Genomic DNA, 115,343 nt, shown 5'->3' with positions numbered 1-115,343 from the left:
AACACGGTCGGAATTGTGATCGACCCGTCAGCGTTTTGACCATTCTCTAAAATAGCTACTAGTGTACGCCCGACTGCTAGTCCAGAACCATTTAATGTATGCACTAACTCGAGCCTTCCTTGTTGATTACGAAATCGCGCTTGTATACGGCGAGCCTGAAATGCCTCAGTGTTTGAGCACGATGAGACCTCGCGATAGGTATGCTGCCCCGGTAGCCATACCTCGAGATCATATGTCTTAGCTGCTGAGAACCCTATGTCGCCGGTACATAGAGTGGTCACGCGGTATGGCAACTCTAGCTGCTGTAAGATCGTTTCGGCATGTCTTACTATTTCCTCCAGAGCTTCGTATGATTTGGCCGGTGATGTGATCTGTACCAGCTCAATCTTATCAAATTGATGCTGTCGGATCATGCCGCGTGTATCGCGTCCATATGCACCAGCTTCAGACCGGAAGCAGGGTGAATGTGCAGTTAACCGGATTGGCAATCGATTTATATCAATGATGCTGTTTCGTACCGTATTGGTCAGCACGATTTCTGAGGTTGAGATCAGATATTGGGTAACTTTATTATCCCCCCCCTCTTTTTTGACGCGGAACATGTCATTATCGAACTTAGGCAATTGACCGGTGCCGTATAAGAGTTCTTGGTTTACGATGTAGGGAATATAGCACTCGGTGTAGTTATGATTACGAGTGTGCGTATCGAGCATAAACCCCGCAAGCGCGCGATGCAAGCACGCGGCATGGCCACGTAGTAATGTGAAGCGAGTACCAGACAGCTTGGCACCCACCTCAAAATCAACTCCTAGCGGAACACCAAGGTCTACGTGATCTTTTACTGAAAAATCAAACCTGCGTGGCATGCCCCAGCGCCTTACCTCGATATTTCCAGTCTCATTTACACCAATTGGTACAGATTCATGCGGAAGATTTGGGATGTCAAGCGCCAGATCAGATAATTTCTCTCGAACCCTATGTAGCTGTAGCATCGATACTTTTATATCGCAGCCAATGCCTGCAACTTGCTCCATTATCGTAGAAGTATTTTGTCCGTGTCCCTTCATTACGCCAATTTGTTTAGACAAGGTATTTCGGCGTGATCGCAGATTCTCAGTAAGCGTTTGGAGCCGACGGCGCTCAGATTCAAGAGCCTGAAACGCAGAAATATTGAGTATATATCCGCGATCGACCAACCGTTTGGCAACTGCGTCCATATCCTTGCGCAGTAGGGTGATGTCGAGCATAAGGAGCTTTATAATATCATTAAGACCGTGTTTATCTTATCACTGGCGAAGACTTGTAGTCTAAGTCTAGAAGAACAATGCCGCCTATTCTCGACCTGTCCAAATTTTGCAATTTACACCCTGATCTTCTTATGGTACGTGTACTATTAAGTAGCCTTTTTGGGGGGGTGATAAGTATGTAATAGCTTGTCTTGTAAGCTTAAAACCTTGTTATGTCCCATATGGTAGTATAAATAGCCATAACCAAAAGTTTCACGATTGGAGGCTATTAGTGCTGCACTTATGCAACGTCTCTAGATCATATTCAATTAGCTTATTAGTACATAACGTTTTGTATAGTACGGAGCTATACTCTATCCAGAGTTGATCATCTTAACCCCACGCCGAAAACTTAAATTTATCGGCGGGTAACGTCGGGTTTTGGTGGATGCTGGAGAACGAGAGTAATGTTATATCACCGAATATGTCATGCAGTTTTATCACCCGAAAGTGACCATCTCTCAAACCAATGTCGATATATCCGAACCAGGAATTCTTTAATTTCTGGATTAGCTGTAGCTAATCGTGGCTTTCTTTAACGCCCACATCGCGTAGTGTGAAATGTTTTTATATTTCCCCGCTTCCAAAGAAAATCGCAACTAGACTGGCGCATGACGCGCTACTAAGAAACAGCTCCTTCACCTAATTTAGATTTTTATCCCAAATAAACAGTGTATGTCCGTCAGAGTTTAACAACTGCTCATACGGTTTTGATATGCTCTCATATAAACTTTCTAGTCGCACAAACTGAAAATATACCGCTCGACGTCGTAGATATCGAGGTACGTTCCTCCTGCCTAAGTCCTGTAACATACTACCGCTAGTTGTCTTGATCTAATATTGGACAAACTTTCTATCAGCTGAACGCACCTGTGCTATAAACGATTTTGATTGCATAACATGCAAGCACGTACACAAGCTTAGAATCTAAGATTCATTAATGCATTTGTTGCTATATTGACTATAGCAACAAGAAGAAATTCTATTATTAATGCGTTTCTTAGATTGATTTAATTGGGTGACTTACTTGGTATGATCTAAGAATATAGTCAGCGAAAATCATGGCATCTTTTATTATCTTATCTATTAGGTAGTCTAGTCACAGGTGGTCTAGTCATTGTCGCTATGAGCTAACTAGTATTTCGCAATTATTGTAGGATACCATTGATGAGATTTCCAAATTATTCCATTTGCTTAAACAACCACGGTGTGCGATAAGTAGATATTGCACTAGCAAAATCAACACGTGGTGATGTGTAAGCATAACTTTAATTGATCATGCAAAATGCATCGAACGCGTTATCCATCCATCTAGTTCCGAATCGCTTTCTTCTCCTTCGCCACTTACCCCCTATCCAAAATGCCATCTATATAATTCAAATCGCCATGCTTTTTAAGTTTTTCGACGACACGATGAACCTCATCGTCGGATACAAATGCGCCATGGACGCGGATTGGAAACCCTTTGCCTGGTGTTAGATATAACATATCACCTTGGCCAAGCAATAATTCGGCACCCATCTGGTCTAGAATTGTGCGAGAATCAATCTTCGATGATACCTGAAACGCAATACGCGTAGGCACGTTTGCCTTGATTAATCCGGTTATTACATTAACCGATGGACGCTGGGTCGCAAGCACAAGATGAATGCCAGCCGCGCGTGCTTTCTGTGCGATCCGAACAATTAGGTCCTCTATTTTCTTACCAACCACCATTATTAGATCAGCTAATTCATCAATAATAACTACAATGAACGGCAGATTTTCAATCGGCTCGAGTTCGTCGGGTACTGAGCTGAACGGATTCATAATTTTCTGGTTATTCTTTGTTGCGTTACTAATCTTACTATTGTAACCAGCTAGATTGCGCACTCCAAACTTACTCATTAACTTATAGCGCCGCTCCATTTCGCTGACTGCCCAGTTCAGCGCGTGACCAGCTTGTCGCATATCGGTGACAACCGGACATAACAGGTGCGGGATACCATTATAGACTGATAGCTCCAGCATCTTTGGATCAATCATAATGAGGCGGACCTGCTCTGCGCTAGCTTTGTATAATATCGACAAAATCATAGCATTAATGCCAACTGATTTACCTGATCCAGTCGTGCCGGCCACTAGCACATGCGGCATCTTAGCCAAATCCGCACATATCGGATTTCCCTCGATATCCTTACCTAACCCTATTGTGAGTAGTGAGAGTGAATTCATATAGGCTTCGGAGCTCACGATTTCTGTCATACGTACAATCTGACGGCTCTGATTTGGTAGCTCTAAGCCCATATAGTTTTTTCCGGGAATTGTTTCAATCACCCGGATCGATACGAGTGATAGTGCACGAGAGAGATCCTTTGCAAGGTTTACAACCTGGCTACCTTTAACCCCAATCTCTGGCTTGATTTCATAGCGAGTAATTACTGGGCCAGGATAAACCCCTACTACGCTGACCTGCACGCCAAAGTCCTGTAGCTTTTTTTCGATTAGTCGTGAGGTATATTTAAGTGTGTCAGCAGATATAGCTTCACATTTGGTGGGTGGTGGATCTAGCAGCATAATTGGTGGCAACGTCCTATTACTAGGAGGATCCTGGAACGGCTGAACCTCCCCGCTATTTTCTATGAACCCAGGCTTGGTTAGCGTCACTATATCGGGTCTTTTTGTCACGGACTCGAGCTCCTCAATCCGTACCGAATTAGGTTCAACCGTAACTTTCCGCCTTACTTCTGATTTCTGAGTAGCTTTAATAGCCTTGAGGTCACGCTTCTCAACGCGCCACAACCGCAGAAGCACAACGATATTGATCGTAGCATCACCAACACGATCGGCTACCGATAGCCACGAAAAACGGAAGAATAATGACAAGCCAATCGCTAGCGTGAGAAGCAGTGCTAATGTGCCACTAGTAAACCCGAGCGCATGTTGCACACCGCGAGCTATTGCGTCTCCAACAATGCCTCCAGGTGATCGAGGCAATTGGGCCTTAAATGACCATATCTGTAACGCTTCTAAGCCATCGCTAGCTATAAGAACGAGTATAAACGACAGCATCTCAGCTAACCAACCTTCTTCGTTCGAAGAAGCAACCGGTTTATCTAATGCATCGTGACGAGTGATGCGTTGATAATTTTTAACGATATGTAAGCCTAGTAAAACAATGCACCAGTAGGTGGATAAACCGAAAAATAGCAACAGGATATCGGATATCCATGCACCGACACGACCACCCCAGTTCGCAATCCGGTCTATATACGCGGCATGTGTCCAGCTTGGGTCATGCCGGCTGTAGCTAATGAGAGCCATTAGCAAAAACAAGGAAAAACCAACCTGCAGCAGCCAGTAGATCTCACGCAGTAGACGCGATAGACGATTCGGTAAAACTTTTTTCTCGGAAGAGTACGTAGATTTCGTCATTAAATCGACAAGAGAGCGGCATGCTGCCGTTAGAATTATTCGAGCGCCTGGTATTTATTAAACCGGGCGACTGATGCGCTTAAAAAGCTGTAAGACCGATGTTGTAGGCAAGCACCAGCGTACATAATCAGGGTTTTTAAGGGCTACTGAATTTCAGATCTTAAAACAGTTCGCGAATGGTGACAAAGTACCAGCCCGATTAAAGCGTTGTTATTACACCTCATACATACAAAGAACAATCCAGGTTAATACTGGCTAGATCCTTATATTTTATAATAGGAGCCTAACTTATGTTTGTATTACCGCGCTGTGCGGTTATATATATCTGCCCCCAGTCGCAAGGATCTACCATTATGTCTAAACGCAAGCACGCGAGAGTCCTTATTCTCGGTTCCGGCCCGGCCGGCTATAGCGCCGCTGTCTACGCGGCACGGGCTAATCTCTCACCTATACTTGTCACTGGCCTCGCGCAAGGCGGGCAGCTAATGACAACAACTGACGTTGAAAACTGGCCTGGCGACCCGAATACTATACCAGGTCCAGAATTAATGCGACGGCTACTCAATCATGCACAGCGCTTTAATACGGAAATCATTTTTGACCACATTCATACTACTAATCTGCAAGACCGGCCACTTCGACTAATCGGTGATCTCAGCGAGTACACGTGCGATGCGTTGATTATTGCAACTGGCGCCTCCGCTCAATACCTGGGTCTGCCATCGGAGCAAAAATTCATTGGCAGAGGCGTATCTGCATGCGCAACTTGCGACGGTTTCTTCTATCGAAATCAGGACGTCGCAGTGATCGGCGGAGGTAATACTGCCGTCGAGGAGGCTCTATATTTATCTGTTATTGCTAAAAAAGTTACGGTAGTTCATCGTCGAGATAAATTCCGAGCTGAACCGATTCTGATTGATCGATTACGCTCGAAGGAGCGAGAGGGCATTGTTCAGATTAAGTGGAATCATGTACTTACTCAAGTTCTCGGAGACGATTCTGGCGTAACTGGTATGCATATCAAAGATACGAAAACCGGTAAAACTACTGATCTATCGGTGCATGGCTTATTCATAGCTATCGGCCATCAACCAAATACCAACATCTTTGAGGGCCAATTAGAGATGAATAATGGCTATATCATTACGAACTCCGGATTGAAGGGCAACGCGACTGCCACTTCGATTACTGGCGTGTTTGCTGCTGGCGACGTGCAAGATCAGATTTATCGTCAAGCGATTACTAGTGCAAGCACTGGGTGCATGGCCGCGCTAGATGTGCAGCGTTATCTTGAGACAGCGAAGCCCCAGTAATCAGGCACGAAGTAGGCCTATAAGTGTTGCGAGATACCATTCAACAATAATCTTAAGTCGACGGGCATATTGATAACCGTGTTTTAGCACAACTAATGCCATACTTCTTCCACAATTTCAGGATCCGTGAGGTCTCCGTATTAAGCATGGTGATACTCACGCTAGTTTATACGCACCGCCACTATTTAGATTGACTTTTTTGACACGTTGAAAAATGTTCTGAAGTAGTTTTGTAGCTTTTTGGGGTGGGGACTCTAGGAATAAGCTACAGTCCACATATAAGCGGTAGCCGATGACTTTTAGCGTAAGCTAAGCAAAATTTAGCCGCCTAAATCATCTATCTGCACAACTATTTTGAATTTTTGGCTGCACGCGGTACTGCGTGACATACAGACCCTTTTAAAAACGAAAGGATCTCCGACGAATTTGATCTGAAAACACTAATTGAGGTTAATAAATCGCTATTTATTACCAGTCAAATATAGCGGCTGATATGAGTCGACCTGCGCGATGGATGGACTATGCTGCAATAATATGTGAAAAAACTTGGAATATTTTCCTAGCGTATCGCTTTAACTATTAAAGTTAAACCGCTGATTATGATTTATGATAAAAACTTAAGCATAATCAGTAAGAGGTTAATGCTCAATAGCTAAATACTCAGTTAGTTAGTATAAAAGCCGAGGTAATGAAATAACCCTTCTAGTTTTGTACAACGGAGGCTAGTGGATACAATGTGCTTTTGTTGTAAGAGCATTATCTTACTACCATCTTAGTTTTTCAGTTACTGCCAATAGAAGTCCGCAAAATCTATAATGTTGCATACAGATAGGTTATATAAATAATAGTATTTCCTGCTCTATTAGTACGTCTTTAAATTGTTTGATGTCGATAGTAAAACTATCCTAGTACCAAACCTTGATATTTGGTATTTTTAAGTGCTGAGTTAATTCGATCTTTATCTTCATCAAGAAGCTGCCTATTTAGTATACTCATGTCTGGTTAAAACGATCCTTATTAGCATAAGGTGCTGTGAATTTAGCTAGGCTGGCTTGATAAGAAGTTCAGCATTCCTCATTAAAACGAGATGTAATTGGATAGCGCCAATCTCGCCCGAATGCGCGGTGTGTAACTCGGATCCCAATTGGTGCCTGGCGCCGCTTGTATTCGTTGATCTTAATTAACTGCGTAATCTTCTGAACATCATTTTGAGTATAACCAGCTTCGACAATTTCAGACAGAGAGCGCCTTTCTTCTACATACATTTTCATAATTGCATCTAGCACTTCGTACGGAGGTAGGCCGTCCTGATCTGACTGGTTCTCTCGTAGCTCAGCTGACGGCGTTCGAGTTAAAATCCTCTCTGGAATAATATCACGCGAAGTAAACGCAGTCGTTGCGTTCCGATAGCGGCAGAGTTGATACACTAGTGTTTTTGAGATATCCTTAATTACAGCAAGCCCCCCCGCCATATCTCCATATAATGTGCAATAGCCTACGGCCATCTCACTTTTATTGCTGGTAGTTAATACAATTGAGCCAAATTTATTAGACATAGCCATGAGCAATGTACCACGAATTCGCGCTTGAATGTTTTCCTCGGTAGAATCTTCAGATAAGCCTAAAAATTTTGAAGCTAGTGATAAGCGAAATGCCTCAAACATTGGAGTAATAGCAATCTCGTCGTAGCGCGCGCCAACACAGCGTGCCATCTCTGCGGCATCAGATATAGACATCTTCGCAGTGTAGCGCGATGGCATCATAACTGCTCTAACGCGATTAGCGCCTAATGCATCAGACGCAATAGCTAGTACTAGTGCCGAATCTACGCCACCGGATAACCCAATAATAGCTCCCGGGAATCCGTTTTTATTTACGTAATCGCGGACACCAAGCACTAGTGCGGCATAGACTTGCGTCTCGACTGATATACACGGTGCAATTTCATTCCGCTGCGCCTGTGCACCATCGAACTTAATAATCGCTATCTTTTCGACAAATTGTGGTAGGCGAGTCACTAGCTCGCCTTGTGCGTTGAGCACAAACGAGCCCCCGTCGAATACTAGCTCATCCTGAGCACCAACTAAATTCACATAGACAATTGACATGCCAATTTCGTGAACACGGTCGCGCAGAATATTAACCCGAATATTTTCTTTGTTTATATGATATGGTGAGCCATTCAGTACTAGCAATACTTGAGCGCCTGCCGCCTTTGCTAGCAACGCAGCGTATGGATGCCACGCGTCTTCGCAAAGGATAACACCGAACTTTATACCCTCCAGCTCAAACACTAGCGGTTTTGGATTCGACCTAAAATATCTCTTTTCATCAAACACACCGGTATTAGGTAGTTCTTGCTTGAAGTAAGTTCCAAAAATCTGGCCATTGATTATTAGAGATACTGCATTAAATGTGTCTACTGGCGATATTTTGTACTCAGAACTTTTGGTGGAATTATCTGGGCCTATTGGTGGACTATAAAAAATATGACCAACTAATACACGTAGTCCAATAAAACGTCCAAGCTTAGAAACTAACTCGCCCAATGCAATATGACTTGCCGTGTAAAATGCTGGTCGTAGCAAAAGATCTTCAGGTGGATAGCCGGATAATACTAGTTCTGGTGTAATCATCAGTGATGCGCCAGCATTATAGGCAGTTTGAGCGGCAGAAACGATTTTCGAAATATTTCCAACAAAGTCGCCAACGGTTACGTTGATTTGTGCAAGAGCGATTTTCATAGCAAAACAATAAACAAGTAAGCTCCATCATATACTGCATCAATAATCTCACACGGATTCTAAGCATATCAGCCGAAGGTCGCTACATATAATAAAATGCATAACCCGAGCATGAAGTACAACTTATGCTATTTCTATGGAACGTATGTCAACATAAGATACATGCTATGTAATTGTGGAAGAAACTAGTCCGTACACACTTGCATAATAGATATGCATAATAAGTATTTAGGAAAATATTCGACTAGGCATGATCCGATACAGCGACATCATGGGCACACTATTGCAGTGGCGCAGTGGCTCTACGCAGCGCCCTCGCTTATTATGTAAGAGAAAGCGCGCAGCATTGCTGCACATATTTATGTTTTTCCTATCTAAGGAGAAACGGAGAGCTGCTTATAAAAACGGCATGTATCTGTGCAAAGGCACGTAATTTTAAATAAACTATTGGCATCCATCACGAATGGATATGTATAAAATTATGCTATGCATAGCTCCTTCCGGGAGAATTTCTAAACACCCATTGCTTTTGAGACTGTGTGCCGGATGCTAGAGTTTTTAGCTAGACGACTTTATATTCGCAGTTAGTATATTAAGCAGACATAAGCAGTAGCTGATGTATAGTAGTGTCTTGCTTATTAGGAACTTGTATAGCATCCGAAGTTCTCGCATAAATCGCACTTCTTCTTAAGACTGATGTAGCTGTATTATTTCAGCGATCGTCTATACATCTGATAGATGTGATTTACACAAATAAATCGTGCATTTATAGCATTCAACTTTTTTCATGGCTATCTGCGAGCAATAACTAAGAATAGACGGAACAATGCGGGTGCTAAATTGCAGATCATCTGCTTTACCGCATCCCTTCTTCACTGCAAATATTTTATGTTATACCGTATTTGCTCTAACTTGTAGATAGAAGATTTGCTCGTAGAAATACCGGGGGTAATAACGTCTGACGTAGTCGATCGTAGTTTGTATGCTTAGATAAGCTATCTTAATGCAGCCTACTTATATAAGTGTGAATTAGTGCTAATTTATTCTAAAATTGGATTAGAACTCCTGATAAATAGAAAGGGTAAAAATAGATAATTAGTGCCTACTAGGGGCATCTGTTGTCGCAGTATTATCCACACTTCCAATATTCTGAAAAATAAGGTTCTATCTTATTAGGCTGACTGTGCTGCGCCTGTAAAATTTGATGATATATAACCTCAGTAAGTGTTATTAATAAGTAGAAATGTATATTATACTGCTGGGTGTTTATTTCTCATAAAAGTTGAAACTCCGTTAGTAATCTCCTCGTGTGCATCAGCAACACCCCCCCAATCTTCAATCTTGACCCACTTACCTTTCTCCAGCGCTTTATATTGCTCAAAGAAATGCTTAATCTGTTCTTGCAGATAATCTGGTACGTCATTAGTAGACTTTAGATTTGCAGTCATCTGACATATCTTATCCGCTGGCACCGCAATCAATTTCGCATCTCGCCCGGATTCATCTGTCATATTTAACATGCCCAACGCGCGGCAACGAACTACTGAACCGGCTAGTAGTGGAAATGGTGTAATTACCAATACATCAACTGGATCACCATCATCAGCAAGCGTTTTTGGGATAAATCCGTAGTTTGCTGGATAGCGCATACCCGTACCGATAAAACGGTCTACAACAAGTAGACCCAGCTCCTTATCCACTTCATACTTGATTGGATCACTTTGAGCTGGAATTTCAATGATAACGTTAAAATCGTAGGGCAGTTCATTGCCGGATGACACATGATCGAAGCTCATATCGGATTTCCTAATAACGACAGGATAAAGGGGATGTAAAAATTGATTATATCAACCAACCGGCTACACTCGCTTCACAAGATATCCGATTTCAATATATTGCTTTTTGCGTTTAATTATTGAGATTAGAATAGATAGTAGTCAATACGCTGATTTACGTATTTATAATAAGTCAATAGTATTGACTTATAGTCGATGACTATGATTGAGACTACTTGTTAGTATTCTAGGTTTCCTGGGTGATTATTATACGCACTGTTGTGCTCTGTATGAATATTACAGTCTATTACGTTGGTAATATACGTATATCCTATTAGTGCGAGAAGCGCTTCTCCTTTTAGGATAAAAAATGCGTTCTTGATAAACGGTATTCATACCGTAGGTATGTTAAGGCGCCGCTGCCCTGCTAACACCAGGACGCGATGCGCCGCCATTGATATAGAAGAGAAGCCTTCGAAGACGATGCACATAGCAGACCAGACTCGATAATCAGTGTATAGCATAGCGCCATGCCATAGTACGGCAACGCTTACACTATTCTAGTACTACGTACGCTACGGACTAGTGTCCTATAGCCAGTATGAGGAGGTATATGCAGGATATGACATACAACGATGCACCCTTGAGCGATATCTATCAACCATATGCTTGCGGCAACGCTTTGTCTAAATCCTCGGATAGGAGCATAGATTAGTCATTTGTATTAGGCAAAGTAGATACTACTAGTATCTACCGTTCAAGATCTCACAATACATTAATAAGATTATACTGTTACTGTATTAATCAGAGGAAGAGGTGATTTCCTCTGATTATATGCAATTATTGCTATATTCTATGCTAACTATTCTCAATAGTGAATTAGACTAATATAGTGATACGGTGGAAGGAAAGAATAGCGAAATGCTTATAGCGGCTCTAGAGGCGAATATGCGCTAGTATACCCCCTATATAAAGATAAATTGCAAGGACATGTATGCATTAGTTTAAAGATGATTTTGCTATTTAAGAGAATCATTAAGCATACACTCTGTATATATTACAGAAGTACTACCAGAATAATCAATTTATATATTTTACTAGTGAAACAAATAATAATAGTTCACTCAGTCAGTCGCAAGAACATCGCTTTCCCTACCTTAGGCGAAGAGTTATATTGGGCCGAACTAGCCCAGTTTCGATACTTTAGTAGTATGAATCTAGGGGTCTAAATAAGATAGGTCAATAAATTGGTTATCAACATCTTATGGAAATCATGTTTTTGCTAGAGGCATTATTATTCATATACCATATTAAATATTTCGCCGTCATAATTTAATCCCTATCCGCAGATAATATCGATACGACGATCTTGATGTGCTGTGCTTCGTCTAATATTTAAGCGAGCCGGGCAGTACGCATAAGTATCTATAATGCTCTTCATGATGTGCTTTAATTATCTTGAAACAAGTTTGAACGCATAGATACTTATACAAAGTAAATTCTTTAGAAATAAAATGTATAAACTATATGAGTAAATCACTTTCTTACTAATCCGGTATGCTGATGTAAAATTTGCAGTGCCTATCTGAATCTATCGTGGCAAAATGCTATAATGTAACTTTTTCCGCACCACGTAAGCGGCACTCTCTATTATCATGTTATCCTGTCATGACTTCCCAATTGCACAAAAAAGGCGAAACCTGGTCTGCGCGTTTCTCTGAGCCCATATCTAACCTCGTTAAGCGTTATACTTCGTCCGTCTCATTCGATAAGCGCTTCGCACTTATCGACATAGAGTGCTCACTTGCCCATGCAGCTATGCTTAGCACGCAGCGGATTATTAGCCAAGATGACGAGGCAGCGATCCGAAAAGGCATGGAGCAAATTCTCGGCGAGATCACGCGAGGCGAATTCGAATGGCAACTCGATCTCGAGGATGTTCACTTAAATATTGAAGCCCGCTTAACTGCATTGATCGGCGATGCGGGGAAGAAGTTACATACTGGACGATCGCGTAACGACCAGGTTGCTACCGATATTCGGCTCTGGCTCCGCGAGGAAATAGACCGGATTGTTTCTCTACTTAAGAGTTTGCGAGGGGCCTTGATTGACCTCGCGGAACGGCATTCCGACACGATTCTGCCGGGCTTTACGCACTTGCAAGTCGCACAACCCGTGACATTTGGCCACCATCTCTTGGCCTACGTGGAAATGTTTACGCGCGACACTCATCGGATGTTAGATTGTCGCAAGCGAGTCAATCAGTTACCGCTTGGTGCTGCAGCCCTCGCTGGTACTAGCTACCCAATCGATCGGGGTCAAGTCGCTAAGACACTGGGTTTCGACGGCATCTGTTTAAATTCACTCGATGCGGTTTCAGATCGGGATTTTGCAATCGAATTTACGGCAGCCGCAGCTCTAATTATGACTCACTTCTCACGGCTGTCTGAGGAGCTCATACTGTGGATGAGCTCAAGGGTCGGCTTTATCGAATTAGCTGACCGTTTCTGCACTGGCTCATCCATTATGCCACAGAAAAAAAACCCCGATGTGCCTGAACTTGCGCGCGGTAAGACGGGTCGCGTAAACGGGCATCTGATCGCGTTGCTCACACTAATGAAGGGACAGCCGCTTGCGTACAATAAAGATAATCAAGAAGATAAGGAACCTCTGATCGATACCGTTGACACGGTAGTTGATACGCTGCGTATCTTTACTGAAATGGTAGCTAGTATTACAGTAAACGCGGATGCGATGCGCACTGCGGCATTGCAGGGATTCTCGACTGCCACTGACTTAGCCGATTATCTTGTCAAGCGAGGCTTGCCGTTTCGCGATGCGCATGAGGCCGTAGCACATGCAGTACGAATTTGTATAGACGGAGAGCGTGACTTATTAAGTCTAAATCTTGAGCAGTTGCGATCAGAATTACCGGAAGTCGCATCGCTGCTAGGTGACGATGTATTCGATTGTATGACGTTAGAAGGTTCGGTCGCAAGCCGTAACCACATAGGTGGTACTGCGCCTGAACAAGTTCGGGCCTCTATTATAGCGGCCCGAACTACTTTATCCTTGTAATAAAGACTTTATATTATTAATCAGTATCGTCAGACTACTAACACATTGATTAAGCTTCTTACGCCACATGCGCTATCTACTATCATTGGTCAACTAATATCACTCAACTACTCTAGTGTTAATAGTGACTTAAGTCAGGGTTGTACGCAGTCTACAAAATACTCGACCTTACCATCAACCACTTCGGTAACTAACCCATGGATATCAGTATGGAATCCAGGAAATCGTGTATTAAATTCACGCGCAAAGCTTAGGTAGCGCACGATAGTCTTATTAAACCGCTCACCCGGGATCAGCAACGGGATGCCTGGGGGATAGGGAGTTAGTAGGATGCTTGTGATGCGGCCTTCTAGGTCATCGATTAGAACACGATCAATTTTTCGGTGCGCAATTTTTGAGAATGCGTCAGTCGGACGCATCGCTGGCTCCATATTAGACAGATACATCTCGGTAGTCAGTCGAGCAATATTATTTGAACGGTACACGCCATGAATCCGTTGACATAGATCGCGTAATCCTACGCGTTCGTACATTGGATACTGCACAATAAATTCTGGCAGCACGCGCCAGAGCGGCTGATTTCGATCATAGTCGTCCTTGAACTGCTGGCACTCAGTAACCATTGAATTCCAGCGACCCTTTGTAATACCAATCGTGAACATGATGAAGAACGAGTATAATCCGGTTTTTTCAACAATGATGCCGTGTTCTGCAAGATAGCGAGTAACGATTGCGGCTGGGATACCTACCTCCCCAAAATCGCCGTCCATATCTAACCCAGGAGTAATAATCGTTGCTTTAATTGGGTCTAGCATGTTGAAGCCTTCAGCTAGATTGCCAAAACCATGCCAACGGTCGTTCGGCGGCAATATCCAATCCTGTCTCGAACCAATACCCTCGGTAACAAGCTGATCTGGCCCCCACACCTTAAAAAACCAATCTTCTCCATATTCAGCATCAACCTTGCGCATCGCGCGACGGAAATCTAGTGCTTCAGCGATTGATTCCTCGACAAGCGCAGTTCCGCCTGGTGGCTCCATCATCGCCGCAGCTACATCGCACGATGCAATGATCGCGTACTGCGGACTAGTCGACGTATGCATGAGATATGCTTCATTGAAACGATGCCGGTCAAAGCGTGGTATCCGAGAATCTTGTACTAGAATTTGGGATGCTTGGGAGATGCCAGCTAACAGCTTATGTGTGGAATGAGTTGCAAATACTAGAGCGTCGGTCCAGCAAGCGTTTTGCCCAATCGCATGCATATCTTGGTAAAACGAGTGGAACTCAGCGTGCGGCAGCCAAGCTTCGTCAAAATGTAGCGTATCGATTGTATCGCCAAGTAAGTCTTTGATCATCTCCACATTGTAGACTACACCATCATATGTACTTTGCGTGATCGTTAGAATCCGCGGCTTAAGTCTTGGATTGTTTGCGATTGCCTCACGCGCGAATGGATTCGCAGCTATCTTGCGACGAATGTTCTCCGGTTGGAACTCATCTCGTGGAATCGGTCCAATAATGCCGTAGTGGTTGCGGGTAGGCATTAGAAATACTGGAATTGCGCCGGTCATCGTGATTGCGTGTAAGATCGACTTATGGCAGTTTCGATCCACCACCACAATGTCCCATGGTGCGACAGTAGCATGCCAGACGATCTTGTTAGACGTAGATGTCCCATTAGTCACGAAGAAAAGGTAGTCGGCACTGAAGATGCGTGCTGCGTTGCGCTCAGACGCAGCTACTGGGCCAGTATGATCTAACAATTGTCCAAGCTCTTCTACAGCATTACATACGTCTGCACGCAGCATGTTTTCGCCAAAGAACTGATGAAACATCTGACCAAGAGGACTTTTTAAAAATGCGACACCCCCAGAGTGGCCTGGGCAATGCCAAGAATAAGAGCCTTCGTCAGCATACTTAACTAATTCCTTAAAGAATGGGGGGGGCAATGAGTCCAGGTATACCTTCGCCTCTCGGATGATATGCCGAGCAACAAACTCAGGAGTATCCTCAAACATATGAATAAAGCCGTGCAATTCGCGCAGGATGTCGCTGGGGATGTGGCGCGATGTGCGTGTCTCGCCGTATAAAAAAACTGGGATATCGGCATTACGCCGCCGTACCTCGACAACGAATGCGCGAAGTGCTAAGATTGCATGGGCGAGATCGTGCGCTTGGTCGTTCGTTGTAGAGACCTCGTCAACCAGAGCTATCTCGTCGTCGTCGATCGATAGTATGAAGCAAGACGCACGACTAGACTGTTGTGCAAACGATGTTAAATCACCGTAGCTAGTCAATCCAAGTACCTCGACCCCCTCACGCTCAATCGCCTCAGCAAGCGCACGAATACCGGAGCCAGAAATATTCTCTGAGCGGAAATCCTCATCGATAATAACGACAGGATAGCGAAACTTCATTGTCGTAATTTTCCAAAAACAAGTCTGCACACTCTCTTTATTTAAGCGTGCGTTAGCAGTAAGTGACGTATTATCAATATGTACTACGTCCTATATTATAATGACATAAGAAAACTCAGATTTTAGGTGGCGTAACGCTATATTGGCCTTGATACTTTCCACCACGGTCCGCATAAGAGATTTCACAAACTTCGTCACTTTCGAAGAATAGAACCTGTGCTACACCTTCGTTTGCGTAGATTTTCGCTGGAAGTGGTGTCGTATTTGAGAACTCTAATGTCACATGTCCCTCCCATTCTGGCTCGAAAGGCGTAACGTTAACTATAATCCCGCAGCGCGCATACGTAGATTTTCCAAGACATACGGTTAACACGTTACGCGGTATGCGGAAATACTCGACGGTGCGCGCTAGGGCAAACGAGTTCGGCGGGATGATGCATACGTCGCCATTGAAATCAACAAAAGATTTTTCGTCGAAGTTTTTCGGATCGACGATGGTCGAATTGATATTAGTGAAGATTTTGAATTCGTTCGCACATCGGATGTCGTAACCGTAGCTTGAGGTGCCATAGCTAACAATTTTATAGCCATTCAGGGCCATACGCACTTGATTCGGCGCGAATGGCTCGATCATACTATATTGCTTAGCCATACGCCGGATCCATTTGTCCGATTTAATCGTCATATATGCAATTGAAAAGCGGCTGGGCCGCGGGTTAAAAACAAGCGAACAAAGTTTGATCCCTTATCATTTTATCTCGCTTTAGACTATGATTTTGAATGATGCTGCGGCCTAATATGGGCCTTGTATTATTCGACGGAATTCACTAATGGCGGCTGCAATGCTGTTCTCTGCTATGTGCGAGTCCACTAGGTCGCTGTCGAAGAATCTCTTAATTTATACGTTTCCTCGGGGATACTCCCGTTTATGGAAGCCGGAAAATTTCACCTTCAGTGCCATAAAGCCAGAAGGCATGACTGTGGTCTGGTATTTGATGGTAACTTACCCGGGTTATAGATTATTCACACCCCGTTAGGATGCTTGATCAACATAAGCATTCTGCATAGCAAACGATAAACATGATCTATACCGTAACCTGTTTTAAGGATTGCTGATTTACGCTTACTGATAATGCATAACTAACTATGGTAACACCGCCCGAAAGCGCCTTAACTAGTACCCTAAAGAACCCCCCCCCTTTTTTCTAGCTCTCCTTCCTAATATCGGATCTATACAATTCTAGGATACTGAAATCATCGGAAATGATACATTCTACGTGAGAATCATTTGGCACAGCACACCCCCATGGGGTGTGCAAAAGACGAGTCAAGCAGTTTGAACGACAATAGTTGGGAATTTAGAGGTCATGTCACGCGATAGTGATGCAATCCGTATTGCAACTTGTTGAGCAATATCGCGATATAGACCAGAAATGCGCCCATAAGGATCGGCTACTACTGTCGGGTACCCTGCATCGGCGTGCGCTCGGATATTAAGATCTAGAGGCAGGCTGCCCAGGAACGGAACACCATACTGTTCACAGAGACGCTTGCCGCCACCGTCTCCGAAAATAGACTCAGCATGGCCGCACCTCGAGCAAATATAGGTACTCATGTTTTCAACAACACCCAGGATAGGAACGCTAACCTTCTCAAACATTTTTAGGCTTCTTCGCGCATCCATTAGGGCAATATTCTGTGGTGTCGTGACAATTACTGCACCGGTTAGCGGCACCCGCTTCGATAGCGTGAGTTGGATATCGCCAGTGCCAGGTGGCATATCGATGATTAAATAATCTAGGTCACGCCACTTCGTCTGCTGCAGTAACTGCTCGAGGGCAGATGTAGCCATTGGGCCACGCCACATTATTGGGCTATTCTGCTCGATTAGGAAGCCAATCGAATTAGTCTGTATGCCATGGCCTTCGAGTGGTATCATTGTCTTACCATCTCCAGATACTGGACGACCAAGAATACCGAGTATCGTCGGTTGAGATGGGCCGTAGATATCGGCATCTAGCATGCCGACTGACGCGCCCTCATCGGTCAGCGCAATGGCAAGATTCGCGGCAGTTGTACTCTTGCCAACTCCACCCTTTCCGGAGGCGACTGCGACAATATTACGTACGTTCGGTAATAATTGCATACCGCCCTGTACTACGTGCGCCTCAATTTTATGAGATACTGCTACATGTAGATTCACTATCTCTAGTATAGCTCGTAGAGCTTGTTTTACATGTGTCTCAATTAGGGCATACTGGCTTTTAGCTGGATAACCCAGCACAATCTCAAGCGATATGGTGTCGCCGTCAATCTTAACGTTGCGTACTCCATTGCCAGCCGTTATCGGCTTTGCCGTGTTTGGGTCGATAATTCTGTGTAAAGCGGCACTTATTTGGGTTTTATCGATTGTCATCGTTTTCCCACTACTGAACGAATTTTATTCAAATATCGAACGCAGACATTAAATCCTAATCTGGGGTCGCGCATTCGGAAAAAATTACGTTAGACGTTCGAATTATTTTATATACATCTATCTTTTTCATATGGCATGTCTTTATAGACACTATCAAGCTAGGAGACTGCACTTTATAATCTTTTCTTCTATAAAGAAAGTTCGTTCTCTCTAGTATATATATCGCTTAATTTATCTTTTCTTTTTATGTCTCTCTCTTTACACCGATAGAAGAAGTGCTGTTTTTGGTATTACTAGCTATGGCTAGTAGATAATCAACAAGTCTTGTGGAACCACAATAGCTTTAAATATTTTGCAACTCCGTCATGATATAACAAAAATTTAAGCGTACTGCGATATCCGCTGACGTAACATATGGCGATATCTCTCACTGCTATGCGTTAGATTTTTGCTAATGCTAAAAGCAATAGGATAATTCCTACTCTAGGGTATATAAAATATTACGCTTTTTTCTTAAGAGTATTAATTTAGGATTTAAACCCTAAATTTTGCATTATAGCGGTGCTTGCTTCCCACATCCGCTCTCTTGTAAGCCTATTATTGCAGTCGCGCTCCCTAAAATTGGCGCTCATTCTGTTTTGTCGAATTATGTTATCTTCTATCCAATCTAGTGTGCCACGCCGTATGCTTGTAACATCTGCACTACCGTATGCAAACGGTCCAATCCATATTGGCCATCTTGTGGAATATATCCAGACAGATATCTGGGTACGTGCAATGAGAATGCATGATCATGAGGTGTACTACGTCTGTGCGGATGATACGCATGGCACACCAATCATGCTTCGCGCTAAATTTGAGGGGATTAAACCATGTCAATTAATCCAGCGTGTCTGGCATGAGCATAAGATCGATTTTGACTATTTTGGACTCTCATTCGACAACTATTACTCGACAGACTCGGACGAAAACCGGGTTTTGTCTGAGAGCATTTTCACCGCACTTTATAACTGCGGATTAATCGCGATTCGTGATATCGAGCAAGCATATGATCCAGCTAAGAAAATGTTCTTGCCAGACCGTTTTATCAAAGGTCAGTGCCCAAGATGCAGTGCGAAAGATCAGTATGGCGATAATTGTGAGGTGTGTGGATCAACGTACCAAACAACTGAACTAGTTAAACCATATTCGGTAATATCTGGTATTACACCAATAAAAAAAACGTCGACGCACTATTTCTTCAAGCTGTCCGATCCGCGCTGCGAAACTTTCCTGCGCAGCTGGATCGGACAGCTTGCACAGCAGGAGGCCACCAATAAAATGCGTGAGTGGCTTGGTGAAGATGGCCATAAGAAGCTTACCGACTGGGATATTACACGTGATGCACCCTACTTTGGCTTCGAAATACCAGGCGCACCTGGAAAATATTTTTATGTATGGCTTGATGCACCTGTTGGCTACTATGCAAGTTTCAAGAATTTATGTGATCGGCGCGGATTGAATTTTGATGAATGGGTTCGTCCTGGGTCTACCACCGAGCAATATCATTTCATCGGAAAAGACATTTTGTATTTCCACACATTATTCTGGCCTGCTATGCTTAAATTCTCGGGCTATCGTACGCCAACAAATGTTTTCGCGCATGGTTTCCTGACCATAGATGGCAAGAAAATGTCCAAGTCACGCGGCACTTTCATTAACGCGAACAGCTATATTACAGCTGGTTTAGATCCGGAATGGCTGCGATACTACTTCGCTACGAAGCTCAACAGCACGATGGGAGACATCGACCTGAACCTAGATGACTTTCAGGCACGTGTCAATAGTGACTTGCTTGGAAAATACGTAAATATTGCAAGCCGTACTGCTGCATTCTTAGTTAAGAGGTTTAATGCTTGCGTGTTAGATAGCGCGATGAACCATCCACTCCTGATTCAGCTTCGCGATGCAATCCCAAAGATTGAAACTTACTACGAAGGTCGCGAATATGGTCGCGCGCTTCGTCAAGTAATGGTGTTGGCTGACGCCATCAATATATATGTGGACGAGGCTAAGCCTTGGATGCAAGCTAAAGATCCGAATAATACGGTAGCGTTGCATGAAACATGTAGCATTAGTCTTGAAGGGTTTCGGTTACTTACTCTAGCGCTTAAGCCTGTTTTACCAAGACTTGCTAAAGCAGTTGAAACGTTTTTATCGATTGAATCGCTAAAATGGGCTGATGTTACGGTACCACTATCCTCAATGCGCCCAATTCGGCCGTATCAGAATCTCATGTGCCGTATAGAGCCAAAACAAATTGATGCGCTGCTTTTCGCTAACAGACAGTATAATTAACTGTACCACGGGTCTTGATAAAACGGGCGCAGGCAAATTGTTTTCTACCGAAAAATAGAAGAAAATATCAATGATATGACTACGATTCTTAATTTTTTTAAGATCGACCCAATGCATTACGAGTAATATCGGCTATAAGCTTACAGCAGATATAGTAAAACTAGCTGATGTTGGGCATAAGCGAGGTAAACACGCGCAATGTGTTCCGCGAGGATCAAGACAAGCGACTACTGAGAGGAATAATTAGAAATATAACTGTGATGGTTGCGAATCTAATGCCCCTCGAAATGAAGTTCAGCGTATCTTACCAAGGTAGTACTAACTGCGGCATTGGCAGATGAAAAACAACATCTACGTGATGGCACCATACTAGCGTATGACGCCTGGTATGCAGGTTAGATAGTGTATTAATATACTAGCCCCCCCTATACTTTTCCAAAAATTCTAAAACGAAGAAACCCTATGCTTCTATAGCAGTCTAATATGGGTTATCATGAATTTAATGGATACATTCAGGATTTTGGGCGTTTTATGAAGTAAATTCCGCTGAGGATATCTTTTCTAGCGTGGCTATCATTCATAAAACTTCTCAAGATACCAGCTAACACTTTTTTACTCTGTCGTTATCGCTTACGTTGATCTTCGACTTACTAAAGTCTAGTCGTATAGTATTGATCATCTGTACATTGATTTCAATTTTCTAATGCATCACATCTATAAATATTAATACGGGGTTACCCGGTAGCTTATTAAAATCGAACTAGCTATTTTCGCTGCTCAACTTTTTGGTAAAAATATATACAGAGATTTCCCATGATGTTGTTTGTTTATAAAAATTTTTCGACTAGGTTGTCATTAACAATAACAGTTAGTCATACGCTGATATAAGTATCCTATACCAGCTAATCACAAGAATTACGCATAATAAAGCGTTTTGTTTTAAAAATTTCAATGCAGCTAGTCACGTGCAGCTGCCCTACACTCATTAAACCGAATTGGCTGAATAATAGCTAGCAGCATTTAGGAAGTCAGCATGTTGACATAAGATGGATGCTGCTATCTACATAATTGTATACTCTACTATAGGTATTTAATTGAGAGCCCATAAGATACCCCTAGTAATAACAAAATTGTATATGGTGTTATTAAATGTTTCCGCTTTTCTGGTGAAAAATTCTATTATGATTAATTATACTGGAAATTAGTACTTTATTTCTTACAAATTTAATACTTATGTCTAGTATAATCAACAATATTAATTGTAATAGATAGCAATTCGCATTAGAACATAATGCACGAACTCAAGACTAATTTATTAAATTAGGGTTCAATCATTTTATAACTACAATTACTTTGTACAAAGTATTCTTGTGTATTTATTATACAAATCGACAGGTTTAAACTAAAACTTAAAAAACAACAACGCAATAATCACATACTTATGCTATGATGAAAAATAAATTAATTTAAATAAACGTTACTATTTACGTAAATACACGCTTGAAAGCATCTTGCGTGTTTCATAAATAGATATGCATAAGCTGTAGAGTACTTCGTAAATTTATAAAACTGTTTCATGTATTGAGCGATTTGCTATGTTGTAGGTTTCTAAACCAGCTATATGGGCAGAGTAACATTACATTTGTGCTAACAATGGGCACATTGCACGTAGGACACCTGTCAATAATTCGATCAGTGTGCTAGCTAGGCTGCCCAGTAGCTGCTAGTGTATTTTTGTGAATCAACTCTAATTCGGACTATAGTGGGGATTTTTCAAGTATCTATGTATTCTCAATGAGAATAGCAAAAAAGCTGAGGAAAAAATGTTTACGTGTTATTTGCATCTACTGAGTAGGATATGTACCCGCGTCCCTAAGAATATAAAGCGCATTTACCCTATGATTGTGTGATAGACATGAATATTCTATGGCATCTTTGCGGTTGTCATAAAACTAATATTATAGCGTTTGGCAAAAAAGCTAACCAGCAATTAATAATTATTCGTCAGATGTGTAGGCAATGCGCATTGCCTGTTGAAATATTTACTGCCGAAACTGTGCGCGTATAGATGGACTCGCTCTATCATTACGCAATGTGTATCTGACACCAGCTTATCGCTCTGAAGCACCAACTTTATTTAGTATACTAAAACATATATGTGATCATATGATTCGGGTCGCCGAGATTTTACTAAGATTAAGATAGCGGCATTTTAAACTTTAATTAAGCGCGCCTGGGTACCGACCATATTGCGATTTGCAAACGTGCTAATCTATACTCTCCCAAACTAAATGAAAATCATGAACTGATTGTTGTGCTTATTGCAGCGAAGCTTGGACAACTCGGCTGATTAATAATTTAGAAATCTGATCGTTCGTAGCTGTCTTTTTCTGTCAATCCAACTTTTACTCTGTCTGTGTTCTGTCATCACGCATAGCGTGGTGGGTCGCGCTTGTCCTAATTCATCAACAAAATAAGATTTCAAAATAAACCTAAATTAGGTGCCTCATTAAGTTTCTTTATAAAATTGATAAGCTTGAACGCTTCAATTAGGAAGCTTGCGTTATTCCTGGACTTATCGTGTGAAGCCAACGTAACGACAGAATGCTACTCACTATTCTTAGTTCTAATAAATAGTTAACTCTCAGGGCTACTATATAAACAGGTAATTACATAGTTTATGTGTTGAAAGGCAGCTAAGTGCTGGCGTGCTTGAGTGAATAACTGAATTAGTGAACTATATCTTGCTACATATACATGCCAACTATATAAATCTGGATTCGACTTGTTTCAACTTTTAGGACCGCTCTTTCTTATATTGAGTAAGACTTGCGAAGATTAATGCTTACCAGCATTATTTGAGCTGCAGCGCACATCGTAGATATGTGCAGTATTTAAACTGGTTGATCTATTAATAGATGCATACTTGAATCTTTTCGATAGTCGGCACTGTATTCCTTGTTGTATACCGATTTAAGCGATTATTAAGCATGCAAGGCACCCAGCATTAACAGTTATAGTTAAGTCTATTTAATCAAGTTGTCTGCGAGATTATAAACAGCGCGCCCCATATATGCTTTTATAATAAGTATTAACAACAATACTAACTAGATAAATTCCTGGGGTTAGTTAATATCCCAAGATAGTATTAAGATTACATAATTGGTATCTAGGAAGATTTAGAACTTAGACATTAATATCGAAAATCGCTCGATGTTGCGTAGATGACAGCTCCAGCCAAGTACACATTCGGAAACCTACGTTTACGTCTAATAAAACAGCTATCTAGTCTGGTTCCAACCGATTTTATAATGTGTGGTATCCCCCCCCCCGGGGGGGGGAATAATCTAGGACGGGTATGTGGCACATAGCCATTGCTATATCACCAAGATATAGCCTCAACTTATCCATCAATAAAGACATGGAAATAACGGCATTCGTCGCGAAGCGACATAGTCCGCCCCAACAGTTAGGGACGTGTGATACGCCGTCGTTCATGAAGCTTTGATAAATATAATACTTGCTCAAGGTTATTCATGTGTTGTTCATCGGTTTAGCATATTTCAGGAATAGTTAACATGGATTTCGGAGAGTCATTGCAGATACAGGAGATATTAGCGTTTCTAGGAACGATCAAACGCACCTCGACAGCGCGATTATATTATTTTTAGATAAATAATCTATACGTAGATTTACTCGCAGATCAATTGATCAAAAACTATCGTTTTCATATCCGTCGAATTGACTTGGAAGTTAGCACCTTATTATGTCCAACGTTTTATTTAAACCTGTATACTAGAGCTTCTCTAAGATTTTGTATCTTCCTATCTAGTCTAAAGCACAGACAATTACCACTATAATGCGCGAATGAGTATGTATAGTTACTAACTATACTGAATTAATATGTTATAATGCTAACGTGTTAACGTTGACCTTTTTAAGACGCTAGATTTGATTCAGTAAAATCTGGGCTCCTAGTTGCAAGCAACTATGCAAAGTCCGAGTGCTCGTAGTCGTTTATTGCTACTATGTATACGCTCTTTTTAAACATGCACAGTTCTCGAATCTAGCTTTCGGCACCATTACGCCTACCTGTGTAGATACCTGCTTGTGTAAACAAGCTCCCATATTACATGTTTGACCCATACCTGTGCGACCTGTTCCAATGCACACAGAAAATTCTGCAATTTAGATAGCTCTATATAAGAGTCAATAGCTAATGACACTTCACTGTTGCGTCTAGATATAAGTAGGGCTCGATTACCGCTGGAAGCCCGCTAGCATGCCTCCTCTAAATGCTTACCGAACTTAAAAATTTATCCCAGAATATCGATCTGCTTATTGAGATCAGCGACCGGAATCGTCAAGCTCATCTAGCTGTAAAAGAGCAGCTCGAAGATATACATCTACAACAAGACGCGCTTCGCGTACATCTCGAACAAGTGCAACGTGAGCGCGACATATTGTCGGAAAAAATTGTCAATACCCAAGTTCGGCTGCATTCAATTCTGGAAAAACTATCGCACATACAACTGTTAGATACTGTGCTCGACATAGATTCATCTCAAACTAATGACATACCAGCGATGATATCTAGAGATAGACCCCCAGGAGAGGGCGCATGACGACAAAAAAAATCGAAGTATCAATACTGGGACAATCATACCGACTTTCTACTTCACTCGAGAACGAGCCTTCGCTACGCGAAGCTGTTGAGCGCGTGGATAGAGAGATGCATTCGGTCCGATCCGTAAGCAACATTCGAGGCTATGACCGGATAGCGGTAATGGCCGCGCTATCGATTGCCTCTGAACTACTGCAATTGAATAAGATTATACAGCAAGGTGAAGAATGCTCGTCGAAGGAAATCCAGAATACAATAGCTCAAATGAATAATCGGCTCGCGGCTGTGATTCGTCAAAATGATTAATCGAAAGTTTAAATATATATCATATTAATATTTAATATGTAGCTTAACGCATAAAGTTATACAACCTCTATATTTTAGAATAATGAAATGCCGTAAAGTCTAGTCCCAGATCCCTGATACTAGCTAATACATATTAACGTAAGCTTCTTCATGTCTATTCCTTAGCTCCATATATTGCTATATAGCCTATTTTCTAGATCTGGGTGCATTATGTTATATGTGATAAAGTATTGTTACTACTGGAGCACTAATAAAATTTGGCGTCATTGGCTTAAGCATAATTCCATTCAAGTCATATATATAGATCAACAAAATTTTTTTCTGTGCTAGCTTTTGCTATTATCTACACTCTTGTCGCTATTTCTGGATAATACATGCGCTTATAATAGGTGATTATGGATATTGCTAGGAATGCTGCAAGCAAATACACTGCTTCAATAGATATCACGATGCTAGCTTGTAGCAAGGACTGTCTAATATTTTATATTAATAAATATCGTTAAATACTGCACATTCTAGTTAAGATCTTGACTAGCGATACTACGGGGTCCTGCACACTACATAAAAATAGACAAAATCTCGATGCATTTCAGGCTAGGGGTTAGTTACTACGTTCAAATAATAAACAACATTCCCACACTATATGAAATTAACCGGGCTATTAAGAATCTAGTAGTATACATACATTCAATGTGTTTTAGGAACAAAAAGTAATAGTCAGTGCCTCTAAAATCTTTAGAGATTATATTGACTAAATACGGATAGTAAATTGCTGATTGACATAATAAAACGATCGAATCGAGATGGGAGGAGTACTGAAAAGAGTGCTGAACTTAGGTATTGCGATACAAAAAACTGATTTTAAGTTCGTTTGGATTTTTTGAGAGCAAGCCCCATTTGATAGCTATCAGGACTAAGACCAAGAAGCATGATAACGACTCACATATCTACCATGATTAGACGATAGGCTAGTGCTGATAATTAGGCACTAGCAGGTAGGAGACCCTATCTATTGTCCAAGAATGTACTAGGCAGACGCTCATTTTTCTGATTAGATAAGATAAGAATTAAGAGACCGATAAAAATCATTGGCAAAGAAAGCCACTGTCCCATCGATAGATGAAAAGCAAGTAATCCAAGAAAATCGTCCGGCGCCCGAGCGAACTCGACTACAAAGCGCACTACCCCATAGCTAAGCAGAAAAACCGCTGAGACGGCACCAACCGGACGCGACTTGCGTGCGAAATTCCAAAGCAAGACAAATAATACACCGCCTTCTAGGAAGGCCTCGTAAAGCTGCGAGGGGTGACGTGGCAACATATGATAGTGCTGAAACACTTCTAGCAAGCTCCATTTCGTGGTTTCAAGGAGATGCGATCTAATCCATCCCAGATCTTCATTAATTGCTCCCTGAAATCCCATAGCCCATGGGACATTTGGAATTGTGACACGCCCCCACAACTCGCCATTAATAAAATTTCCGAGCCGACCTGCGGCTAATCCAGCCGGTACTATTGGCGCAATGAAATCAGTAACTTGAAGCCATATACGTTTGCGCTGGTGCGCGAACGTAATCATCGAAAACGTTACGCCTAAGAAACCACCATGGAACGACATTCCACCTTCCCAAATCTTTAAAATATTTACTGGATGAACAAAGTAAAAATCGGGCTTATAGAATAATACGTAGCCAAGTCGGCCGCCTACTATCGCCCCCAATATACCATTATATACCATATCGTTAATGTCATGTGCTTTCCAGCCCTGTTCCGCAACATGGGGCATGCGTAATCTCAAGCGGCCGAAAACAAGTGCCAAAATAAGTGCGATTAAGTACATCAGCCCATACCAGCGCACTGATAATACGCCGAGGTGAATCGCGATGGGGTCGAAATTTGGATGAATCAGCATAGTGGGAATACTAAATCAATTGATATCAGGAAATTAGCAGCGCGGCATAAAGTACTAGATATATGAATAGATATATAAAGTTCATGCGCCGCAAGTGCGCAGCGAAATTTCTAGCCACCATGCGCTTTCTTATGCGGATCTAATATGATTCCGACATTACTTATATTGAGATGACCCTCTAGCTCATTCGCAGCAGAGCTCTTGCATCTAGGGGAGCGCTGCATCTTTATAACAACTTATCATGTGTCGTAAACTGCGTATCGCACTTTGTAGTAAATTGTATCTACTAAGTTTCTACTTTATCGTATGCTATATCTAGCGACTAAGCTGGTTTTGAAGAAAACTAGTAATAGTAGTAATAGATAAAGAACTTTCTCGTAAGTAGCAGATCCAATAGTATGACTATATAGAAAGAGGAATTAGCAAGATCATAATTCTATAGTTTATTTGATACCCCCCCCTCTTTAGTTTGTTACTCCGTATTCACTAGTCATCTCTAGCCACTGGGGACTAATGCCCGAATTTCTGGATTCTAGATAGCTCAGTTCATATTCAGTGCTCGATAAGAAAGAACACCAGGCTTATGCATTAGCAGTGGGCGATCAGATCTAGATTCTACTTCTCAGCTAGTGGAGCTACACAACATAATTGCTATAAATCATGGGGCGGATGAGTATCTAAGAGTTTATAACTTTATTTTTTCAAAAATATATTGGACATTTAATTCGTACGGCCGCATTCTGTGATCCAAATTAATAGGAGCCTCCTTACTATGCCACACAACCGTCGTTCGCAAAATATCACTCAAGGTGTGGCCCGTGCGCCGAATCGCTCAATGTATTACGCACTCGGCTATAAAAAAGAGGACTTTGATAAGCCGATGATTGGCATTGCAAATGGTCACTCAACGATTACGCCATGCAACGCAGGATTGCAGCGGCTTACGGACGCAGCAGTCTCTGCTATTACGAGCACCGGCGCTAATGCACAGACGTTTGGGACGCCGACTATCTCAGATGGCATGTCGATGGGTACGGAGGGTATGAAATACTCGCTCGTGTCAAGAGAGGTGATCTCGGATTGTATTGAGACCTGTGTACAGGGGCAGTGGATGGATGGCGTAGTTGTTATCGGCGGCTGTGATAAAAATATGCCCGGTGGCATCATGGCTTTAGCTCGAATAAACGTTCCGGGCATCTATGTCTATGGCGGAACGATTCGGCCTGGTAACTGGAAGGGCAAGGATTTGACGATCGTGTCGTCGTTCGAGGCGGTTGGCGAATTTACGGCAGGACGCATGACTCAGGAAGACTTTGAGGGAATAGAGCGTAATGCGTGTCCTAGCACTGGTTCGTGCGGTGGCATGTATACTGCAAATACTATGAGCTCGTCGTTCGAGGCGCTTGGCATGTCGCTTCTGTACTCGTCGACAATGGCCAATCCAGATGATGAGAAAATTGCATCTGCCGGCGCTTCAGCGCGTGTGCTTATTCAAGCAGTGCAAAATGACTTGAAGCCACGTGACATTATCACGCGTCAATCGATTGAAAATGCGATATCGCTCATTATGGCAACTGGTGGCTCGACGAATGCAGTTCTACATTATCTAGCTATCGCGCGTGCCGCCGAGGTCCAGTGGTCAATTAATGATTTCGAGCGCATTCGAAAACGCGTTCCAGTAATCTGCAATCTTAAGCCATCTGGGCAATACGTAGCCACTGACCTACATCAGGCCGGCGGTATTCCACAGGTTCTGAAGATTCTGCTAGAAGCAGATTTACTACACGGCGGCTGCCTTACAATTACTGGTAAAACAATTTCAGAGGAACTAAGAAACGTACCGGGACAACCTCGTAACGACCAGCAGGTAATTTTCCCGATTAATAAAGCGCTATACAGCGAGGGGCACCTAGCGATCCTTAAAGGTAATTTAGCCGAGTCTGGTGCGGTCGCGAAGATCACTGGCCTTAAAAACCCTACTATTACAGGCCCAGCCCGTATATTCTCTAACGAGCAGAGTGCGCTTAAGGCAATTTTGTCGGATCAGATAAAAGCTGGTGATATTATAGTGCTGCGCTATTTAGGTCCTAAAGGTGGGCCTGGTATGCCCGAAATGCTTGCGCCAACTTCCGCCCTTATCGGCAAGGGGCTTGGTGAATCGGTCGGACTTGTTACTGATGGACGTTTCTCTGGTGGCACTTGGGGTATGGTAGTTGGGCATGTGTCGCCGGAGGCCTTCGTAGGTGGCACAATTGCTCTGGTGCAAGAAGGAGATTTGATTACTATTGATGCATATAAGCTGCTACTTCAATTAAACGTTGACGCAACCGAACTTGCACGCCGCCGTACCGCATGGGTCCAACCCAAGCCTCGCTACACCCGGGGTGTTCTTGCAAAGTATGCTGAACTCGCAAGTCCCGCTGACAAAGGAGCAACCACCGACTGGATCGATAAAGATGTCCTAGATATCTATGTGCCAAAATCTGTATAGGGCTATATTGCTAACTAAAATCACCCATGTATCTGATCACTACTTAGATGCTTGAGTTCAACCGCGGTGTGAGATCATTAATATCTAACATAGACAGTTAAGTAACATACTAACGCAATCCATAGTATACGGATAACTATAATGAAAGAAGTAGCTATACTTCTGTCTCGATCCGAATATTAGGGAAACCCTAGATGTCTTCTTAGAACAAATTCATATATTTCTATTGTTGGGTACCAACGATCCCACCGCTCTATAGCATAAGCTATGATTATAATCTTTGATGTATAGATCACACTACTCAATTTTATTGTATATAATAGTTATTAAGTGGCCGATAAATACTCTTTCGCTGCATTACTCATGATTTTAATATTGTTCTTGTCACTGCGCTGAGGCCAACTTATGTTGGTGCCAACTATGATTAAACTTAATTATCAATTCAAGTTTTGATGCCATACTAGCGGCTGTTACTCGCCCCGTTTATACGTGTTTAACGCATATCCTTGGTCCTGATAGAAACGGTATCGATTTCGTGCAGCTGCAAGCTCATGCTTGTCATTGCTGATAATTTCAATTAGCCGCTGGAAACGTGCAAATTGCTTCGGCACCTTGCTACCTAGGTTCAACATGATTGGGTAGAATGGCGCCTGATCTAAGTCAGTAGTTAGTATTACTGGTGTATCGTCAGTTAGCGGTGAGCCTGCCATACAGTGTGGGATAAAGTCCAGCGGGGAAAATATCCATAGTTGCCTATCAAAAGCGCGTAGCACAGCAGGCTCACCAAGCACTATAAGCTGGTGCGTGGCCCGATAAGCCTTGCGCACTAGTCGGCATGCATAACCCAGGGGATCTTCGAGGTGAGCGTGAAAATCCACACGGATCATTGATAACCAGAGCCCCCGCTGATTTATAGATGTGGTTAAGTGTGTTCCGGTAGACATTGCTTCGCGTTATTCATTAGAAATTGCGTAAGCAACGGTACGGGGCGTCCAGTTGCGCCTTTTTCGGAACCACTTTTCCATGCGGTTCCAGCAATATCTAGATGTGCCCACGGATAAGCCTGTGCGAAGCGTGAGAGAAAGCAAGCGGCTGTCACGCTTCCAGCTGAACGCCCACCAATGTTAGCCATATCTGCGAAATTTGACTTTAATTGCTCCTGATATTCCTCCTCTAGAGGTAGTCTCCAGGCTGGATCAGATGCATAGAGACCAGCGTCAAGTAACATGTTAGCTAATGCATCATCTTTCGAGAATAATCCGCTATTATAGTGTCCTAGGGCGGTCACACAAGCACCTGTCAGCGTCGCAATGTCGATTACAGCGACTGGTTTAAAACGCTCTGCATACGTCAATGCATCGCATAGAACTAGTCGTCCTTCTGCATCAGTGTTCAAAATTTCAATCGTCTGTCCAGATAAGCTCGTTACAATATCTCCGGGCTTATTCGCATTGCCGTTCGGCATATTCTCACAAGTTGGTATTAGTCCTACGACATTAAGCTTTAAGTTTATTTCGGCAATCGCCCGGAACGTTCCAAGCACAGAAGCAGCACCGCACATATCGTACTTCATCTCGTCCATGCTATCACCGGGTTTAATCGAGATGCCACCAGAATCGAATGTAATGCCCTTTCCGATGAGTACGACAGGTGCTTGTTTGGTATTTGTACCTTGGTGCTCTATTATAATAAATTTTGGTGACTGTACCGAACCCTTGGCAACCGACAAAAACGAGTCCATCTTTAATATCTCAATTTGCTTTTGCTCAAGTACCTGGACTTTTAGCTGCCAGTCATTTGCTAGTTGCTTCGCAATACCGGCTAGGTACGTTGGCGTGCAAATATTACTAGGTAGGTTACCCAGCTCACGGGTTAAATCTATACCATTGGCAATTGCAACACTCTCATCTAATGCCTGGCGCAGTGCTTTTTTATGTTCGGTATGTTCGGAGTCTATAACTATAGCTACTGTCTTTAGTGTGCCGTCATTAGATGAATCAGATGCCACTTTAGACTTAGTGTGTATATACCTGTAGGTGAGTTCACGAAGTGTTAACACGCTCATACGCACGCCCCAGATAGCGTCACAATTGTTGACGGCCACCTGTGTAAGCATCCATGCAACACTAGCTGCACGCGTAGCTAATACGGCACGCCATGCTGTACGAGACACATCGATAAATATCTTCGGACTTAGAACAACCTGATTTCCCAAGCTTACTAGCAAGACGCGGGGCGTACTAATACCCACTACTTCATGTAGCATTATGGTCGAGCCGGCTTTGGAGTTTAAGTCGCCACTCTTAATTAGACGACTAATGAGTCCCTGGGTAGCCGCATCTATTGTTTGTGCGATACCGGACAACGTTTGCGCATGGAATACGCCGACTACGATGCAATCCGCTTTTATATTAAGCAGAGTGCTACCCGTGGCTTTGTTCCAATCATAGGATTCTATGATAAAGTCCATTATTGTTTTTCCTAATTTAGAGTATTGGGCTACTGCTCAAAACAAATTATAATTATCCGCCATTTCTTCTACTGAAGCACTGCTATCGTTAGATGTTCCGATTTAATAAGCCAACTACGTATGGTCATCCACGTAGAAAACCCACGTTAATAGTCTATAAGTAGAGGTACCCGCAGTGTAAGTCCGTATGCGAAATCGAATATTCAAGATGATCTTTAAGCGCTATTTGCAACGTGAATTCGCTTATATGGACGCCACATTTTCTTGTGCTGCCTACTCTTGCACTAACGACGATAATGATCCGCATCGTTGGTTTTGCTACCCCGGGCGCAATTGATCCTAGAGACGTTGTTACTCTCATTGGCTTGACGATGATCAGATATATTGCAGTAATGCTGATTTCGTCTTTTTTCTGATCGATCTTGTTTAGCTTTTATATAGCATAAGCCTAACCCAGTTAATTTAATTAAATGTAATGTTTGCTTTGCCGATTGTCATGCTAATTGCTTTTTGGCATTCGCTGGTTGGCCATAGGAAATAGGCAAATCAATCCGATTCGAGACCGCTCCAGCAAGCGATAAGATATTCTTACTAACTCTAGGTCAGTTTCATGAATCTACATCGAAGCATCGGGTGTTCTTTATTGAAAAGGTGCACCACAATTAAAAAAGAATTGAAAATATGTTCGTGACAAATAAGGAAAATAGTAAATTCAATGTAATTATATTAAGACTAGATATACAGAGACTCACTCGTATGGCAACCGCTTCGTTGTTCAAAAAAGAACGGCGATCGATGGAAAACCGGGTTAGGTCGATTTTCGAATTCTAGTTATAGTGTAAAATCTAGAATACACAACTAGTAAGTCAGCTAAAAATATTAGTTTACCCACGGCTACGCTGCTACGTGAGCAAAGCAATAATAATCTAGCTGAATTCATATGGTGAGCCAGCTTATGGTTAACTGTGATAAATTTGATGCTACTAGCAATTCCGGTCGCGTATTAGAACCCATGGCATGACTGCATGATGAATCTAGTACTTGCGGTGTTTATATACACAACGTATCTGAATCTAATACATTTAGTTCCAGCCTGGGTCAAACAAGGCATAATTAAGTATGTTTAGTTACTAGGACTATATTTGATTATGTGGGCTGTTGTTGGCGTTCTAGTTACGTATGTGTAACTATCTACCGCTGCAGAGTTTATTTATGCGAATTAGCTCTGAAAGCTAACTAACACCTCTCTATGAGAGGCACTTCGCCAAGAAAATCTACCTGACGATTTATTTTGTTCTATTTGCCTTGCAGTGGTTATTTTTCTTTTTTTGACTTAATCAATAAACTGCACTTTATTAAACGCAGCAACTAAGTTCTTATCTGCTATCTTGCGAGTTGTGCCTCAAATACCGTCGCTGTTTTACGATGTAATTACTATCCCCGCTCTAATCGGCGCAGTCTATATATTTACACAGATGTCTGCTAGCTCCGAGTTCACAATTTTCATGTCTTAGATTGTCCGCACCTTACGTGCTTGCATCGATAGTAAAGATTGGTTAGACCAAGGATTGGTTAGACCAAGGATTGGTTAGACCAAGGATTGGTTAGACCAAGGATTGGTTAGACCAAGGATTGGTTAGACCAAGGATTGGTTAGACCAAGGATTGGTTAGACCAAGGATTGGTTAGACGATGATTATATTGATTTTTTTGGAAAAATTGTTAGTCTCTGCGCCAGAAAATTATCTGAAGATATTCACCTGTGGGCGCTAGGATCCCCAATATTAAGGCGGCTTCCAATCAGGCGTATGAGTAGGGATATAATGTCGTACATTGGAATAATCGCACAAGTCATACGTTTCGTAAACTTGTGGAAGTTAAAGTCAGACGCAACTATTGTAAACGTGCGAATCTTCGATTAGATTTACAGTTCCGTCTTGCTAGCGTACGGAATAACTGACAGCCAGATTTACATGCGACTAAGCTAGTGTCTTTTAGGGCATACTGAACTTCAGTTATGTGAACTTACACTGATTGATACAACAGACTTGCATGCTATAATTTCGCATGCAAGTCTGAAAAAATCTTTATACTTGCCAAGTATATTAAATTACGACATGCTTATGTTCTAATTGCTAAAAAAAGTTTGTATGCTACTTAAGGTACGTATTTTCTTATAGTCAATAAGTGTAAGATGCATCACAAACTGTCTTTCTATTTTGCCCGGATGGTGAAACTGGTAGACGCAGGGGACTCAAGCATAATTTGAGCCCTTCAAGAGAAATCCTGAAGGTGAAACCCGTCAAACTCGGTAAAAGCCCTGAATGCATGCAATTTCGAGCTAATGCCGATCCAAGCTGTAGCGCTCAAGCGCTACAGAAGGTGTAGAGAGCAGACGGCGGGCACCTAAAGCAAAAGCCAGGGTGAAGGCGTGCTCCAGACCACGAACGCCTACTCTAGGAGTAGCGGCGGCGAAAGTCGAAGTGGGAAGAAAATCCTCCGCCGAGAGGCGTGCCGGTTCGATTCCGGCTCCGGGCACCAATAGATATTTGGCAACAGCAGTACACATATGAGATCTAATTATTAACTAATTACTTCCTCTATCATAAGACCACCTAAAACAGTAGGCACCTTGATAACTATACATACTAATACAGTAGACATATCTTGTATTATACATTATACTTCCGTATAAACGTCCGCAAAGGGTGCAAAGGGTTATTGTTTCTACAGTGAGTTAAATCTAAAATAGAAATACACTTAAATTATTATGCCTCAGGTATTTTCAAGCAAACCTTAACGGTCACAATTCGTGGCCCAACTCGTTCGTTGACAGTGATTAGGCATGCTCCAAAGTCTACGATTTGCCCTTGTTTAGGGAGTTCACCTAGCTTATCTAAAATCATACCACCCACCGACTCAGCCGATTGTTCACCAAAATCTATACCCAGCAAGTGCTCAAGCGAAACAATTGATAGACTGCCACGACCGATTACGCTACCATCTGGCTGTCTTTGCCATTCAACGTCAGTAGTACGAGTATCGTCTTGGATCTGGCCAACTAACGCTGCAAGCAAATCTGGTAACGTAACAAAACCAACTGGCTTCAGTCCGGGACGTCCGATTACCGAAAAGTGAGGAGAACCTGAGCGAAATCGCTGCAACAGTTCAGGTGCGGGCATCTCTGGTAACACTTTCAGTACAGGACGCGCGAGTGCGCGCAAATCGTTTGTTATATGTCCCTTAAGACGACAGAATAGTAAATCTTTTATATCAACCATACCAAGTATCTCATCACCGCTTTCATCAAATATCGGATATCGGCTGTAGCGGCTTGTAGCTGCCAATTCTAAATTTTTGTCAAACGACCAATTTATATTAAGACTTATTGCTTCACGCAGCGGACGCATTAGATCTGATGCAGTTAGCTCGCTAAACTCCAGTGAGTGAGATAGCGTATTTAGCTCGTCGCTCGAGAACTGCCGATGGCACCGGCTTGCGCGTACAATTAGTTTTAATTCGTCACGACCATATGGAGCCTCACCAGCACTCCCGCCATTTAATAAGCCGAACCACGCAAGTATAAGATTCGAGCTGTCATTCAGCAGTGCAATAGCCGGATACATAATCCAGTAGAATAAGTATAGTGGCACAGCAGTCAGCAAGCTAGCCCGCTCCGGCATCCGGATGGCGAGCGATTTAGGCGCCAGCTCACCTGCAACAATATGCAGAAATGAAATAATTAGAAATGCCACCGCTAGAGCGATTGCATCTGCAAGCGGAGGCATGATATGCAACCTGTTGAATAACAAAGCTAGAAAATGGGCAAATGCTGGTTCTCCTAACCAGCCTAAGCCAAGCGATGCAAGGGTAATACCGAGTTGGCAGGCTGATAGATAAGCCTCCAGATTAGCGTGAACACGAGATAAGACTCGTCCCCGCCAGCCATATTGGCGAGAAATAGCTGCGACTCGAGTGCCACGGAGCTTAACTAGTGAGAATTCCGCGGAAACAAAAAAACCATTTAAAAGTATCAAAAGCAGGACAGCAGCAAATGTTAGAAATGTCTGCATCAGAAAATTGATCTAGTTCTCATAGATATGTGAGAACTAGATGATATCGTATGTTGGCATAGTACTTATATCCGCTGTATTAGTAGATAATTACGATTTCTCGAGCGTACATGTAAGCCTAACAGGATAGAAACTCTAGCTCAGATATAATAACAAGCAGTTTATACCGATCCAACATACCGAGGGTATTGTTAGAATGACCGAGGTATAGTTCTCAAAAGCATTCTTTTTATGATAAGACCTCAGATCTTAGGGGAAATTTAGAACGATAGGCATCTGAGACGCACTCGCGATTAATAAACATACTTCGGCAAATGACGTCTTAAAAAGACTATATGATTGTTCTACATAAACAGCGCATGTTAGCTGTATAAATACAAGAACCTATTCTGTTTTACATAAATTACCTGGGTTATGAGTACCTGCATGCACCGTAGCAGTATTTAGACTATATAGCTTTCCCTACTGGATCGATACCAAATTAACGTGTAATATTAGCATTCTATAAATATGACTAGCCTGCATTGCTATTCGCTGACGATGTCTGGCTTATATCCGACTAGCACAAGCATATTATGCGTTATGCGAGCCTAAGAAAATGGTATAGGCCTGGAAATAATTTCTGACTTTTGTTGCCCGCGTCAGAGATTATTTATTGCCTCAGCGCTTGAATCAAAGCGCGAGTAGTAACTCGAAACCGCAGAACCAGAGGCCTTATAATCGGGTGCGACGATAAGCATAACCGATCTCCTCAATAGCAATAAAGCTGTATCAGCCACATAAGCGAAAGCCCAGGAAAGCAGCCTGTATAGTAAGAGCGTAATTCTGAATTTATATATTTATATTAACAAATAAAAGCCCTGCTGAGATTTCTTTAGGAGGTTATTGTGATAATTGTCGACACCAATACAATTGCATTCGTACAATTGAGTATTATTACTAGCTTTTTATCTGAAATAAATACCACCATAAACAAGACGCGACGATAAATACTTAAATAAATACCACCATAAACAAGACGCGACGATAAATACTTAAGAGATTTTGAGTGATTCCGTTTTAAGCGGAGAGCCTTCAACTCTCAATAGTTCAAGTTGTCTGCAAGACTATCTTGCTAAAGCCACTTAGCTACTTATCGAAATGCGCTACATAATAATGTAAGCATATCGTGGCCTGCTCTAGAGGGGTCTCGGTATCTCACTAAGCACATAGGTAATTGCATTGAAAATACTTATCTAGCTAATAGCAGTAGAATGAGCTAGATAAAAACTCTTTTTTGGCAACTGAAAATAGTTCTAGTTAAAACTAGTTTAACTATTCAAGCTGTTCGATGGAATATTTTTAGGCACCCCTAAGAATTGATCGCCAGTCCACCCGATAGCTATTTAATAACTATACAATATGATTAGCGCACGGCTTACTATTTTAGTTTGGTACAATGCACTAGATAATTATATATATCTTATAACTGGGATAGTGCGCCACTACTTTGGTATGTACTTTCTAAGATTAGCCAACAGTTATTAAGCATAATATAGTGGACTAACTGAGTAGACACTTTTATTGTGACTCGATGCAACTATGACATTTAAAGTCACGCTCCGACAGAGCAGACAGCAATTTCAAGTAGAAACTAAAAACTGTTTCTAGCTACTACACTGCGTCAGGGTATAGATATACTATATGGCTGCAAGAATGGTAATGCGGCTATGTAAAACCAAGTAGTAAGCGGCAGTATAGATTAGCGTCGTCACATACTATCGTATTGATTCTATCTATACGATAGTATGTGTGTCAATACACTACCCTTAGATCTTTAAAATCTAAAGTCCCGCAGATTATATTAAATAGTGCAATATAATGTTATTAGTATGTGTATTTCGCAATTAGGCTTGTTGCATTAGCTGCTGAGGCAATGGAAAGGAAATATTTTCCTGGATACCATCTAGTGTCCGGACATAGTAAGCACCTAATTGTCGTAATCTCTTAACGATAGCCTGTGCTAGAATCTCAGGTGCCGAAGCGCTAGCCGTTACTCCAACGTGTTTCTTTCCACCCAACCAAATAGGGTCTATTTGCTCTGGTGCATCTATCATATAAGTTTCTACTCTATGTCTTTTCGCCATCTCGTATAGACGATTCGCGTTAGAACTATTCGGACTGCCAACAACGATCATAATGTCGCACTGTGGCGCCATAAATTTTACGGCATTCTGCCGATTCTGGGTTGCGTAGCAGATGTCTGGCTTCTTCGGTTCGCGAATGGTAGGAAAGCGAGATTTCAGAGCGCTGACCACATCTACTATATCATCCATAGATAATGTGGTTTGTGTCACGTATCCAAGTCGATTAGGATTAGCGATCTTTAGCATTGCAACTTCTGACGAAGTCTCGACTAGATGCATACCCACACTGGCCTGCCCCATCGTACCATGCACCTCTGGGTGGCCTCGATGCCCGACTATTACGACCTCAAAACCTTCTGTACAAAACTTATTCACCTCCATATGTACCTTAGTAACTAATGGACAAGTAGCATCAAAAACCCGTAATCCTCTGTTAAAAGCTTTAGCGCGTATCGTTTTTGGTACCCCATGGGCGCTAAATATTAGCGTTGCACCATCTGGGACATCATCTATTGATTCAATAAATATAACGCCCTTACGACGCAGTTCGTTTAGAACGTAGACATTATGCACAATCTCATGATATACATAGACCTGCGAACCGAATAGTGTTAATACACGCTCAACAATCTCGATTGCTCGATTAACCCCTGCACAGAATCCACTTGGTTGTGCCAACAATATTTCGTTTTGGTATTTAATTGGTATATTCATAGTACTTGTTTCTAAAAATCTGATTACTAGAATAGCAATATTTAAATCTAAAATTTTAGGATAATAGAGAGCTTGTGGATATACTATAAGCGGTATAAGATTTTTATAAACTACTCCCAAACACTCTAATCATATCTAATGTATATAGAAAAACTATATTGTGATTCGTTATAGCACCCCTGGCTCATATCAAGGAGAAATTGTCAATCATGCGCTAACTAACTCGAATAATCACTAATCTAGAGGCGTCTTTTTCTGTTAGACTAGAACCTCTTTTAATTTATCTAAATTTTAAGCGTACCTGGGATGGTTTAATGACACGTCAATGTCAAGTCACTAAGAAATTGCCTATGGTTGGCAATAATGTTTCTCACGCAAACAACAGAACTAAGCGTCGTTTCCTCCCGAACTTGCAAAATCGCCGGTTCTGGGTAGACAGCAAAAATCAATGGGTACGGCTACGCGTTTCTAACTCTGGTCTGCGACTTATCGATAAGAGTGGCATCGACACTGTGCTTGCATCTCTGCGTTCTTAGTATAGCTTAAGAAAAAGGAGCTGCAATATGGCTAAAAGCGGTCGTGATAAAATCAAGCTAGAATCAACACTTGGAACAGGTCATTTCTACACCACAACAAAAAATAAACGCACGATGCCCGAGAAAATAGTAATTATAAAGTTCGATCCACGTGCACGCAAACACGTAGAATATAAAGAAACAAAGATTAAGTAACATCCTAATAGGATCCATTACTTTGAACTTGAGTTCGTTTCTTAAATTATATAAGGTATTTTTCTATCTGATGACTGTTATTCCTGAATTAGGACCACTTTAATAATGCTTGCGCCGCTTAAAAGTAGAAGCTATGTTAGATATAAAAATCTAGTGATAGTGGTTTGTTTAATACAAGCTAGTTTATGCGAATCTGTGTCTAGATTCGCATAAACTAGCTAATACCAAAACTTATTATTTACTGCGTCAATCAATAATAAGTCTTACTTATATAAACTTATTCCTTATTCTTTAATCTTTGTTAAATAGATTCGTGCTTGGAACTGCCATATAACTAACTTAGAATTTAGCAATATTATTGCTACCCCCCAAAAAATTTGACTATAAATCAGGATTAGTTTCTATATCTAGATGAATCATTTTTATGATTCTATAAAGATTATTAATCTAATCACTTATTCTATTTTAGAATAACTAGTTATTGCACAATTATATATCGCATACTTTTATAAATCTGATACCTAATTATAGTACTCTAGTGCTTTAATCACAGTACTGCATAGTACATAATGCTTTATATTGCTTCTTTAGTTCAGGCTAATGTCTTTAAGAGACTATACTTCTCCCGAATTTAGATAAACTTTAGTAAAGTTATATATGCTATACATACAGGTAATTTGATTTACGCATTCCTTAATCTTTATAAGCTTCATTTAATGAAGATAAACGAATTGACTATTGCGACAGAAAATAAATATCTTTAATACTTGAAGCGTAGATTACGTAATCAATAAATCTAATTATTTTCTAACTATGTAACTACGAATAAAGAATAGCACAGGCTATTCTAGTTGCACACTACTTTAACGTGATCTATTACGATACTAGCACTCATCCACTACCCCGAAGAGCTAATGCCTTTGCATATATAAAATATATACTACATAAAACGTCTATATATAAGACGAAACCCCTAAATGCAAAACGCATAAGCCTACTTCTACCTATATTATGTATAACGACAGAGATGGTACGAAAACTCTCGTAATGCATAAATACCACTTTGCTCCGCCCGATAGCACCAATTCTGTAAGTGCGATAGCAACTGATCTCGTGAAGCGTGCGATCGATCCCATATTTGAACGAGTTCGATTCGTAATTGATAGTAAGTCTGCAGGCTTTGGCTGCTAGAGAAAATCTGTATTAATTGTTGTTTCTGTGGTTCATTGAGACCCGCTTCATCTTTATGGATCCATTTATGCGCGCCTTTAATTAGCGCGTATTTTTCGTGTGCATTAAGCTTTTTTAATTGCGCTAACTCTTGTCGATATACTTGGTTAATCGTCTTCGCATAGCGCGCCATCACTTCATATCGATTAGCAAGTATAGCATGTAATGTATCGAAGTCTGGTGCGGATTTACGCCGTGCTAGGGTTAGTATTGGCGCAATTCTTTTTACTTTCGCGAGCCGGCATGCGGTCATAATTTTGATATACATCCAGCCAATATCGAATTCATACCACTTATTTGAAAGTTTGGCTGATGTCGCATAGGTATGGTGATTATTATGCAATTCCTCGCCGCCAATTAAAATGCCTAATGGAAATAAATTTGTGCTCGCATCTAGACAGTTAAAATTTCGATAGCCCCAGAAATGACCTAAGCCATTTACCACACCAGCGGCCCAGAACGGAATCCATAGCATCTGAATAGCCCACACCGAAATCCCAACAATACCAAATAAAGATAGGTTTATTAACGCCATAATTATTATGCCAAGTAATACATGCTTCGCGTAAACATAACGCTCAAGCCAGTCGGTTGGCGTACCCTGTCCATACTTTTTTAATGTTTGCTTATTCTTCGCCTCAATACGGTATAGTTCAGCACCCTCCAGAAGTACTTTCCATATCCCACGTGTCTGAGGACTATGCGGATCCTCATCAGTCTCGCATTTTGCATGATGCTTACGATGGATCGCCGTCCATTGTCCGGTAACCATACCTGTGGTTAGCCATAACCACAATCGAAAAAAATGACTTGCAATTGGATGTAGATCTAATGCGCGGTGCGCTTGATGCCGATGTAGATAGACAGTCACACCAATAATAGTGATGTGTGTCATCACGAGCGTATAGAGGATAATTTTCCACCAAGACCAGCCTAGTAAGCCATGGGCAACAAAATCAAGCATATAATTCACAAATTATACCTGAATATAAAACAAATTTTATACAAAGATATTTATAGTAAGGGTATAACTATAGTTGCTGTTTGGTAGCAGCATTAACTAATATACCAGATTAAAAAGATTAAGTTGATTTTTTAGCTTTGGTTATAGTAGCCGGCATTGATTCAATTTCGGTAGTATTTAGAATCCGTACCTCATGTTGTGCAGACGGAATTCGGATGCCGTTCGCAGCAAAACTCACCCAGATATTATAGTTGACAGCCGAACGTACCGAAGCAATTCCGAGTGCTGCCTCAGAAATCCAGAATCCTAGTTCCAGGTTAATTCCATCAGAACCAAATCCTGCAAAATAGGGGCAAGGTGCGGGATCTTGTAACACGCGCTCTACACCCTGCGTAGCTTGTACGAGCACGTGCATTGCAAGATGTATATCGGTGCCATACTCTACTTGAACTGATACCTTGGTTAAACCGCGCGTAAGGAAGGATGACTGGTTTTGTACAATATCGGTAATTAGTTTTTCATTTGGCACGAGAGTTTCAACTCCATCCAGTCCGCGCATTACTGTATATCGAGTACGAATCTGGGTAACTCGACCTTGTAGCCCCCCCACACAAATTGTATCACCGAGTCGCAGCGAGCGATCTAGAAGGATAATAAATCCAGATACGTAATTGCTTGCAATCTTCTGCAATCCAAAACCTAGTCCGACACCTAATGCACCACCGAATACACCCAGTACAGTAATATCTATACCAACAATTGACAGACTTATAAGCACTGCAGATAGTATTAACAATGCACGACCGATTCGCGATAACACAACCTGAAGGTTCGCATCTAGTAAGTCGGCTCGCAACAATCTCTCGTCTATCGTACGTCCAGCCCAAAGTGCCACGATTAATGTAATCATGACCCACAGCAGACCATTACACAGCGATAGCAGATTGAAGTGTACGGTAGCTACGTAAAACTCTATACTAGACATCCAATGTAGTACGTCATCCTCAATGCCCATGACGTTCAACACCATACCAGCCCACACTAGAACAGTGATAGTCTTTTCAAGTAAGTATGCGAGACCGCGCAAGTGTCCATCATGAGATAACATTCGACGCATTAAGTACAACGCTATATAAATGAGCGAAATTCCGAATAGCGGTACACGCGCAAGATTTAGTAGCGACGTTTTCATCAGTGGATTCAGCACAAACTCTATGCCGCTCATGATCAACCAACCGAGGCATGGAAATAACGCTTTCTCTAACCCATCTGCACCGAAACGCACCGCTGCGTTACGCATCCGGCAATATGCATTAAGACGCTTTCGGACACACTCAGCGAGCCCATATGCCATTACTATGGCACTAATTAGCGCAGCAACTTGCCATAGAATTTCTGGCTGGCTAAGGTCGCGCATTAAATCGTGTAATAGTCGGGGTAATATTGGATCCTGCATATCACGCTACTCGTCGCATTACTGCCGCAAAAAAACTATGGGTTCCGTGCTTATGCGGCCACAACATCAGGTTATTGCCCATATTAAGTTCGATCTTCTGATTCATTAAAACTTGGCTTACCGCCACGCGTTCGAACATTAGAGAGTTTCTAATAAATTGTTTAGTAAAACTCTCATTTTCTTCGTACAGTCAACTACATGTTGCGTAAACAAGGCGTCCGCCCGGTTTAAGCAGTTTCGAAGCAGCGGTAAGAATCGATAACTGATGTACCGCTAACTTGCCGATTGATTGCTGCTTTTGACGCCATTTGAAATCCGGATTAGAGCGCAAAACACCTAGGCCACTACATGGGATATGGACTAAAACACGATCGATTTTACCCACTAGTCGCTTAATTTTCGCATCGTGCTCACTATCGATGGATACTAGACGTACGTTTAATAAACCGCTGCGCTCAAGCTTATGCTTGATATGGCCTAATCGCTCATCTGATATATCGAATGCGTATAGTTTCCCGGACGAATGCATCATTGATCTTAGAGCAAGCGTTTTACTGCCTGTTCTAGCGCAGAAATCTACAACCATCTCTCCGCATTGAGATGCAACAAGTTCGCATAATAGCTGGCTGCCCTCATCTTGTATTTCGAACCATCCTTTCCGAAAAGCAGGTATCATGCGAACCGAAAGCGTACTAACTATACGAATGCCAAGCGGCGCATAAAGCGTCGGCTTTGCTTCAACACCAGACCGCGCTAGGGCATCAAGGACCGCATCGCGATTAGCTCGCACTAGATTCACTCTTAAATCTAATGGAGCTAGATAGTTTAGCGCCGTAGCAAACTGCAACAGCCCTTGTTCTACCAAATCTGGCTTAGAATCGATAATAGCTAAACGAGATCTTACCATAGACTCAATCCATGGTGGAAGGTTAAGTCGCACGCGAGTTGGAAGACTTTCGGGATCAGCTTTTGATACAAATTTAAGCCATACAAATTTCCATTGCAACACATGTGGGCGCAATGCGTTTAGACTAACGGTCTACATTAATCCAAGCAGCGCTAAGCGCCGTGCCCAAGTGCCACCTCCGTTTTCAGCTAAATACTCATACTCCATTTTACGGCGTAGCACCGCAAATATAGCCTTCCTAATTAGGAAACGCTCAACCCGACCCAGCTTCGGATGTGCGCAAAAAAAATTTAGTTGTAGTTATATGAGCTGAATTGATAAACTTCAGTACGTCATTCAACAACACCTCGATCTGTCCGATCAGAAATCTATGTAGCTTCATATAGCATCCAGACTCAATAGTAGTCGCGGCTCGGTAATTGCCAGATCGACTCGGCCATCATGCACAAGCAATTGATCCTCGACAAACCACCGTACGACGCGCGGATAAAGCTTGTGTTCAAGCTGTAGAACCCGTGCAGCCAACACTGCAGCAGTGTCACCCGATAGCACCGGCACGACACCCTGTGCAATAATAGGGCCTTGGTCTAATGCGGTAGTTACAAAATGTACCGTAGCACCATGCGCCGTAACGCCCGCATCTAATGCGCGCTGATGCGTATGCAAACCCGTAAAGCTTGGAAGCAACGATGGATGCACGTTTATGATTCGAGCCGAATAGTGCTCAATAAACGCTGGTGTTAGAACGCGCATGAAGCCAGCTAGAATGACGAGATCGGGTTTATAAGTATCTAGCACACGCGCAAGCGTAGCATCAAATGCATCACGCCCTTTAAATTTCGTATGGTCGATGACTTCCGTAGCAATAGAACGAGCAGCGGCAAAATTCAAGCCCGTAGCGTCTGGGCGGTTGGACACAACCGCAGAAACGCGTGCCGGCCAGCTCTGCGCAGCACACTCGCGCACGATCGCCTCCATGTTAGAACCGCGACCGGAAATCAAGATGACAAGTTTTTTCATCTAAGGATTTTATCATTAACCCCCTCTTGACTACCTACGTCAATCCTCCGATTCCTGCTCAAATCGAGTTTGAGCGTCTATAATCACAAGATTTGCAGCATCGTGCCAACGCGATGCATTGACGCGGCCATTAAACGCTGCAGGGAGCCGACCCAGCTAATCATTGTGAAAGTCTTCAGGGGTCTTCCAAATGCTGAGCATTGTGCACCTTGTGCATTGACAATCGGCAACTTCGACGGCGTGCATCGAGGCCACCAGGCATTGCTAGCGCGCGTTTGTGCTGCTGCTAGCGCTCGCACTCTTCCGGTATGCGTGATGACGTTTGAATCGCACCCTCAAGAGTTCTTCGATCCGGCTGGTGCGCCACCACGTATTACAATGCTGCGCGATAAGCTTGAGGCACTGCGATGTTATGGCGTGGATCGGGTTGTAGTTGAGAACTTTAATGAAAAGTTCGCCGGTCAGTCGCCAGGCGCCTTTGTCAAGCACATTATCGTTAATAGATTGCGTACTCGTTGGATGATGATTGGTGACGACTTTCGGTACGGGGCGAAGCGTACTGGTGACCTTCTGTCGTTGAAAGCGGATAGCGTACGGTATGGCTTTGAGGTTGAACAGATGCCTACCATCTCAGGCCCATCTGGAACGCGCATTTCTAGCTCGTGCGTGCGTGTTGCACTTCTTGCGGGGGATCTTAATGCGGCTCGAACTATCCTTGGTAGGGCAATTGTAATTAGCGGCCACGTTGTACACGGCATGAAAGTAGGGCGAGACCTAGGCTTTCCAACACTAAATCTACCGATCTTGCATAAGCGTTCCGCACTAGCTGGTATCTTTATTGTTCAAGTTCGTGGCATTGAAGCGGGTCCATTGCCTGGCGTAGCTAGCCTAGGCTGGCGTCCAAGCATAGCTGATTTCGGTCGCCTACTACTAGAAATACATTTGCTAGACTGGCATGGTAATGCATACGGTAAGCTAGTGCGGGTCGAATTTCTCGAGAAATTACGTGATGAGCAAAAGTTTTTGGATTTAGAGGCTCTTGTCCGGGCGATAGCGTGTGATGTTACTAAGGCCCGCGAATACTTCGCGGCGCAAGATGTCCTAAAGGCAGCTAAACCTGTTACTCAATCTAAGCAATGCGTTAACCTATAGTCCACAGGCGGAAATTCTGTAATATCTACTAACAACAAACGAAATAACTCTAGTTTTCCGAGTACCAGTCGGTTTTCTAGAAAACCTGTTAGCCTGACGATATGTGCCTAGTGCCCTCGTGATATGCCGAGCCACTGACACCAGAACGATCTATGTCTACTAAGTAATCAGTGGCTGCTGAATTTTTCCACCATTCCTGATCATAAGTATGAAATTTAATTCTAAGCAGCCCTCTCAATACCCTATTAATCTTCTTGAGACGCCGTTTCCAATGCGTGGCGATCTTTCTAGGCGCGAACCGCAATGGGTTCAAGAGTGGCAACAAAATAAGGTCTACGAAGTAATTCGAGAGGCCCGACGCGGGCGGCCGAAATTCATACTTCACGATGGCCCGCCTTATGCGAACGGCGATATACATATCGGACACGCAGTTAATAAAATCCTAAAAGATATAATTGTTAAGACACGAAATATTGCGGGATTTGACGCAGATTATGTACCCGGATGGGATTGTCACGGTATGCCTATCGAAATCGAAATCGAGAGGCGATTTGGTAAGTCTCTGCCAGTTGAACAAGTAAAACGTAACGCACGCCAATACGCAACTAAACAGATTCAACGGCAAAAAGCCGATTTTCTACGGCTTGGGTTAATCGGAAATTGGGATAATCCTTATTACACGATGAACTTTGAGAACGAGGCAAACGAAATCCGCGCGCTCGCTCGAATCCTTAAGAAGGGCTATATATTTTGTGGCCTAAAGCCGGTACACTGGTGCTTTGACTGTGGCTCCGCACTGGCGGAAGCAGAAGTCGAATATAAAGATCGTATCGATACGGCTATAGACGTAGCATTTCCGTTTGCCGAACCAGTGAAAATCGCCGAAGCGTTTAGAATACCATCATCTCGTGTTACAGATGGCGTGATCGTGATTTGGACAACTACGCCTTGGACTATTCCAGCGAACCAGGCGCTAAATGTAAATCCAAAGCTATCATATAGTCTAGTAAATACACGCCGAGGATTTTTAATCCTTGCCTCTCACCGCGTTGAGCCCTGCCTCTCTGCATATAGATTAGAAGGCACAGTGATCGCATCGGCGCCAGGTACCGTATTAGGTGGGATCTATTTCTATCATCCTCTCGCTAATCTGCACCCAGGCTACAAGCGTACATCACCAGTCTATTTTAGCGATTATGTAACTATTAATTCCGGCACTGGTACTGTGCATTTATCGCCAGCTTATGGAATCGAGGACTTCGAGTCGTGTAAAGCGCACGGCATCGATGATGCCTCTATTCTGGGCCCAGTCATGGGAGATGGGCGCTATATTGAATCATTGCCACTATTTGGCGGTTTATCAATTTGGGACGCAAACCCTAAGATCATCAACGCTTTGCGTCATGCTGGTTCCTTAATTCACTCGAGCCATTACTCGCATAGCTATATGCATTGCTGGCGGCATAAAACGCCAATTATCTATCGTGCGACGTCGCAATGGTTTGCTGGCATGGACCTAACTCCTGTTGGGGGCGGTAAGACACTGCGAGAAACCGCTCTCGATGGTATAGAGGCGACTATATTCTATCCGGCGTGGGGCAAGCAGAGATTACACGATATGATTGCGAATCGACCCGATTGGACATTGTCTCGCCAGCGTCAGTGGGGAGTACCAATAGCTTTCTTTATCCATAAAGAAACGGGTCAATTACATCCTCGTACAGAAGAATTGCTTGAACAAGTTGCGCAACGCGTTGAGCAACATGGTGTTGAGGCATGGCAATCGCTCGATGCGAGCGAGTTGCTTGGAGACGATTCCGATTTGTATGTCAAAAATCGAGATACGCTGGATGTTTGGTTTGACTCTGGAACGACGCACTGGCATGTGCTGCGGGGTTCACATGCTAAGCAGCTTCAGTGGCCCGCTGATTTATATCTTGAGGGCTCAGATCAGCATCGCGGATGGTTTCACTCGTCACTACTTACAAGTTCTATGCTTGATGGCCGTCCACCCTATAAGGCTTTGTTAACGCACGGATTTACAGTCGATAAACATGGTCGGAAAATGTCTAAATCTGTTGGAAACATTATTACACCACAAGAAGTTTCGAATAAGCTAGGCTCTGAAATTATTCGTCTTTGGGTAGCATCAACCGACTACTCTGGAGAACTATCAATTTCTGATGAAATTCTTAAACGCGTGCTTGAAAGTTATCGTCGGATCCGTAACACATTGCGATTTTTGCTGGCAAATTTATCGGATTTTGACTCAAACCGAAATATGGTGCCATCTGAGCACTGGCTCGAAATCGATCGTTATGCACTTGTACGAGTTGCTCTGCTGCAACAAGAGGTGATTAATCACTATAATGCGTACGAATTTCATCCAGTCGTGACTAAGCTGCAGACTTTTTGCTCAGAAGACCTTGGTAGCTTCTACCTTGATATACTCAAAGATCGATTATATACATCAGCAGTCGATGCGCATGCGCGCCGTAGCGCTCAGTCTTCATTATACCATATAATGCATGGGCTTCTACGGCTAATCGCACCTTTTTTATCGTTCACCGCAGAGGAAGCATGGAAAATTTTCCAGCCGGGACACACAACAATCTTCACTGAAACACACTACGTTTATCCATTACTACCAGACAGTACAGCATTATTAGATAAATGGGCAATTGTCCGCCAATTTCGCAGCGATTTTACTAAAACACTCGAAGTAGCTCGCAAAGCTGGCCGAATTGGCTCGTCGCTGCAGGCCGAAGTTGAAATTCGGGCGCATGGCGCGCGCTATAATGCCCTTGCAAGCCTTGGTAATGATTTGAAATTTGTTTTGATAACGTCCAGCGCGAGACTGAGCAAGGTTGAGAGCGAGGCTGATGAAATAATTAACGTTCTCATATCTCGGCACCCAAAGTGTGGGCGCTGCTGGCATTATCGCGAGGAAGTTGGAACAAATATCGAGCATCCAACTTTATGCGAACGCTGTATAACAAACTTATTCGGGGAAGGAGAACACCGAAGCATCTCATAATGGCACAAATTTTATCCCAAAAATCTGCACATCAAATAACGTGCAAACGTTATTTGATTATATCGATTATTGTAGTCTCGCTCGACCAATTATCTAAAATTGTTATGTTATGCCGATTCGCGTATGGCGACCAGCATTCTATTACGCCATTCTTTAATCTTCTACTGATTTATAACCGTGGGGGGCCGTTTAGTTTTCTATCTACAGCTGGTGGTTGGCAACGCTGGATGTTTATCGCATTAAGTACTCTAGCCACAATAGTGATCATTCGTTTACTCAAGCGGCATTATAGACACAAGCTGTTTTGTGCGGCTCTAGCACTTATTCTTGGTGGAGCGCTTGGCAATGTCATTGACCGGATGGTATATGGCTATGTGATTGATTTTATTGATTTGCACATTAATAGCTGGCATTGGCCTGCATTTAATATTGCTGATAGCAGTATCACAAGCGGTGCTGTACTACTAGTACTCGCTGAACTAAGTGAGTACATGCTATGCCGTGAAAATTTAGACTGAGTAATAATTCTAGCCTGGTCATACGCAATAGCGAAAGGAACAATATGGATCTTTCGGGCAAACAGCTTTTGCTTGGACTAACGGGCGGCATCGCATGCTATAAGTCGGCCGAACTTACACGATTATTGACTCAAGCTGGCGCCACGGTCCAAATAACGATGACGGAAGCCGCTACGAAATTCATCACGCCGGTCACAATGCAGGCACTTTCTGGGCGCCCAGTGTATATCAGTCAGTTCGACGCACGGATCGATAACAACATGCCGCATATTGACTTGTCGCGCTGTAAGGACGCAATCGTGATTGCTCCTGCGTCGGCTGACTTCATTGCTAAGCTAGCTACAGGGTTATGCGACGATCTATTATCTATGCTATCTGTAGCACGTGACTGTCCTTTACTAGTCGTTCCGGCAATGAATTGCCAAATGTGGCAAAACCCAGCAACACAACGCAATGTTGCTCAATTACGCGCAGACGATATCATAGTACTCGGCCCAGATACTGGCTTACAAGCATGCGGTGAGATCGGTAACGGTCGCATGCTCGAACCCAAAGCGGTGTACGAGGCGATCATCGCTCTTTTTCAGCCGAAGAAGCTTGTAGGACAACGGATACTAATAACAGCGGGAGCCACTTTCGAACCGATCGATCCGGTCCGTGGCATCACTAATCGTTCGAGCGGAAAAATGGGGTTTGCACTCGCTCGGGCTGCAGCGCAAGCTGGTGCGCGGGTACACTTAATTGCTGGCTTAGTTGGGCTCGCAACTCCGTGGAGCGTGACTCGAGAGAATGTACAAACAGCACAGCAAATGTACGACGCAGTCATGGCGGCAATTGCCGGAATTGACATTTTTATCGGGGTGGCCGCTGTCACCGACTGGCGCGTCGCTCAGGTATCCGATCATAAGCTGAAGAAAGCTGCCGGTCAGCCGCCGCCACCGCTGCATTTCGTCGAGAACCCGGATATTCTTGCTAGTGTTGCCGCACTGCCTACACCACCTTACTGCGTTGGATTTGCAGCGGAAAGTGGTGAGCTTGGCATTAATGGTGAGGCAAAACGGCGACGTAAGAATGTCCCGCTGCTTATTGGTAACTTAGGCCCCAAAACATTTGGTAAGGATGGCAATGAAGTCATACTATTCGATGAAGCTGGCTCTACACCACTTCCCCGAGCTGACAAACAATCACTTGCGCGTACGTTAGTCGATGAAATTGCACAGCGCGTACTAGGTAATTTTTTGTATAAGCTAGGCTGAATATCACTTCTCAAGACGGTTACTGCACGGGATACTATCTGATCTATAAATCTAAATTTTAATACTTAATTAAAGTTATTTAGATAATAGAACTATATAAATTATTTATGCTTACGGGAATTTGAAATACAATATGTAGCTATTGTACGGCTAAATATTGATTTTAAGTACTAAAATTTGCTCGTATCTTTCGGTCAAAAAAATTTTAAGCAATCTGCATAAAACTTAATTTATACATTTAAATTATAGTAATTTTACTTAGATAGTGCGCTAGAGAATGCTATAAATCTACGATATCTGCAAATAGCAACTTGCAGATGATGCAAATGCCTCATCTTAATCGTTAGCTAAGTATTTAGCAGATATATAGTTCGAGTGGGGGTGAATAATCTTTAAGCGTAAATGACTATTCGGAATAGAATGGTAATATTGCACCCTGGTAATACTCAGTATATTAAAGATTTAGCATCAGTCTTGGTACTGAGAATAGGGTAAGTTGCGCAACTTAGGGGCGCCAATAGCACGCGCATAGTTTGTAACAGCGACTTATAGGTAGTATCGGGAAATTAGATCTTCGATCTCTGCCTTACCGATCCTTTTTTCTTAGATCTGAGTAAGGTCCTTTGTGCTGCCCAGCATCGTCAATCACATAGATCGCTTAATCTAATAAATGGCATCAGTGATGAATCATGCGGACAACTTGGCTGCTGCTAAAGCGCCACTAGATGAATATTGTAGCGTGGTGCCTCTCAAGGCGGAACTTAGGACCACACACGATCGCTATGGTTTTCTCAACCGTCGGTTTGTTTACGTCAATCTTCTGGAAGAGAAGCGATAGTGCCGAATCTTTTTCAAAATGCCTCGGAATTCGATGAAGGTTATTGCCGAATACACTGCAGTTGACTAGAGTACAGCGCCGGTTTGAGTGGGTTTAACGCATCAAGAGTCTCTTCTAAAGTAACACCTGAGCCAATCGAAATGATATTCGAACAATCTTTTAACTCTTTGAGAACCGTTTTGGGCCGTTTCTCGAAATCTCTGCAGTACTTTGTACCTGCTAGTCTTCAATATCTAGCGAATATACTGGCGCATTCGCTAAAATCATAGACACCGCTCCACATATAATCTGCTATGCCAGCCTCTCAATAATAGCCGTTTTTCTTACGCCAGCCTTGCCTACGATTAGGGGATTATTCTTGCAGCGTCGGCATAGTACTTGCACCATCCGTTCCGCCTAAGGTTCGCGTTTAATTAATGTATCAATCCTTCCCTCATGCGCCTGATAATTGATATTTTTCGTAAATTGAGCTAACGTTGTCCTGTCCGTATACTAGCATCGCTACTATTAACCAATAGCTTATCATCTCGCATGATATCTGAGATGCTGCGTGAAATAAAGTTGACTACCTCTAATGAAATCATGCCCTATTTATGTAAATAAAATAGTGTGCGTAAGTCTTTTGCACTGAAGATCGCAACTAGTATATGCGCTCTAGTCACCTGCATCTTTCCACTAAAGATCGACCGAACATGCATAATTTCGCGCGTGAATCACACGTTGGAATTCTAACGTTGGCTGCGTGCCCTACGATACTTCTCTCCGGAACTATCGGCGTTTTATCGTTAATAAAGTTACGAAGATTCTAGCGCAGATCATTGATATTTGCAGAACATCTACGAAAACCCCTACTACCGTAGGGTTATCTAATAGCGCAAGTAACAGGTGTTCGACAGTGATGAACTCATGCTTTTCTTGGTACGCATTCTATGAATGCTATATAAAGACCTACTTCTAATTCTTCGGCAATTATGCTGCCTCCAGCATACACTGAGGCAGATATCCCGCATTTCGCGCGTGCGTTACTACTCGATCAATCGTGATAGTAAGATTTTTGCGTATAAACTCCGCATTTCTTGAGATACACTTTTAGCATAATCCGTATTACGGTATTGCGATCTTTGTTGAAATATCGTTGTATTATGATTACAACAAATTTCGTTGGTGTGGAATTGTTATTTAGCAAAGAGATAAAGTATATCGATAGCAGCTTAGATTTTGCTCTCTCTGATCAAGTACTATAACGTCACATTTTTCTAGAATGAAGGCCATATTCCTATTCTAATTAACTGGTCCTTATAAATTCTAGCACAAGACTAATAATAACCCTTTAGGAAAATCCGCGTAAGGTTTTATAATTTTTTTATGAAACCTCCACTAAAAAGTGGTTATCCTGAAAAATGCAGCTTTTAAGCTTCTAGTCTGCTTAGACGTCAAATAAAATTAGCTGCATTATGACACGAAGGAAATTATTATATGTTGATACACCTCTATATTTGTAGTCTATGTCAAAAATTGAATATAGTTTTTCAAACTATCCATAATAAATCAGCACTTTTATAGTTATTTATATGCTGTGTAAGATTATTGCTTTGCTCATATAGTATCGTAAACGGGATAGTAACTAGAATAGCTCAATAATTAAATGATACCCCAGTAAAATAGTTATCATACTAACCGGAAATAGCGATGACTTGAATTTTTACTGAATAAGTATTTTTAAAATTAATACGTGGATATTAAACATAAATTCTAATCTCCCGTGGAGAACAGAAGCAAATAAACTCCGAATACTTTGACAGCAATCATCTGTAGCAAATATTCATTTATACAGCACTGATTTTTTCTACTGAACTGAATGATTCATTATCAAGGATTTTTTAGCTACCTGCGGTTATGCTGCTAGCCTATTAATTAAGCTAATTGCATTAGCCCAAATATCTGGTTGCATAGGATAAAATCCTATGCATTGACTGGCACATATGAAAATTCAAGCATTAAAGCGCTTGATGTCGCATTAAAAAGCAATATTTAGTGTCGTAGTAATACAAATATTAGATAGAAGGATATGGCTAAATTCCGTCATGAATTTCTCTTAATAGTTTAGAAAAGACGTACGTACTAAATGATCAGTCATGTATTTTGCTTGAAGCAATAGCTACATATTTATTAGTGATTTATTTTCTTTAATCACATAAGCATAGCCTTCGCGTGCTCTTGTTTTTAGGTAACATAGATGCGTCGAAGGATTAATATCCAAAAACAACACCCGAGCTAATGCAAGCGATAATGGGAACCTATAATCGATACCACTGATTAGCCCATGATCTTAGCGTGGACGGTACTCTGCTGATCAGTAGCAAATTACTGCAGCCAACATCGATAACAGTGCCACGCTCTGAAAAGCTGATACTCATAATTGCTCGACAGAAATAGCCAATGTCGTTTGTGTAGTATATCGCGTAAGTTACGAGTGTATTGTATTTCAGTGTAAAACTGCCCCCCCGAAGAATTCGTTACATATTGTCAATTAATACCTGACCAAAACCGGAGCAGGAGACCCGCATTGAGCCGTCCATTAGGCGCGCGAAGTCATATGTAACCCGCTTTTGTAAGATTGACTTTTCCATCGCCGAAATAATGACTTTAGCCGCCTCAGTCCACCCTAGATGGCGAAGCATCATCTCAGCTGACAAAATTTCCGAACTCGGATTTACATAGTTTTTGCCAGCATATTTCGGGGCTGTCCCATGAGTCGCCTCAAACATCGCGATTGAATCTGACATATTAGCACCCGGTGCACTACCAATACCGCCGACCTGTGCCGCCAATGCGTCAGAGATATAATCCCCGTTCAAATTTAGTGTCGCGATTACATCGTATTCAGATGGGCGTAGCAGTATCTGCTGGAGAAACGCATCAGCAATTACATCCTTAATCAGGATCTCAGCACCGTTCTTTGGATTTTTGATTTTCATCCATGGACCACCATCAATGAATACTGCGCCGAACTCTTTTTGGGCGAGCGCATAGCCGTAGTCGCGGAATGCGCCTTCAGTGAATTTCATAATATTGCCTTTGTGTACAAGCGTAACCGACTTTCGGTTATGGTCAAGTACATACTGAATAGCCTTGCGTACTAGTCGCTCCGTGCCTTCTCGAGATACTGGCTTGATACCAAGCCCTGAGGTTTCCGGAAAACGGATCTTATTGACACCCATTTCCTCACGAAGGAATCGAATCACTTTCTTTGCTTGCTCAGATTCCCCGGCCCATTCGATTCCTGCATATATATCTTCCGAATTCTCCCGAAAAATTATCATATTAATCTTTTCGGGTTCACGCATTGGTGAAGGTGCCCCCTTAAAGTATCGTACTGGACGCAGGCATACATATAAGTCTAACTCCTGACGAAGCGATACATTTAGAGAGCGAATGCCGCCGCTCACTGGCGTGGTCAGGGGCCCCTTGATTGAGACAACGTATTCTTTCAAAACCCGCAGCGTCTCTTCTGGCAACCACATATCAAGTCCGTAGACTTTGGTCGCCTTTTCACCGGCGAAGATTTCCATCCATGCAATCTTTTTTTTGCTGCCATAGGCTTTCTTGATTGCCGCATTAACTACCCGGATCATTACTGGCGTAATATCGAAGCCAATACCATCTCCCTCGATGTACGGAATTACTGGCTGATCTGGGACGATAAGCGAAAAGTCCCGATTAATGATAATCTTCTCACCGGCTGGAACTTTGACGTGCTGATATAGCATATTCAACTCTTATAGTAGAAACGGACTAAAAATGTACTACGTATAACGTACTTTATTCCCACGTCGACTGCCAATGCGACTCGCAGTCGCTCTCGCTGGGGACTTGCTGATTAAGTTCCATATTAGATCGATATCTCAATATGCTCGCGACCTTAATCCTATATAAGATATAAAGCTAGTATTCGTACCATGCGATGGTATTCTGCTATTTCTAATATAGCGATAGATATTTATGTATCATCAGCGATATAAATTGCCGGTACCGGGCATTACCAGACGAGCAGTATGATGAGGAAGTCAAAATATTTCTGTTAATTACTGATTAATATAAGTTACTGGTATATAGTGCCAATTCCGCCACAAGTCCCTCAGGCTAGTATTAGGGCAGAAATGTATATACGTTTATTGTTTATCTGGTATATTAATATCGCGCCTCAACTCTGCACGAGCAGGTGCTTTTCCCCTATCCGCCTCTAGCACTGCCTTGCGGCATGTCTCCGCCAGTTATTGTTTGTTGTTGTGATTAAAACGCGTATTCATCAGATTAACTGATGTCTTATTATTTCTCTAGGTGCAAGAAGAAATATTCTGGTATTAGAAAATGTTGTTATCACACCTCGTCTAAGTCAGTAATACTGTTCAATAAACCACTTAAATAAATACAATGTACATGCTCATAAACTTTTAAAAAAGTGATTAGTTGATAAATATTTAATGGGAATAAAATGAATAAATTAATTATCTCTCTCTAGAGATATCTTATTCGCTATCATCGATTTTGTACAATCCTCTATCCCAAAAGTCTTATAAAGCTCATCCACCGATTTGAAAACTTGTCTCCCAGAGAGACGTACCTAAGATTCTTACATCCTAATCCGATTTAAATTTAATGATTTTATTTCTGTAAACGATAAAAACGAGAGCACATAGCTATTGTAGTGGCATTAAAAGTTAGGTTATCGCACTTGACGACTTGCGTAGCATACACATACCCAATTATGCGAGTTTGACTATTTATTCCAGTACACTCCTGTACTCTATCTACCTCATACAGCCCCCCCCCTTTATTTAGCTTACATTTAGTTGCCATCTACGCTGCTTCAACCTATAGCAGTCTTTAACCGAAGCGCTTTAATCTAATCTCTAATGGTTTCGTTGAAAATCGGCATCCACTTACTCAACGCAGTTATTTTATCAAAGATAGAAAATCATAAGAAAAGATTTGGTTTTATAAGTCGCTTATTTTAAACAGAGGCATATTATTAGTCTTTAACGAGAACGCGATTTATTGTTTTTAGAGTATTTAGATCAAAAGTAACGGACATCATTATCTATCGCCCATATACTTTACTTTTCGGTATACTACCTTACTCGTAATTAAAATATTGTATCCACTCATGTGATAAAAGATCATAAAGCCACGCCACTGTAATAGCCATAGGCTTAGTTTATGCTGCCCCGTAACAGATAATTTCTAGTTGTAAATATGAGTACTCTGTTACGGGGAAGACGTTTTATGTCACTATAATTGAGAGCATATGTCTGAGAACTTAACGGTTTTATACGCCGATGTTATCTGGATAATATAGTACGTCACTCGCACAAGAGCAACACGTTATAAGGATATAAGCAATACCATTACGCAAAAGCATCACACGCCAAAGTTCTTAGTAGCAAAATTCCAGTTTATAACTTCCCAGAACATCTCGACAAATTGAGGACGATTATTACGATAGTCGATGTAGTACGCGTGCTCCCATACGTCTAGTGTTAGTAACGGTATTACACTATCCGTTAGCGGCGTTGCTGCATTACTTGTTGAGATAATATCTAGTGAGCAATCGGGCTTTTTTATAAGCCAAGTCCAGCCAGATCCAAATGTACCAATTGCTATTTTTGTAAAAGCTTTTTTGAATGCGTCGTATGAATCCCACTGCGCATTAATCGCTTTTCCTAGCTTTCCGGTAGGCGCACCTCCACCATGCGGCGAAAGGCTATTCCAAAAGAATGTATGGTTCCAAACTTGCGCTGCGTTATTGAAAATACTGCCCGTTGATTTCTGGACAATCTCTTCTACCGACAGATTTTCAAACTCCGTACCCGGGATCAGGTTATTAAGATTTGTTATATAGGCCTGATGGTGTTTGCCGTAGTGAAATTCTACGGTCTCTTCCGAGATATGCGGAGCTAGCGCATTCTTCGAGAATGGCAGGGGGGGGAGCGTATGTTGTGTCATAGTTCAAACTCTCTTTATAACGGGTTGGAAACCGGAGATGCATGCCACCAATCATTCGATTTTATGTAAGCTCGAATAGTCTCTTAAACTGCTCTCTTTTTATGCGTAGTATTAATTTTTTTGTTTTTATATGAATGAAAGCTTTCGGTAAAAAATATTAATTTTGATGTCGATATATACCTTGTATACTCGCATGATATCTGCTGGCTTCCAGGAAGAATTGCCGGCTACTTCTCCGATCTGATATAAAATTCATCATTTAGACGAAGCTGTATGTGCATAATACTAAGATCTACACTGCCCTGCGCAAGATGTACTGTGATTCGTTGACCTGCTTTGAGCGCATCCGGTGTATACACCGCTTTGCCGCTGTGTAGGTCGATTAACGCAGCATAGCCACGGTCCAGCGTACGTCTCGGGCTAAGTAACTCGATACGGGTTGATAATTCATATACTTGCAAATTTCGGTGCTCATTCTGCCTGTAGAATGCAATGAATAAGCTATGTCGGAGCCGATGTATGCGTTCAGCTGCCCGATCTATATCTGGCCGCCTGAATTGCCAGCGTAATAGAACCATGGTCAGACGCGCTCGCGCATCTCGCGCCGGCTGCGCGCCGGCCAAACATAGCCGCAGTGAAACCTGCCGTAAGTGTCGAAACTGTATAGCAATCTGCTCGGAAGGGCTGACAAGGCGGCACGAAATTGAGTCTAAGTATTGAGCACGACGCTCCATCATTCGCCAGAACCCGCTGCCTAAAGCCTCGCGGCAATTGATTAACTCGTGTAATAGCACGGTACGATGAGCGCTAACTAGTTCTGCTGCAGCTGTTGGTGTTGGTGCGCGGATATCAGCTGTGAAGTCTGCAATCGTGAAATCAGTTTCATGCCCGACACCAGATACGATCGGTAGTGTGCTCGAGGCAATTGCCCTTGCGAGTAATTCGTCATTGAAAGCCCATAAGTCTTCAATAGAACCACCACCGCGGCACAAGATCAGCACATCAACTTCAGCGCGGCGGTTAGCTATGTTAATTACTGACGCAACACGGGAAGCCGCTTCGGTGCCTTGTACTTGCGTCGGGTAGACGATAATCGAAACATGCGGCGCACGTCGTGCGAGCGTGATTAATACATCCCGCAGCGATGCTGCTTGTGGCGATGTAATAATACCAATAGCGCGCGGGTGCGCCGGCAATGCGCGTTTTCGGCTAGCGGTGAATAGACCCTCCGTCTCAAGCTGAGTCTTCAGTTTTAGAAACGCTTCATACAGACGGCCTTGCCCAGTGTGCCTAACCGACTCCACGTTGAGTTGCAACTCTCCGCGTGGCTCGTAGATCGCGACTGTAGCACGAACCTCGATTCGGTCGCCTTCACGCGGTATAGGCTGTACATACTGAGCGCGACCGCGGAACATTACACAACGAATCTGTGCATAATCGTCTTTGATGGAGAAATACCAATGACCACTAACTGCCCGCGTAAAATTCGAGACTTCACCGGAAATCCAGACGAGCGAAAATGTACGTCCAAGTAAGGTGCCAATAGCCTGATTCAAATCAGACACAGGCATCACCACGTCAGGATTAACAACAGGAATTGCAGAGGAAGGTTTTACCGTCATGAGAATAATGAGGTGTCCCCGCCACACTGATGCGGTGGGGCGGCTATATATCACGCGCGCTATGCCAATACTCGGTCTTCGTGTTACACCCGACATTTGTGTCGACACCGACGCATTAAACATTTACCCGCGCTAAACTTTGCATTCTATCCCCCCCCCGGGGGGGGCAAGTTACTACAAACGTTCCCTTACAGATCAATTTAGAGGTAACTTATAGCCTACTATACGTCATCCACGTAAATAGAAATAATATATCAAGATCTATTTTGGCTTCGATACATTTTTAACGCTATTTTAAGAGTTAAGGCTTGCTATTACCTAATGCCTTTATAACCTATCTTCGCACGTACCATACTTGCATTATTGCACAGTATTATTACTATAATACTGTGGTCCTTTTCCAGGCTATTCACTAGCAGTGAAGAACTGTGCTGGCTTATACATACATCACATCAGTGTACCAATCGCAGTGGTAAGAAACGTGCTGTCGGTAGAACTGGCAAAACACCAACAGTTATCGCATCTATTGATGCATTGCAAGATGCAATTTTCACGCCTAGCGTAGTGTCGCAAAGTTATGGAGCACATATTATACAGCACACCGAGGTTAACCCTACGTCGGCACCTGCGTTAACGGGGTGATGAGTCGCCATGATTGCCCGCCGCACAGGTGTACCCGTGTTGTTGGGTTCCCCAGATTGTGTTGCAGCGGCTCGCCCGCTTCTGCGGGCCCATCGCGCGAGGTAACGTAATCGTCAGGGGCGATAGCCTACAGCACTATCGTCTAGCGCGCGATATCGAACTACTGGTTTTGCTACTGACTAGGGGAGGTGTAATGGGTTTCTATTGCCAGTCAGTTCTTTGTGAGAACCGCTAAGTCGTCTCCGAGACGCAATGCTGATTAACAATTTTAGTCACCATAGTTTGCTATCATAACCATTGTTACCATCATTGTTATTGATTTTCACGATGGCTGTGCAGCCTGCCGATGAATGGCATCCGGATAATCCGTATCTACGCCGACCGCTAGCCCAGTTTTCTGGTCTGCGTGCACTCGCTGCTGCTGGCATCGGCACGCCAGAGCCGTTTTTTCGAAACACTACGCGCAAACGGCTCTGCGCCTGAAACATACGCACTACCTGACTATTATACTTTCGATGAAAATCCTTTCGTTACTGATATAGCCGATGCAATCCTTATTACTGAAAGGATGCGGTAAAATGTGTATTTTGGCGTGACCTACGTCTGTGGGCGGTACCTGTTTACGCCATACTTGATCCTTGTTTAATTACGCTCGTTGCGGAGAAACTTTGTGGATACTCGCATGATTGAAATCCTTGTCTGCCCAATATGCAAGGGACCTTTACTGCATGAGCGCAGCACGCAGGAACTAATTTGTCATGCTGATAAACTCGCATATCCAATCCGAGATGGTATTCCAGTAATGCTAATTGATGAGGCGCGTCATCTGGTGAAGGATGCTCTGGTCTATCTAGAGAGCGATTAATCCAATGTACACTGGAGTTTCGTTTATTGGCATCATTGCAGCTCGTCTTGCATCTACTCGTCTGTCGCTCAAGTATCTCAGCTGACCTAGCCTACAAGGATATAGTAGCTAAGTGCTTTTGTTCCTCGGGCGAAAGCCGTGTATTAATTAATTGCTACCGATACTTGAAGTGGTACTAGATACCTACCGAGGCTATGGTATTAGGGGACTACTGACACGAACTAAGAACCTACTGGGACAGATATTGACTAGCTGAAGTAGTTAAAGCCCGTAGATTATTTTATGACACGCTAGCAGTTAATCTGCAAGGTGAAAAACCGCTAAACGACCGTGCCTAGTCACAGACGTTGCTGTTCACTTAGCTGCTAAATAGAAAATTGTACAGCCTCTACCGCTGATCATCCCATTACTGGGCTAGCAAAAGCTCTTAATCCTAATATTGTAAAGGTAGTTCTTAATACCCTTGGTATATCGCACTATATTTTTCTCGTGCGGTAATCTCATGATCTCCCGACGCGTATAAGTATCAATGGAGATAAAAATCTGACTCTTCAAATGTAGTTAATGTTACACAGGCTGCATTAATTACTACGGTAGTATACCGCCATATCGGATTATATACATATCGCGCTTGTTTCTTGCTCCGCTACCTCTAGCTTACGCAGGAATTACTCTATCGAGATTACTAAAACTCTTGAACAACTAGAGGCGATAGCGTAGAGAACAGATCGCAGTGTGGCTTACATCACCAGCATTCCCGCCCGGATCGACATGCTGGCAGAGTTAGAGTAAGTTCGTGCAATGATTGACCTGAGTTAAGAACTGCAAGACACGCAGAATAATTAAAGGCTTTATGCTATGCGCTTTGGTAGTATTCCGTAGGCAAGAGTTGCGATACGCGAAATATCTATATTTATATGAGCGATAAACTATCTAAAGCGTATATTAAATCATAGCCATTTGATTAGCGTTCAACACTCATAAGTCGCCCGCAGATTTATAAACAATTTTGGAGATAATAATTGTGCGTTTAATCCTATTAGGCGCTCCCGGGGCAGGTAAGGGTACCCAAGCAAACTTTATCAAAAACAAGCTTTTAGTACCAAAAATCTCAACCGGAGACATGCTTCGAGAAGCTGTAAAATCGGGAACAGCGCTTGGCATTAAGGCTAAGCGCTGTATGGATGCGGGCGAGCTTGTTCCAGATACGCTAACTATTGAACTCGTTAAGGAGCGGCTACAAAAAGCAGATTGTACGCATGGTTACCTATTCGATGGTTTTCCGCGTACTATCCCGCAGGCTGATGCAATGAAACAGGCCAACATAGCAATCGATTACGTTCTAGAAATTGATGTACCATTCGACGAAATAATTAAGCGTATGAGTGGTCGCCGCACACACCCAGCATCTGGACGCACATATCATATTAAATTTAACCCACCAAAGTTTGACTGGATAGATGACATAACTGGTGAACCCCTTATTCAACGTAACGATGATACGGAAGAAACGGTCCGAAAGCGTTTAGATGTCTACCTTATTCAGACATATCCATTAATCAATTACTATATGCAATGGGCACATCGCGGCAAGGAAAATGGATTAAATCCTCCGGAGTACCGGAAAGTCTCCGGACTTGGTACCGTTGACGAAATCCGAAAAAGCGTGTTTGACGTCCTGCAATTATCAATACAGAGAGAATCGCAATCTGACAAATAATGAATCCAGAATAGCTATGATTATTTCTTTTGAGAGGAAAATACGGCATGCGGATCTGATATAATCTCACAGAGGCAAAGTCCCGCATGATGCGCATATAACTGCCTGGTTTTGGCAGTTCCCGGTCAATCTTAACCACTATTTAAAGTACAACGTGACGTACGTGTAAAATAATAATCGCACGATACCTGCGGTATCCACGAAGTCTTTTAAGAGATCCATGAGAAGAATACTCGATTACAGCTAAAACCCTATCTTGCTATAGGGTTTTAGCTAATTAGCTCTCACTTAGTTGCCAAAACTGATAAATGAGTGCTATTGTAGCTTGACACCATTCTGATTTTTCCGAGAAATCATACTCTCTAATAGAGTCATAGTGATATGTACTAATTTTTATGCTGTCTACTTATTTCTAAGTACGAAATCATAGCAAAAAAACTAAATGCTAAGTCGCTTGAATTCTTGGAAACTCTAAATTTCTAAAAGTAAATCGCATTTACTCTCACAAGTTTTTTGCTATATTGTTACTCTGTGTCAATTATTATACCGCCGTAGCACTAGCATATCGATATCCGAATATACAATCTATATTTAGTATCGGTAAATTTCTTCTATTTTAGAATCTATGCGATCAACATCAATTATTGAGAGGCTGCAATAAACTTGTTATTTCGCATAGCGATAGAAGTTTGTATGCTTTAATCCCATTAAAAACAACATTACAAAATATAGTGTGGAGAGTATAAGTAATGTTATTATCAGTATAGTAATGCGCATACCTGAGTAGCGTCCAAGTGCCACCCAATCAAATAACTGCGTAAACCAACGCATCGCACTAGCAAGTGCGATGCAGGCTCCGCTTAACTGTACAAAAAATGTGCCCCATCCAACTGATGGGATGTAGATAGAGCGTTGACGCAATCCCGTAAACAGAAGCAGTGCATTGACGCATGCACCGATACTGATGCTTAGGGCTAAACCTGAATGTGCAAGATAGGGTACGAATACGACATTACACAGTTGTGTGACACCTATTACTATTAATGCAATTTTTACCGGTGTCTTGATATCCTGTTTAGCATAAAAACCGGGGGCTAAGATCTTAGTAAGGATCAAGCCAAGCAGCCCTACTCCATAAGCAGCTAGAGTATGCGATACCATCGCAACATCATGGCCAGAAAACCGTCCATAATTAAATAATGTAGCCGTTAGGGGTTCAGCATAGAAAAAAAGAGCGACTGCGCTAGGTGCGGCTAGTAAAAATGTGAGCCGCAAACCCCAGTCGAGCAGGGCTGAATATTCAGCCCCATCTGCCTCTACATGTGCCTTAGATAGACTAGGTAGTAAAATCGTTCCGAGCGCACCACCTAGCAGCGCTGTTGGGAACTCCATTAGTCGATCTGCATAAGATAACCACGATACGCTGCCGGGCGCTAGGTGCGAAGCAATATTAGTATTGATAATTAGTGATAGCTGGGCAACCGATACCGCAAAACTGGCTGGCATCATTTTCCATAAAACTCGCTTGATCCCAGGATGAGCTAGCGCCCTCGCTAGATTAAGTTTAAGTCTAATCCGCGGCATCATTTGGACTCGTTTCAGCCCTATGAGCTGCATAAGTAGCTGTAGAACACCGCCAGCTAATACTGCGAAAGCGAGAGCGTAGATTGGGGTATCTAAGTGTGGGGCAACAACTAATGCGCTAAAAATAAAACTAACATTTAGCAAGACCGGAGAAAATGCTGGAAGCGAAAAATTTCGATAGGTATTTAAGACGCTAGACGCTAGCGCAGTTAATGAAATCAGCAAGATATACGGAAACATAATTCGAGTCATCGTCACCGCAAGTACGAATACCTGATCATTGTTATGTAACCCTGATGCAACTATCCAGACAACAAATCCGGAACCGAAAATTCCTAGCGTCGAAAGACTTACTAAAACCCAAATTAATACGATACTAGTCGCATCAACTAATGTACGTGTTGCGTCATGTCCATTCTGACTCTTAAACTCAGATAAAATCGGCACAAACGCCTGTGAAAACGCGCCCTCGGCAGAGAGCCGGCGCAGCAGATTCGGAATACGGAACGCAACATTGAAGGCATCAGTATATAAGCAAGCACCAAAAGTTCGTGCAATCAATACTTCACGCGCCAGTCCGGTAATCCTGGAAAGCAAGGTAAAGCCAGTAACAGTACAAAGAGTGCGGAGTAAATTCATGCGGCGACGTTATATGGACCCTATTCTAATAAAGACGACAAGCTATCAAGCTATGAAGCTGTTTCATAGCTTGATAGCTTGAGTAGACAGGCTTTATTGCGGGCTTTTATTACTGTCCGGGGGGGTAATGCTAAATTAGCGGGCCGCTCCATTCATTTCTAATCCAGCTAACTAGAGGTTTTATCCGACAGGTTCAATAGGAGAGTTGATTGTGTATCATGTATTTTATTGGTACAATTGTATATCATTTAGGTATATGTTTAGCTAAACACACCGTCAACCCACTTTTTTGTACTCAAGTTTCGCTGTAAACAGGATAAAACCGTCATGGCTAATTCCGCGCAAGCTCGAAAGCGTGCCCGTCAGGCTGCGAAAGCTAACTCACATAATTCTGCGCTACGCTCTAAAATGCGCACTGCAATAAAAGTTGTACGCAAGGCGATTAACTCTGGCGACAAAGCAAGATCTGTTGAAATGCTACAGCAATCGTCGAAAACACTAGATATTATCGCCGATAAAAAAATTATCCACAAGAACAAAGCTGCCCGCCACAAGAGCCGTTTAGCTGCCGCTATAAAAAACCTGCAGACTGCAGTTGCGGCGTAAACCCCCTAAATCCCGCTCAATATGTAGATATTCGGTGGGATTTACGAAGACATCTTAGTAAAGCCCTTAAGACATCAGGTCAGTGAACGAAAAGCTGCAGAAGTTCCTACAATTTAATCCCACATTAAACGAAAGTCCTGAAATTGAGCCTCTTACACTAAGGGAAAATCTACAAATTTAGGCCAGAAACCATCGGATTATTACTGTAAACTTAAGCAGCGTAAAATACGTTCCTCGAACTACCCAACCAACGATCCTTAACTGCTACTGCATACGGGTAAATCGCGTTGCTCTGAATGTTCGACTGGGAGCTCGCAAGCTTCAGTCATTAGCAGATCATTGTCTAGTGCGAATTTCATCACAAAATCGAAAGCCATAGGCTCAATATCGCGCAGCCTCGCATCGACAATTACCGTCTTAATATCACCGAGCATAACAGGTCGCACATATAGCGAATACTGTAGCTTTGCGTTTGGTCCTGTCGCACCAGGACCAAACGAAGATACTACGCCGCATAGCCGCTCCGACCAGTCACTCGGCCGAAACTTTTTTCCACTCTTAGTAATGCCTTGAATGAAATATTCGGTTGAGGATGAGTCGTCCATGTGGAATACCCTGAAAGACAACCCTGGCGACCCCGGAGGTTCCACAGCATATAGACGTGTGTTCCGCTAGTCCTACTGCCGGGCAACACTTTGACGGTAAACTCGCCGAAAGCTGCTGATTATAGCTCATACATTCCCTCGCTGCGTCAAGTTACCGCGCGCGCGATGCTTCATCCGTAGTTTTCTGTCGTTTTTACTACCATCTTGCTAACACAAGATGGCAAGATGTACGATTATCACGATACACTAGCAGATACTGCGGCTCACAGACGAGTAGCTCGTCAAAGGAAAAGAAATCCTTTATGCTGCACGATGTTTATCAACATACAAACGGCAGCGCTCCACATACTAACGGTGCCAGTCGGCTATATTTTTTATGACTTCTAATAAGACAGTTAGACATTACCTGAGGTTCCAAGATTTTTCTGCTGAAGATTACGGTTACATACTAGAACGTACTCAGATTCTAAAAAAGAAGTTTAAAAACTACGAAACTTATCACCCGTTGCACGATCGCACGCTAGCCATGATCTTCGAAAAGAACTCGACACGCACGCGGCTCTCGTTCGAAGCCGGCATTTTCCAGCTAGGTGGCCATGCCGTCTTTATGAGCACGCGTGATACACAGCTAGGTCGAGGCGAACCAATCGAAGATGCCGCACAAGTTATATCAAGAATGGTCGATATTATTATGATTCGAACGTTCGGTCAGGATATCTTAAGACGCTTTGCAGAAAATTCGCGTGTTCCAGTTATAAATGGGTTAACTAATGAGTACCACCCGTGCCAGGTGCTAGCCGACGTATTTACATTCCACGAGCATCGGGGATCAATTCGTGGGAAAACTGTCGCCTGGGTAGGTGATGCGAATAATATGGCCTATACATGGATCGAAGCCGCGCATATACTAGGTTTTAAGCTTCGTGTTTCAACACCACCTGGATACAGGCTCAATCGCGCATTAATTGATTTAGCACATCTATCCTCAGTTGAAGAAACAGACGATCCACGCGATACTTGTGATGGTGCTCACCTAGTTACGACTGATGTATGGACTAGTATGGGTTTTGAGCAAGAGAACAATGCGCGAAAAGCCGCGTTTGCAGATTGGTGTGTCAATACAAAACTCATGGCATGTGCGCAGCCCGACGCGCTCTTCATGCATTGCCTGCCAACGCATCGCGGCGAGGAGGTAACTGCCGACGTTATTGATGGTCAGCAGAGCGTGGTATGGGACGAGGCTGAGAACCGACTCCATGCACAAAAAGCTCTGATAGAGTTCTTAATGCTTGGGCGATTAAATCATTAATAGAATTTAATGATTTAATCGCCCAATGGCTAAATAAACTATTAGACGCTCCACCTAAGTGCGCTGTATAAGTATACTATAAAGCTCTCACCGATCTCAATCCAGATTCACAGCAACCGAATAAATAATAACAAATCTGTAGTTCCACAATAACTATATGCTAGCTAGGCCTAACATTGGAGATGCGAAGATTTAAATAACTAACGGCTCTATGTCTAGTTTTACACTAAAGCGTTGACTAACATCGGCGCGAATTTCCTGGGCTAAAGCCACAACCTGTTCGCCGGTTGCGCCACCATAATTGACTAACACAAGAGACTGGTTTTTATGTACGGCAGCTGTACCAATCGATCGCCCCTTCCATCCACAGCGATCAATCATCCATCCAGCGGATAGCTTAACACGCCCATCATGCTGTATATGGAAAACGATATCCGGTTCTTTTTTCTGTAGTACTGAAAACTGTTCATTAGTAATAATCGGATTTTTGAAAAAACTGCCTGCGTTCCCTAAGACTGTATGGTCAGGTAATTTTTCGCGCCGGATAGCAGTAATCACGTCAAAAATTTGACGTGCTGTCGGTTCGCTGATTTTACTTACAGCCAGACGACTCGAAACGTCCGCATACGCTTTACGTGCGCACCACCGTTTTGGTAAGCGAAATACAACAGATAGGATAATCAGCTGGTTACGTGTAACACGCTTAAATATGCTATCACGATAGCCGAATTCACATGCTTGCGCATCAAGTTCTATAATACGCCCATCAATCATGTCCAGTGCGCGTAAGCTTTCGAAGCGCTCGACAAGTTCGAGACCATATGCACCAATATTCTGTACTGGCGCGCCACCGACAGTACCGGGGATTAGCGCGAGATTCTCTAATCCAGGCATTCCTTGTTGAAGTGTCCAGTTAACGAAGTCATGCCATCGTTCACCAGCAGCGACCTCAACGAGGTAAGCATCATTAGTTTGTGAGACGATGCGCCTACCACGCAAGTCCATCACGAGAGCTAAGCCATCAAAGTCACGCGTAAATACGACGTTGCTGCCGGAGCCAAGCACTATACGAGGCATCTCAACGATATGCCGATCGGCGCGCAATGAAATAAAATCGGCCTCCGAGCGGATTAGACAACCTATACGCGCGCGTACGTCGAAGCCAAATGTATTATATTTTCGCAAAGAATAGTCTGCCTGCAGCATATTAGACCCCAGGTTAGAGTGAGTTAATCTAGGATATCGCAGTAAAGCGCTTATTATCCTGATCGTTATGCACGAAAACAGACATGGAAAATCACACTCGAAAATAATAAATGATTAAATTTATTTAAGTACTATCTCACAGTGATCGTAGTATTACGCACTAGACATTACAAAACAGCAATATCTACAGTTTTTTGATAAAAATTCAATCTGATACTATCTTTATTTAATGAGTAATTAGATTAATATAGTTTATTCACTAACTTATTTAATCTAAAAAATCAGTAAATACTATATATGTTGACTTTAGAAATTAGATATATGCATATTAATTATTGCCGTTTGGCTATAATACTTCTCACTGAGATAGCTGAAGAAGTGCTACTAAAAACCATGTAGTATTAATAAATGAGGAAACATTATGACTGAAATTATTTAACGATTAAACAGCTGGTTGCCTAACAAGGCGAGCTATCGCTACCGTGGATGATTTTATCTTTCTTATCGCCAATCCGACTTTCTCGTCTGGCCAATAGGTTATTAATATTCGAACGGTGCCGCCATATCAATAATATGCCCATTGAAATAATAGCTACAGCGATCGAGTTATAGCCGCATATAAATAGGTAAAAAAATGGCGTAAGCAGCACTGTAATAAGTGCGGCTAATGATGCGTAGCGGAATACAAAAACAATAATTAGCCATATAGCAGAAATCGATATGCCGAGTACCGGTTCAATCGCAAGTAGAACACCAGCTGCCGTAGCGACACCTTTGCCACCCTGGAAACAGAAAAATACAGGATATAGATGGCCAAGAAATACGGATAGCGATACCATTGCTACTGAGAATGCGTCAAGCCAGTATGCGGCGCCATAATGCTTTACAATCCATACGGTAATCCACCCTTTAAAAGCGTCACCAAATAGCGTTAAGACTGCCGCTACCTTTTTGCCACTCCGAAGAACATTAGTTACACCAGGGTTTTTTGAGCCATAAGTTCGGGGGTCAGATAACCCCATTATAGTACTAACTACCACCGCGAACGATATTGAACCGATTAGATATGCAATGACAGCAACCGGCAGATTAACCAGATTAACCATAGGAAAGACTGAAACTCACTTAGAGTGTAGTATTCTACCTAATCTCAGCTATGCTAAGGCATGTGTATAATTTACCTATACTAGACATTACCTAAGAGGCATCGCTCCTTGCTCTGCAAATTCCGGGGTATTTATATAACCCATCACCCATGCTTTCCAACAGTGTACTAGTTTAGCGTGGTATTATGAGTGCCCCGTAGAATGAGAAATACTCCCTCACCCTTTGGTTACATTAATCTTAGCGAGGCTATTATCTGATTCTTACACGACGTAGGTATAAATTTAAGTTATCGCAATACCTCTATTCAGAATTGGAACCACGCGCAAGTCTACACTGTAATTGAGCAGATATATTGCACACACATACATACAGTATGTGGCAACAGTGAAACGTAAATATCAGCGAGCAACATACATTACTTCATAACAGCATAGAATTGCTGACGATTTATCTAATTTCCTCGAGCCGTTACAAAAGAGCATCATTATGACGTGCGCTAAGGAGTACCAAACGTGCCTAGCGCAGATAGTACTTATTTCCCCTCTATATTAGCAGAAGCGTTGTTACCGCAAGGAACTCGGAAATCCTTCAAGCTTTTTCCCATGCATGCATCACACCTTCGCTCCACTCTACTTCAACAATATTAAGCATAGCTAACTCCAACATATGCAACCCACCGGGGTATATCAACTCAGGCATCACGCTGCGATTTATTGAGAACAGATAGAAAACAAGGCGGCTGATGAGCTAAACAGATGTGAAGTATTATATCAGTTCAGTACGCCGCTCCTATAGCGGCTATGCGAAGTAGTTCCACACTGGACAAGCGTCAATTTGCGAAACTCGCCCTACTGTCGCTGAGTATTGATGCATACCCACGAAGATCGAATTCGCACGTCTCATTGAGTACACGCCTATGCCTCACCGAGAGCCAGTCTTAATATAGCAATAAGTCGGTCGATACACATCTAGATATTACTGGATAATTTAGAATGAATCCATTGCGCATCGCAGAACGAATCGATTGCTTGCAAGCTTGTACTATGATGTACTCTCCACTCTGTATCTAGCATGTTGCTTGTGCCTATAACTTCTATTTTTATAAAATCAGATAATGCCTGGTATTATAAAACCCTTGCAAGATACGTAAACCTGTCAAAATTGCTAAATAGTTTCGACATATCACTCACTTCAATCAAACCATCCGATTAGTTGCGGGCAGTCTAAGCTATTAAATTTATCTACAACTATATAAACTTACCCACTAGTATGAGGTACAGGCTCGCAATTTTTATCCGTGTATGTAGGTACTAGAGATATCTAGTTTTACATATCGATAATAACCGAAAATCTTAATAACGAATTGGAATTACTATAAAGGGGCAATGCATTCTTATCATGCTATCCGCGTCTAATTATTATGCCACATTATCTATGAGATGTTCAGCTAGTGTTTATTTGTAAGTATTAATAGTAACTTCATAGTGCTCGACAAAATTCATATACATTCACAGCATCGCAATGCCCAGGATAAACAGAATACACCCTTAAGCATAATACGATTATAATGTATGCGTGGGCATATATATAGTATGCATCGACTAATAAAGTCGAGCCTAAATTAGGTTAGCGGCACACTCTAAATGCTCAGAACCTTGCTAAGGATATATAATATCCTTAGCAAAAATCGCACGCAGCACATAAGATACATAAGTCTCACAGTTGCCAATTTTTCTCAAGCACGATGATTTCGCTTATTCAAGCACACGATGCGTTTGTAAAGAAAGTTAGTCTTAGTACAAAAATATCATAGGATAATTCTCTATCGGCTCTTTCGTATTCCTAATTATATATAATGCGAAACATACAGGTTTTACCTCGTCCGTTGATAGAGTGCGTGTTCGCGCTAGCGGATGAGAACGAGGCTAATATCTTCGGTTTAACGTTTGCTATAGCGCTGATGGCAGCGATTTATGCTGTGCCAGCATATGGGATTCAAGTCCATTTAACTGGAGGTCTTGGCGCTGGAAAGACAACCCTAGTGCGTGCGATGCTGCGAGCACTAGGGTATACGCAGCACATTCGCAGCCCCACTTATACGCTGGTTGAATCCTATACAATCAGGAATGTCAAAGACGCACCACTATCGATCTATCACTTCGATCTATACCGTTTTTCAGATCCATCAGAATGGGAAGACGCTGGTTTTCGCGAGTATTTTGACGCCCGAGCAGTATGCTTAGTCGAGTGGCCCGAGCGCGCTGGCAGCATGCTAGGCGTGCCAGACTTGCAAATTGTCTTTGATATTCAAGGGAAGGGGCGAAAGCTAACTGCGAGAGCCTATAGCGAAACTGGAAAAGCATGCCTCGTCCAATGCTGACAAAGCTAGTCCACCCAATTGTATCTATTGCCATATCAGCTAGTATAGCTGATAGTATGCAGAAATAGCCCGACCATTTATTCATTAGAAATTTAGGCAAGAAGTAAAGAGTAAGGTTTTGAGTATAGTGCAATCATATAGAAATACAATTCTTCAAATGTCAATTGGTGAAAATCTATCGCCCCAGAATCAAATAGCATCGTCAAGTCTACCCCATTCCTATCTAAGCTAGTCCGCGCCAAAAGCGACTAGAAAAATGCCCTTGGTGTAGCTAAGGGATAAAATCGTATTTATATACTGCGGATTGCATGTACACTATCGTAAGGTAATGTCTAAGCGCATTGCCTTACTGATACGGGCATTATAGAAAACACTTTATTAGAATATCTTCTCTATAAGAATTGCTTTAAGTTTACCTAATATCTGGTACGCATCCAAAACTCTCAATCCAATATATAAGCTGATCAGATAATTCACTACATTTCTACCAATATATAATTGTGTTTATTAACAGCTAGTTGATCAAGCTAGAAACTTTAAATACTACTATTTACAGTATTAAGTTTCCCAGTAAGAACTGTAATATAAAAAGCGATTTTATAAAAAATAATAAGAAAAAGTATAATGTATGCAAAGTTTCGCACTACCTAGATAAATCTATAAAATTAAGAACATTTAAATTTGATTCTCTCGGAATTCTTAATCTACTATGATGAGAGCGAATTTAGCCTTAGTACATAAAATAGTGGTATGTCGCTAAATGTATAAATAGAGTTTGTTGAGCCAGGTTCTCTTAACACGTCGGATCTGTCCATTAGAGGCAGAGAGCTCTCGCAGTGCCATCGTCTTTCTTTACTCCGGCGCATTAAATCACTTCCGTACAGAGGCGTTGTACAGAGATCGCCCGAGTCTTGACCGAACTGTTGCTACTGAAATTTTGATTAGCTATATGGTTCTTGTGCCAGACGAAGTGGTCAAGCGACCCGCATCAATCGTCCAAAAGTTAATCGAGAATACATTAGACGCTGGAGCCATAGGCGTTGCGTTACCTCTAAATGCAAGCGGTGTCAAGCATCGTATCTAGGGTACTGTAGCGCGTTCTAACCGCGCATTAGGTATTGAGAGAATACGATATTTTGGCCAATGGACGCGGCTAAGCTCGCCAGTCAATATAATCATAGTCGTCAGAGTATTTTCAGTTCACACTTGATGAGTGAACCAATTCTTTACGAGAGGCTATTACGCTATGTCGTTTGCTTATACTATCGCATGCCTTCTTGGGCCCACCGCGTCCGGTAAAAGCGCTGCCGCTCTTGCACTAGCCCGGCGTGCACCAGTTGAGATTATCAGCGTCGATTCAGCGCTCGTCTATCGGAAAATGAATATCGGGACTGCTAAACCAAGTGTAGCTGAGCTTAGCGAAGTATCTCACCATCTAATTGATATCATTGATCCATCCGACGTTTATTCTTCAGTCAAATTCTGTACTGACACGATACGCTTGTGCTCAAAAATTATCTCGCGCGGTAAATTACCATTACTGGTAGGTGGAACAATGCTATATTACAAGATGCTAGTTGCAGGCTTAAATAAATTGCCAGCAGGAAATGCATCCATCAGATCCATACTTAATCAGTATGCTGCATGCGAAGGCTGGCCTGCGCTTCATAAAAAATTATCGAAAATTGATCCAGTGTCGGCGACACAAATTTCACCTAACGATTCGCGACGAATTCAGCGTGCCCTAGAGGTGTGGTACTTAACTGGTCAGACAATGTCTGCACTACTACGTCAATCTTCTTGCTTAGACGTTACTCTAAACGTTGAGCATAAAGCTGCAACCACCAGTACACCGATAGTACCTCACTTTATCGCGGTTTCGCTGGAACCCTCCGACCGATCCGTACTCCATGCGCGCATTGCGCGGCGCTTTGACGACATGCTAAATATCGGATTAATCGACGAAGTGAAACAATTACGCGCAAGCGGCGATCTACATCTAGGATTGCCATCAATGCGATGCGTTGGATACCGACAGGTATGGGAACACCTAGATGGCAAATATACCTATCAAACAATGCGCGATAAGAGCATATTCGCTACACAACAACTCTGTAAACGACAGTTGACATGGTTGCGCTCGATATCTAAACGGATTAGCATTGATTGTTCCAAAACCGACGCTAGCTCACGTACTGTTGACGCTGTATACCAAATATGGACAACACATAGTAGACACTGTGATTTGTTTGAGGGGTTATGAATAAACATAAACGCGCCCCTTCAATTGCCAAAAGATCAGAGAGAGCTTACGACATATCCCTACGTAGATAGTTATACTATAATTGTCTGTGCCTCACCAGTTTTGCGTTGACATACTGTGCCGAGTGTCCATACTTTTTCGCCATCTTCTGAGAGTACAGCGGTCGCCGTCTGTGTATGCTCGGCGTCAATGATAACTACAATCCCGATTCCGCAGTTAAAGACGCGATACATCTCCTCGTCAGATATATTACCCAGCTTCTGTAGCCACGTGAATAGTCTTGGCCATGGCCAAGAATGGCGATCTAGTTTTACGCACAGCTCTTTAGGCAACACGCGAGGTATATTTCCGACAAGCCCCCCCCCTGTAATATGAGCAATACCCTTGACCGGGAGTTGTTCTATCAACTTGCGTATAGACTGCACGTAGATGCGAGTAGGCATCATCAGTGTATCAGCTAGCGCTCGTCCATCAAAATCTGCTTGTAAGTCTAACTGCGCGCGCTTAATAATTGTACGAACTAACGAATAACCATTTGAATGGATCCCGCTCGAGGCTAGGCCCAAAATAATATCTCCGGCGACAATCGTTCGGCCGTCGATAATATTTTCTTTTTCAACTACTCCAACAGCAAATCCAGCAAGGTCGTATTCACCTTCTTGATACATCCCCGGCATCTCAGCTGTTTCGCCACCGATAAGTGAGCAGCTTGCTAATTCACATCCGACCGAAATACCATAAAGTACTCTAGATGCCATCTCGACATCAAGAGTACCACAGGCAAAATAATCAAGGAAAAAAAGTGGTTCAGCCCCTTGCGCGAGAATATCATTAACGCTCATCGCCACTAAATCCTGACCGATCGTATCATGTCGATTTAAATGAAATGCAAGCTTTAGCTTCGTGCCTACACCGTCAGTGCTAGAGACTAACACTGGCTCACGGTATTTATTTGGCACCTTGAAGAGCCCACTGAATCCACCAATACCTGCTAGCACGCCATCGCGTATTGTCTTGTTTGCGAAGGGTGTAATGCGATTAATTAGTGCATCTCCTGCGTCGATGTCGACGCCTGCGTCACGGTAAGACAGATCTGGAAGCAAAATACCGGCATCGGATTTTAGTTGATTCATGAAGAAAGTGCGAGATTCTCGCGTTAAGGTCCGTAAAATTAGAATTTTACCCGATGTGGTTATCATCCTTACAAACTCAACTGCACTCTAGAACTTTTTTACCCTTGCCGACCTCGTCTGGTTCTCTGGTTCTCATCGTCAACTTATACCCGACTGGGCATACCCCCGAAGACATTTGAGAACTTCCTCGCTGGAATTTACACCGAATTGGTCGCTAGTCTCGCTAGCTTAGTACGGCTCTTTCATCTAAACCTAGTACAGACCGTACGTTCTATGTACGGGGAGTACAAGTAGCGGGCGAAGCCACTTACTCCAAGCGCTAGTGTCTAGTACATCTAGGAACCGTGCTCGTTTTATCGTGCCACTAAGCCCGCTTCCCTGATTCGGCTATGATCCGAATATTGCCATTTATTCGGTTGATGATGTCGATCAACTCGCTGATGCACAGCAGATTGCGCTGCTTAATCTGTTCAACGAAGTACATACTAGTTTAGGCAGGGTTTAGTAGCGACCGGGAACACTGCGCCACTTCATCTGGCTGCGCGCGAAGATGTGCGTACGCGCCTTGGTTGGGGACTGATATTTCATCTTGGCGCACTAGCTAACGAGAATAAGGCGACTGTGCTTAAGCACGCTGCTCGTAAGCGCGTCTTAATGTTTGCCAACGATGTGCCAGTGCCAATATGTCTACTCACACACTATAGACGTGATATGCCCAGCCTAATGCTAGTGCTAGATAAGCTCGACCGTTTTTCTCTTGAGCATAAGCGCTTGATCACGCTACCACTACTTCGCGCAATGATATCGGACAGCTTCAAGTAGAATAACTTCTATGAACAAAACTAAACGCAATCTCGCTCTATTTGACCTAGACCATACGCTCATCCCTATCGATAGCGATTACGAGTGGGGGCGATTTATGGTAAAGCTTGGAATTGTCGACGTCGACAGCTTCTCGCTTGAGAATGATCGCTTTCATTCTGCCTACCAGGCGGGAAAGCTAGATATTCATATGTACTTACGCGCGATGCTTACACCGCTAGCTAAATATTCACGGCAGCAATTAGCTGATTGGCATAATCTATTCATGCATGAGGTTATTAATCCCACGATCCATCCTGCTGCACGTGCATTAGTGTTAGAGCACCAGAAAGCAAATGACCTATGTTGCATAGTGACAGCGACGAACGCGTTTATCACCGCGCCAATCGCTCAATTATTCGGCATTAAGACGTTAATTGCGTGTGAGGTTGAAACAACGGATGGGAATCCCAATAGCCCATATACAGGCAACCCGATAGGCGTGCCAAGCTATCGTGAGGGCAAAATCACGCGAGTAAGGGCATGGCTAGATTCGCTCGACTACGACTGGAAAAGTTTTAGGCATACTTATTTCTATAGCGATTCTCATAACGACATCCCATTGCTCGAAAAAGTCACTAACCCAGTAGCGACAAATCCAGATAAGAAGCTACGCGAGTATGCGCTCGCTCGTGCTTGGAGCGTTCTTGAACTCTTCAAATCGACGTGATTACAAAATTTATTCGAAAGTTATTCAGATTGCATGGTGTCCATGCCAATTGCGATAGCGCAAATGCCAACTCAAACATCAATCTAGAAAACCCCCGTCGTAATGAGACGGGGGTCGAGCGATGCTGCATACTGACTAAAGCGCTAGCAGTCCTAAATACTAGGCTGCTGTCTCATAGGCTATCGCGTTGGATGTTATACCCTACTCGGACTTTTGGTGAACATACCAACGACGAAGCTCCAGTACCGGTGATTGTCTCGGCCGATATCCATCATATCGATCCGTTGTTAATCTCGCGTAACGCAATCCGTGTTACTAGCACGCTCCAGAAATCTGGGTTTCGAGCATTTATTGTTGGTGGTGCAGTGCGCGATCTGCTGCTTAATATAGCACCAAAAGATTTTGATGTGGCTACGAATGCCACGCCCCATGAGGTTATTAGGCTATTCCGGCGCGCTCGATTAATCGGACGTCGTTTCCAGATTGTGCATGTTCAGTTTGGGCTAGAAATTATTGAAGTATCGACGTTTCGGGCGCCGATAGAGATAACATCATCTAGAGACAAGAGCGGTTCAGCCTGTGAGGTGTCGCAACTAGTTCGCAGGCTGCGATGTAGCAGATCAAACTGGCGTATGTGTACGGTAGACGCAAGCGGTCGAGTTTTGCGCGACAACGTTTGGGGCAAGCAGCATGAGGATGCGACACGTCGCGACTTTACTATCAATGCGATGTACTACGATCCAGTAATGCAAAATGTGCTTGACTATCATTGTGGGATGGATGATATTCGCGCACGCGTGCTGCGAATAATTGGGGAGCCAGCTACCCGATTTCGCGAGGATCCAGTTAGGATGCTTCGTACTGTACGTTTTGCAGCTAAACTGGATTTTATAATCGAATCATCTACGAAAGCACCCCTTTCTAAACTAGCTAATTTGATTAATAACGTACCAGCGGCTCGCTTGTTTGATGAGATTCTTAAATTGCTGCTATCTGGATATGCATTTAATTGCCTACAGCAGTTGCGCGCTCTAGGCTTACATCATGGAGTGTTACCGTTTTTAGAGGCAGCGCTTGAGCATCCTCATGGGAATCGCTTTATTATGCTTGCGCTTACTAATACTGATGAACGCATCCGTGCAGGTAAACGAGTCTCACCCGGTTTTTTATTTTCCTCATTGCTATGGCATGAAATGCAATTGCGCTGGCAGCAATATAAGGCTAGCGGTGAGCATTCAATCCCGGCGCTTCATCGGGCTTTAGATTCGGTTCTCGACCAGCAAACTGCAAAGCTTGCAATTCAAAAACGCTACACCGCCGATATGCGTGAAATCTTAGGACTACAGCCACGGCTGGAGAAGTGTTCTGGCCGCAGTGCATTCAAACTTTTAGAACATCATCGGTTTAAAGCGGGTTATGATTTTCTTTTATTACGCTGTACCGCGGGCGAGTTAGATGCATCTATCGGTCAATGGTGGAGAGATTTCGTCGCTGGCGATTTGCATTTACGCGAGGTAATGATTTCACGGAGAGAAAAAGAACGCTCGCCTCGATGGCCGCGTGCCGAATCACGTAACTGTAAAAATCCTAGTAAAAATACTTTATCTACCTCGTTGCAGTCTACAAGTAAATCACGTAGAAAAGACGCCTAGCAGTTCACGAGAGCGGCCGCTATCTATACTATGGGAACCGACATGACCGTTGCTTATCTTGGCTTGGGTGCTAATCTCGGTAATGCGCCCCAGACGCTGAAAGATGCCGTGATTTACCTTGCGCAGCAGGTTTCTATCATTACTCTTGTAGAATCTAGTTTATATCGAACGGCCCCAGTTAATGCCTATGGTAACGATTTTTATAATTGTGTAGTAAAGATTGACACTATACTTGCTATACGGCAGTTGCTTGCTCTGTGTCATAGCATTGAAAATTACTTTGGTCGAGAACGATTGTACCAAAATTCTCCTCGAACGCTGGATATTGATATCCTGCTATATGGCACCGTACAGCTTGATAGGAATGATCTAACAGTACCCCATCCTCGATTAATCGAGCGGGCATTCGCCTTAGTGCCACTGCTTGAACTAGAGTCAGCAATTGAAATTCCAAATCTAGCCCGCGCAGACTATTATTTATCTCACGTTGCCTCACAGCGTATTGAAAAGATTACCTCAACTAATGTTTAATATAGGGTTTTGCTATGAACGAAAACTATGGTCAGAGTAGAGCTATAAAACATTAACTATTTATCATTGCACGGCCGCTAATTACTATTTATGAAAGACTATGTTTCTGCATATCCAGCGATACTGTTTATAACGTCACTAACAGGTCCACTTAATAGTGGTTTCTTAGGTTCTTTAACCAGAAAATGCACACTTACTTTTTATCTTTATCTGTAATGCTGCTTATCTCAGATTTTTATATCACTAGAATTTCTTTCTATTAGATATATTAGCTTGATACAAGCTACAAGCCTATAATGCTGCATTAGCCCAAAAATAACACCAAAAGATTTTCCGAAGATTATTGTAATAAGCTATTCGATAAATTCTAGATAGAGTACTATTACTGTTTTATTTCTTTGGCAGATGCGTGATTCTGGTGCACTAACGTAATGCTGATTAGCTACGATGCAAGCTTTGTAGCATTACTTAAGCGCGCAAGCGTAGATGTGCCCCTCACTGATAATTCACTTGGCAATGTGCCGCAAGGGTCAAGATATAATCTACTGTCAGCCTCGAGGCTATTGCATATCATACTACTATTGTGACACGGGGCAGTTCGGTAATACACGGGTTATTTTAGATTTATTATTCTGTAGTTACGTACATTAACAGACACATATTCAAGCTCAGTTAAGCTTATATAAGCTAGTGCGCAGGGTTAAACTTGAAAATGGTTATTTATAGATTGCTGAGACAATTCGCTTCTTAGTTGAGAGATCAATTCCGTATGTGTGCACTTAGAGCTCACGCCATAATCAGTATACACTTCGGCGGTTTTAAAGAACAGTTAAAAAGGCGCTCAGTTGATTAATCAAGCTGGCGCACAGTCGCTGCGTGCTTGAAGCAATTCCAGCTACGCTAGGAGCGCAGATTACAGCAGCGCTGACGATTCCGACGCCGGAGTTAACTGTGCAAGTTGAGTACTAGTAGTTTCAGAAAAGCGGTTCAGGTTCGTAAAAAACTTTATAGTTACTCAATCCTCAATCGAGGTAGTTGTCTATGATTATGTCTGCGCTGTTATGGAGCGGGCCTTCTCTTTTCCAGAGAATATATTTCAAATAGACATTAAACTGTTCGAAGGAAATACTAGTTAATTATCTACTAAGTTTTGTACCCTATATTTATTAGAAGCAGGAAATGTTTGGCTTCGCCATCACTGCAGACTATTGTTATCAAACTTTGATAGTATATATATTCAGAGTTATACTCTGAATATATATACTATCACGATCTATCTGGTGATTACTTATCTACATTTTTGTATAGAAAACCATTAGTCGTCTTTAATGAAAGATAGTAAAGTTTCGCAACAGAAATTTTCTTGAAACCTATAACGTATAACACGTAAATCTTCACATCTTTAGAAATTCTATACGAAGTTAACATAGTTAAATACACAGTCCATAGAATTTTATTCTATGGACTGTGTATCATGCATATATAAATATATAGGGCTATTATATGTATAAGTTTTAAAAAAAATGTGCAAATACTATAGATTATTTGCAGCTCTGGCTACATATTAATTAGCACTTATTTATTCGAAGAAACTTTTTACACGATCAAACCAACCCTTACTCTGTGGACTATGCCGCGCTCCACCTTCAAGTAGCGACTTTTCAAACTGACGTAGTAAGTCTCGTTGCGTATCGGTTAACTTAACCGGGGTCTCTACCTGCACATGTACATATAGATCACCAGGCAGGCTCGATCGCAAACCTTTAATGCCTTTTCCACGAAGACAGAATGTTTTGCTCGATTGTGTTCCTTCTGGTACGGTAAAAAATGCTTTTCCGGCCAGCGTCGGAACTTTAATCTCACCACCTAGTACAGCGGTAGTGAAGGAAATTGGCATTTGGCAATGCAGGTCATCACCATCACGCTCGAAGACAGTATGCGGTTTAATATGGATCTCTACATAGAGATCGCCGTTCGGACCGCTATTAATACCTGGTTCACCGTTACCAGCAGAGCGAATCCGCATCCCATCATCAATGCCCGCGGGAATTTTTACCTCTAGTGTTTTAGTTTCCTTAACCTTACCAGCTCCGTGGCAATGGGTACAGGGCTCTGGAATATATGTCCCGATGCCATGACACTTTGAACATGTTTGTTGAATGCTAAAGAAACCCTGTGACATACGAACTTGACCCTGCCCATGACAGGTTGGACACGTCTCGGGCTTAGTACCCGGCTTCGAGCCAGAACCATGGCATACCTGGCAAGACGTCCAATTTGGTACGCGGATTTGCGTTGCATAGCCATTTGCAGCTTGCTCTAGCGAAATCTCCATACTATAGCGTAGATCCGCACCATGATACGCCTGCGGACCAGCACGGCGACCGCTACCTCCAGACTGCCCAAAAATATCGCCAAAAATATCGCCGAATGCGTCAGAAAATCCACCGAAGCTTTGTGCACTAGCAGGGCTTGGGCCTATATTTGGATCAACGCCGGCGTGGCCATACTGATCGTATGCGGCTCGCTTTTGCGCATCGGATAGAATCTCATAGGCTTCTTTTACCTCTTTAAAACGCCCTTCTGAGTCCTTATTACCAGGATTTCGGTCTGGATGATACTTCATTGCCAGCTTTCGATACGCCTTCTTAATGTCGTTATCGGACGCATTTTTGGCGACACTTAGTACGTCGTAGTAGTCCTGTTTGGCCATATCGAATCAATGCCAAAAAATGGGCTTGGAGAGCTCCAAGCCCGCCAAGCGCTTTTATTTCCCTACCGCACGTGTGCGGTAGCATACCAAACAGCTAGTAATTACAACCACCCGGTGCAATACCGGGTGGTTGTTGCTGCTGTCGCCTAATTTTTTTTCACTTCCTTAAAGTCAGCGTCGACAACGTCATTCGCTGCCGTGCTTGTTTGAGCCTGAACGTCAGCATACATTTTCTCACTGAGTTTTTGGGAGGCCTTAGAGAGTATTTCAACTTTTGATTCGACTCGCTCTTTGTCTGAAGCGTTTTTTAGAGCCTCTTCTAATTCCTTCAGCGCAGCCTCTATCTCAGCCCTCTCATTTGCATCAATTTTATTACCATAGTCAGACAGGGCTTTCTTCGTACTATGAACTAGCGCGTCACCTTGATTATGCACATCGGCTAACTCGCGTAGTCGATGATCTTCTTCGGCGTTTTCCTCAGCATCCTTTACCATTTTTTCAATCTCAGTCTCGGATAAGCCTGAATTTGCTTTAATGGTAATCTTATTTTCCTTGCCAGTACCTTTATCGCGAGCGTGTACATGCAAAATGCCATTTGCATCAATATCAAACGTTACCTCAATCTGAGGCACCCCCCGGGGTGCTGGTGGAATACCTTCTAGATTAAATTCGCCTAACAGCTTATTACCAGCTGCCATTTCACGCTCACCCTGGAAGACTTTAATTGTTACTGCGGATTGATTATCATCGGCTGTTGAGTACACTTGCGTGTGCTTAGTCGGGATCGTCGTGTTTTTGTTAATCATTTTTGTCATCACGCCGCCAAGGGTCTCAATGCCTAGCGATAGTGGTGTGACATCTAGCAACAGAACATCTGTACGATCACCAGAAAGAACCTGACCTTGGATTGCAGCACCTACCGCAACTGCTTCGTCTGGATTCACGTCTCGCCTTGGCTCTTTGCCAAAGAACTCCTTAACTTTATTTTGCACCTTTGGCATCCGGGTCATGCCACCCACCAATATTACGTCATCAATATCAGCGACTTTTACGCCCGCATCTTTAATTGCGGTGCGACATGGCTCAATCGTACGCTCGATTAACTCCTCTACTAACGCCTCTAATTTCGCACGGGTAATTTTTAAGTTTAAGTGCTTCGGGCCGGATGCATCCGCTGTGATGTATGGCAGATTAATTTCAGTTTGTGCTGAACTTGATAGCTCGATCTTGGCTTTTTCTGATGCCTCTTTTAGACGTTGCAGCGCAAGCACGTCGTTAGATAGATTAACGCCTTGCTCTTTTTTAAATTCACCAATAATGTAGTCGATGATCCTCTGGTCAAAATCCTCTCCACCGAGGAACGTATCTCCATTAGTCGACAACACCTCAAATTGCATTTCCCCATCTACGTCTGCAATCTCAATAATTGAAACATCAAATGTGCCACCACCAAGATCGTAGACCGCAATTTTACGGTCTCCCTTCTCGGTTTTATCTAGTCCGAATGCGAGTGCGGCGGCGGTTGGTTCGTTAATAATCCGCTTTACCTCCAAGCCAGCGATACGACCCGCGTCTTTTGTGGCTTGCCGCTGGCTATCGTTAAAGTATGCTGGTACGGTGATAACCGCTTCTGTCACTGGTTCACCGAGATAATCCTCAGCTGTTTTTTTCATCTTACGTAAGACTTCAGCGGAGATCTGCGGCGGCGCAAGCTTCTTGTCGTGTACCTGTACCCAGGCATCGCCATTATTTGCCTTAATAATCGGATAAGGCATTAGGCCAATATCTTTTTGTACTTCTTTCTCTTGAAAACGACGGCCAATTAGCCTTTTGACGGCGAACAACGTATTTTTCGGGTTTGTCACGGATTGGCGCTTAGCTGGAGCACCGACTAGAATCTCGCCATCACCCATATATGCGATAATTGAAGGTGTTGTGCGGGTGCCTTCCGAGTTCTCGATCACTCGTACTTGGTTCCCCTCCATAAGCGCCACGCACGAATTTGTGGTACCAAGGTCGATTCCGATAATCTTACCCATTTTACTAATCTCCTGGCTTTGATCTAGCAAACCAGCGCAGCACGCTAGTTATTTATTCACATCTGCTCACAACATAGGTACAAGAGCGCAAATTTCAATGCCCTGACTCAGACTCTGGCGAAGCTACAGTCACTAGTGCAGGACGTAGAACTCGGTCAGCAATCACATAGCCTTTTTGTAACACGCTGACGATTGTGTTGGGCGCCTGCTCAGCTGGTACGATAGAGATAGCTTGATGCCAGTGCGGATCGAATTTTTCACCGACAGGATTAATCTGAATGACGCGACCTTTCTCTAAGGCGCTTGATAATTGACGTAATGTCAGTTCAATGCCCTCCCGGACCTTTTCTAAGTCTCCTGCGATGTCCGCCAGTGCGGCCTCGAGACTATCGACAACCGGTAAAAGATGCTTAGCGAAACTCTCAATGGCGAACTTGTTAGCCTTAGAAACATCGTCCTGAGTACGGCGCCGTACGTTCTCCGTCTCTGCGTGGGCGCGTAGCAAACTCTCATGCAATTCAGCAATCTTGGTATGCGCTTGCTCAAGTGCCTTGGCATCGGTGACTACTGGCTGTGCTGCCATATCGTCTTCGCGATGTTCACCGGACGGCTTCTCATGTCCGACATGCGACGATTGTGTGCTGTCGCTGTCAAGTTCGGTATTCAATGCAGAAAAATTTTGGCTAACTTGCGTCTCTTCCATAGTGGCCATGGTCAATTTCAGTCAATAGTTAATTCGACTATTCCCGCGCCCGGCTAACCTGCGGGTACTGGGGCACAGGATACATACACCTACCTAATCGACTTGGGGTCAATGCAAGACTTTTCAATAGCTCACTATAAAAGTCACGTTTACATGACAAAGCAAGCAAGACATCTGTGCCTTGATATAGAGAAAATAGTCCTTGTTGTGTTAATCGTCTGTATTACTCATTGATTTTGTATATACCCTATAGTAGGGAGCACCGGTAGGGAACACCGCATCAAATGCGATCACATTAAAGCACTTGAGTTGATTTAATGTGTTTTATATGTGAGTGTGCTATTCAATCATTAATAAACATAGCACACTAGCTTAGTGCCAACAGATACCTAAGCCATCGACCTACGTTTGATATGCTGACGTAATAAACACTTAATTTCTTTAACACCCTTGCACATCTGAGCGCTGTTATACAGCTGTGTAAAGCAGAATCGTTAAGCGCCGATAGTCTAGCTATGGTAGCTAAGGGAGCTTGATGACTCACCGGTCAGCCAAGAACTTCTTTATAGCACTGCACTCGAATTATGTATATCGTCGGTGTTATGGGAGTGCTTAAGATTAATTCAAAATGCTTTAACACAGTGCGCAAAACGCCTGAGTGACTTGAGTTATAATACATCATATAAAGATATGGCCTTAGTTGGCTGCATTATTTTGCTGACAAAGCCCTATCGATTTACTGGTGAAGTCCTGCGGCGCTACTGTAAAAACTGCATGTTGATATATTCAACTAAACTAGTTGAATGCCATGGAGAATAGCTGCATGAGACTAATATGATCTAGTGTCGCAAATTACCCAGAATGTGAAGATCGATAGCGAAGTCCCTATCCCTTATTAGATAACCAAATATCAATATTCTAAGCACATTACCCCCACTTCAACATAAGTACTATATTGGGAATCTAAAACAGATTTTTCGGAATACTGGCTACTACCGATAATTTTCTATGTCTCGCTCGGATTAAGCTTGTAATATACCGCATGCTTGACTTGGATTTCGTGTCTAACAAACTTCGCGGTTATCGTGCGTTCACAAACAATCTATATCCGTGCTTCTTAGATTTTAGTTGACCCTTAAAATCAGATCAAAAGCTCTGATCCCACCAAGAGTGATATACGTTACTTAGATTCTTGCTGGGCTAAATTTAAGGATTGAATATATTTGTAAACGATCAGCTAATCTTCGTAGCTGTACCGTGCACTTAGCATTTTATACAGAATCTGTGTATAGGAAATAAACTATCGCAGAAAGTTTGCTATTTATCCGAAAGCATATGCGACGAAAACTGCGAAAGCATGTAGTTTTTTAGACACTTATGGTGTAATGCGGTCATGAAAATTGGCCCATTTAAAACTGTTGCACTAATTGGTCGCAACAACTCCTCTAGCGTCGGAAAGCCTCTTATCGCACTCGCCGGGTGTTTGACGCAACGTGGGTTTCGGATCGTATTTGAAGCCGAGACGGCACGCGAAAACGGACTGCACTCCTATCCAGCACTCGTCCCGGACGAGATCGGTGCTTGCGCAGACGTTGCTATTGTGCTCGGTGGCGATGGCACGATGCTAGGCATCGGTCGGCAACTTGCTCCATACCATACCCCTCTCATCGGCATCAACCACGGCCGACTTGGATTTATTACCGATATTGCGCTCGCTGATATAAACCAGTTGCCGCAAATGCTATTGGGAAATTATGAGCGCGAGGAACGCTCGTTAGTGGAAGCTCGAATTATGCGAAATGGTGTGTCAATTTACCACGCTCAGGCCCTCAACGATGTTGTTGTTAATCGCAGTGGCTTCTCTGGGATGACAGAGTTACGCGTGTCGGTCGACGATAATTTTATGTCGGATCAACGATCAGACGGGCTAATTGTAGCTACACCAACTGGTTCAACTGCGTATGCGCTTTCTTCTAACGGCCCGTTACTACATCCCCAATTGCAAGGGATTGTACTGGTGCCAATCGCACCACACGCATTATCAAACCGGCCGATTGTTCTTCCTGACACGTGTCGGATCTCGATTCGAATTATTGGTGGACGCAGTGTTAATGTGAACTTTGATATGCAGTCATTCACCACACTTCAACTTGAAGATACAATCGAGGTTTGGCGCTCTAGGTACACGGTACCGCTTCTACATCCAATTGGATATAGTTATTACCGGACTTTGCGTAAGAAACTGCACTGGAATGAGCATTCGTCGCTATGTTCGGAGAAATCTAGCTGAACTATGCCATCTTCACCTACGGCCTAAATCATTATCAATGTAGCTTATCAGCTTTTCACGACGACCGCTTTCTTTGCTTATGATACGTCATCTATCAATCCGAGATTTTGTTATCGTCGCCCCTCAATCTTGATTTCGAGCGAGGATTTACCGTTTTTTCTGGTGAAACTAGTGCCGGAAAATCTACCTTTATCAATGCGTTATCGCTAGCGCTTGGCGATCGAGCCGACGCATCGGTGGTGCAGATTGGACAGAGTCGCGCAGATATCACTGCTGAGCTTGATGCGCATACGAGCGCTGCGCAGTGGCTTATTAAGCATGCGTTTGATAATGGCAATAAGATGCGTAACGCTTCGCCGAGTGATGGATTCTAAATGGCCGTTCACGTGCATTTATTAATGGTGTGGCAGCTACTCTTATCCAATTACGAGATTATCGGTAGCATGCTCGTAGATATTCATGGTCAGCATGCGCATCAGTTACTGATGCGCCGCGGTACACAACGTGATCTATTTGATGCCCATTCAGGCTTTAAAGCTCTATCTGCGGACGGTTGCACAAGCGTGGTGCATTTTGCGCGACGCTGAAGCGGCTATGAAGATCGTAAAGATACAAGAGAGCGAGATGCAACTCGAGCGTGATCGGTTAGTGTAGCAGTTTTCAAAGCTCGAGAGGCTAGCACCACAACCGGGAGAATGGAATCAAATAAGTGTTGAGCACGACCAGCTAGAGCACGCAGCAAATTTGCTCGATAGTGTGCGATATCAGCGCTAGATGCCTTATCTACATCAGATAACGCTATGATTACGCAACTAAGCGCAATTATTATGAAACTGCGCACTCTAGCCGAGATCGATGATACACTCAATGACCAGTTGGATACCCTGTAGACTTCTGAAATTCAACTACAAGAAGCGGCTTACTCGCTCACCTACTATGTACAGAGAATAGACCTTAGCCCGGTTAGACTTACCCAGATTGGGGATCGGCTGAATGCGTTACATTCTATTGCGCGCAAATTCCGAATGCAACCGGACGCACTACCATATAAGCTAATAGCACGACGAACCCAGTTACAAGTGCTGGATCTAGCACTAGATATTGATGCACTGCAAGATGCTCAATCTCGTGTGGGGCACGATTATATGCTCCTTGCGGAGCGACTATCTCAATCCCGAATCAAGGCAGCTAAGACACTAAGTAGCTTAGTGACTACCTAGATGCAAGACTTACAATGGCTGGGGGACGTTCGAAGTTGCATTGGAATTATTATCCACAGACAACCGGCACGGGCTCGAGCAGTCGAGTTCCGAGTAGCCAGCCATGCTGGAATGCGATTGGGGCCACTAACAAAGGTTGCTTCGGGAGGTGAGTTAGCGCGAATTAGCCTTGCACTGTCAGTAATCATGAGCACTTCGAGCTCAACGCCAACACTCATTTTCGATGAGGTCGATAGCGGAATCGGCGGTGCGGTAGCAGAAATCGTTGGGCGTTTGTTACAACAAAGAGCCATACGACCGAATTCGGACGCTGTTCGATTATAGCTAGCGACGATACTCCCCAAGCCTTATAAATACGGCCCGTGGATGGTCACCTTCATCAAAGTCATGAGTAGTACCCCGCGCTCTAGATATCCAGGATTAATGAAAACTTGATTAGCGAAACTTGATTACAGCTCTATCATATCGTCTCGATATGATAGAGGCAGTTTCAATATGCTGTCTGCATATAGATATACTGACTATACGGATCTTAGACTATACACACATTTAGTGAAAATCTGACTATGAGATCGGTGCTAGAAAACTCCTTAGTTTTTTTGTAAATAAAGATCGCATCGATTGTAGACAACAATCCTAACTAACCCCCGACTTTCCGCTTCTTGCGACCAGTAAAGATATCTAAGACTATTGCCATATGATTAGCATGTATGCTCATCGACATACGGAACTCGGCATTGTTATAGCAAGATAAAAGATCGACATCTTATATTTTTAGCGTGCTAATTTTTCTCTGGCACATTTTATAAGCTAGCTAAATCAAACTCTCACTGTATAAAAACTCAGTGCACATAAATTTTTCAGTAAGTACTGAGCATATTGCGCCCTCTAAGACTAATTTAGTATCGAAAACAGGTTTATAGTTTTGCGCGTATAATAATAGTATATTTGTTAAATTTTTTTCTCTACCCCTATTATACGCTTCTCGCATGCTAGCTTGCCAGGCAAGACTCGACCTCAAAAATACGCATAATAAAGAATCTAGAGGTGAGTGGTGAATTGGCCAAGCGACCGTATTTTGCGACGCATACTCTGGTTTTGTACTACCTTGGCTATCACACTATACTTCGGCGCGATAGCTACGTACTGTAGTTTACGTTATGTTATCTTTCCCCGGTTAGATTCGATGCGGCCGTATGTCGAGCAATGCATCTCGGATTCTCTTCGAGCCCAGGTTCATATAAATAAGTTAACTTGGCGCTGGAGCGGACTGCAACCCACGCTAGAGATTGACCATCTAACGATTATAGGTTCAGATAGGCGTCGTATGCTTAAGGTTCCTACGGCCAGTGCAACGTTATCATGGCGTTCATTATTGCATCTGGCGCCAGTACTTTCGAGTCTAATAGTGGAGCAACCAGAAATTTTCGCAGAACGATGTACTGATGGTACTTATACGATTGCAGGTATTCGGATTGATCCACGTCAGCATAGCAATAGCGCGTTCCTTGGCTGGCTGATGGTGCAGCGCAACATATTATTGCGTGGTGGTATTTTGCACTGGACCAACATGCCTCGCGATTTACCGACACTAACGTTTCGAGGCATCTGCGCGGTTATTAACAACCAGGGTCTAAATCACCAGTTCAGCTTGCAGGCTCAACCAGATGGACATTTGCTTCGCGGGCCGATTACCCTCTGTGCACAATTTCATCATTCTCCGCTGAAGCTACTCACGGAATTATCTGGTTGGAGCGGTACGATTTTTGCTTCGAGTGGCAACATAGCTTTGCCTAGATTGACTCGATATACGGATGTATGCTTGGATGTACAGAGCGGTATACTAGATGTAGTCGGGTGGTTTAACTTCGCGTCTGGCGAATGGAGAAGTGCACGCGGCGTATTATCCGGATCGGATTTACGGCTGCGTATAGACCAAAAGCTACCACAGCTAGACGTGCCCAGTATTCGTCTGGATTGGGCGCTTTGTCACAATAAGATAAGCGATCTCGCTTATACACTAAATCTAAGCAATATGCGCCTGGAGCTTGGCGGGCAAGCCCCACTTGATGACGGAACACCGATTACCCGGGTGCTAGGCATGAGTAAATTTAACGGCGAGTTCCGCCGTGCAACGCTAAGCCGGGGCCAATTTATCGGTATCAGCGGAGACTTGCTTGATGTTGGACTTCTTGCGCAGCTTATGCGTGCATTACCACTACCCCATCGCATACTTCATGTATTAGAACAGTTTGACCCACGAGGTAAGCTGGTAAACTACGGTATACAGGTGGAGCGTCGTGCTCCACATAGCCTCGAAGCTAGCAGTATAGATGCAATCGGGGACGGTGATCCAATTACACGTTATCGCATTAATGCCGTACTAGAAGGAGCTAGCTTTAGCGCGAAGGAGCTGCTCCCTGGCGCTAAAAATATCTGGGGTAAAATCAACGCCGACCAGAATGGTGGTTATGCCATGATTGATACTACAAACGCCGTAATTACGATCCCGGCAGTATTAGACAATCCGCGACTTACGTTTAAACGGTTTATGACCGAAACGACATGGACTACGAGTTCACCGCTATCCTCAGATTTTTCCGGACCAGCTCTTACGGTTCACATCTCTAGACTTATCCTCGATAATAAAGACCTGTGCGCCAGCGCGAGTGGTATATATTCAAATCCTGGCTACGGATATGGCAATCTTAACATAGAGGCAATATTTGATAGGTTATCGCTTTCCAGTCTTGCACGATATCTTCCGATCAGTGTCGGTAAAAATATCCGAGCCAAGCTGAGCCACGCACTAATAGCCGGAACCGCGCATAATGCAACAATATCTATCCACGGAGCACTAGCGCAGTTCCCGTACATGAGTAATCCACAAGCTGGAATATTAAAGATAGTTGTGCCATTTCGAGACGGTAGTTTTGATCCAACGCTACGTGCGACCAAGCGGATGAGTAAAAGTGCGCCGGGGATATGGCCTAAGTTCGACGGCATCGACGGGCTGTTCTGGATTAGCCGGAATATGTTGCGCTTTGATATCAAGCGCGCACACTACCGTCAAGTCATACTTACCCAGTTGACGGGCCACATTGACGATTTATCTACATTACACTCGGATCTATCGATTAGCGGTGTAGCTAGTGGCCCTTTAGACGACATGATGAATTATGTGAATCACAGCTTACTCGCGGCACTATCTAACCATTCATTCAAGATCCTGAAAGCCAAAGGTGATGCGACGCTAATGCTTCGTCTGGAGATTCCACGTTATCCAAATACATCAAATATCCGCGTGAACGGTTCCCTGAGCTTAGCCGACAATACGGTATCGTTTGCACCCAGCAATCGGCCTGTAGTAATTCCACCTATTACGCAGATTCATGGTAAGGTAAACTTCACCGAACACGACATGATAATTCAACATATGGCCGGCCACTTCCTTGGTGGGAATATTTATGCCAAAGGATGGATCCATGAAGATAGAGTAGGTAGCTTTAATGTGTCTGGCCACTTATGCACCAATGCGGTCAAGGCCGCAGTGCTACCCGGACCATTGGCTACTCTACTGACTCGCATCTCGGGTTTCGCTCCTTACTCAATAGCTATACATACGCGTAAGAACGAACTGCCTAATATCTCTGCGACCTCAGATCTAAGTGAGCTCGCGCTGCAATTACCAGCGCCATTCACAAAGCAGGCTGGCGTACCAATGCCATTCTCATTAAGCCTTAAACCAGCGACTTCTGGAAAACAATCTACGACAGATATAAGTCAGCTAGATGCTCGACTCGGTCCGATCAACCTTATTTACCTAGTTCGCTATAGCAATAACAATAGGCTAACAATTATGCACGGCGCGATTGCCGTAAACCAAAAAGCAGAACTATCTAGTAAAAGCGAAACAACTATAGCAGGAGACTTAGTAAATGTTGACGCAGACGCGTGGCGCGCTCTGCTCGATAGCATATCATCTCGCACCAACTCGATATCAACTAAGTTAGCCGCTGCTACACCATCGCTACATCCTATAGCGGATCGTGTAAACCCAATGCTTTGTTTTCCAGACATGGCTTCTTTGTTTAATCTATCAGACAATATTAGCTCGATTATGCCTACCTGCGTTAACCTGCACTTCAATACGTTAACATTGTTAAACCGTTGCTGGGAAAACATAGTAATCCATGCGACTAAAACACCAGGCGTATGGATGACTAATATTATATCGGATCAAGTATCCGGCCATATCGCGTGGCATTCACGGACATCCCATAATCCATATGGACGATTTGATATACGTCTAGAGAAACTAGTAATCCCAAATGCTCGCAAGGCGACATTAATGAATCTAGAGCTCGAGGAGCCAGCGCAAAATTTCCCATCAATAGACCTAATCGCTAACGAATTTACGATACGCGAACATAATCTCGGTAAGCTAAAAGTCAATATACGCAGCATTGACGAAAATAATACGCCAGTCTGGCAATTAAATAAATTAGATGTGATAAATCTGGCAGCTAAGCTATCAGTGACTACAATCTCGCGAACGACACGACACACGAGAAATCATAACTACACGAATATTAGCGGAAACAGTAACTTACTAAGCACAATGCTGAATTTCAGGCTTGATATCGCCGATGGAGGTGCCTTACTCGACCGTCTCGGCCTACCCCGTATACTACGGGGCGGTAGTGGTGCGCTATCAGGAAAAGTTAGCTGGAAAGGTAGGCTGACGCATATAAATTATGCGAAGTTAGATGGAAATCTATTGTTTAGACTAGTGCATGGGAGCATCCCGAAAATCAATCCGGGCGCGGCTAAGCTGCTAAGCATACTAAGTCTAAAATCTCTTGCCCGATTAGCGATGTTAGATTTAAGCGAATTCTCTGGAGAAGGACTACCATTTGATAAAATTTCTGCTACTAGCACGATTAGAAACGGCATTGCTAAGATCAATAACTTTACACTAAATGGTGTATCCGCTAGGCTTATATTGCAAGGAAATATAAATCTCAACCGTGCACGGCAAGATCTACTCGTAACAATAGTGCCATTGTTGCACGTAGATACAGTGGCGCTCGCTACAGCCATAGTCAACCCCCTACTTGGCTTAGGGACGTTTATTGCTGATCTAGTCTTGTCTGAACCAATTTCACAGTCATTCGCACGCCACTATGCAGTAACTGGCTCGTGGTCACATCCGCGAGTTGAGTGGTTGCCGAAGAATGGCGGTAAGATGAAAAGATTCGAGGCTTATCCATTATAGTAATGAACAAATTTATTTTCCAAGAAAGCAATGTCGGGCGACAACCTACATAGCTTCTCATAATAAATCGCTCGCGCTTTAGATCGCGATATCGAAATATCAACCCCCGTCTATTTACCAGGCAAACGGCCGAGCTCGTATGAATATCATCGAACCAAATTCCTGTCATCTAGATACTGCTAAAGACCTACTTCTTACACATCATGGGCTTGATGAGCCTATTCTTCTGCGCACGCTGAGCGAGATTTTTTCCAATCGCGTCGACTATGCAGATTTATACTTTCAAACAACCCGTAGTGAAACATGGAGCCTAGAAGAGGGCATTGTTAAATCAGGAAGTTTTAGTATTGACCAAGGTGTGGGTGTGCGAGCAATAGTCGGTCAGCATACAGCATTCGCATACTACGATGACTTATCACCGCAAGCGTTACTACAGGCAGCTCAGGCTACCCGCTCTATCTCGCGGGTGGGTGGCGGAGAAGCTTGTGTGCGATCTACCGGAGCGTTACATAGTATAGCGAGCCACAATGTATATCGATCGATTGATCCGCTAAACTCGCTGGATGCGAATTCAAAAGTTGCCATGCTAGAACGCATCGAAAAAATGGCTCGGGCGAAGGATCCACGCGTTACGCAGGTTATGGCAAGTCTATCAGGTGAATACGATGTTGTCCTGGTAGTGCGTAGCGACGGCGCGTTAGCTGCTGACGTTCGGCCCTTAGTACGCGTATCAGTTACGGTTATCACCGAGCAAAACCATCGACGCGAAATTGGTATGAGCGGGGGTGGAGGTCGCTACGGCTATGCCCACTTCACCGAAGAAGTACTGACAAGCTATGTCGACAATGCTGTGCATACCGCATTAGCAAACTTAGAGGCACTCCCTGCGCCCGCTGGCACGATGACAGTTGTACTCGGTCCTGGGTGGCCAGGTATACTACTGCATGAGGCTATTGGTCACGGATTGGAGGGCGACTTCAATCGTAAGGGCTCATCAGCGTTCGCTGGACGCATTGGTGAGCGAGTTGCTGCTAATGGCGTTACAGTGGTCGATAATGGTGCCTTAGAGAATCGTCGAGGCTCCTTGAACATCGATGACGAAGGAAACGCTACACAATGCACAACGTTGATTGAGGATGGAATCCTGACCGGCTATATGCAAGATACACTTAACGCTCGGCTGATGAAGATGAAAGTGACTGGCAATGCTCGTCGGGAATCGTATGCAGCATTACCGATGCCTCGAATGACAAATACCTACATGTTAAATGGAAACAAAGATCCTGTTGAGATTATTGCGTCGGTTAAGCATGGTTTATACGCGGTAAATTTTGGTGGTGGGCAGGTTGATATTACGAATGGTAAGTTTGTGTTCTCGGCCTCGGAGGCCTATATGATCGAGAATGGCAAGATTTCTTACCCTGTCAAGGGTGCGACACTAGTAGGAAACGGACCGGAAGTGCTTAAATATGTATCACTGATCGGAAATGATATGTCGTTAGACATGGGTGTAGGCATATGCGGCAAGGAAGGTCAGAGCGTTCCGGTTGGAGTTGGGCAGCCGACACTGCGCATCGACCGAATGACAGTAGGTGGAACGATATAACACTCTTTGGCAACACAGCGCATGTTATGTTTGTAGCACAAATTACATAATTTAGTTATTTATGCCTAATGTCACCCCCCTATTACCGATGAAATCTAATTCAAGGGCTATATGTTTTAGCCTACATTAGGCCAATTTTCAATTGCAAAATAAGTGCTGATATTTAAACTGTAAATTTGCATAAGGCGCCGAACGCTATGTATAAGCATGCACAAATTGAGCTGAAAATAATAATATCCCCACAAGAAGCTAATTAGAAAGTTGATGTCATCCCTTATATGGTGACATTCGGAGATAGTTGGGCATAGGATGCCATTTTTAGGGCAAGCACTTCACGTAGCAGTCAAGCAAAAAGCGTTTTTATACGTTGCAGGGAGGGGAGTTTATAGCATTGATGTAGTATCTATAATGCCGCCACCTAAGCAAATATCACCGTTATATAATACGGCAGATTGCCCTGGCGTTACTGCCCATTGTGGCTGAGTAAAGCGCAACGCAAAATGGCAATCTGACATGTAGTGGAATGTACAAGCAGCATCTTGCTGACGATAGCGTGTTTTAGCTACACATTCCAATCCTTCCTGCGGTGCGTTACCTGAAATCCAGCTAGCACTCTTTCCCCGCAAAGTCGAGCTAAGTAAGCTAGGGTGATCATGCCCCTGCACAATATGTAGGGTATTGTTTATGATATCTTTACTAAAGACGAACCATGGTTTTCCGCTACCATTTCGCCGGCCGCCTAAGCCGATTCCTTTTCGCTGACCTAATGTATAAAATGCTAGGCCAATATGTTTGCCAACGATATTGTTATCCCAGGTTTTCATTGGGCCGGGATCGATAGGCAAATAGCGATTTAAGAAAGCACGGAACGGCTGCTCCCCGATAAAACAAATTCCAGTCGAGTCTTTTTTTTCTGCGTTAGGTAATTTAATTCGTGCCGCAATTTCTCGAACTTTTGACTTCATCATTTCCCCAAGCGGAAACAGTGTACAGCTCAACTGTGATTGATCCAAGCGATGTAGGAAATAAGATTGATCTTTAGATAAATCTAGTGCCTTAAGTAGTTTAAATCGCTTACCGGTCTCTCGAATACGGGCATAGTGTCCAGTTGCAATAATTTGAGCACCGAGAGCTATCGCGTGTTCTAGAAATGCCTTGAATTTGATTTCCGTATTACACAATATATCTGGATTAGGTGTTCTGCCTGCCGAATACTCTCGCAGAAACTCAGCAAAAACCTTATCTTTATACTGTTTGGAAAAGTTTACTGCTTCGATATCGATACCAATGAGGTCTGCAACCGATGCGACGTCAATCCAATCCTGCCGGCTTGAGCAATATTCGCTATCGTCGTCCCAGTTTTTCATAAATAAGCCAATGACCTCATAGCCTTGCTGTTTAAGCAGCCACGCAGCGACTGAGGAGTCTACTCCGCCGGATATTCCAATGACGACGCGTTGTTTTGTCATGATGTATTATCTAGGTGCCACTAACGCTAGTTAAGTTCCTTAAATTTGGTTTTGGCACACTAGTTTAATATGCTAAAACTAACTGATACTGTCCTAAATTGGGTAAAGCAAGGTGTCCGGACTAGACATATCTTTAATATAATCTTATGCGCATCTTGATGCATTCTCTGCTCCAATGCTACTAGAGGAAAAATATATAAGCATATAAATAGCCAACCTAACCTAACTATATAACATATATATCAATAATTTTAGATTGTATTAATATGTAGTGTAATCAGCAGCACATGTCTGTGTTGCTGATTATGGCAGCCTGTTCTCTGCTAGACAGACGCCGATCCTAAGCTATGCAGAGTAATTTATATTTCTAGTTTAGTACTACATGCTTTTAAGAATGATATCGGGTGTAATCTAATCGATAACAATAAGAGCTTACAAGGACATATATATGGTCGGAATGCTCGTCGAGATACAGAATCTATACATTAAATTATGTCGTGTTACTAAAAACACATAAATTATGTAAATGCATACTCATTGCTAACGCTAGCGTTAGCATACTAGTGCAGTTATATATTGAAATAGAATAGCTGGCATTTAAGTGCGCCGTTGTATAACGGCGTCTTCGTCGATGCACGCAGTTGCATCTGACCCGGCAGCTTCCGATCGGAGCTGAATACGAATACTTTCCAGCCAAGGAACTGCTGCCTTAGCACGTTGCCAAATTCGCGAAAAAATATATTATTCGCGTTACTCGGGTTGGAAGTTTGGAATTCTGTGCTGCTGTTCCAGTAGCGAGGAGCTCTCCGGAGATGCACCGATATTCGCTCGCTATAAGGCGGATTCATAACTAACACGCCTGGCAGATCGCATGGCGCTACGATATCGAGCGCATCGCATTGTTTGAGCGATATCATCGATGAGCAGCTTGCACGCCGTAGGTTCTCTAAGGCCTTAGCCAGCATTTTATTAGATATATCACTGGCATAGATTAATAGAGTATTACTTAGCTTAGCGTAAGAGATAGCTTTGCAACTATCGTCTAGCGCCTGAGCTTTCATGCGCTGCCATGCGGCGATATCATAGTACCTAAACTTTTCGAAACTAAAATTTCGGTTGAGACCTGGAGCGATGCGCAGTGCGATCTGCGCGGCTTCGGCAATGAACGTTCCACTCCCACACATGGGATCAAACAGCGGATCGCTCCCGGTCCAGCCAGACAGACGAATGATCCCTGCGGCTAGATTCTCGCGCAACGGAGCGACCCCTTTATCTAGGCGCCACCCGCGCTTAAAGAGGGGCCTGCCGGAAGTATCTAGGTACAATGTGCAGTCTGTAGGAGTAATAAATGCTTTAATACGTATGTCTGGTGCGATCTTGTCGATATTAGGTCTTGCTCCAATCCGATCGCGCAGCCGGTCGCAGATAGCATCCTTAATACGTAGCATCGTAAATTCTATACTATGAAGTGGCGATTTTATTGCGGTTACATCTATCCGAAAGGTGCGACTAGCATCGAACCATTGCTCCCAAGGCTGTTCGCGTGCTAGCACATAAATGTCGTGCTCATCACAGTAGGGCTGGGTTACAACTTTCAATAGGATCCTGCTAGCGATTCGCGAATATAGATTTGCCATAAAGGCGGCAACCCATGTACCGCTGAACGGCACGCCGCCAGCTGTTCGCTCTTTCACAGCAAACGCCGGATTAACCTCGAGCACAGATAACTCGTAGAGTTCGGTGGCAAGCACGCCCTCTAAGCCGCGCGGGCAGGTGGCAAAAAATTCGAATTGGGTTAAAAAGGACATAAAAGAAACATGAGGCACAAAATAGACCAATGAATATAAATATTGCTGTATGTGATTGTGCTATGGATAGGCTAGTATCAAGCTGCGTTATCTTAGTTAGTAGGCGAGAGTGCCTATAGCAGACCACATAAACGCTAGATGATACCTTGCCATTTTAAACGAATGGTAGAATACAAAGTTATTTAGACCTTCTATAACGGAGAGACCGACGTGTTTATTTTCAATGCGTATGCCCAGAGCACATCTACCGTAGGCAGTGCTACTGACTTTATTCAGACGTACGGCTTATTTATCCTAATGATTACAGTACTGTACTTCTTTATGATTCGTCCTCAGCTAAAAAGGCAGAAGGAGCATCGAAACATGCTAACTACTCTGACTAAAGGCGATGAAGTGCTCACATCCGGAGGTATTATGGGTAAAGTATCTAGGGTCGGTGACGTTTACATTAGAGTAGAGTTATGTGACAGTACCGAGGTTACTGTCCAAAAAAACGCGATCTCCACAATTCTTCCCAAAGGTACTATAAAGTCTCTCTAATCCTAGAGCATATCTAGTCTCTGTGTGGCCTGGCGTCTGATGAGTCGTTTTATACCAAATAGAGTGGATCGGAGAACACCCTCGAGAACTTCCTTGTCTAGTTATCTCATGAATCGCTACCCCCCTTGGAAGAATGTTGTAATGCTACTAGCACTTGCTGTAGGCTTTCTATATACGTTACCAAACTTTTTTGGTGAGGTACCGGGGGTGCAGATATCCAGCGGGTCAGCGACTGTCAAGCTAGATTCATCAGTACTTGATACCGTCGAGTCAACGCTCAATGAGAATGATGTACATGCTAATAATATCATCTTCGACAGCCGAAATCAGAATCCAACTATTTACTTGCAGGTAAAGGATACCGATACGCAATTACGCGTAAAAGACCTGCTGCAAAAAACGCTAAATACCGATCCGAATGATCCAACTTATATTGTCTCGCTAAACCTACAATCAGCTTCTCCTCGCTGGCTATCTGCACTCCACGCACTACCGATGCATCTAGGTCTGGATCTCCGCGGTGGAGTGCACTTCCTATTGCAGGTGGACTTGCATGATGCATTGAATAAAAGGCTAGATTCGGACGCGACCGATGGTCGTATACTGCTACACGACAAATCAATCGACGATAGCTATGTAAATCGCATTGGCCAGACAGTGGTAGTCAACTGTAAAAATCAGGATGATGCAAGCCGCGCTTACCATCTACTGGCGGATAATATTACCGAGTTAAGTTGGCATCTTCTTCCGGTGTCACACGACTATAAAGTAGTAGGAAAATTTGCACTTGGTGTACAAAAAATAGTGCTAGACAGTGCACTAAAGCAAAATATTTTAACTCTAAATAATAGAGTAAACGAACTGGGTGTTGCAGAACCAATTGTGCATCGGCAAGGCGAAGACCGAATTGTTGTTGAGCTACCCGGCGTTCAAGATACCGCAAAAGCTAAAGATATTATTGGTCGAACCGCCACGCTTGAGGCTCGTATGGCTGATTACCCAAATCCCGTACGCAGTATTAAATCTCCCGCACCAGATGGTTATGATCTATTCACACAAGGCAATGGAGCACCAATATACTTAAAAAAGCAGATAATTTTCACAGGTCATCGAATTACCGATGCATCAGTCGATTTTGATGAGCATCAACGTCCATCAGTGAAGATCCGACTTGATGCCCATGGTGGACAGGTATTGCGTGACGTGTCACGTAATAATATTAACAAGATGATGGCAATCGTATTATTCGAAAAGAACAGGAGTGAAATTTTAACTGTAGCAACTATCCGATCTGAGCTGGGAGAAAACTTCCAGATTACTGGTCAACTAACGCCACAAGCAGCAACTGATCTTGCATTATTGTTGCGAGCTGGTTCACTAGCCGCACCGATGGAAATCATCGAGGAACGTACGCTTGGCCCGAGCGTGGGCCTGGATAACATTAGAAAGGGCTTTAACTCGGTGCAGTATGGGTTTCTCGCAATCACGGTTTTTATAATCTCGTACTATATGCTGTTTGGACTAATCTCGGTGATTGCGTTATCGGTGAACCTGTTTTTACTTGTCGCGGCTCTGTCAATAATTCGGGCGACCCTTACATTGCCTGGTATTGCGGCAATTGCGCTGACATTAGGAATGGCGATTGACGCAAACGTCCTTATTAATGAGCGCATCCGAGAAGAACTACGTCATGGAGCATCTGCTCAACTATCTATCCAGAATGGCTTCTTGCATGCATGGGTAACGATTCTAGATTCGAGCATCACGATGCTGATAGCTGGGCTAGCATTACTTACGTTTGGCTCGGGACCAGTGCGCGGCTTTGCTGTTGTGTACTGCATAGGCATACTAACATCTATGTTTTCTGCGGTATTTTTCGCGCGCGGGTTGGTAAACATCTGGTATGGTAAAAAGAAGCGACTTAAGTCGCTAGCTATCGGGCAAATATGGAGCCCGAAAGACTATACCTAGCATTATGTACCGCATATGCTAGGAAAAAAGTGTCCACTAGAATTAATGTGCCCCCCCCATAGGGGGTTGGGATGAAATCTAAACGCTCGATTTGACAATCGACTACCATCACAAAACGCGTCGCGCGAAGTAACATACTGACTGAGCTGCGTTAATCTTACTAAGTGCGCTCGGGAGAGCCTCATGGAATTTTTCCGGATTCGAAAAGATATTCCTTTCATGAAGTGGGCGTTAATCTTTAATATAATCTCACTTATAACCTTCCTTCTAGCAGTATTCCTTCTAGTACATCGCGGCCTGTATTTATCCGCTGAATTTACTGGCGGAACCGTGCTCGAAATCTGCGTGCCAAAAACAGAAAAGATTGATGCAATTCGCGATGCACTAGATAAGCTTCTGTATACCGATGCGCAAGTACAAACCTTTGGTACATCACATGATGTGCTAATTCGATTGCCACTAAAGGAAGGGTTGTCCTCAATGCAGCAGAGCAACCAGGTAATGGTTGCTCTGAAATCGATTGATGCTAAAATTAAGTTGCAGTGTGTGGAATTTATTGGACCACAGGTAGGAGAAGATCTAGTAACGAACGGATTATTTGCACTCACCTATGTAGTTATAGGGATTTTAATCTATCTTGCGTTTCGATTCAAATGGAAACTTGCAGTTGCTGGGATCGTTGCAAATTTGCATGACCTTGTGATTATTTTAGGTTGCTTCGCATTTTTCCAATGGGAGTTTTCTCTATCAGTATTAGCAGCAGTGCTTGCAGTGCTCGGTTATTCAGTTAATGAGTCGGTCGTCATTTTTGATCGGATTCGAGAAACGTTTCTACGGGAGCGTAATATGACAGTTACTGAGGTTATTAATCGCGCCATTACGCGTACAATATCGCGCACCATCATCACGCATGGCTCGACCCAGATGATGGTATTATCAATGCTTTTATTCGGAGGTATAACGCTGCACAATTTTGCACTAGCATTAACTATTGGTATCTTATTTAGTATCTACTCGTCAGTATTTGTTTCAGCTGCTCTCGCGACATGTCTCGGGGTTAAGCGTGGAGACTTAATCACAGAAAAGAATTGTGGGCAATCCTAAATAATCAAGATTTTGATACGCAGATACCATTATATTCTGCTCTTCAGAAATGTTATCTACCTTCGATAACAGACCCTCTTAGCTATAGTACTCTCAACTGGTTTTCAGGTGTAGACAACCTGTTTATATGTTCACCACGCGAATAGCTGCGTTACCAATTAACTATAAGAAGAATTGAGTATTTGCTCCTTCATTACTAGAAATAAAACCTTTTAGCAGATTAAATGACATCATCATATTAATGATTTATATTGGGTAGATTTAGTCTGAGACTAATTTCTCAAATATCGTAGATGCTAAGCGCATTAACAATGTTAATTCCCTATAATAAAGTTTAAAGCTAAAAATTTGAATTTTCTAGGTAAGTCATTTCTATATTTCATAGTAGCTTAGCTACTATATCGCAGAATGCAGCAAATGATAAAATTTTGGTCTTCCAATTTTCTAGAGCCGCTGTAGCGTTCTATGCCATGCCTAATATCTCTCCCGAGACTCTTTTTGCGCTAACTGTTTTATCACCACTAGATGGCCGCTATGCGGCTAAAACTGAACCCTTACGTGACTGGCTATCTGAAGCTGCATTTATGCGTTACCGTGTCACCGTTGAGGTTTATTGGCTGATCGCTCTATCACATACCGGGTTGCCTGAAATTCCAGCTCTCCCTGCACCATCTGAACAATTTCTGCACCAACTAGTAGAGAGGTTTTCCTTGCACGATGCTGCTCGTATTAAAGAAATTGAACATGTGACAAATCACGACGTGAAAGCGGTTGAGTACTGGATAAAAGAATCTTTTAAGGGCCAACCAGAACTAGAGCGCGCAAGCGCGTTTATCCATTTTGCCTGCACATCCGAGGATATTAATAACACGGCATATGCATTGATGCTCCAAGGAGCGTGTAAGCATGTAATGCAGCCAGCATTGCGCACCGTGTATCAGCGGCTGGTCATGCTCGCGCACGTACATGCCACGCAATCAATGCTATCACGAACGCATGGACAGCCAGCCAGTCCAACAACACTAGGTAAGGAAATTGCTAACATAGCTAGTCGTGTATCATGCGCTATTGATCAAATCTCCGCCGTGACGTTTCTAGGAAAAATGAATGGCGCAGTCGGAAATTTTAACGCTCATCTGTCTGCGTATCCGGATTTCGACTGGGAAAGTTTCGCCCGGGATTTCGTGCAGACGCGGCTTGGACTAACATTTAATTCTTATACAACTCAAATCGAGCCGCACGGCTATATAGCGGAATTATTTGATGCGTTTGCTCGGGCAAACACAATCTTATTGGATTTAGATCGCGACCTATGGGGCTACATCTCGCTAGGATATTTTAGGCAAAAGACAGAGCCAAAAGAGATCGGCTCGTCGACAATGCCGCATAAGGTTAATCCAATTGATTTTGAGAACTCTGAAGGAAACCTTGGGTTGGCTAATGCTATGCTACGCCATTTAGCAGATAAGCTTCCGGTGTCGCGCTGGCAGCGAGATCTGAGCGACTCAACAGTTCTGCGCAGCATTGGAATGGCATTCGGCTATTCGCTACTCGCATATGATGCACTGATTCGTGGACTTGATAAACTTGAGGTGAATCCAAAGCGAATTGATGAAGACCTAGATGATTGTTGGGAGGTACTAGCCGAACCAGTGCAGACAGTTATGCGACGCTATAACATCGAAAATCCATACGAGAAATTAAAGGAACTAACGCGAGGAAAAGAAATTACTCGCGTTATATTACACGCCTTTATTAGTACGCTAGCGATTCCAAGCGAGGCCAAAGTGCATCTTCTATCGATGACACCGTCATCTTATGTCGGTAAGGCGGTCGAGCTTGCGCAACGCATCGGAATTGAGTAATGCTAGAAACATACTGCTTTTTAGGCAAGCAGCTCGTCGACGCGCATTATTGCGAAGATAGGTATAAGCTATCAATCGTAGCTTATTACCTTTCTAACAATTAGAGACTTATATCTAATAAATTGCATTATTAAATATAACACTATAGATTATTTATTGAGTATCAATGTATAGTTTAAATGTTGAATTATACAGTTCTCCCCAGAGAGTAGGGTTACTGGTCTAAGACCAAAAATACCAGGGATTACCTTCTTATGCGCACTATAGCCTAATCGCTAATTTATATGAAGCATTCTAAGCGATATTATGAACTTTAATTAATAAACTTTATTAATAAGACATCGTTCTTCAAGATTACAGTACGTTTAATAGTTCAGGCTAAGATGGCTGACTTAAAGGGTCTAGATAAGTTGTATCCATTTAGTTCTGGCACCGGTGCCTACGGGCATAGAAGCGCTCTATTCTCATACTCCGAATAAGATTTGTCGCTGCAGATTGCAGTCGCGCAAGCACTTAAAGCACTATAATAGTACGCACGTATAGTAGCAAAATCATAATGTATCCTCAAACATTATCTTGGATTGCTATACACGGAAGAAGTCGGATAATCTATAAAATTCCCTTTATTGCTATGGAGTGCTATCTATACTCATACTATAGCTGACCATAACGGGTTCGTGTTGCTTTTGAGCTGCGATTTGTAGTGCGCCGCCTGAAAAAGTATATCGCTTTGGCTGTCTCAGATTTTACTGAGGTAAGCAAGTTACTATTCGACGCCATGTTCACGATCTTTATAGAAATGCGTTACGAATATATTAAACGTTCCTGCTTCGATAGCATCTCGGATTTTCTGCATCAGATTAAGATAGTAATACAAATTATGGATCGTATTCAGCCGTGCACTAAGAATTTCACCAACGCGATACAAGTGATGTAAGTACGCACGCGAAAAATTACAGCATGTATAGCAAGAACAGCTTGCATCTAAAGGGCGTGTATCTCTACGGTACATCGCATTGCGAATCTTCAAGTCACCAAACCGCGTAAATAGCCAACCATGACGCGCGTTGCGCGTTGGCATAACACAGTCAAACATATCAATACCAGCAGCAACGCCGGACACTAAGTCTTCTGGATTGCCAACCCCCATTAAGTAATGTGGCTTATTGATTGGGAGCTTACAGCTAATATGTTGAAGTATACGCAACATATCCTCTTTAGATTCGCCTACTGATAAGCCACCGATCGCATAACCGTCAAAACCAATGTCCAATAATCCATCTACTGATTCTTCACGAAGAGCTTCATACATACCACCCTGCACGATACCGAACAGCGCGTTTAGGTTGTTAAGACGCCTAAATTCATCAAGTGATCGCTGAGCCCAGCGTAACGACATCCGCATTGAATATGCCGCAGTATTGTATGATGTCAGTACACCATCGATCATGTATGGGGTACATTCATCAAATTGCATTGCAATATTGGAGTTTAGTATTGTTTGCACCTGCATTGATATCTCAGGCGACATAAACAAGCGGTCACCGTTAATTGGCGAGACAAACGTTACACCATCCTCGGTAATCTTACGCAGCTTGGCAAGCGAGAATACCTGGAAGCCGCCAGAGTCGGTTAGTATTGGTCGCTCCCAGCCCATAAACCGGTTTAAACCGCCATGCTCAGTAATTACATCAAGCCCCGGGTGTAGCCACAGATGAAATGTATTGCTCAAGAGAATCTGCACTCGCATTTCCTCGAGCTCGCATGGGGCCATTGCCTTAACAGTACCATATGTGCCGACTGGCATAAAAATCGGTGTCTCGACCGTGCCATGATTTAGTATAAGTCGACCTCGTCGTGCGAGTCCATCGGTACGTAAAATATTAAATTTCATCATAAAAATGGGTACAAGGCAGTCTCTAGAGCGGTGTGTAACGAAAGAGTGGGGGAGGATATCAGCTTATTACTATATAGCAGAAGTGGCCCGGGTAAGTAGCATCGCATCGCCGTAACTGAAAAAACGGTAGCGTTTTGAGATCGCGTGGCAGTAGGCTCGGCGGATCGGCTCAACGCCTGCGAATGCAGACACTAACATCAGTAGTGTCGATTTCGGTAGATGAAAGTTTGTCAAAAGCCGGTCAATAATTCGGAATCGGTAACCGGGCGTAATGAAGATATCCGTTTCTGCACAAACCGCACGCAACTTTCTGCCGTCGCGCTCAGCATCGCGTGCTGCTGCTTCCAGTGCACGCATTGATGTCGTTCCGACTGCAATCACTGAGCGTCCCGCAGCCTTCGTGGCCTCAATTTCTTCGACCAGAAGGGGCGGAATGTTGTACCACTCGCTGTGCATCTTGTGGTGTCTAATGTCATTAGTACGAACAGGTTGGAACGTGCCAGAACCTATATGTAGTGTTAATGTAGCACAGCGAACGCCACGCGTCTTTAATGCAATAAGTGTTGGAATATCAAAGTGCAGACCGGCAGTAGGTGCTGCAATAGCGCCAGGCGTCATCGCAAAAATAGTTTGATATCGCATGTTATCGTAGCTATCTGGCTTGTGCTTAATATAGGGCGGCAATGGCAGCTGCCCATACCAGTTAATCAATTCGATACAATCATGTGAGAAGTGCAGCATGTAAAATGGTTTTACAACTTTGCTAATGCTTACGTCGAATGCGTCCGCAAGTCGGATGACCGAACCAGTCAAGAGGCGTTTGCCTGCTCGGATTTGTGCCAGTGCAGTGCGCGAACTAGTCACACGCTCAATTAGTACCTCAACACGCCCACCACTCTCTTTGATCCCATCGAATCGAGCCTTAAGTACTTTCGTATCATTAAAAACTAGCAGGTCGCTAGGCTCAACACAGACAGGCAGTTCAGAAAAACGGTGATCTAGCAGCGAGCCGTTTGGAATGACTTCAAGCAATCTGCTTGCGCTACGTTCTGGCAACGCATTTTGTGCGATCAACTCTGGGGGGAGATTAAAATTGAAATCGAGCAACGTGTACATAAAATTAGCTGGGTAGGATAGCACCATTACCCTGATGCACAGTGTGGAATTATGACAATAAAATATTATACTTACGATATCGTGATATCTTGCTTTATCCTATTAGTCGAAAACTATGTTATCCAGAAATTAACTGATGTGACACAGTGCCTAATCATCTTATAATAGTCGATATTACGCTGAGCTATTAGCACATAGTACTCCCTCCTAGAGGGTACAATCTTCTTATAAGCTGCGACATGCAGAGTACTGGCAAAGCTGTGAGGGACACACTGTTACCAAAGTTCTAGCTGAACCTGATACCGCCCTTCTAGCCCAGCCCGCTAATAAATTAGGCAGTAAGCCTTATAAAAAACTGGTTCGGCTTGGGTTGATACGAGATATCGATTTGATACAGCACTTTCTAATTCGATATGAGGATTATATAAAATTGATGCCGATTATTAAACTTCTACCTGGCATGACTGCGCATGTCGAAGGTAAAATCGTCTATTAACCACATCGCTAAATCGCCGCGGATTGTTGAGACATTTCTGGCTTGATAAACCTACTCACCCAGCCCGGTTACGAATTAAGTTTAAGGAATTACTTGCGATTTTCCATGCTGCTTGTTTATGATAAGCGACGTTTACATTACAGCACCAGCGCTTTCCGCGATCCGCTTATCACGCAATTGCAAGCTGCATTTATATTTCATAAAACCACGAATATTAGCACGCCAGCTAGAAAATTGCCGCAGACCTGGATGAAACTCACCCGATGAATCGATTACTATGTGGTGATATGGGAATCGGAAAGACAGTAGTTGCAGCGCTCGCTGAAACTCAGTTGATTGATGCCGGAATCAGGTGGTACTCATGACTTTTACTCAACTTCTAGCTGAACAATATCTATTAAATTGTGAACTAGCCGAAATCGCTAGGTGTATAATAGAGGGTATGTTTGACTGGGTGCTTGGGGGTCGTTCTATATAGATATAATCCTGCCCCTAAGCTTTTAGCTAAATGCCTATCTATCATGATGTTGTTTATGATAAACAGTACCGTTTATGCAGCACTTTTATGCGATGCTATAAGCGAACTTAGATATTGCGTTTAGCCTTGGGATCTAAATGTGGTTCCCTGAGATCTAAGATTATGTGCTGCTACTCGCATAGTTAATGCTACTCAAGATCGTGTTAGTTAGTCGCTTACGATGCACTTACGTGATGGTAGATCGAAATCATAGCACCGAAATTAGTATTTTACATCTGCATTAACTTTTGTATTCTAAGCTAGACCAATAAAACAAGTGCACTTAGCTGCATAATTATCATTATATTATAAGCTACGACTACGCGTAGTGTTTTCCTGTGTAACCAGAGGGTATTTATTCAGTATAATCTCTCTTTACTTTTATATAAAAACGATGCTCTAAGCAGGTATTGCCAGTCTATTATTTTCGGAACGTAGCGCCTATTTGTATCGCTTGAGTGTGAGCCGCTAACACTCCGCGTACAATAGCAGCACTAATACTATCGGCTTCAAAGGACTTGAGTGCGGCGATTGTTGTACCACTTTCTGAGACCACGCGCTCCAGCAGAGTACCAGAAGATTCATCTGATTGAGTAGCTAGTTGAGCAGCGCCAGAGAATGTGGTAAGTACCAAATCGCTAGCCTGTTTGTCGTTAAGTCCTAGCTCACATGCAGCGCGCTGCATAGCAGCAATGAAGTAGAATACATAGGCAGGACCACTACCAGAGATAGCTGTTACTGCATCCATTTTTGATTCATCCTCACACCATACGATCTTGCCGACCATCCGAAACACCTGCTCGGCAAGATATCGGTCAGCATCACCCACACCTTGTAGTGCTGTTAATCCAGTTACACCAATACCAATTAAAGCGGAAGTATTAGGCATCGCTCGCACTACGCGTGGGTATCTGTTTAGCCAATTTGATATATCTGCCGCACGTATACCGGCTGCAACGCTAATAATTAATTGTGCACTCAGCCACGGAGCGAGTGATTCGCTCACGATTTTTATCATCTGTGGTTTAACTGCAATGATAATCACGTCATAGTTAACGATCGTAGAATCTATAGTCTCACTGGTCTGCACTAGATATCGCTTCTCTAAACGCACACGCGCGTTGGCTAATGGGTCAATAGCGTGAAGATTGGATGATGGGATTCCTCGCTTGAGTATCCCGCCGATTAGCGCATTAGCCATATTACCCGCGCCAATAAATATTATTTTCATAAAAATTCTGTTTAGTGAGCTAGATAAGTTCTCGTCCCAAAAATCGCGGTACCGACTCGTATAATCGTTGCACCCTCTAGGATAGCTGCACTGAAATCGGTGGACATACCCATCGATAGCGTATCAAGATTAAGACCCTGCGCATTGATAGCATTAAATAATTCTCGCAATCTTCGGTGTGGAGTGCACTGGATGTGTAACCCAAATATTGGCTCAGGGATAGACATCAGTCCTCGTACTCGAAGCCGAGGAAGTAATGCAACGTCACATACTAGTGCAGCGATATCACTAGGTGCAACTCCGCCTTTAGATGCTTCGCCGCTAATGTTTACTTGTATGCACACATTAAGCGGCGGTAAATGAGTAGGCCGTTGCTCTGATAGTCGGCGGGCAATTTTAAGTCGATCTATCGAATGAACCCAGTCAAATTGTTCAGCAATCGCACGCGTTTTATTTGACTGTATCGGACCAATAAAATGCCATTCAATCAACCCACGTAACAGATGCAATTCGGCGATTTTGTCTAATGCCTCGCGCATATAGTTTTCACCGAAGGCTTTCTGGCCCGCTGTATACGCTGCGCGTATGTCATCGGCTGAAAAAGTCTTCGATACAGCAAGCAATTGTACGGTCGCTGCATCACGACCGGAAGCTATAGATATCGCCGAAATACGGCGGCGAACTACCTCCAAGTTTTTCGCAATAATAGAGAACATAGCACAGAATGGAGGGGGGTAGGGTTTAACAGGGGCGGCCCTTGATAAAAGCATGTGGCATAACGAATTGCATTAATATGCCTAAGTAAGCTATGCAGCCTAGATATGCTATGGCGATTATTTGTGGTTTAGTTTCTAATAAACATTCAAGCTGTAAATACTATTAGCACTATCGTGTGTATCTTATTTACACAAGTCTCTTATATACTCCAAAGACAAATAAGTCGAATTACGATATTACATTACTTATAGGATTACCGTAGATCATACGGTAATTTAAGTAGATCTGCATGTGATCTGTGACTAGAACGTTGTCAGCATCTCTTGATAAGAGAGACGGATTCGAATCTGATGGAGCTGAACATTAAGAATAAACACACATAAGAATACGAATATTGTATGTTAATAACATTAATATGGATGCTAGCGGGTAATTATTGCGCCATTTGCGTAAGTAAGTTCCCAGTAACCTGGGGTGATGCAAAAAACGGGGGGGGGTACGATAACATCTATCGGTTCCCATTATTTGAAATATTACTTTTGCGCAATACTGCGCGACTATCGCGCGATATAATGTTATCTAAGATTATGTTATTACCCATCTTACTTTTCGAATTTCGGCGTAGTTAGTGTGTTAATTATATAGAAGGAGATATGGCAGTAATAATCTGTTCCCATCGTTTATTTAACGAAATATACTGAGGCAGTACGAGTTTTTCACGTATGCATTAGTAGCCTGTATAGCTGCTTGAGCTAAGTTGAAATATATGCGAGTACGTGTATTTCTGTGATTTTACTATCGACTATATTTTTCGGAAAAGTAATTGATTAAAAGACTTACCTTATATTTTCCGTAAAATTTAAAAAATGATTTCATATTCAACGCAATTCCCGATTTAATAAGTGGTCAATTTTATATGATGAAATTTCGGAAAAAAATTTCTATGTGCACAATGCTACAGCAATTATATTAGGTAATAGCAATACGGTGGGTAAATTTGATAATTACGTTTAGTTTAACTTTGATTCAATGCAGTAAGGGCACCATCAGGTCTAGTTCAGCTGATCGTTTGCGCGCTTGACTCTATATGAATGAGATAATACACCACGCATCGTCGTACCCAGTACGATATACTATTGAGGTCATAAATAAATCTCTTGTTAGCGATGCTGTTTAATAACATAACTTTGTATTTTAAATCAGACAATTAGTATTCGGAAGCACCAAGTAACATTAATTATATTTATTTGATAGACCTACTAATATTAATTAATAATTAGGGCGTAACCTATTTTTTGTAAACTACATATACAGCATATAACAATTTATTATTAGACTATTTATACTCTATTTGAAGTACTGTAAAACTCCGATTAATTCGTGCGTCGGTGATGCCTTAATTTCGAGTAAATTGTCAGTTTTTTATAAAAATTATTCTGAATATATTTCAATTAGAAAAATGCTATTTTTATTTAATCCTAGACTTCTTTTGCCTTGTTAAATAAGACTACATTGATTATTCTCGATCTTGTTACAAGCTAATGTCCCATATTTCCCATATAGGTGAGATAACAATTTTTGTTATCAGTAGTTAAAATCTACTAGGTAAATGATGCAGTGACATAACGGTTTAAATCGCATCAACTATAATATTTTGTTTTTAATCAGCTCTATTATTTATGCAGTTAACTAAACCTTAAAATTGATTTTTCATATAGGTATAGAAATAGTTTTTCGAATGTTTCCCTTAACAGGCATTTTATCAAGAAATTGTAGGATTTATAGCTAGGCTAATAACAAAACAGCGTGTAGAAAATAGAATCTGTTAGTCTTATGCGTCTATTAACGAGGATAGAAATTTGTTGATTATAAATTATGTCTATATATTAGCTGGAGGCTGATATATAGACATAATTTATATTGTTATATTTAATTACTTACTCTTACTAGTTTTAGTGCTTAAAGCTTATTTATATTTTTATAGGTGAATAAGATGGTAATCTACGGTACTAGCCTAAGATAGATATACTTAGGCTAGTACACTATTTCTATAAAACAGATAGATAAATCTATTTGCTTAAAGTTGTATATACAAATATAGTTTTAGATTTTTTGCATGAACACATGCTTACTATTGTTTCGGTTTTTTATATAAATCTTAAGCATGGTCCGCACGTTAAATATAGTCCAGGCTAGATTAAGTACTATTTAAGTTAGTCTGTAAAAAATTTATAGGATTTTTTACACTATTAAATACCATCCAATTTATATAAGAACAAAAAACGATAATGGTACTATTGCAATAAACTATCCCTAGTCAGGAGTACGAAGCAAGCTGAAGAGAGTATGCTTACTTTTACTACGCGATTTCCGAACGTAAAGTTTGAAATGCTATTTATGTCGAATCTGAATATACATTTTTTGTATAAAAATACAAACATTTATTAGCATATACTAAAGATTATTATTCTACTATTTTAGGCATGTCTTAAGTAAGAGAAAAAATAAAGTAAGAATATTAAGATTAACTAACGAAACGATTATTTCCAATAATTTATCCTAGATATATTACTTAATACTATATGTTTTCTCTTTCGAGGGTTATATATATTTTATATACAGGTACTAACGTATTCGCTAATTTCTCTCTATTTTAATCTCGTGGCACTTATCTGAGTTTAATGGCTAGTTCTCTAGGTATTAAGCCGAGCTAGTTGACTTGCCGCATGTGCTAAACGTGTTACTTCTCCCCAGTTTTGGGAAATTATTGCTGCTGTAGGAGTAAGCCAAGAGCCACCCACACAAATCACATTAGGTAAATCAAGGAAGCTTCTTACTGACTCCTGCGTGATGCCGCCGGTCGGACAAAACTGTAATGTCGGAAAAGGACCACTAAATGCTCGTAGCATATCTAACCCGCCAGCCTGCTGTGCAGGAAAAAACTTTACCGTATCATAGCCAAGCGAAAGCGCCCGCAGAATATCAGAGGGCGTCATCACGCCAGGAAGTAACGGTAAGTCAATATCTTTAGCAGCCGCATGAAGGGCGTGCGTAAGTCCAGGTGATACACCGAATGTGGCGCCAGCGCGCTTAGCTTCTTTAACCTGTGTGGTAGTAGTGATCGTACCAACACCTACAACAATATCCGAGGCAAACTTCGATGCATGCTCAATTGCTTTCAGGCCGACAGCGGTTCGTAAAGTAATTTCTAGAACTCTTACCCCACCCTCATATAGTGCATGCACGACTTGCTCGCACTGTTCTACTGACTCAAGTGTTAGAACTGGGATAACCGGCCCTATCCGCATAATTTCACCTACGGATTTCATCTGTAGTTTTCCTATAGTTTAAAATGAGACGATACCTTCATTTGTTATCTCGCTAAAAAACTGAAGCCCCTTGCTCAGCGGGTAGCGCTGCCGCACGGAAAATACCGAACAGCTCTCGACCAAAGCCAAGCTTATCCTGATAGGAATGTATTATAGGCTTTTCGCTCATGCGAGATGCCCACTCTGCCGCATCTACGTCTAGTTTTCCAGCCTCTGCATCAAGTGTAATTATATCGCCACTACGTACTTTACTAATCGGGCCATTTAGAAGAGCTTCGGGTGATAAATGAATAACTGCCGGCACCTTTCCTGAAGCGCCCGACATTCTGCCGTCAGTTATCAGTGCTACGCTAAAACCTTTATCTTGCAAAACCCCTAGTAACGGCGTGAGCTGGTGCAGCTCTGGCATTCCATTAGCCCTTGCTCCCTGGAATCGTACTACAACGACACAATCGCGATCTAGATCACCACGATCGAAAGCAGCTTGCACACCCTCTTGTGAATCAAAGACGATAGCTGGTGCAGTAATACTGCGATGTCGCAATGCGACGGCAGAAATCTTAATTATTCCTCGTCCTAATGAGCCTTGCACTAGTCGTAGTCCGCCATCCATCTGGAATGGTTCGGTAGCACTGCGCAGAACATCTTTATTATGGCTTTCGCGTGATCCATCAATCCAGAGTAATTTACTGTTGACTAATTTTGGTTCACGCGTATAATAGTATGACAAGTTATTTCCAGAAACGGTCGTTACGTCATCGTGCAAAAATCCAGCCTCGAGTAATGTGCGTGTGAGGAAAGCCATACCCCCAGCTGCATGATAGTCATTAACATCTGCTTTACCATTTGGATATATCTTCGCTAATAGCGGTACTACACGCGATAGGTCATCAAAGTCATTCCAGTCAATTATAATTCCAGCAGCTCGGGCAATTGCTACTAAGTGTAGCGTATGGTTAGTGGATCCTCCGGTGGATAGTAGCGCAACAATACCATTAACAATTGCTTTTTCATTAATCACGCGACCAATCGGCGTGTACTGCGAACCTTTAGCGGTAAGCTGTAACACGCGGCGTGCTGCTTCAGCAGTGAGCGCATCACGCAGCGGCGTATATGGATGAACAAATGCTGCACCCGGCAAGTGCAGGCCCATGATTTCCATCAGCAGCTGGTTTGAGTTTGCTGTTCCATAAAATGTACAGGTGCCATGGCTATGGTACGCACGAGCTTCACTATTGAGCAATTCCTCGCGCCCTATAGCGCCGATAGCAAACTGCTGACGGATTTTAGCTTTTTCATCATTAGATAAACCACTAGTCATCGGTCCTGCAGGTACGAAAATCGTTGGCAAATGGCCAAATTGTAATGCACCAATCAATAAACCGGGCACGATTTTGTCGCAAATGCCCAAGCATAGCGCTGCATCA

Annotated in this window: 70 protein-coding genes and 9 pseudogenes (2 of these 79 running past the window's edge); 41 read left to right on the top strand and 38 right to left on the bottom strand. The window is 42.9% G+C overall.

Annotated elements, in window-relative coordinates; translation table 11 throughout:
• The 3 genes and pseudogenes from serS to GKR41_RS01400 all read right to left on the bottom strand — a co-directional run.
• Positions 1–1,247, bottom strand: partial view of a serine--tRNA ligase gene (gene serS / locus GKR41_RS01410; protein WP_226810088.1) — the 5' portion only. Its footprint begins 46 nt before the window's first position; only the first 1,247 of its 1,293 coding nucleotides appear in the window; the start codon lies at positions 1,245–1,247; its stop codon lies beyond the left edge, outside the window.
• Between the two features lie 372 nt (positions 1,248–1,619).
• Positions 1,620–1,751: a LolA-like protein gene (locus tag GKR41_RS04075; RefSeq protein WP_420885664.1), complete on the bottom strand. Its 132-nt coding sequence runs from the start codon at positions 1,749–1,751 to the stop codon at positions 1,620–1,622.
• An 882-nt stretch (positions 1,752–2,633) separates the two neighbouring features.
• A pseudogene (locus GKR41_RS01400) lies at positions 2,634–4,700 on the bottom strand (DNA translocase FtsK); the annotation flags it as partial.
• Positions 4,701–5,053: 353 nt separating this feature from the next.
• Here GKR41_RS01400 and trxB point away from each other — a divergent pair.
• A complete protein-coding gene (gene trxB / locus GKR41_RS01395) occupies positions 5,054–6,013 on the top strand; it encodes a thioredoxin-disulfide reductase (RefSeq protein ID WP_226810087.1) in 960 nt (319 codons plus the stop codon).
• 1,064 nt (positions 6,014–7,077) lie between these two features.
• Here the strand turns inward: trxB and GKR41_RS01390 are convergent.
• Positions 7,078–8,757, bottom strand: coding sequence for an NAD+ synthase (locus tag GKR41_RS01390; RefSeq protein ID WP_226810086.1), 1,680 nt, complete (start codon positions 8,755–8,757; stop codon positions 7,078–7,080).
• Between the two features lie 1,250 nt (positions 8,758–10,007).
• The gene (gene ppa / locus GKR41_RS01385) at positions 10,008–10,553 is read right to left on the bottom strand and encodes an inorganic diphosphatase (RefSeq protein WP_226810085.1); all 546 of its coding nucleotides are present in this window, start codon (positions 10,551–10,553) and stop codon (positions 10,008–10,010) included.
• 1,647 nt (positions 10,554–12,200) lie between these two features.
• Between ppa and argH the strand changes: the two genes are divergently transcribed.
• Positions 12,201–13,610, top strand: coding sequence for an argininosuccinate lyase (gene argH, locus GKR41_RS01380; RefSeq protein ID WP_226810084.1), 1,410 nt, complete (start codon positions 12,201–12,203; stop codon positions 13,608–13,610).
• Positions 13,611–13,744: 134 nt separating this feature from the next.
• Here argH and GKR41_RS01375 read toward each other — a convergent pair whose 3' ends face one another.
• The 3 genes from GKR41_RS01375 to apbC form a co-directional block, all read right to left on the bottom strand.
• The gene (locus GKR41_RS01375; protein ID WP_226810216.1) at positions 13,745–16,030 is read right to left on the bottom strand and encodes an arginine/lysine/ornithine decarboxylase; all 2,286 of its coding nucleotides are present in this window, start codon (positions 16,028–16,030) and stop codon (positions 13,745–13,747) included.
• Positions 16,031–16,145: 115 nt separating this feature from the next.
• Positions 16,146–16,715 (bottom strand): dCTP deaminase, encoded by a 570-nt coding sequence (gene dcd, locus GKR41_RS01370; RefSeq protein WP_226810083.1) that lies wholly within the window; start codon positions 16,713–16,715, stop codon positions 16,146–16,148.
• Between the two features lie 642 nt (positions 16,716–17,357).
• On the bottom strand, positions 17,358–18,446 hold the full coding sequence (gene apbC / locus GKR41_RS01365) for an iron-sulfur cluster carrier protein ApbC (RefSeq protein WP_226810082.1): 1,089 nt from the start codon (positions 18,444–18,446) through the stop codon (positions 17,358–17,360).
• Between the two features lie 648 nt (positions 18,447–19,094).
• Between apbC and metG the strand changes: the two are divergent.
• From metG to GKR41_RS01335, 6 genes and pseudogenes are all read left to right on the top strand, one after another.
• A pseudogene (gene metG, locus GKR41_RS01360) lies at positions 19,095–21,182 on the top strand (methionine--tRNA ligase).
• Between the two features lie 1,254 nt (positions 21,183–22,436).
• Positions 22,437–22,487, top strand: coding sequence for a hypothetical protein (locus GKR41_RS04070; RefSeq protein WP_420885668.1), 51 nt, complete (start codon positions 22,437–22,439; stop codon positions 22,485–22,487).
• Between the two features lie 259 nt (positions 22,488–22,746).
• A pseudogene (locus GKR41_RS04065) lies at positions 22,747–22,923 on the top strand (pantoate--beta-alanine ligase); the annotation flags it as partial.
• Positions 22,924–24,007: 1,084 nt separating this feature from the next.
• Complete coding sequence (locus GKR41_RS01345; RefSeq protein WP_226810081.1) at positions 24,008–24,154, top strand: hypothetical protein; 147 nt, start codon at positions 24,008–24,010, stop codon at positions 24,152–24,154.
• Between the two features lie 924 nt (positions 24,155–25,078).
• Complete coding sequence (locus GKR41_RS01340) at positions 25,079–25,408, top strand: ATPase (RefSeq protein ID WP_226810080.1); 330 nt, start codon at positions 25,079–25,081, stop codon at positions 25,406–25,408.
• Positions 25,405–25,713, top strand: coding sequence for a cell division protein ZapA (locus GKR41_RS01335; protein ID WP_226810079.1), 309 nt, complete (start codon positions 25,405–25,407; stop codon positions 25,711–25,713). The genes GKR41_RS01340 and GKR41_RS01335 overlap by 4 nt, the downstream gene beginning before the upstream one ends.
• Positions 25,714–26,718: 1,005 nt before the next feature.
• Here the strand turns inward: GKR41_RS01335 and lgt are convergent.
• Entirely contained in the window at positions 26,719–27,624 is a 906-nt protein-coding gene (gene lgt, locus GKR41_RS01330) for a prolipoprotein diacylglyceryl transferase (protein ID WP_226810078.1), read from the bottom strand.
• Positions 27,625–28,396: 772 nt separating this feature from the next.
• Between lgt and ilvD the strand changes: the two genes are divergently transcribed.
• Complete coding sequence (gene ilvD / locus GKR41_RS01325; protein WP_226810077.1) at positions 28,397–30,115, top strand: dihydroxy-acid dehydratase; 1,719 nt, start codon at positions 28,397–28,399, stop codon at positions 30,113–30,115.
• A 470-nt stretch (positions 30,116–30,585) separates the two neighbouring features.
• Here ilvD and GKR41_RS01320 read toward each other — a convergent pair whose 3' ends face one another.
• Together GKR41_RS01320 and GKR41_RS01315 are read right to left on the bottom strand one after the other, a co-directional pair.
• Positions 30,586–31,002, bottom strand: coding sequence for a DNA polymerase III subunit chi (locus GKR41_RS01320; RefSeq protein WP_226810214.1), 417 nt, complete (start codon positions 31,000–31,002; stop codon positions 30,586–30,588).
• A gap of 35 nt (positions 31,003–31,037) precedes the next feature.
• Positions 31,038–32,585: a leucyl aminopeptidase gene (locus GKR41_RS01315; protein WP_226810076.1), complete on the bottom strand. Its 1,548-nt coding sequence runs from the start codon at positions 32,583–32,585 to the stop codon at positions 31,038–31,040.
• 233 nt (positions 32,586–32,818) lie between these two features.
• On the opposite strand from GKR41_RS01315, the gene GKR41_RS01310 reads away from it, so the two are divergent.
• A complete protein-coding gene (locus tag GKR41_RS01310; RefSeq protein WP_226810075.1) occupies positions 32,819–33,001 on the top strand; it encodes a hypothetical protein in 183 nt (60 codons plus the stop codon).
• Between the two features lie 2,351 nt (positions 33,002–35,352).
• Here GKR41_RS01310 and GKR41_RS01305 read toward each other — a convergent pair.
• Both GKR41_RS01305 and ispH read right to left on the bottom strand, forming a co-directional pair.
• A complete protein-coding gene (locus tag GKR41_RS01305; protein ID WP_226810074.1) occupies positions 35,353–36,657 on the bottom strand; it encodes a hemolysin family protein in 1,305 nt (434 codons plus the stop codon).
• 1,886 nt (positions 36,658–38,543) lie between these two features.
• A complete protein-coding gene (gene ispH / locus GKR41_RS01300) occupies positions 38,544–39,497 on the bottom strand; it encodes a 4-hydroxy-3-methylbut-2-enyl diphosphate reductase (protein WP_226810073.1) in 954 nt (317 codons plus the stop codon).
• Between the two features lie 314 nt (positions 39,498–39,811).
• Here ispH and rpmB point away from each other — a divergent pair, with 314 nt between their 5' ends.
• Positions 39,812–40,033, top strand: coding sequence for a 50S ribosomal protein L28 (rpmB, locus tag GKR41_RS01295; RefSeq protein ID WP_226810072.1), 222 nt, complete (start codon positions 39,812–39,814; stop codon positions 40,031–40,033).
• Between the two features lie 27 nt (positions 40,034–40,060).
• A complete protein-coding gene (rpmG, locus tag GKR41_RS01290) occupies positions 40,061–40,228 on the top strand; it encodes a 50S ribosomal protein L33 (protein WP_226810071.1) in 168 nt (55 codons plus the stop codon).
• Positions 40,229–41,237: 1,009 nt separating this feature from the next.
• On the opposite strand, the gene GKR41_RS01285 is transcribed toward rpmG, so the two are convergent.
• The 4 genes and pseudogenes from GKR41_RS01285 to purN form a co-directional block, all read right to left on the bottom strand.
• On the bottom strand, positions 41,238–42,422 hold the full coding sequence (locus GKR41_RS01285) for a DesA family fatty acid desaturase (RefSeq protein ID WP_226810213.1): 1,185 nt from the start codon (positions 42,420–42,422) through the stop codon (positions 41,238–41,240).
• A gap of 118 nt (positions 42,423–42,540) precedes the next feature.
• On the bottom strand, positions 42,541–43,878 hold the full coding sequence (locus GKR41_RS01280) for a mechanosensitive ion channel family protein (protein ID WP_226810070.1): 1,338 nt from the start codon (positions 43,876–43,878) through the stop codon (positions 42,541–42,543).
• Position 43,879: 1 nt separating this feature from the next.
• Positions 43,880–45,167, bottom strand: a pseudogene (locus GKR41_RS01275) (RsmB/NOP family class I SAM-dependent RNA methyltransferase).
• A complete protein-coding gene (purN, locus tag GKR41_RS01270; RefSeq protein WP_226810069.1) occupies positions 45,164–45,805 on the bottom strand; it encodes a phosphoribosylglycinamide formyltransferase in 642 nt (213 codons plus the stop codon). Before purN ends, GKR41_RS01275 begins: the two are co-directional and overlap by 4 nt.
• A 165-nt stretch (positions 45,806–45,970) precedes the next feature.
• Between purN and GKR41_RS01265 the strand changes: the two genes are divergently transcribed.
• From GKR41_RS01265 to coaBC, 4 genes are all read left to right on the top strand, one after another.
• Positions 45,971–46,957 carry a bifunctional riboflavin kinase/FAD synthetase gene (locus GKR41_RS01265; protein ID WP_320412913.1) on the top strand — a complete coding sequence of 329 codons (987 nt, stop codon included), beginning with the start codon at positions 45,971–45,973 and terminating at the stop codon, positions 46,955–46,957.
• 208 nt (positions 46,958–47,165) lie between these two features.
• On the top strand, positions 47,166–49,994 hold the full coding sequence (gene ileS, locus GKR41_RS01260; protein ID WP_420885663.1) for an isoleucine--tRNA ligase: 2,829 nt from the start codon (positions 47,166–47,168) through the stop codon (positions 49,992–49,994).
• Positions 49,994–50,512 (top strand): signal peptidase II, encoded by a 519-nt coding sequence (gene lspA, locus GKR41_RS01255; protein ID WP_226810068.1) that lies wholly within the window; start codon positions 49,994–49,996, stop codon positions 50,510–50,512. Before ileS ends, lspA begins: the two co-directional genes overlap by 1 nt.
• A gap of 44 nt (positions 50,513–50,556) precedes the next feature.
• Positions 50,557–51,768 (top strand): bifunctional phosphopantothenoylcysteine decarboxylase/phosphopantothenate--cysteine ligase CoaBC, encoded by a 1,212-nt coding sequence (gene coaBC / locus GKR41_RS01250; protein ID WP_226810067.1) that lies wholly within the window; start codon positions 50,557–50,559, stop codon positions 51,766–51,768.
• A gap of 558 nt (positions 51,769–52,326) precedes the next feature.
• Here the strand turns inward: coaBC and GKR41_RS01245 are convergent.
• The 5 genes and pseudogenes from GKR41_RS01245 to xseA all read right to left on the bottom strand — a co-directional run.
• A pseudogene (locus tag GKR41_RS01245) lies at positions 52,327–53,579 on the bottom strand (Clp protease N-terminal domain-containing protein); the annotation flags it as partial.
• A 60-nt stretch (positions 53,580–53,639) separates the two neighbouring features.
• A complete protein-coding gene (locus GKR41_RS04060; RefSeq protein ID WP_226810066.1) occupies positions 53,640–53,792 on the bottom strand; it encodes an ATP-dependent Clp protease adaptor ClpS in 153 nt (50 codons plus the stop codon).
• 1,330 nt (positions 53,793–55,122) lie between these two features.
• Complete coding sequence (gene icd, locus GKR41_RS01235) at positions 55,123–56,376, bottom strand: NADP-dependent isocitrate dehydrogenase (protein WP_226810065.1); 1,254 nt, start codon at positions 56,374–56,376, stop codon at positions 55,123–55,125.
• 1,651 nt (positions 56,377–58,027) lie between these two features.
• A complete protein-coding gene (locus GKR41_RS01230) occupies positions 58,028–58,612 on the bottom strand; it encodes a superoxide dismutase (RefSeq protein WP_226810064.1) in 585 nt (194 codons plus the stop codon).
• A 227-nt stretch (positions 58,613–58,839) separates the two neighbouring features.
• The gene (xseA, locus tag GKR41_RS01225) at positions 58,840–60,234 is read right to left on the bottom strand and encodes an exodeoxyribonuclease VII large subunit (RefSeq protein WP_226810063.1); all 1,395 of its coding nucleotides are present in this window, start codon (positions 60,232–60,234) and stop codon (positions 58,840–58,842) included.
• Between xseA and GKR41_RS01220 the strand changes: the two genes are divergently transcribed.
• From GKR41_RS01220 to adk, 6 genes are all read left to right on the top strand, one after another.
• Positions 60,233–60,370, top strand: a complete 138-nt coding sequence (locus tag GKR41_RS01220) for a hypothetical protein (protein WP_226810062.1) — start codon at positions 60,233–60,235, stop codon at positions 60,368–60,370. The two genes, xseA and GKR41_RS01220, sit on opposite strands and share 2 nt — an antisense overlap.
• A 227-nt stretch (positions 60,371–60,597) precedes the next feature.
• The gene (locus GKR41_RS04055; protein ID WP_226810061.1) at positions 60,598–60,876 is read left to right on the top strand and encodes a tetraacyldisaccharide 4'-kinase; all 279 of its coding nucleotides are present in this window, start codon (positions 60,598–60,600) and stop codon (positions 60,874–60,876) included.
• Between the two features lie 28 nt (positions 60,877–60,904).
• The gene (locus tag GKR41_RS01210) at positions 60,905–61,111 is read left to right on the top strand and encodes a hypothetical protein (protein WP_226810059.1); all 207 of its coding nucleotides are present in this window, start codon (positions 60,905–60,907) and stop codon (positions 61,109–61,111) included.
• 92 nt (positions 61,112–61,203) lie between these two features.
• Complete coding sequence (locus GKR41_RS01205; protein WP_226810057.1) at positions 61,204–61,359, top strand: hypothetical protein; 156 nt, start codon at positions 61,204–61,206, stop codon at positions 61,357–61,359.
• 187 nt (positions 61,360–61,546) lie between these two features.
• Positions 61,547–61,741 (top strand): Trm112 family protein, encoded by a 195-nt coding sequence (locus tag GKR41_RS01200; protein WP_226810055.1) that lies wholly within the window; start codon positions 61,547–61,549, stop codon positions 61,739–61,741.
• A gap of 1,024 nt (positions 61,742–62,765) precedes the next feature.
• On the top strand, positions 62,766–63,461 hold the full coding sequence (gene adk / locus GKR41_RS01195) for an adenylate kinase (protein ID WP_226810053.1): 696 nt from the start codon (positions 62,766–62,768) through the stop codon (positions 63,459–63,461).
• A 666-nt stretch (positions 63,462–64,127) separates the two neighbouring features.
• Here adk and murJ read toward each other — a convergent pair.
• Positions 64,128–65,684, bottom strand: a complete 1,557-nt coding sequence (gene murJ / locus GKR41_RS01190) for a murein biosynthesis integral membrane protein MurJ (protein ID WP_226810051.1) — start codon at positions 65,682–65,684, stop codon at positions 64,128–64,130.
• 327 nt (positions 65,685–66,011) lie between these two features.
• Between murJ and rpsT the strand changes: the two genes are divergently transcribed.
• On the top strand, positions 66,012–66,290 hold the full coding sequence (rpsT, locus tag GKR41_RS01185; RefSeq protein WP_226810049.1) for a 30S ribosomal protein S20: 279 nt from the start codon (positions 66,012–66,014) through the stop codon (positions 66,288–66,290).
• A gap of 257 nt (positions 66,291–66,547) precedes the next feature.
• Here the strand turns inward: rpsT and GKR41_RS01180 are convergent, their stop codons facing one another.
• A complete protein-coding gene (locus GKR41_RS01180; protein ID WP_226810047.1) occupies positions 66,548–66,895 on the bottom strand; it encodes a DUF3579 domain-containing protein in 348 nt (115 codons plus the stop codon).
• A gap of 376 nt (positions 66,896–67,271) precedes the next feature.
• Between GKR41_RS01180 and argF the strand changes: the two genes are divergently transcribed.
• A complete protein-coding gene (gene argF, locus GKR41_RS01175; RefSeq protein WP_226810045.1) occupies positions 67,272–68,204 on the top strand; it encodes an ornithine carbamoyltransferase in 933 nt (310 codons plus the stop codon).
• A gap of 192 nt (positions 68,205–68,396) precedes the next feature.
• Here the strand turns inward: argF and murB are convergent, their stop codons facing one another.
• A complete protein-coding gene (murB, locus tag GKR41_RS01170; protein ID WP_226810044.1) occupies positions 68,397–69,410 on the bottom strand; it encodes a UDP-N-acetylmuramate dehydrogenase in 1,014 nt (337 codons plus the stop codon).
• Positions 69,411–69,868: 458 nt separating this feature from the next.
• Complete coding sequence (gene plsY, locus GKR41_RS01165) at positions 69,869–70,516, bottom strand: glycerol-3-phosphate 1-O-acyltransferase PlsY (RefSeq protein WP_226810042.1); 648 nt, start codon at positions 70,514–70,516, stop codon at positions 69,869–69,871.
• 1,856 nt (positions 70,517–72,372) lie between these two features.
• Here plsY and tsaE point away from each other — a divergent pair.
• The 3 genes from tsaE to miaA all read left to right on the top strand — a co-directional run bounded on the left by tsaE (position 72,373) and on the right by miaA (position 75,160).
• Positions 72,373–72,897, top strand: coding sequence for a tRNA (adenosine(37)-N6)-threonylcarbamoyltransferase complex ATPase subunit type 1 TsaE (gene tsaE, locus GKR41_RS01160; RefSeq protein WP_226810041.1), 525 nt, complete (start codon positions 72,373–72,375; stop codon positions 72,895–72,897).
• A 778-nt stretch (positions 72,898–73,675) separates the two neighbouring features.
• A complete protein-coding gene (locus GKR41_RS01155) occupies positions 73,676–73,981 on the top strand; it encodes a hypothetical protein (protein ID WP_226810038.1) in 306 nt (101 codons plus the stop codon).
• A gap of 162 nt (positions 73,982–74,143) precedes the next feature.
• The gene (miaA, locus tag GKR41_RS01150; RefSeq protein WP_226810036.1) at positions 74,144–75,160 is read left to right on the top strand and encodes a tRNA (adenosine(37)-N6)-dimethylallyltransferase MiaA; all 1,017 of its coding nucleotides are present in this window, start codon (positions 74,144–74,146) and stop codon (positions 75,158–75,160) included.
• A gap of 71 nt (positions 75,161–75,231) precedes the next feature.
• Here miaA and purM read toward each other — a convergent pair whose 3' ends face one another.
• Entirely contained in the window at positions 75,232–76,293 is a 1,062-nt protein-coding gene (gene purM, locus GKR41_RS01145; protein ID WP_226810034.1) for a phosphoribosylformylglycinamidine cyclo-ligase, read from the bottom strand.
• A gap of 153 nt (positions 76,294–76,446) precedes the next feature.
• Between purM and GKR41_RS01140 the strand changes: the two are divergent.
• From GKR41_RS01140 to GKR41_RS04050, 5 genes and pseudogenes are all read left to right on the top strand, one after another.
• Positions 76,447–77,115, top strand: a pseudogene (locus tag GKR41_RS01140) (HdaA/DnaA family protein).
• Positions 77,116–77,125: 10 nt separating this feature from the next.
• Positions 77,126–77,824: a histidinol-phosphatase gene (locus GKR41_RS01135; RefSeq protein WP_226810033.1), complete on the top strand. Its 699-nt coding sequence runs from the start codon at positions 77,126–77,128 to the stop codon at positions 77,822–77,824.
• Positions 77,821–79,476, top strand: coding sequence for a polynucleotide adenylyltransferase PcnB (pcnB, locus tag GKR41_RS01130; protein ID WP_420885662.1), 1,656 nt, complete (start codon positions 77,821–77,823; stop codon positions 79,474–79,476). Before GKR41_RS01135 ends, pcnB begins: the two co-directional genes overlap by 4 nt.
• Before the next feature lie 42 nt (positions 79,477–79,518).
• Positions 79,519–80,007 (top strand): 2-amino-4-hydroxy-6-hydroxymethyldihydropteridine diphosphokinase, encoded by a 489-nt coding sequence (gene folK / locus GKR41_RS01125; RefSeq protein ID WP_226810029.1) that lies wholly within the window; start codon positions 79,519–79,521, stop codon positions 80,005–80,007.
• 405 nt (positions 80,008–80,412) lie between these two features.
• Positions 80,413–81,143 (top strand): annotated as a pseudogene (locus tag GKR41_RS04050) (3-methyl-2-oxobutanoate hydroxymethyltransferase).
• A 443-nt stretch (positions 81,144–81,586) separates the two neighbouring features.
• On the opposite strand, the gene dnaJ reads toward GKR41_RS04050, so the two are convergent.
• The 3 genes from dnaJ to grpE all read right to left on the bottom strand — a co-directional run bounded on the left by dnaJ (position 81,587) and on the right by grpE (position 85,477).
• Positions 81,587–82,720, bottom strand: a complete 1,134-nt coding sequence (gene dnaJ / locus GKR41_RS01120) for a molecular chaperone DnaJ (protein ID WP_226810027.1) — start codon at positions 82,718–82,720, stop codon at positions 81,587–81,589.
• Positions 82,721–82,866: 146 nt separating this feature from the next.
• A complete protein-coding gene (gene dnaK, locus GKR41_RS01115; protein ID WP_239024477.1) occupies positions 82,867–84,759 on the bottom strand; it encodes a molecular chaperone DnaK in 1,893 nt (630 codons plus the stop codon).
• Between the two features lie 94 nt (positions 84,760–84,853).
• Positions 84,854–85,477: a nucleotide exchange factor GrpE gene (gene grpE, locus GKR41_RS01110; RefSeq protein ID WP_420885661.1), complete on the bottom strand. Its 624-nt coding sequence runs from the start codon at positions 85,475–85,477 to the stop codon at positions 84,854–84,856.
• Between the two features lie 1,378 nt (positions 85,478–86,855).
• On the opposite strand from grpE, the gene GKR41_RS01105 reads away from it, so the two are divergent.
• From GKR41_RS01105 to tldD, 4 genes and pseudogenes are all read left to right on the top strand, one after another.
• Positions 86,856–87,752, top strand: coding sequence for an NAD kinase (locus GKR41_RS01105; protein ID WP_226810023.1), 897 nt, complete (start codon positions 86,856–86,858; stop codon positions 87,750–87,752).
• A 79-nt stretch (positions 87,753–87,831) separates the two neighbouring features.
• Positions 87,832–89,257: pseudogene (locus GKR41_RS01100) on the top strand (DNA repair protein RecN); the annotation flags it as partial.
• A 766-nt stretch (positions 89,258–90,023) separates the two neighbouring features.
• A complete protein-coding gene (locus GKR41_RS01095; RefSeq protein ID WP_478210270.1) occupies positions 90,024–94,250 on the top strand; it encodes a YhdP family phospholipid transporter in 4,227 nt (1,408 codons plus the stop codon).
• A 139-nt stretch (positions 94,251–94,389) separates the two neighbouring features.
• Positions 94,390–95,856: a metalloprotease TldD gene (gene tldD, locus GKR41_RS01090; protein WP_226810019.1), complete on the top strand. Its 1,467-nt coding sequence runs from the start codon at positions 94,390–94,392 to the stop codon at positions 95,854–95,856.
• Between the two features lie 383 nt (positions 95,857–96,239).
• Here tldD and mnmA read toward each other — a convergent pair whose 3' ends face one another.
• Positions 96,240–97,325 carry a tRNA 2-thiouridine(34) synthase MnmA gene (mnmA, locus tag GKR41_RS01085; protein ID WP_226810017.1) on the bottom strand — a complete coding sequence of 362 codons (1,086 nt, stop codon included), beginning with the start codon at positions 97,323–97,325 and terminating at the stop codon, positions 96,240–96,242.
• A gap of 569 nt (positions 97,326–97,894) precedes the next feature.
• On the bottom strand, positions 97,895–99,133 hold the full coding sequence (locus GKR41_RS01080) for a THUMP domain-containing class I SAM-dependent RNA methyltransferase (RefSeq protein WP_226810015.1): 1,239 nt from the start codon (positions 99,131–99,133) through the stop codon (positions 97,895–97,897).
• Between the two features lie 210 nt (positions 99,134–99,343).
• Between GKR41_RS01080 and yajC the strand changes: the two genes are divergently transcribed.
• The 4 genes and pseudogenes from yajC to purB all read left to right on the top strand — a co-directional run bounded on the left by yajC (position 99,344) and on the right by purB (position 104,613).
• Complete coding sequence (yajC, locus tag GKR41_RS01075) at positions 99,344–99,673, top strand: preprotein translocase subunit YajC (protein WP_226810013.1); 330 nt, start codon at positions 99,344–99,346, stop codon at positions 99,671–99,673.
• Between the two features lie 108 nt (positions 99,674–99,781).
• Positions 99,782–101,629: pseudogene (gene secD, locus GKR41_RS01070) on the top strand (protein translocase subunit SecD); the annotation flags it as partial.
• A gap of 198 nt (positions 101,630–101,827) precedes the next feature.
• Positions 101,828–102,748 (top strand): protein translocase subunit SecF, encoded by a 921-nt coding sequence (gene secF / locus GKR41_RS01065; protein WP_226810009.1) that lies wholly within the window; start codon positions 101,828–101,830, stop codon positions 102,746–102,748.
• Positions 102,749–103,218: 470 nt separating this feature from the next.
• Positions 103,219–104,613 carry an adenylosuccinate lyase gene (gene purB, locus GKR41_RS01060; RefSeq protein WP_226810007.1) on the top strand — a complete coding sequence of 465 codons (1,395 nt, stop codon included), beginning with the start codon at positions 103,219–103,221 and terminating at the stop codon, positions 104,611–104,613.
• A gap of 766 nt (positions 104,614–105,379) precedes the next feature.
• Here purB and tgt read toward each other — a convergent pair.
• A complete protein-coding gene (gene tgt / locus GKR41_RS01055) occupies positions 105,380–106,510 on the bottom strand; it encodes a tRNA guanosine(34) transglycosylase Tgt (protein WP_226810006.1) in 1,131 nt (376 codons plus the stop codon).
• Between the two features lie 69 nt (positions 106,511–106,579).
• Positions 106,580–107,626: a tRNA preQ1(34) S-adenosylmethionine ribosyltransferase-isomerase QueA gene (gene queA, locus GKR41_RS01050; RefSeq protein ID WP_226810004.1), complete on the bottom strand. Its 1,047-nt coding sequence runs from the start codon at positions 107,624–107,626 to the stop codon at positions 106,580–106,582.
• A 601-nt stretch (positions 107,627–108,227) separates the two neighbouring features.
• Between queA and GKR41_RS01045 the strand changes: the two genes are divergently transcribed.
• The gene (locus GKR41_RS01045; protein WP_226810002.1) at positions 108,228–108,389 is read left to right on the top strand and encodes a hypothetical protein; all 162 of its coding nucleotides are present in this window, start codon (positions 108,228–108,230) and stop codon (positions 108,387–108,389) included.
• Positions 108,390–109,060: 671 nt separating this feature from the next.
• Here GKR41_RS01045 and proC read toward each other — a convergent pair.
• The 4 genes from proC to edd form a co-directional block, all read right to left on the bottom strand.
• Complete coding sequence (proC, locus tag GKR41_RS01040; RefSeq protein WP_226810000.1) at positions 109,061–109,870, bottom strand: pyrroline-5-carboxylate reductase; 810 nt, start codon at positions 109,868–109,870, stop codon at positions 109,061–109,063.
• Between the two features lie 11 nt (positions 109,871–109,881).
• A complete protein-coding gene (locus GKR41_RS01035) occupies positions 109,882–110,586 on the bottom strand; it encodes a YggS family pyridoxal phosphate-dependent enzyme (RefSeq protein WP_226809998.1) in 705 nt (234 codons plus the stop codon).
• A gap of 2,694 nt (positions 110,587–113,280) precedes the next feature.
• A complete protein-coding gene (gene eda, locus GKR41_RS01030) occupies positions 113,281–113,916 on the bottom strand; it encodes a bifunctional 4-hydroxy-2-oxoglutarate aldolase/2-dehydro-3-deoxy-phosphogluconate aldolase (protein WP_226809996.1) in 636 nt (211 codons plus the stop codon).
• A 52-nt stretch (positions 113,917–113,968) separates the two neighbouring features.
• On the bottom strand, positions 113,969–115,343 hold the 3' portion of the coding sequence (gene edd, locus GKR41_RS01025; protein WP_226809994.1) for a phosphogluconate dehydratase. The gene runs 443 nt beyond the window's last position; the window shows 1,375 of its 1,818 coding nt (coding positions 444–1,818); the start codon falls outside the window, past its right edge — the gene reads right to left on this strand; its stop codon occupies positions 113,969–113,971.

Origin of the sequence: Candidatus Vallotia laricis (assembly GCF_020541325.1) — a bacterium.
In the GTDB taxonomy this organism is placed as follows: Bacteria; Pseudomonadota; Gammaproteobacteria; order Burkholderiales; family Burkholderiaceae; genus Mycetohabitans; species Mycetohabitans laricis.
The sequence above is the reverse complement of the archived record's forward strand: the minus strand, read 5'-3'. Positions and strand labels throughout refer to the sequence as shown.

Excerpts from the sequence above, each read along its gene's own strand:
- proC (WP_226810000.1), bottom strand. The coding sequence starts at position 109,870 with ATGAAAATAATATTTATTGGCGCGGGTAATATGGCTAATGCGCTAATC.
- ileS (WP_420885663.1), top strand. The coding sequence starts at position 47,166 with ATGAAATTTAATTCTAAGCAGCCCTCTCAATACCCTATTAATCTTCTT.
- icd (WP_226810065.1), bottom strand. The coding sequence starts at position 56,376 with ATGCTATATCAGCACGTCAAAGTTCCAGCCGGTGAGAAGATTATCATT.
- lgt (WP_226810078.1), bottom strand. The coding sequence starts at position 27,624 with ATGCTGATTCATCCAAATTTCGACCCCATCGCGATTCACCTCGGCGTA.
- lspA (WP_226810068.1), top strand. The coding sequence starts at position 49,994 with ATGGCACAAATTTTATCCCAAAAATCTGCACATCAAATAACGTGCAAA.
- GKR41_RS01345 (WP_226810081.1), top strand. The coding sequence starts at position 24,008 with ATGACAGCTCCAGCCAAGTACACATTCGGAAACCTACGTTTACGTCTA.
- GKR41_RS01080 (WP_226810015.1), bottom strand. The coding sequence starts at position 99,133 with ATGTCCTTTTTAACCCAATTCGAATTTTTTGCCACCTGCCCGCGCGGC.
- secF (WP_226810009.1), top strand. The coding sequence starts at position 101,828 with ATGGAATTTTTCCGGATTCGAAAAGATATTCCTTTCATGAAGTGGGCG.
- ppa (WP_226810085.1), bottom strand. The coding sequence starts at position 10,553 with ATGAGCTTCGATCATGTGTCATCCGGCAATGAACTGCCCTACGATTTT.
- folK (WP_226810029.1), top strand. The coding sequence starts at position 79,519 with ATGACCGTTGCTTATCTTGGCTTGGGTGCTAATCTCGGTAATGCGCCC.
- apbC (WP_226810082.1), bottom strand. The coding sequence starts at position 18,446 with ATGACAATCGATAAAACCCAAATAAGTGCCGCTTTACACAGAATTATC.
- dcd (WP_226810083.1), bottom strand. The coding sequence starts at position 16,715 with ATGACGATTAAATCGGACAAATGGATCCGGCGTATGGCTAAGCAATAT.
- tgt (WP_226810006.1), bottom strand. The coding sequence starts at position 106,510 with ATGATGAAATTTAATATTTTACGTACCGATGGACTCGCACGACGAGGT.
- GKR41_RS01105 (WP_226810023.1), top strand. The coding sequence starts at position 86,856 with ATGAAAATTGGCCCATTTAAAACTGTTGCACTAATTGGTCGCAACAAC.
- dnaK (WP_239024477.1), bottom strand. The coding sequence starts at position 84,759 with ATGGGTAAGATTATCGGAATCGACCTTGGTACCACAAATTCGTGCGTG.
- GKR41_RS01340 (WP_226810080.1), top strand. The coding sequence starts at position 25,079 with ATGCTTACCGAACTTAAAAATTTATCCCAGAATATCGATCTGCTTATT.
- coaBC (WP_226810067.1), top strand. The coding sequence starts at position 50,557 with ATGGATCTTTCGGGCAAACAGCTTTTGCTTGGACTAACGGGCGGCATC.
- xseA (WP_226810063.1), bottom strand. The coding sequence starts at position 60,234 with ATGACGGTAAAACCTTCCTCTGCAATTCCTGTTGTTAATCCTGACGTG.
- GKR41_RS01305 (WP_226810074.1), bottom strand. The coding sequence starts at position 36,657 with ATGCAGACATTTCTAACATTTGCTGCTGTCCTGCTTTTGATACTTTTA.
- GKR41_RS01320 (WP_226810214.1), bottom strand. The coding sequence starts at position 31,002 with ATGATCCGTGTGGATTTTCACGCTCACCTCGAAGATCCCCTGGGTTAT.
- trxB (WP_226810087.1), top strand. The coding sequence starts at position 5,054 with ATGTCTAAACGCAAGCACGCGAGAGTCCTTATTCTCGGTTCCGGCCCG.
- ispH (WP_226810073.1), bottom strand. The coding sequence starts at position 39,497 with ATGAATATACCAATTAAATACCAAAACGAAATATTGTTGGCACAACCA.
- GKR41_RS01375 (WP_226810216.1), bottom strand. The coding sequence starts at position 16,030 with ATGAAGTTTCGCTATCCTGTCGTTATTATCGATGAGGATTTCCGCTCA.
- mnmA (WP_226810017.1), bottom strand. The coding sequence starts at position 97,325 with ATGACAAAACAACGCGTCGTCATTGGAATATCCGGCGGAGTAGACTCC.
- GKR41_RS01220 (WP_226810062.1), top strand. The coding sequence starts at position 60,233 with ATGAGAATAATGAGGTGTCCCCGCCACACTGATGCGGTGGGGCGGCTA.
- murJ (WP_226810051.1), bottom strand. The coding sequence starts at position 65,684 with ATGAATTTACTCCGCACTCTTTGTACTGTTACTGGCTTTACCTTGCTT.
- purN (WP_226810069.1), bottom strand. The coding sequence starts at position 45,805 with ATGAAAAAACTTGTCATCTTGATTTCCGGTCGCGGTTCTAACATGGAG.
- ilvD (WP_226810077.1), top strand. The coding sequence starts at position 28,397 with ATGCCACACAACCGTCGTTCGCAAAATATCACTCAAGGTGTGGCCCGT.
- GKR41_RS01280 (WP_226810070.1), bottom strand. The coding sequence starts at position 43,878 with ATGCAGGATCCAATATTACCCCGACTATTACACGATTTAATGCGCGAC.
- rpmG (WP_226810071.1), top strand. The coding sequence starts at position 40,061 with ATGGCTAAAAGCGGTCGTGATAAAATCAAGCTAGAATCAACACTTGGA.
- GKR41_RS01035 (WP_226809998.1), bottom strand. The coding sequence starts at position 110,586 with ATGTTCTCTATTATTGCGAAAAACTTGGAGGTAGTTCGCCGCCGTATT.
- tsaE (WP_226810041.1), top strand. The coding sequence starts at position 72,373 with ATGCGAAACATACAGGTTTTACCTCGTCCGTTGATAGAGTGCGTGTTC.
- murB (WP_226810044.1), bottom strand. The coding sequence starts at position 69,410 with ATGCTGCAGGCAGACTATTCTTTGCGAAAATATAATACATTTGGCTTC.
- dnaJ (WP_226810027.1), bottom strand. The coding sequence starts at position 82,720 with ATGGCCAAACAGGACTACTACGACGTACTAAGTGTCGCCAAAAATGCG.
- GKR41_RS01335 (WP_226810079.1), top strand. The coding sequence starts at position 25,405 with ATGACGACAAAAAAAATCGAAGTATCAATACTGGGACAATCATACCGA.
- GKR41_RS01135 (WP_226810033.1), top strand. The coding sequence starts at position 77,126 with ATGAACAAAACTAAACGCAATCTCGCTCTATTTGACCTAGACCATACG.
- miaA (WP_226810036.1), top strand. The coding sequence starts at position 74,144 with ATGTCGTTTGCTTATACTATCGCATGCCTTCTTGGGCCCACCGCGTCC.
- GKR41_RS01205 (WP_226810057.1), top strand. The coding sequence starts at position 61,204 with ATGGCTGTGCAGCCTGCCGATGAATGGCATCCGGATAATCCGTATCTA.
- purB (WP_226810007.1), top strand. The coding sequence starts at position 103,219 with ATGCCTAATATCTCTCCCGAGACTCTTTTTGCGCTAACTGTTTTATCA.
- eda (WP_226809996.1), bottom strand. The coding sequence starts at position 113,916 with ATGAAATCCGTAGGTGAAATTATGCGGATAGGGCCGGTTATCCCAGTT.
- GKR41_RS01045 (WP_226810002.1), top strand. The coding sequence starts at position 108,228 with ATGCTGCTTGTTTATGATAAGCGACGTTTACATTACAGCACCAGCGCT.
- queA (WP_226810004.1), bottom strand. The coding sequence starts at position 107,626 with ATGTACACGTTGCTCGATTTCAATTTTAATCTCCCCCCAGAGTTGATC.
- argH (WP_226810084.1), top strand. The coding sequence starts at position 12,201 with ATGACTTCCCAATTGCACAAAAAAGGCGAAACCTGGTCTGCGCGTTTC.
- GKR41_RS01285 (WP_226810213.1), bottom strand. The coding sequence starts at position 42,422 with ATGCTTGATTTTGTTGCCCATGGCTTACTAGGCTGGTCTTGGTGGAAA.
- plsY (WP_226810042.1), bottom strand. The coding sequence starts at position 70,516 with ATGGTTAATCTGGTTAATCTGCCGGTTGCTGTCATTGCATATCTAATC.
- GKR41_RS01390 (WP_226810086.1), bottom strand. The coding sequence starts at position 8,757 with ATGAAAATCGCTCTTGCACAAATCAACGTAACCGTTGGCGACTTTGTT.
- GKR41_RS01180 (WP_226810047.1), bottom strand. The coding sequence starts at position 66,895 with ATGGACGACTCATCCTCAACCGAATATTTCATTCAAGGCATTACTAAG.
- GKR41_RS01230 (WP_226810064.1), bottom strand. The coding sequence starts at position 58,612 with ATGACACAACATACGCTCCCCCCCCTGCCATTCTCGAAGAATGCGCTA.
- rpsT (WP_226810049.1), top strand. The coding sequence starts at position 66,012 with ATGGCTAATTCCGCGCAAGCTCGAAAGCGTGCCCGTCAGGCTGCGAAA.
- tldD (WP_226810019.1), top strand. The coding sequence starts at position 94,390 with ATGAATATCATCGAACCAAATTCCTGTCATCTAGATACTGCTAAAGAC.
- rpmB (WP_226810072.1), top strand. The coding sequence starts at position 39,812 with ATGACACGTCAATGTCAAGTCACTAAGAAATTGCCTATGGTTGGCAAT.
- GKR41_RS01315 (WP_226810076.1), bottom strand. The coding sequence starts at position 32,585 with ATGGACTTTATCATAGAATCCTATGATTGGAACAAAGCCACGGGTAGC.
- purM (WP_226810034.1), bottom strand. The coding sequence starts at position 76,293 with ATGAATCAACTAAAATCCGATGCCGGTATTTTGCTTCCAGATCTGTCT.
- argF (WP_226810045.1), top strand. The coding sequence starts at position 67,272 with ATGACTTCTAATAAGACAGTTAGACATTACCTGAGGTTCCAAGATTTT.